Origin of the sequence: Tsukamurella sputi, assembly GCF_007858445.1 — a bacterium.
Lineage (GTDB): Bacteria > Actinomycetota > Actinomycetes > Mycobacteriales > Mycobacteriaceae > Tsukamurella > Tsukamurella sputi.
Genome location: NZ_VIGV01000001.1, coordinates 624,541 through 738,765, shown reverse-complemented (window position 1 = coordinate 738,765; position 114,225 = coordinate 624,541). Strand labels below are relative to the sequence as shown.

Sequence of the window (114,225 nt, the reverse complement as noted above, 5' to 3'; positions counted from 1 at the left end):
GTCGCGGCCGAAGATGTTCTCCTGCTCCGCCAGGGAGATCCGGTCCCAGAACTCGGTGAGCATGCGGATCAGGCGCACCACGAGGAAGGTGCCGCCGCGGGTCCACGGCTGGGCGGCGCCGTCCAGCCAGACCAGCTTCGCGAACTCCTCGGGCCGTACGTTCGAGGTCCCGTCCTTGAAGCCGAAGTGGTTGCGCGGCGCACCGTCCGGCCGGGGTGCGGGCTGCGAGCCGTCCTGCCGCCACCGCGGTGCCAGCCCGCCGCGTCCGGCCCGGCTGAGGTCGCGCAGCGCGTGCAGCACCGTGTCCTGCTCGGCCGCGCGGATCTCCAGCAGCAGGTCGCCGTGGCAGCGAGCGGGGTCGAGGCGGTCGTCGTCGAACTCGCGCATCGGCGCGATCCCCGCGGGGCGGCGGTCGGTGTGCCAGCGGTCGAAGAAGCTCGCGCCGTAGCCGATGTTCACGGTGAGGTCCGCGGCTCCGTCGAGCTCGGGGCCGAGCGTGCCGGAATCGGTGGGCGGTGCCGTGATCGCGGTCGAGACCGGCGTGTGCGGCTGCTTGAGCGCGCGGATGCGGTCCGTGAGGGCGTGCAGCAGGGCGTCGGTCTCGGCGGCGGTGGCCGAGGTGATGTCGAAGGCGGCGTAGGTCGCGTGCCGCTGCTCGACGGGGACGGGCGGCGCGGCGGCACCGTCGCGGGCGCAGGCGCCAAGGCCCACCAGTCCCGCGGCGGCGGTACCGCCCAGGAAGCCGCGCCGCGACGGCCTCACTTCGTCCTCCGGACGTCGGCGATCGCGGCGATCGGGGCGAGCAGTTCGACCAGCCCGCCGAACGCCGTGGTGAGGCGCTGCCGGTCCGCGAGCGGGATCGTGCTCAGCGGAACATCCGGGAACCGGCCCGCGAGGTCGGCGCACACGGCGTCGGCGCGGTCGAGCGCGGTCCGAGTCTCGGCGAGGCGGGCGTACCGCCCCGTCAGCACGGGGTTCAGTGCGTCGAGGACGCGCCGGGTGCCCTCGAGGTTGGCGCGTGCGATGTCGAATCCGGTGTGCGAGCCGGCGTCATCGGCGCCGGTGAGGGTGAACTCGATCGTGTTCTCGGTGATCTCGTGCGCGCGCAGCCCGATCTGCAGCGGGTCCACCGCCAGGGACGGGTAGTCGGCGAGGAGCCCGTCGACGTCGCGCACCAGCGTCCGTTCCAGCGCGGAGGGCACGGACGGCGCCGGCGCCCACAGGGCGGCCTCGATGGCGTGGAAGCCGGTCGCGTCGCCGGTGGTGCGGCGGCCGTTGATCTTCCCGTCCCAGGCGCCGAAGGCGTCGTAGGCCGCGCCGAGTGTCTCGTACAGGCGATGCGCCGCCCGCCAGGCGACGCGTTGGGCGTCGACGCCCTCCGCGGCGGCGAGCGCTGCGACCGCGTCGCGGAGCGCGGGGAGGCGTGCCCCGACCCACTTCTGGTAGTCGAGCGTCGCCGGGGTCAGGTCCTGGGTGGAGGTCGGGACGACCGCGGGGCCTCGCGGAGCGTCGCCCGGAACGCGGAACGCGGGACCGGAGACGGCGTCCGTCTCGGCGAAGTAGCACTCGAACCGGTACTCGCCGGAGCCGAGCGCCACGCGCAACAGCCGGGTGGCCTGCGGCGCGAGGGCGTCGAGTTCCGCGTAGACGGCCCCGTCGGGACCCGCGAGGGCCAGCTCCAGCGATCGCGTGGACGTGTTCGTGACGGCGAAGGTCCGGTTGCCGGCCTCGACGGTGCCGTTCGGCCGCGCGCAGCCGTCGAGCTTCGCGGTCAGTGCGACGGTGCCGGCAGGCCCCGCGTGCCCGCTCGGGGCGCCGTGCGGCTGCGTCAGGAGGTACGTGCCACCGGCCACGGCGACGACCGCAGCGAGAGTGAACGCGGTGGGCGCGACCCACCGCCGGGGAACTGGCACCCGTCGACGCTAGCCAGTGCGATCCGGGCAAATCCGGACATGATGCTGCGGCTTTCGAAGGACTTCATGCACCGTTCACGGGCGCTGGGGGAAGAGCTGACGCGTTCTTGACGATGGCTTGGGAGTCGGCTCGAGGCCGTCAGGTAGTGCGGGCTCAGGTCGTGCGGCGCTGCGCCTGCAGCGGGACCCTGCTCAGCCCGCCCCACAGCAACTCGACGGTGGTCGCCACCGCGTCGTCCTTGGGGATCGGACGGTCGGCGTACAGCCAGTACCGTGCGCTCACCTGGCTGGCGCCGACGAGGCCGACCGCGAGCATGCGGGCGCGGTAGGGGTCGAGGCCGGAGTCCTCGGAGACGAGGTCGTAGACGGCGTCGATGCACGCGTCCACGGCGCCCTCGACGCGCTCCTGGACGACGGGCTCGAGCACGTCCGACTCGAAGATGAGCTTGTAGCCCATGCTGTCGCGGTCGACGAAGTCGAAGAAGGACCGGACGGCACCGATCACGCGCTCGTGGTTGTCGGTGGAGCTGCTCAGCGCTTCGCGCACGCCGGTCACCAGCGCCTCGCTGTGCGCGTTCAGGACCGCGATGTACAGCTCGAGCTTGCCGGGGAAGTGCTGGTACAGGACGGGCTTGCTCACGCCCGCGCGCACCGCGATCTCGTCCATGCCGGCGGAGTGGTAGCCCAGGTCGACGAAGACGCTGCTCGCTGCCTCGAGCAACTGGATGCGCCGCGCGCTGCGCGGCAGCCGGGCGGTGCGGCGCGGCGCAGGATTCGTCCCGCCGCGGGTGTCGCCCGCCGCGGTCGTCGCGCCCAGGTCCGCCATGTGCTCCACCTCATCGTTTCCGGGCCACGCCGTGCGGCCCTGACCCGTGAACAATACTCCCGTCGGGTTCGCCGCCCCCGGCTTGCTCTGGCAAGCTGCCCGGTGTGTCGGCACTCGCACAGGTGAATCGGACCAGCGACGTCTGGCCGGGGGAGTTCCTGACCCTGCGCGGACGCCGGGTGTTCGCGCGCCACGTCGACGCGGCTGCGGCGATCACGGCGCCGCCCGATCGGCGGCCCACGGCGGTGATGATCCACGGCCTCGGCGGTTCGTCGATCAACTGGACCGACCTCGGCCAGGTGCTCGCTCCGGTGGCCGCGTCGTACGCCCTCGACCTGCCCGGTTTCGGGCTCTCCGATCCGCCCGCCGACGGCGACTACTCGATCGAGGAGTTCGCGCACACCGTGATCGCGTACCTCGAGACGCTCGTCGCGGTCCGCGGCGAGGGTGTCCACCTGCTGGGGAACTCCCTCGGCGGCGCGATCGCGGTACGCGTCGCGATGCTCCGGCCCGACCTGCTGCGGTCGCTCACCCTGATCTCACCGGCCTTCCCGGACCTGCGGCCCCGCATCCGCCGGCTGCAGTTCCTCCCGCTGTCGCTGGTGCGGATCCCGGGGGTCGGCCCCGCGGGTTTCCGCCTGATCGCGAGCGCCTACCCGGACCGGCAGGTCGATCAGACCTTTCGCGAGATCCTCGTCGACCCCACGGTGATGGGCCCCGTCCGGAGGCAGCAGGCCGTCGACCAGGCCGCCGCCCGGGCGTCGATGACCTGGGCCCCCGATGCGCTCGCCGCCAGCTTCAACGCGCTGGTGCGGAGCTGGCTCGTCGACCTCGGCGCGGCGCACTGGGCGGCGGCGCGGTCGGTGTCGGTGCCCACCGCGGTCGTCTGGGGTGCGCGGGACCTCCTGGTGAGCGTCGGTGTGGCGCCGAAGGTGGTGCGCCACATCCGCGGCAGCACGCTGACGGTCTTCGAGGACGTCGGGCACGTGGCGCAGATGGAGCGGCCGGCGGAGACCGCGCGGATCGTGGCCGATCTCATCGCCGGGGCGACGCCGCGCGGGTGAGCGCGACGCCGCGCGTGTCGGTTCCACTCCGGCGGCCCCGTTCGTGGAATTGTTGACGACGTGAGTAGTCCTTCGAACCCGAGGCGTCCCCGGCCGGACGGGCGTGCGCCGCTTCGGGCCGAATGGGACCCGATCAACTCGACGGCCGCGACCTCGGGCGACAGCCGCTTCCGACAACCACGCGAGCGGGTCTACGCCAAGCAGGGCCGACTCGGGCGGCTGCTCCGCACCTACGGTTGGCGCGCCTACGCGGTCCCGGTGCTCGCGGTCCTCACCGTCGTGGCGCTGGTGATGACCTTCACCGACACCTTCCGGACGGAGCAGAAGGCCGAGACGTCGACGGAGAACCAGCTCTCCCGCAATCCCACGCCCGGTAAGACCATCGTCGGCGCGCCGTCGAAGACGGTGCCGGGTCCGGTCCCGCAGGCCGGCATGCTCCCCGAGGGAGGCGCGTTCACCGAGAAGGGGCAGGGAATCTGGCACGTCGTGCCCGGGTCCACGCCCCGCGTCGGCAAGAAGGACGAGGGCAAACAGCAGGTCTTCACCTACATGATCGCGGTGGAGGACGGTGTCGACATGAGCGGCCTCGGCGGCGATCCCGCCTTCGCGACCATGATCGACAAGACGCTCGCCGATCCGCGCAGCTGGATCCACGACTCCGCCGTCGCCTTCCAGCGCATCGACAAGGGCACTCCCACCTTCACCATCTCGCTGACCTCGCCCATGACGGTGCGGCAGGCCTGCGGGTACACGATCCAACTCGAGTCGTCCTGCTACAACGGCGAGATCGGGCGGGTCGTGATCAATCTGGCGCGCTGGGTGCGCGGCGCGACGGCCTTCGAGGGGGACCTGACCGGCTACCGGCAGTACGCCATCAACCACGAGGTCGGGCACGCGATCGGCTATCCGCAGCACGTGCCGTGCCCCGCGCAGGGCGGGCTCGCGCCGATCATGATGCAGCAGTCCTTCGGCGTGAAGAACCGCGACATCTTCGACCTGGACAAGTCCGAGGGCTTCGACAACGACCTCACCTGCCGGCCGAACGCCTGGGTCGCTCCCGTCCTCAAGTAGGGCCGGGGAATGGCGCGGAGCGCGCCGTCGTTGAACGGTCCGTGACCGTATTGCCCCCGCTCGTCGAACCCGCCGCCGAACTGACCCGCGACGAGGTCGCGCGGTACTCGCGGCACCTGATCATCCCCGAGATGGGGGTCACGGGGCAGAAACGCCTCAAGAACGCCAAGGTGCTGGTCATCGGTGCAGGCGGGCTGGGCAGCCCGGCGCTGCTGTACCTCGCCGCCGCGGGGGTCGGGACCATCGGCATCGTCGAGTTCGACGAGGTGGACGAGTCCAACCTGCAGCGTCAGGTGATCCACGGCGTATCCGATCTGGGGCGCCCGAAGGGCGAGAGCGCGCGCGATTCGATCGCCGAGATCAATCCTCTCGTCACCGTGAACCTGCACCCGATCCGGCTCGAGCCCGAGAACGCGGTCGAGCTCTTCGAGCAGTACGACCTGATCCTCGACGGGACCGACAACTTCGCCACTCGTTACCTCGTCAACGACGCCGCGGTACTGGCGCACAAGCCCTACGTGTGGGGCTCGATCTTCCGGTTCGAGGGCCAGGTGTCCGTTTTCTGGGAGGACGCGCCGGACGGCCCGAACGGCGAGAAGCAGGGCCTGAACTACCGCGACCTGTACCCGGTCGCGCCGCCTCCCGGGATGGTTCCGTCCTGCGCCGAGGGCGGCGTCCTCGGAATCCTGTGCGCGTCCATCGGCTCGATCATGGGCACCGAGGCGGTCAAGCTGATCACCGGTATCGGCGACTCCCTGCTCGGCCGGCTCATGGTCTACGACGCGCTGGAGATGAGCTACCGCACCCTGTCCATCCGCAAGGACCCCGACGCCCCGCGCATCACGGGGCTCATCGACTACGACGAGTTCTGCGGCGTCGTCTCCGACGAGGCACAGCGCGCCGCCGCCGGCAGCACCATCACGCCCGAGGAACTGGTCGAGATGGGCTCGGCGGGCGTCGACTACGAGCTGGTGGACGTGCGCGAGCCCGTCGAGTGGGAGATCGTGCACCTCGACGGTGCGAAGCTCGTCCCCAAGGGTGACTTCGAGACGGGCGAGGGCCTCACGCAGGTCTCCGCCGATAAGAAGCTGGTCCTGTACTGCAAGACGGGCGTCCGTTCGGCGGAGGTGCTCGCCGCGGTGAAGGGAGCGGGCTACCGCGACGCCGTGCACCTGCAGGGCGGGATCACCGCCTACGCCCGCACGGTGGACCCGTCGCTGCCCGTGTACTGACGGGAGTCAGGTCGCGGCGGGCAACCGGCGCAGTGCCTCGCCGAAGCGCTCGGCGGTGAGCCGGATGTCCTCGGCGGTGTGCGCGGTGCTGAGGAAGATCTTCCCGGACGGCATGAAGACGACCCCGGATTCGAGCATCGCGCCGGCGATCTCGGACCACGTGCCGCCCGTGCCGTGCAGGCTCGTGCCCCGGCCATGGGGGACGAACTGGAGCAGGGAGCCCACCCGGCGCAGGTCGCCGACGGACCCCGCGTCGCTCAGGACCGCGCCGACCTCCGCCTCGAAGAGGGCGGAGCGGTCCTCGAGGATCGAGTACACCTCTGGCGCCGCACAGAGCTCCATGGACGCCGTGACGGCGGCGAGGGCGACCGGGTTGCCGTTGAAGGTCCCGGCGTGCATGACACCGTCGGTCACCAGATCGAGGATGTCGGCGCGGCCGACGACGGCGCTCTGCGTGAATCCGCCGGCGATCGCCTTGCCGAAGACCGACAGATCCGGGGTGACGCCGAAGCGCTCCGCCGCGCCGCCGCGGGCGATCCGGAACCCGGTGATCACCTCGTCGAAGATGAGGACGACGCCGTGCTCGTCGCACAGGGTCCGCAGGGTTTCGAGGAAGCCCGGTGCGGGGTCGGTGACACCGGCGTTGCTCATGATCGGATCGATGAGCACCGCGGCGATGTCGCGCTCCTCGGCGCGCTCGAGCAGCGCGGTCGCCGCGTCGATGTCGTTGAACCGCCCGACGATCAGATCCGCGTAGGCGTTGGGGCTCTGGCCGCGGCTCCCGCCGACCGGGGTCTCGGCGGTGTCGTCGTCGCCGACGCTCGCGTACACGCTGTCGTGCCAGCCGTGGTAGGCCTTGGCGAACTTGACCACGCGATTGCGTCCGGTCGCCGCGCGCGCGAACCGCAGCGCCACCTGGACCGCCTCGGTGCCGGTGTTCGCCCACACCAGCCGCTGAGCGCCCGGGACGGATTCCAGCACGGCCTCCGCCGCCCGGTACTCGAGCGGGTGCCCCATGCCCACCACCTGCATGTCGGCCATCACCCGCTGCACCGATTCGAGCACGTGCGGATGGCTGTGGCCGTGCACCAGCGGGCCCCAGGCCATCACGTAGTCGACGTACCGGTCACCGTCGAGGTCCCAGACGTGGGCGCCGTGCGCCCGGTCCACGAACAGCGGTGTCGGTCGCATCGAGGCGCGCAGCCCGGAGCTGACGCCCCCGGCGAGGCTGTTACGGGTCCGCTCGAAGGCGGCGCGGGAGGATTCGATCGCCATGGTTCTCCTTGTGTGTCGGCCCGGGGGAATCAGCGGTAGCGGATCACGGAGCGGATGCCCTCGCCGCGCTTCATGCCCTCGTAGCCCTCGTTGATCTGCTCGAGCGCGATGACGTCGGTGACCAGCGAGTCCAGGTCCACCCGGCCGTTCATGTAGTGGTCCACCAGGACCGGGAAGTCGACCTCGGCGCGGCTGGAACCGTAGTTCGAGCCGATGAGGCGCCGCTCCTGGTCGGACATGACGAACGGGTCGATCGTGACGGTGACGCCGTCGGCGACCTGCCCGGCGACCACCGTGGTGCCGCCGCGGGCGAGCACCGAGTACGCCGCCTCGATGGTCTGCGGCAGGCCGATCGCCTCGACGGCGACGTCGACGCCGCGGCCCTCGGTGAGTTCGGCGATCCGTGCGGCGAGATCCTCGGTCCGGGTGTTGATCGTCTCGTGCGCGCCGAACTTGCGTGCCTGCTCGAGCTTGTCGTCGGAGATGTCCGCGGCGATGATCGTGCGGGCGCCGACCAGCCGGGCGCCCTGCACGGCGTTGAGACCCACGCCGCCGCAGCCGATGACCAGGACGACGTCGGTGGGGCGGGCGTTCGCCGTGTTGACGACGGCGCCGACGCCGGTGGTCACCGCGCAGCCGACGAGGGCCGACTGTTCGGCGGGCGCGTCCTTGCGGACTCCGATCGCCGCCGCGGACGGCACCATCGTGTACTCGCCGAACGTGCCGAGCCCGGCGAAGCTGAACACCTCGTCACCCCCCGCGGTGCGCACGCGCGTCTTGCCGTCGAAGGAGAGGTGGTTGGCCGAGTGCTCGGCCGCCATGTCGCACAGCACGGGGCGCCCGCTGACGCAGTACCGGCACCGTCCGCACGAGGGCGTCCAGGACAGGATGACGTGGTCGCCCACCTCGACGTTCGTCACGCCCTCGCCGACCGCCTCGATCACGCCGGCGCCCTCGTGGCCGAGGATCATCGGGGTGGGCGCGTCCCACTCGCCCACGAGCACGTGCAGGTCGCTGTGGCACAGGCCGCTAGCGGAGAGTTTGACGAGCACGTCGCCGGGAGGCGGGGTCGACGGGAGCGTCACGCGCTCGATCGTCATGGGCTCGTTCGGTACCCGGAAAACGGCTGCGTTGAATTCGATGGTCATGGTCGTGCTTCCTCGTGTGAAGGGGAGAGGTGTTCCGCCGGCTACGCCGTGGCGTTCCGGATGAGCTTCTTGTTGGCGAATTCCTCGATGCCGTAGCGGCCGAGCTCGCGGCCGAAGCCGGACCGCTTCACGCCGCCGAAGGGAAGTTCGACGGATTCGAGGCTCACGCCGTTGACGAAGACCATGCCCGCCTCGAGCGCCTGCGCGACGCGCTCGGCCTGTGCGGGATCCGTGGTGAACACGTACGAGCCGAGGCCGAACAGCGTCGCATTGGCGAGGTCGACGGCCTCGTCCTCGGACGCGACCCGGTAGACGGTGGCGACGGGGCCGAAGAGCTCCTCGGCGGCGGCCGGCGTGCCGGGCTCGACGCCGGTCAGGACACCGGGCGGGAAGTAGGCGCCGGTGCGCGGGCCGGCGCTGGTCAGCGTCGCGCCCGCGGCGACGGCCCGCTGGACCTGCTGCTCGAGGCGCTCGGCCGCCGCGACGGAGGACAGCGGGGCCAGGCCCTCGGCCTGCGCCAGCGTGCGCGCCGTGAACTTCTCGACGAAGGCGTCGTACAGATCGTCGGCGACGATCATGCGCTTCGCGCCGTTGCACGCCTGACCGGTGTTCTCGAAACGCGCCTCGATCGCGGCGTCGACGCAGGCGTCCAGGTCGTCGGTCGACAGCACGATGAAGGGATCCGAGCCGCCCAGTTCGAGCACGACCTTCTTGAGGTTGCGCCCCGCGACCTCGGCGATGGCGGCGCCGCCGCGCTCCGAGCCGGTGAACGAGACGCCGCGCACCCGGTGGTCGGCGATCGCGTTCGCGATCTGCTCGTGGGTGGCGAAGACGGTGACGTAGCTCCCGTCCGGCCAGCCGGCATCGGCGAAGATCCGCTGCAGCGCGGCGGCCGATTCGGGGCACTGCGGTGCGTGCTTGAGCACGATCGTGTTGCCCAGCACCAGGTTCGGCCCGGCGAACCGCGCGACCTGGTAGTAGGGGTAGTTCCAGGGCATGACGCCGAGCAGCACCCCGATCGCCTCGCGGCGGATCCGGGCGCTGCCGTCTCCCTCGAGGAGCTCGATCGGCTCGTCGGCGAGGAAGGCCTCGGCGTTGTCCGCGTAGTACTCGTAGATCGCGGCGCTGAACTCGACCTCGCCCACGGCCTGGTCGAGGGGCTTGCCCATCTCCCGCTGGATGATCCGGGCGAGCTCGTCCTTGCGCTCGACGTGCAGTGCCGCGACCCGGCGGATCAGGGTCGCGCGATCGGCGAGAGCGCCGTGCCGTGCCGCGCCGTACGCGGTGGCGGCGGCGGCGAGGGCGGCCTCGATCTCGGCGTCGGTGGCGAACGGGACGGACGTCAGCTGATCACCGGTCGACGGGTCGACGACGGCGTACGCGGGTTCGGTCATCTGTCAGCTCCTGGGGTCGCAATCATGCCGGTTAACGAATGTTTGTTAATGTAGCCCGGGTCACACTCGCGGTCAAGGGGATCGCGTCACGGAATCGAGCGATGGTGAGGGGTCGTTATGCGTGAGTCGGTCCCCGTGCGAGGGCGGGGGTACTGTGAGCGCCATGCGTCGCGATGTAGGGATATCCACGCCGGAGGGGGTCCCCTCGGGTCGGGCCACAGCGGTTCCGACGGTGCCGTCCGATGCCGACGTCGCCAGTCTGGGAAGGGTTTTCGATCAGTCGGTGATGCGCGAGCGGATCCTGGCCGCCGCCGTCACCATCGTCGCGACGCAGGGCTTCGCCGCATGCACCGTGCGCGAGGTGGCGGAGGCGGTGGGGATCAAGGCGCCCGGGCTCTACAGCCACTTCCCGTCCAAGGAGGCGATCCTGTCCGAGGCGGTCTCGCGCGTGCTGGCCGACTTCATGGCGACTGCGGCGCTGGTCCCCGCCTCCAGTCCGGAGCAGGAGTTGAAGGCGTCCGTGCGGCAGCACGTCCTCTATCAGTTGGAGAACCAGCTGCTCGCGCGCGTCACCGATGTCATCGTCAACACCGCCTCGGCGGGCCGCGTGGTCTCGCCCGAGGATTACGAGCGCATCCTGGCCGGTCAGCACGCCCACCTCGACCTGGTGGCGCGCCGGGTCTCCGCGTACTCCCCGGAGCTGCCGCCGGACCAGGTCGGCGTCGCGACCCGGGCGATCGTGTCGATGTGTGACGGGGTGGCCGCCTGGTACCGCCCCGACGGGCCTCTCGATCCTGAGGCTCTGGCCGATCTGCACTGGCGGTTCGTCCGGCGCATGCTCGGCTGAGAGGTTCGGTGCCGCGTTCCCGACGCTGACTCCGCCAGGTCTCGGCCGCGCGATGGGTGGCCCGGGTCACATTTTCCATTGACACCCCGGTGTGACCGGGATAACGTTCCGACATCGAGCGAACAATCGTTCGTTAGCAAGTTCGGTTCGACGGCCCGTTCGTCGGATGCACCGAGAAGGAACAGTCATGAGTACGATCACTGATGAGAATCCGTTGCCCGCAGGTGAATCCGGGCGCCTGCACGGCCGGTTGGGGGTTCCCGCCGTCTCGCTGATGATCATCGCCGGCGCCGCGCCCCTGTGCGTGGTGGGCGGGCCCATGGCCCTCGGCCTGTCGCTGGGCAACGGCGCCGGCCTGCCGATGGCCTACCTGGCGACGCTGGCGGTCCTGCTGCTGTTCGTCATCGGGTTCACCACGATGACGCCGTTCGTGCGTTCGGCGGGGGCCTTCTACTCCTACGTCCACGCCGGCCTGGGACGGTTCGCGGGCATTGGGACGGGCTACTTGGCGATGCTGTCGTACACCTGCATCTACATCGGCCTCTACGTGCTCCTCGGCACGGGCGCCGACGCGCTGGTGCAGTCCTACGGAGGCCCGTCGCTCCCGTGGTGGCTCTGGGCGGCAGTCGGATTGGGGCTCATCTCCTTTCTCGGCTACCGCAATGTCGAGGTGTCGGAGAAGGTCCTCGGTGTCCTGTTGGTCGCCGAGGTGGGGCTGATCCTGGTGCTCGACGCGTGGATCGTCTTCCAGGGCGGAGGCCCGGAGGGGCTCTCCCGCGGTGTCGTCTCGTTCAAGGAGATCTTCAGCGGCGCTCCTGGAGTTGCCCTGATCTTCGCGGTGCTGAGCTTCATCGGCATCGAGGCGGCGGCCGTCTTCCGGGACGAGGCCAAGGATCCGGTGCGCACGGTGCGCCGGGCCACGATCATCTCCGTGACCGTGGTGGGCCTGTTCTACGCGTTCACGTCGTGGGCCGTGATCAGCGGCGTCGGCGACAGCAGGATCGTCGCGGCCGCAACGGCCGACCCGGAGGGGCTACTGTCGTCGGTCGCCGTGCAGTACCTCGGCAAGGTCGGCGGCGATCTGGTGATGCCCCTCTACGTCACGAGTACCTTCGCCGCTGCTCTGACCTGGCACAACATCCTCTCGCGCTACACCCTGTCGCTGTCCTCCCGGGATCTGCTGCCGCGCCGTCTGGCCGTGGTGCACCCGAAGCACGGCTCGCCCCACCGCGGCTCGGTCGCTGTCATGGCCGTGGTCGCAGGCGTCGTGGGGCTGGCGATCGTCCTGGGCCTGAACCCGATGACCCAGCTCTACACCTGGACCTCCGGCCTGGGGTCGGTCGGCTACGTCATCCTCCTGGTGCTCACCTGCTCGGCTGTGCTCGCCTTCTTCCGCAACAACGCGCACGGGACCTCCGTCCTGCGCAGGCTCGTCGCGCCGTTGCTCGGGCTGGCCGGGCTGCTGGCCATCCTCGTGGTGATGCTGCTCAACCTGGACCTGCTCGCGGGCGACGACGATGCCGTGTCGACCGTCATCATCGTCCTGCTCGTCGGTGCTCTGGCCCTCGGGCCTATCGTCGGGAAGCTGCGCCCGGGGGCCGGGCGGCAGGAGTAGGCCTTCGCCCGGTTGCTCAGCGGCCCTCGCGGACGCGGAGCAACCGCAGGGCGGTGGCCACCTCGATCAGATTTCCCACCAGGGGGGCGGGGAGCAGCTCGTCGATGCGGGCGAGGCGCCGGTCGATGGTGTTGCGGTGGGTGTAGAGCCGTTCGGCGGTGCTCGTCCGGTTGAGGCCCTCGTCGACATAGGTCAACACGGTCCGGTGCAGGTCCGGGCTCGCGTCCTTCAGGTCGCCGAGGATATCGGCCGCGAACCGGTCCGCCGCGGCGACGTCGGCCGAGAACAGGTCGACGAGGTGGACGTCCTCGTACCGAACGCAGGGGAGCGGCGAATCGAGCCGGGCGAGAAGCCGTTGCGCGGCAACGGCATCCATATGCGTCGCCCGGAAGCCTGCGACGCCGGCGGAGGGCCTGCCGAGCGCGACGCGCACGCCCCGTCGGCGTCCCAGGCGCTCGACGAGGGCATCGACAGTGGGGGCGTGCTTCGCCGGGATCCACAGCCAGAGCGCGGTGGTCCCGGCCACGACGGTGAGCCGGGTGCGGGCCTCGCAGGCCCGCATCACCTGCTCGCTCGCTCGTTCGAGCGCGCCGACGTCCTTCTCGGAGTCCACCCACACGACCGCGCCGATGTGCGGTCCCATGAGCGCGTACCCGAGTTGGGCCTCGGCGCGGGAGGTCGGGATGTCGGCACCCTGTAGCAGCAGTTCGACGGTGGCGTAGCGCTGCAGCTGGGAGCCGCCCGCGAGTTCCTCCCGGATCTGCTGCACATGGTCGGCCAACTCCGTGATCGAATCGTCGACGTACGCGGTGAGCGAGTTCCCGGAGATCTCGATGAGTTCCTGCAACTGTTCCGGGTCGCTGGTGATGGCGAAGCATCCCGACAGCCACCACTTCCACGCGACGCGCTGGGCGGCGCGCCAACTCTGCGTGTCGTCGGTGGTCAGCCCGCGCAGCACGACATCGCGGGCGTAGGTACGGATCTCGTCACCGGCGCCGGGGACGACCCGCGCTCCGGGATCGGCGATGTTGGACGTGAGCCAGACGCGCAGCCGCGTGGTCACGACCCGCGCGTCGGCCTCCGCGAGGGCGGGATCCTCGGCGATCTCCCGATACCGCGGGTCCACCAGGGATGCTGTCGTCAGGTCGTCGATGACCTCGTCCGTTCGGGTCAGCATCGATTCCGCCAGCGCCCGGATCAGTTCTCGCACCGGCTCGGACGCCACCGGCCACAGGTCTTGCGCCGTCATGCTCCGAGTCTGGCGCGTGGCGCGCCGGTCGCGGGGAAGAAACGCCGAGATGCCCCCGACGCGCAATCGGTCGGAGGCATCGGGCGCCGGGCGTGGTGCCCGGCATCGTCGGGTCTGTTACAGGCCCAGGTAGTCGCCGAGTTCGCTGTAGTCGACTTGCCAGAGGCCGGGGGAGCCGAGGGGGTACTGGGAGCGGAAGCCGAGGATGCGCTGGACGCGTTCGGGGAGGGTCTTGACGATGTCGCGGTCAACGAGGAAGGGGTAGGCCTCTTCGCCGACGAGGAATCCGGGGTTGAAGGCGAAGGAGACGGCGCGGCGGTATTCGTCGGTGGTGATGTTGGCGCCGCCGCCGTGGGCGGTTTTGCCGCTGAAGAAGAGGGCGTCGCCGGCGTTCATGATGGCGGGGATGGTCTGTTCGGGGGTGCCGCGGTCGTTGTAGTCGGGCCATTGGTGGCTGCCGGGGATGACGCGGGTGGCGCCGTTGTCCTCGGTGAAGTCGGTGAGTGCGATGAGGAAGTTGAGGGTGATTTCGGGGCCGGCGGGGCCCATGCCGACGAAGGGGTACCAGTTTTCGAGGTCGCGGTGGAGCATCTGGGGGCGGTTGCCGGGGCCGATCTCGATGACCTGGGCGGTGGTCATCCAGTAGGTGCCGGACTCTTCGAGGAAGGTGGCGTCGCAGAGGGCGTGGACCAGGTCGTGGTCGATGATCTCTTCGCGGAAGACGGGGCTGTGGGTGACGAGGTTGGTCAGGCGCTTGGTGTTGGCGCCGTGGAACTCTTGGACGATTTCGAGTTCGTGGGTGCTGCCGGGGTGCAGGGCCTGCAGCGGGGCCTCGATGTCGGCGTTGAATCGGGTGATCTGGTCGGCGGTGAGGAGGCCCTCGATGATGACGCCGCCGTCGCGGGCGACGATCTCGCGGATCTCGGCGACGGGGGTGGTGTTGGCTACTCGTTGGAGGGTGGCATTGACTGCGGTCATGGCGTTTCCTTCTCTCTCGTGACCGATGTGGCGTAGGTCTCATCATTACGACGGTTTCGGGCGGTGACCATGATCACGTCGCATCGACTTGCGCTCCGATGGGGTGCGAATCGCACCTCCGCCCCAGGTAGCGGATGTCCGAGGGCGGCTTGGCGCCGCCTGGGGGCTGGTGTGTGCGAATCCCACCCCCGGCCGGCCGAAGACGATGGTGTTTGGTGTGTCGTCCGACCGGCCGGAACGAGCAGGATGGTGGCGGGGTGTGCGGCGACGTCGAGCGGCGAGTCCCGCGCGCGCCGGGTGGATCGACCGAACCGCGCCGCCGATCGTGATCGGAGAGCACGTCATGCCCCACGACATCGAGAAGATCGCTTCCTACAACGGCGTGGTCCAGCTCCGCGCGGACACCTGGTGGCGCATCGCGGACTTGGCTCGGCGGCGCGCAGCGGCCCCGTCGGGTCCGGCGGCGGAGGAACTGCACCGCGCGCTCGTCGAGCAGCTCGCGTCCACGGACGCCTACGAGCGGTACTTCAGCTACCCGGGACCCGAGGCCGTGGCGCGAGTGCACACTCTGGTCGCCGAGCCGACGGAGGCGAAGGAACTGGCGGAGATCACCGATCGGATCAGTCGTCGCCTCACCGACGGCGACCCGTCGGACGAGCGGCTGGTCGACGGCCGGCCGCGGTTCGACGTACTTGTGCTCGCCGCGACGTCCCCCGGTGACGAGGAGTTCATCCGCACGCAGTTGCCGACGGCCCGGCGCCCCGAGGATCCGTTCCGATACGAGCCCGTCGTGGTGCACAGTGCGACCGACGCCGTGATCGCCGCGCTGGTCAACCCGCAGATCCAGGCCGTGGTCATGCGATCGGACTTCCTCAGTGTGCCCGTCGGGGACACCGTGGTCGCGGACGCGCTCGAGGCGAGCGTCGAGCTGGACGAACTGGACGCGGTAGGTACGGCGGACCGCGTCACGGCCGTCGCCACCGCTTTGCGCGACCTGCGCCCCGAGCTGGACCTCTATCTGCTGGAGAGTGCTGCCGTGGAGATGCTCGCCGCGAGCGTCGGGACCGTCTTCGACGGCGTGTTGCTCGCGCAGGAGGACGTGCTCGACCTGCACCTGACGATCCTGCGCGGAGTCTCGAAGCGCTACCGGGCGCCGTTCTTCCATGCGCTCACCGAGTACGCCCGCAAGCCCACCGGCGTCTTCCACGCGATGCCCATCTCGCGGGGGCACTCCGTGGTCGGGTCGCAGTGGATCGGCGAGATGGCGGACTTCTACGGGCTCAACATCTTCCTCGCGGAGACCTCGTCGACGGCGGGCGGACTCGACTCCTTGCTCGAGCCGCACGGCCCGATTCGGGAGGCGCAGGACCTCGCGGCGCGTGCCTTCGGAGCCGAGCGCACCTATTTCGTGACGAACGGGACCTCCACCGCCAACAAGATCGTCGAGCAGGCGCTGCTGCGCCCCGACGACGTGGTGCTGGTGGACCGCAACTGCCACAAGTCGCACCACTACGCGCAGGTTCTCGCGGGCTCGCGCGTGGCCTATCTGGACAGCTACTCGCTCGACGAGTTCTCCATGTACGGGGCGATCCCGATCCCCGACATCAAGCGCGTGCTCCTGCAGTACCGCGATGCGGGACGGCTCGACGAGGTAACGATGATCTCGCTCACCAACTGCACCTTCGACGGCGTCGTCTACGACGTCGAGCGGGTCATGACCGAGTGCCTGGCGATCAAGCCCGACCTCGTCTTCCTCTGGGACGAGGCGTGGTTCGGGTTCGCCCGGTTCCACCCGATCTACCGCCGCCGCACCGCGATGGCTGCCGCCGCCTCGCTCGCGGCACGGTTCCGCACGCCCGAGTACCGGGCCGAGTACGAGCGGCGGGTCGCGGAGCTGGAGGGGGTGTCCGCGGACGAGCTCGCCGGCGAATCCCTCCTGCCCGATCCGGACGCAGTGCGGATCCGCGTGTATGCGACGCAGTCCACCCACAAGACCCTGACCTCGCTGCGGCAGGGTTCGATGATCCACGTCCATGACGAGGACTTCCGTTCGTCCGCCGCAGCCTTCGGCGAGGCGTACATGACGCACACCTCCACCTCCCCGAACTACCAGATCCTCGCCTCGCTGGACATGGGGCGGCGGCAGGTGGAGCTCGAGGGCTATGAGCGCGTGCAACGGCAGATCGAGCTGGCGATGACCCTGCGGGACACGGTGGCAGGGCATCCCCTGCTGCAGAAGTACTTCCGGGTGCTCGAGGCCGAGGATCTGATCCCCGAGCAGTACCGGGCGTCGGGCGCCGACGGAATGTTGCACGCCGGGCCGCTCGCGATGGACCGCGCCTGGCGCACCGACGAGTTCGTGCTGGATCCGTGCCGGGTCACGATCGAGATCGGCGGCACCGGCATCGACGGCGACACCTTCCGCCACGGGCAGCTGATGGACCGCTGGGGGATCCAGGTCAACAAAACCACGCGGAACACCGTGCTCGCGATGACCAACATCGGCACCACGCGCACCGCGGTCGCGCACCTGGTGCGCGCGCTCGTGGGGATCGCGGAGGAGATCGAGGCGGGGAACGCCCGGCGCGACGAGCGGGAGCTCGCCGCGTTCACCGAGCGGGTCCGCAGCCTGCAGGAGGAGCACCCGCCGCTGCCCGACTTCTCGCGGTTCCACGACGCTTTCCGGGCGTCCGGTGCGGGGGAGCTGCCCGACGGTGACATGCGCCGCGCGTACTTCCTCGCGTACGACGAGGACATGATCGAGTACCTCTCCGCCGCCGAGCTCCGTGCCCGGCTCGACGCCGGCGATGCGGTGGTCTCGGCGAGCTTCGTGACCCCGTACCCGCCGGGGTTCCCGATCCTCGTCCCGGGCCAGGAGGTCAGCCTCGACATCCTCGACTTCATGGATGCCCTGGACACGAAGGAGATCCACGGACTCGACCCGGCGCGCGGCTACCAGGTGCTCAGCGCGGCGGGTCTGGCGCCGAAGGACTGAATCGCGCTGTGGCCTCGGAGGATCTGGGCGCCACGACGAGAACGGGGCGGGGACCACTGGTCCCCGCCCCGTTCGTCACGGTGCGCTCAGCTGATCGCGCGCCGGCTACGACGGCGCAGCTTCCGCCGCGCCAGCGACTTGCTGCCGCTGAAGTAGTCGCCGATCCGGTCCGCGGCCCAGGCGAGCGCGATGACGGGCTCCTGCAGTACGAGCGCCATCGTCCCCGGGTACTTCGGGGCACTCGACCAGATGCCCGCCAGGTCCTCGTGCATCTGATCATCGACGATGTAGTCGGCGATCAGCTTGTGCACGTAGGGCACCTGACAGAGGCCGTGGCCGTTGCAGGACATCGCGTAGTAGACGTTGTCGCCCACCTGCCCGGCGACCGACAGCCAGTCCGAGGTGAAGCCGATCCATCCGCCCCAGGCCTGCGCGATGGAGACGTCGGACAGCGTCGGGAACCGGTCGGAGAGGTCTTTCGCCATGTCCTTGATCAGGCTCGGCGACGGGACCCGTTCCGGGAGCGGGTAGCTCAGGCCGCGCTCCACCCGGCGGACCCCGCACACGATCGTGTTGCGCGCGGTGAGCCGGTAGTGGGTCATCAGCTGATGCTGGGTGATGATCCCGGACCGGCTGGTCCAGTCGAGCTCGGCGAGCCGCTCCGGCGCGATGGGCTCGGTCTCGGCCTCGACGACGTACATCGGCACTGAGAGGTTCTTCGGCGTGATGTCCCACTCGCCCGAGTAGGCGTTGGTCGCGAGCACTACCTTGTTCGCCCGCACGGTGCCGCGCGGGGTGGTCAGCTCGACGATGCCGCCCGTCTGGCGTACGTCGGTCACCGGCGACTGCTCGTAGACCTTCACCGTGGAGTCGAGGACGGCGCGGCGCACGCCCCGGGCGAGCTTGCCGGGGTTCAGTGCCCCGCCCACGTTCTCCCGCATGCCGCCGACGAATCCGGCGGGGAGCCCGAGCTCCTCACTGGTGCCGAGGGTGCCCTGCCCGCCGCAGGCGCGCAGGATGGCCGCCTGGGTGCGCACCCGGAGCATCATCATCGGGGACACGGCGCCCCAGACCAGTCCGTTCGCCTCGTAGTCGCACTCGATCTCGTGCGTCTTCATGAGGTCTTCCATGTATTCGCCGGCGTTCTCCGCGAGCTTCACCATGACCTTGAGCTTGCCCGGGTCGGTCAGGGCGAGCATCCGCAGGTCGCCGCCCGGGGCGCCGGCGATCTGGCCGCCGTTGCGCGAGGCCGAGCCGAAGCCGCAGAACTCGGCCTCCAGGAGGACCACGTCGTCCTTACCGCGCTCGGCGAGGCGCAGGGCCGTCGCCATGCCGCCCATGCCGCCGCCGATCACGGCGATGTCGCAGGTGAGGTCGCCGTCCACGGCGGGCTGCAGGTCGTCCGGCCGGTCGTACCAGCCGGTGAAGTTGAGGTACTTGGTGCCATCGGTCTTCATGCTGTCTTGATCTCCCTCGAGTGGTGGGTGTGACGGTCTGTTGGCCTTGTAGGCGAAAGAGTCTCTGACCGAATGTGTTCGGGTCTTCCCGGTGCCCAGGCGGCTGCTCTCTCCACTGTGACGACCCGCGCCGGGGGATGCCATCGGCATGTCGTGGCGTTTTTGTGCGGAGCGCGGTGCAAGGTGCACCAGGGTGTTCGGCGCGGTCAGGCCGTGGCGCGCGGCCGCGCGAGCGTGCTCAGGGCGAAGAGGCTCAGCTGGCCGAGGCCGGCCTCCTCGGCCTCGTTCATGTTCTCGACTGCGGTCGCGAGCATGCTCGCCTTGTAGCCCTCGCTCTGCATGAGCTGCACTCCGGCGCGGCAGCCCTCGGCGTACACGCTGAGGTACGCGGAGTCGGTCTCGTAGTTCCCGGTGGTGATCGCCTCGACGACGTGCTTCGAGGTGTCCGCGAGCACCTGCGTCATGATCCCGCTGACCGCGCCGAACATCTCGGGGTCCACGCCCTCCAGCAGGGCGTAGGTCGCGCCCTCGATGTAGGCGGTCAGCGCGGAGGTGTAGAACGCGCCGGTCACGGCCGCGTCGAGGACGCTCGCGCCCCTGACCTTCTCCGCGACCAATACGGAGAAGGCGCCGGTCGTCGTGAGCGTCGCCTCGTGCGCCTTCCAGGCGTCCGGCGATCCCGAGAACAGGACCATGCCCTCGGCCGTGCCGATGTGCTCGGGGTGGCAGAGGATCGCACCGTCGAGGTATGCGCCCCCGCGCTCCGCGGCCCAGGCTTCGAACTCCTCCGCCTCCGACGGCGCCGCGGTGCCGAGGTTCACCAGGGTCGTGCCGGTGAGGTCGGTGACGCCGGCGAGCGCGTCTCGTGTGGTGGCGTAGGTCGACGTGCACAACACGACCAGGGGCGCCGCCGCCACCGCATCACTCGCGATCGCCACCGGGTCGACGCCGTGCGCGGCGAGTGCCTCGGACTTCTCGGGGGTGCGGTTCCACGCCGTGGTGCGGAAGCCGCGCGCGGCGAAGTTGCGGGCGAGGGCGGCGCCCATCAGTCCGCAGCCGATCACGGTGACTTCGTGGGAATGGTTGCGCTCGAGCATGGTCAATACCTCGCGGTCGGGATCGTTATGACGTGCATCACTCTCCCGTGGACGGTTGGTGTCGTTCCACAACAGTTCTCAGCGTCTCGAACGGTGAGGGTGGTGCAGGGTGCACCGTGCGATGAATATTCATAACAACTGTTGTGTAAATCATTGGAGGGCGCTAACGTGCTGTGTGTCACACCGACCGAGAACGAATGAAGGAGTGCCCGATGGTCGATCAGGAAGCGATCCGGCAGTTCCGCGAGGACGGGATCACGGTGATCCGCAACTGCCTCGATGAGGCTCAGCTGGCGGCGTGCCGTGAGGCGCTCGACTGGAACATGGCCCATCCCGGCCCGTATCTGTGGCGCGCCTACCAGGGGACCGCCCTGTCGACGCACATCGACAACGCGAACCCGAACGCCAAGCCCAAGCTCGACGCGCTGGTGCAGGAACTGCCCTTCGCGGAGATCTTCCAGCAGCTGTGGGGTTCGGAGCATGTGTGGTACTTCGCGGAGGAGATTTTCGTGAAGGAGGGCGGGAAGAGCGGCCGGGGCCCGTTTCATCAGGACACGGCGAACCTGCCCTGGGCGGGGGCGCATTGGGGCAACGCGTGGATCTCGTTCGAGCACATTCCGGCGGCGAACTCGCTGCAGGTGGTGCGGGGGAGCTGGAACGGCATCGAGTACGACGGTGCCAGCTTCGAGGACGCCGACGATCCCACGGACCCGCTGCACGACGACGGGATCCTGCCGCGGTTGCCGCACATCGACAAGGATCTGGAGGAGGATCCGAACGCATGGGATCTGGTCTCCTACGAGATCAATCCCGGCGACGTGGTCTTCTTGCACCCCAGGTCGATCCACGGCGGTGCGCACGTCGACGAGCAGACGCCGGACCGGCACACACTGGTGCTGAGGTTCTTCGGAGACGACTCCACCTTCCGCGAGCTTCCTCGGACCAATCCGAAGTACGTCCGCAACGGGTCTCTGTTCAAGGAGGAGATGGCGAAGCTCAACCAGGGCGATCCCTTCCGGTCGCCGATCTTCCAGCAGATCGCCTGACGGCCGGGTCGATCCCTACGGGGCTGTATCGTGGCGGTCGTGGTGGATGGTGGTTCCGGCGGTCGCAAGTCGACCCCTCGACGGGGTCGCCCGCCGGGGGATCGCGCCGAGCGGCGGGCCGAGTTGCTGCGCGCCGCGACGTCCATCATCGCCAGCGACGGCTACGGTGCCTGTTCCTTGCGGAAGGTCGCCGAGGCTGCAGGCTGCACCACCGGTGCGGTGACCTACTACTTCAAGAACAAGACCGAGCTGATGGTCGCGATCGCCGAGCGTCGATTCGACTCGTACGCGACTCTGCTCGACCCGGGCACGGAGCGCGCGGGAGTGCGCGCGATGCTCGAGCGCTGGCTGGAACTGACGGTGACGAACCGCGAACAGTGGCCCGTGATGAGTCAATTGGTGACTTCTGCGTGGCAGGAGCCGGCAATCGCGTCGATCGTCCAGGAGCGGTACGGAAAGTTCCGGGCGGATCTTGCGGACATGATCCGCGAGGGCCAGGGGCACGGCACGATTCGCGACGACGTCCCCGCTGATGTTCTGGCGGACAATGTCACGGCGATGGGTGATGGCTGGGCGATGCTGGCCCCGATCGAGCCGGACCGGTTCACGCCCGCGAAGGTCGAGCAGCTGCTCGATGCCGTCGACACCCTGTTGCGCCCCGTCGACGCCGAGTAGGCGTCCGCTTCCCGTCTCGAGCGACCGCCCCTGAGTGATCCACGCTGGGGCGTGCGGTCGGTGCTGTCCGCACCGCCGTGCATACGAATCGTTGCCATGCAGTTCAGCATGCTTTTTCTATTTTTCATAACAACTGTTGCGCAAAAGAAGCCGGACCGCTAGCGTGTCCTGCATCACACCGAAGCGCAGTGAAGGAGAGGACTCGATGATCGATCAGGAAACCATTCGCCAGTTCCGCGAGGACGGAATCACGGTGATCCGCAACTACCTCGACGAGGAGCAGCTGGCGGCGTGCCGTGAGGCTCTCGACTGGAACATGGCCAACCCGGGGCCGAACATCTTCCGGGCCCTCGAGGGCACGTCGCTCGCGACGCACATCGACAACGCCAACCCGAACGCGAAGCCGAAACTCGATGCGCTCGTGCAGAAGATCCCGTTCGCGGAGACCTTCCAGCAGCTGTGGGGTTCGGAGCACGTGTGGTACTTCGCGGAGGAGATCTTCGTGAAGGAGGGTGGCAAGAGCGGCCGGGGGCCGTTCCATCAGGACACGGCGAATCTGCCGTGGGCGGGTGCGCATTGGGGCAATGCGTGGATCTCGTTCGAGCACATTCCGGCGGCGAACTCGTTGCAGGTGGTGCGGGGGAGTTGGAACGGCATCGAGTACGACGGGTCGACCTTCCGCAACCCGGACGATCCGACGGAGCCGCTGCACGATGACGGGATCCTGCCGCGGCTGCCGCACATCGACAAGGACATGGAGGAGGATCCGAACGCCTGGGATCTGGTCTCCTACGAGATCAATCCCGGCGACGTGGTCTTCTTGCACCCCAGGTCGATCCACGGCGGGGCGCACGTCGACGAGCAGACGCCGGATCGGCACACGCTGGTGTTGCGCTTCTTCGGTGACGACTCGACTTTCCGTGAGCTGCCCCGGACGAATCCGGTGTACGCGCGCAACGGCTTCCTCTTCCGTGACGAGATGGCGAAGTTGAACCAGGGCGATCCCTTCCGGTCGCCGATCTTCCAGCAGATCGCCTGACGGCACCCGACGAAAGAGGACCACACCACCATGACGACACGTCAGATCCACAACCCCGGCGACCGCGCGCAGCGCTACTACGACGCGATGCACTTCGCCACCGCGACCCGCGTGGGCGATCTGGTCTGGGTCTCGGGCCAGGTCGGGATCGATCCGGAGACGAGCCTGCCGGCGGAGGGGATCGAGGCGCAGGCGCGCTTCGCCTTCGAAGGGGTCAAGGCCGCGCTCGAGGCGGCGGGGGCGTCGATGGGCGACATCGTCGAACTCCTGACCTTCCATACCGCCCTGGCGCGCGATTCCGCCGTATTCTCGGCGGTCAAGGATGAATTCATCCGTGAGCCCTACCCGTGCTGGAGCGCCGTCGGCGTCACCGAGCTCGCCCGGCCCGAGCTGCTCGTGGAGATCCGCGCCGTCGCACACATCACCGCGGGCTGATCCACCACCGCTCTTCCCTTGCGCCGCCGCTGCGGCCTCGTCTCCACGCCTCACGGCTCGCGTCGTCGACGCCGGCCGCCCCTAATCACTCCTCCGAAGTGAGTCAGTCATGCCCGATTCCCTTGCAGTGACCCCGTCCGAGACCGGCCGCGGTCGCGAGATCCTGGCCCGTATGGACCGTCTCCCCGTCGTCCGTTCGCACATCGTGTGGATCGTGCTCATCGCGATCAACATGATGATCGAGTACTACGACAACGGCCTCAACATCCCCCTCGCCACCGAGTTGCCACGCGATCCGCAGACGGGGGTCGCGCCGGAGGCGGTGGGCAACGTGCTCTCGATCTTCTACGCGGGCATGATCGTGGGCGCCATCGTCGGTGGCCGCCTCGCCGACCGCTTCGGCCGGCGACCGGTTCTCATCTGGGGAACCGTTCTCTACTCGTGCGCGTCACTGATGACGGCGGCGCTGCCGCACTACGAAACACTCCTCGTGTCACGGTTCATCACGGGCATCGGTGTGCAAGCGGTGACCTCGGTGCTGGTGACCTACATGGCTGAGCTCTTCCCGGCCGCTCGACGGGGGCGCTTCGTCGCGGTGTCGACCATCTCGTTCACGGCCACCGCGCCGTTCCTCGCGGGCTTGGCGGCGTTCATCCTCCCCAACAACCCGCCCGGCGCGTGGCGGATCCTGGCGCTGGTCGGCGCGGCCGGCCTGCTGGTGGTACCGGCGGTGCGCCTGCTGATGCCCGAGTCCCCGCGGTGGTTGATCGCGAACGGCCGGACCGACGAGGCCGAGCGCGTGGTGGCACGCCTGGAGGCACAGGCGCTCGCGGGCGGAAAGTCCCTGGCGCCGGTCGTGGTGCCGGACGAGGTGCACGAGGAGAAGATGAGCTTCCGCCGCCTGATGGCGGACAGGGGTCTGCTGAAGATCATCGCGGTGGTCGGATTCGGTTGGTTCGGTGCGACTCTGGGGCTCTATATGCATCAGAACTTCGTGGTCGACATCCTCTACGCGATGCATCTCGCCGAGGGGCGGGACGAGGCCGCCGCCCTCGACAGCTCGTACATGTCGTATCTGATCTGGTCCTGCCTCTACGTGATCACGCCGGTGCTCACGTTCGTCCTGATCGGCCGGTTCGAGCGGAAGACGGTGATCCTCCTCGGATCGCTGTCGGGTGCGGCCGCGATCCTCTGCATGGCGTTCGGCGGGATCACGGTCTACAACGTCGGCGCGACGGTCGCCTTCATCCTCACCGGCGTGGTGTTCTCGACATACTACGCATACATCCCCGAGGTCGTCCCCACGCAGGCCCGCGGCTTCGGGTCCGGCATCATCTTCGGGATCGGTCGCCTCGGGGCGATGGTCACCGGAATCCTCTACACGGCACTGTATTACCCGTCGCCGAAGGGCTTCTTCGGGTGGGACCGGGCGGGCGTCTACATCGTCGCCGCGGCCGCCTACATCGTGTCCGCGCTCGTGGTCGTCGCCTTCGGCCCCAGGACCGCCAACCGCTCGCTCGAGGAGGTCGCACACGACCAGGTCCTCCGATCCGGTACCGCACCCACCCGCACGCCCGCACCCGCTCCGAACCCTGCATGACACTCGCCACGGGGTCGCGTCCGCCGAGCGGCCCCGTCGCACTCACCCTTCCGGCGGAGAAGGAACGAACACCATGACATCAGTCGATGCGACTCTTGAGCGGGTCGCCCGCACCACCCCTGTCGCCGAGATCCTGGAGATCGTCGCGCGTGACGGCGGCGTCATCATCGAGGGGCTCCTCACCGCGGATCAGGTCGCGCGGTTCAACGCCGAGATCGAGGCGCCGCTGCAGGCCCTGGCCGCCGGCAGCACACACGAACTCGCCGCCGTGCAGGAGTTCCACGGCGCCAACACCAAGCGCCTGACCAACCTGGTGACCCACAGCCCCGTCTTCCGCGAGGAGATCATCGATCACGATCTCGTCCACGCACTGTGCGATGCCACGTTCCTCGAGGAATCGGGCACCTACTGGATGACCACAGCCCAGGTCATCGAGATCGGCCCCGGCAATGCGCCGCAGCGGCTGCATCGCGACCTCGGCAACTGGTACCCGTTCGTAGCGATGGGCCCGGCCGGCCCGGAGGTGACGCTCAACTTCCTCATCGCACTCACCGATTTCACCGAGGAGAACGGGGCGACCCGCGTGATACCGGGCAGCAACCGGTGGCCCGACTTCACGGACTACGGCTCCCCGGAGCAGACGATCCCCGCGATCATGAACGCCGGCGACGCGCTGTTCATCAGCGGGAGGACTGTGCACAGCGGCGGCGCGAACGTCACGACGGACGAGTACCGCCGCGCGGTGTCCTTCGCCTTCAACCCCGGCTTCCTGACGGGGGAGGAGGCCTACCCCTTCCTCGTCGACCGCGAGGTGGTCACGACCTTGCCCGAGCGGGTGCAGCGGATCCTCGGCTTCCGCTCGCAGTACCCGACAGGCTCGCCGGGGCTGTGGCAGGTCGACTACCGGGAGCTGGCGGATCACCTCGGGCTGTAGGTAGAGAGGCTGGGGCGGCGGAGATCGTTGCGGCCGGGATGCGCTCTGCATCCCGGCCGTTCGTGTGTCGAACGGTCTCAAAGGCCCGCTATGTCGGATTCGATTCCGGCGGAACAGGTCACGTGCGACTGTCGATGACGAGTCGGGCTCCTTGTGCGACGTGGGCAGCTGCGGCGCTTCGCACCGAATCGGATGGAAATTCGGTGCGAACTGTTGCTGTGATTGTGGTCACGGTAAGACGACAGTGTGGTCCGGGAAACACGAAAGGAGTCCCTACAGTGAAGGACTACATATTCCTCGCGTCGGACGTCTGGTTGATCGTCGTCGGCTTCGTCATCGGCTGGAAGTTCATCCGCAAGTACGACAACTACCTGATCGGCATCGAATCACTCGTCGTCGGAGTATCGGCCACGAACTTCCTGGTCGGGTCGTTGCTCGGCGGCACCGGCGGGACTCCCCTCCAGATCTCGTTCTTCCTCGACGCGTTCTCGCGGTCGTTCGGTTTCACCGTGATCCTCGTGATGGGGCTCATGGCGGTCACGCATCGCTACCGGCCTTCCACGCGGGTCGAGATCGCCGCGTTCGGCATCACGATCATCGCCGCGTTCTTCCTCCGGCACTTCCACGACGACGAGCTCCACGTCGGTGTCGCGACGTTCTACCTCGTGATGAACCTGCTCACGACCGCGTTCCTCACGTACTTCGCCAAGCGGCTGTGGGAAGCCGGTGCTCGCGGGCTGGCGATTGCGGCCGCGCTGGTCACTGCTGCGGCGACGGGGATCGCCCTGACCTACGACTTCTTCCCCTTCTCCTTCGACGACGCGAACCGCACGTACTTCTACACCGCGGCATTGACGGTCTGGGGCGCACAGGGAGCGATCTACTACCTCTCCTACAAGGCCCTGCACGCCCACAGCTCGGCGGAACAGGCGGCACGCGAGCTGAAGGTGGTCGTCGCATGAACGTGTCGACAGCGCAGCAGCCGTCGGGCTCCACGCCGGTCCGAATGCCCGGAGCGACCCCACCCGGGCGGCGGGTGCGTGCCGCGCAGGCAAGGGCCGGGGCGCGGCCGACGGCCGTTCCGCAGAAGAGTCGCTGGCTCGTCATCATCGCGTTCGGGCTCCTCGTAGCCGCGACCCAGGTGCTCGTCGTGAACTACGCTCCGGTGACGAACGACGCCGCGCGCCACTTCGGCGTGTCGGTGGCGTCGGTGGGCTGGCTGTCCCAGGTCTTCCCGCTCGTCTTCTTCCTCCTCGCGATCCCCGCCGGACTCGCGCTCGACCGCTGGTTCCGGCGGGCGCTGGTGCTCGGCGCGATGCTCACCGCGGCAGGCGCGTTCGTCCGGCTGGTCGCCGACGACTACACGTGGACCATGGTCGGGCAGGTCATCGCGGCGGTCGGGCAGCCCTTCATCCTCAATGCCATTCCCAGGCTCGCCGTGGCCTACCTCGCTGCCAAGGATCGGACGACGGGGATCGCCCTCGCTTCGGCGGCCACCTTCCTGGGAATGGTCGTCGGATACCTGCTGGGGGCGTTCCTACCCGGCGTGACCCACGTCCACACCATCACCCTCGTCTCCGCTCTGATCGCGATGGACGCGGCCGGCGCACTCGTCCTGGCAGTCCACTTCTTCAAGCCCCTGGGTGGCGACGAGGCGGTGCCCTCGACCGGCGGCCTCAGGGCCTTCCGGTCGGCGTTGCGCAACCGCTACCTGCGTCGGCTGTGCGCTGTCGTCGCCATCCCGATGGGGACGTTCCTGGCGCTCGCGACCTACGTCCAGCCGTTGCTGGAACCCGCCGGAATCTCCGAGTCCAGCGCAGGTCTCATCCTCTCGTTCACGATGATCGCAGGCGTTGTCGGCAGCGCCATCGTGCCGGTCTGGGCCGAACGCCACCGCAGCGAGGTGAAGGTGATGGCGGTCGGCATCGTGATCACCGCCGGTGCGTGCCTCCATCTCGCCCTGGTGCCGAGCACGGCAATGGCCTACGTGACGCTCATCGGAGTGGGCTTCGTGCTCCTTCCGGCTCTCCCCATCGTGCTGTCGCTGAGCGAGCGTCACGCCGTAGATGCGGAGAGCACGGCGGCCGGGTTGATCTGGATGGCGGGCAATCTGGGCGGAGTCATCGTCGCCACGGTGATCAGCTTGCTCGTCGGTCATCCGGCGATCGCCTTCCTGGCCCTCGCCGGGGCGACTGCCCTCGCGCTGCCGGCTCTCCGACGGTTCGACGCCCTGGAATCGCGCGGTGCGGGAACGAGCGGAACGGACGCCGGTCTGAACGGAGATCTCGCCGTCACCGCCGGGTGACTCCCGCAGCCCCCTGCCACGTGGTCCTGTGCGATTCGCACCGAGTGTGCCGACAAGGCGCTCAGAATTGCGGTGGCTTACGAAATGTATCCGCCGCCATCCTGGCTGCATCTGCTCCGAACGGACGCACGGAGCAGAACTGACATGACAGGCAGTACGGAAGGGCGGGCACCATGGGACAGAGGGACATCGACGGATCGGCAGTGGACGTCGTCGTCATCGGGGCGGGCTTCGCGGGTCTGACCGCGGCGGACCGGCTCGTGGAGCGAGGCGCGACCGTTCTCGTCCTGGAGGGCAGGGACAGGGTCGGAGGCCGGGCGTACTCGGGTGAGGTCGCCGGCGTCACCGTGGACCTCGGGGCGACGTGGGTCGCCGACCGCCACACCGCGGTTCACTCGCTCGTCGGCGAGCTGGGCTGTACGACCACGCCGCAGTACGACAAGGGCGACAATCTGCTGTGGATGGCGGGTCGGCGGCAGACCTACCAGGGGGCGCTTCCGGTCGGCGGCCCGGTCGATGTCGACGACCTGTTCCGCATTCAAGGACGTCTCGAAGAACTCCTCGCGACGATCGATGTCGAGGCGGCGTGGTCGTCACCCGGCGCAGCGGAGCTCGACGCGATCTCGTTCGGGGAATGGCTCGATGAGAACGGGGCCGTGATCAGCACGCGCGAGCTCATGGCCGTCGTTGCGAAGGTGCAGTGGGGATCTGGGACGAGCGATGTCTCGCTCCTGCACGCCCTCCGCTATCTGCGGGCAGCGGGCGGGCTTCTGCACATGCTCTCCGTAGAGGGAGGACAGCAGCAGGATCGGATCGTCGGCGGCTTCCAGGGGATCGCCGTTCGGCTGGCGGAGAAGCTCGGTGATCGCGTCGTCCTGAACGCGGCGGTCCGGAGCATCACGCAGTCCGGCGACGAGGTCGAGGTGCACACCGATCGGGGTGTGGTGCGTGGACGCTACGCGATCTCGACGACCACCCCCGCACACCGCGCGGACATCGACTTCCGGCCCACGCTGCCGGACCGGGCCGTGGGGCTCGTCCACACCTGGCCGATGGGGACGCTCAGCAAGGCGTTCGTCGCCTTCGAGAGGCCCTTCTGGCGGGATCAGCAGTTGTCTGGCGAGGCGATCATCGACACCGGCGCCGTCTTCATCACCTTCGACGTCTCGCCCGAACCGGACGGGCCGGGCATCCTCATGGCGTTCTGCGATCCCCGGAAGTACGACGGCTTCAACGCCGAGGACCGCCGGAGTCGTGTGCTCGATGAACTGGTGCGGTTGTACGGCGAACAGGCCGCGCACCCCATCGACTACATCGATCACTGCTGGGGCACCGAGACCTTCGCGCCGGGAGGCCCGAACCCGTCCGTGGGCCCCTTCGCGACCACCAGCTACGGACCCGCGCTCGCCGAGCCCTTCGAGCGCATCCACTGGGCGGGGAGCGAAACCGCCGGCGAGTGGGCGGGAACCCTGAACGGTGCGGTCCTTACGGGGATCCGTGCCGCCGAGGAGGTCGCGGGCCGACTCGACGGTACGGACCGCGTCCACTCCTGAGCCGTCCCCCGTGAACGTCCGTGCCCGACGTGGCCGGTCGTGGCCCGCCGGCATGTTCCGGAGATCGGAGCACGGGGCGGTCAGGCGGCGATCCCGGCGCGGCGGGCGCGCGCGGACGAGAGGGCGACGACGCCCACCACGATCAACGCGGGAACCACGGCGAGCCAGTAGCCGACGCTGTACAGGCTCGGGATCGCCACGGTCACACCGGAACCGCCGGTCTCCTCGACCACCTCGGCGCTGAGGTCCGCGGTGATCACGGCGGTGCCCAGGGCGAAGCCGACCGCCATGAAGGTTCCGGCGATGCCGGTCGCCATTCCGGCTTTCTCCTCGGGCGTCCCGAGCTGGATGAGAGCGAACCCGGCCGAGTAGCCCATGCTGCAGCCGAGTCCGACGATCGCGGCCCCGACGAGATATTGCCACGGGCTGTGATGCGCCACGGCCATCCAGGCGAGGCCGGCGGCGGTGATCACAGCGCCGACGCTCAGCACCGCAAGCCCACGGCCGTCGTTCGCGGGCCGGTCCACGAGCGCGCCGCCGAGGACGAAAGTCACCGCGAAGGGCAACATCAGCAGGCCGGTCTGGAAGGCGCTGAACCCGAGGCCGTAGGCGTCCGGCACGGGGAGATTGCCCGGCGCGAACTGGACGTAACTGCTCACCAACAGGAGGAAGCAGGCGGTCATGGCGGCGAAGAACAGGATCGACACGCAGGCGAGAATCACCCTCGGCGCCCGCATGACCGCCGCGTCGAACACTGCCGAACTCGACCGGCGTTCGACGAGGAACCACGCGACGCCCCCGACGATTCCGAGGGCGAGCGGGATGAGAGCGCCCGCGCCCCAGGTGAGCCCCTGCGTCAGCGCGAGCAGCAGGGCCGCGACCCATGCGATCATCCACGCCGATCCGACCACGCCGATCCGGCCAACGCGTTCCGCGGGTGGGCGATGTGGAATGCCGAACCAGCAGACGACGGTGGAGACCGCGCATGCCGCGGCGAGGATCGCGTAGAAGCTGCGCAATGAGAGGTACTGCACGATCAGTCCGCCGCCGATCATCCCGAGCACGATGCCGCCGCCGGTGGCGATGACGACGACGGCCACGCCGGTGGCGATGCCGCTCTCACCGAGGTTGCGGCGCAGGAATCCTAGTGGGAGCAGCTGCGCCGCACCGCCGAAACCGATGAGGACCGAGCCGATCAGGATCGCGGCGTAGGAGTTCCCGATCGCCGCTGTCGCGGCGCCGACGGTGAGGAACGCCGACGCGGCCACAGTGGTATTGCGGTCGCCGTACAGGTCCGCCATGCGCGGCAGCACGATGAACCCGGCCCCACCGCTGAGGACCGCGGCGGTGTACAGCCACGTCGTCTCGGCAACCGTCGGCAACGAGAACTGCTGCTGGATCACGGGAAGCAGCGGCGGTAGAACGAAGACGATGGCGTTCGTCAGGACCACCAACAGCGCACCGACGGCGATGAGGAGCGGAGCCTTCCGAGAGGGCGTGGCGGGCGTGGACTCCGTCACGGGTGTTGCGGGGATGCCGGTCATGTTTCGTCTCCGATCCGTTGCCGCGTGGATCAGCGGCACGACTGGAGGATCGACACGATGTGCTCCAATGACGGGCGCGCCGCAGCGGTGATCGCCGCGGTGAGCCCGGGGACGTGCGGCTCGATCGCAGTGAGGACTTGATGCTCGATCTCGCCGATGGAGTCGATCTCCTGCAGGATCGCCGGAGCGCCACCGGGATAGGCGCCGGCCTCCTGGCAGACCATCGCAGTGATCGGATCGACAGGAGCGGGTGCGGGCGCCGGTGCCGCGGAGGCCGTGGCAGGTACGGCCACCGCGCAGGCGGCGGCGACGGCGAGGGCGCAGGTGAAGCGGTTGAGGGTCATGGATCGTCTTTCTTCGAAGGGGGAAGGTGGGCCGCGAGCGGCCCGGAGGTGATGCGCTCGGTCGGACGGCGTCGGGGTCAGGCCGCGCCGCGGATCCGGAGCACTGTCAACGCCGTTGCGACCTCGGTCGGGCGGTCGGCGAAGGGGTGGGGGAGGAGCTCGTCGACGCGGGCGAGGCGCCGGTCGATGGTGTTGCGGTGGGTGTAGAGGCGGTCTGCGGTGCTGGAGCGGTTGAGTCCCTCCTCGACGTAGGCCAGCACCGTCTGGTGGAGGACCGGGCTGGCGTTCTCGAGATCGCCGAGGACGTCCGAGACGAACTGGTCGAGGTGGCCGACGTCGGCGGACATGAGGTCGATCATCTGGACGTCCTCGTACCGGACCGCGCGGAGGGGCGAGCCGAGTCGTGCCAGGAGGCGTTGTGCCGCTGCGGCATCCATGTGCGTCCGCCGGAACCCGTTGATGCCCGACGCCGCGCGGCCCAGCGCCACCCGAGTGTGGGGGTGGCGAGCGAGGAGCTCCTCGAGGTCCGCTGTCGGCGGCACCGTGTTCGCCGGAATCCACAGCCATCGCGCGCAGGTTCCCGCGACGACGGTGAGCCGGCCGCGCGCCCCGCAGGCGCGTATCAACTGCTCACTCGTGGCCTCGAGGGCGCCGACGTTCTTCTCGGAATCCGTCCAGACCACGGCGCCGATGTGCGGACCGGTCAGCGCGTACCCCAGCTGGGCCTCCGCGCGGGCCGGCGCGATGTCCGCACCCTGCAGGAGCAGTTCGACGGTGGCGTAGCGCTGCAGCTGCGCGCCGCCGGCGAACTCCTCGCGGACGGCGTCGACCTGGTGCGCGAGCGCGGCGATGTCGTCATCGACGGAGGTCGTGAGCGAGCAGGCGGAGATCTCCACGAGTGCCCGCAGCTCGTCGGGGTCGCTCGTCGCCAGGAAGCATTCGGCGAGCCACCACCGCCACACGACGTACTGCCCGGTCCGCCACGAGGTGACCTCGTCGGTGGTCAGTCCGCGCAGGACGACGTTGCGGGCGTACGCGCGTGTCTCCTCACTCTCGGCCGCCGGGACCCGCGCGCCGGGCGCGGCGATGTTCGAGGTAAGCCACTTCTTCAGGGTGTGGACCGCGACGCGGTCGCTGGCCTCGGCCAGCACCGGATCCTGGGAGATCTCCCGGTAGAGGGGGTCACGGAGCGATGCCGCCTCCATATCGGCCAGGATCTCGGTGTGTCGGGCGAGCATCGTCTCGGCGACACCCCGGAGGAGCTCCCGGACGCGGTCCGACGGCTCGGGCCAGAGGTCGTCGGGTGCCACGGTCGTTACAGGCCGAGGTAGTCGCCGAGTTCGCTGTAGTCGACTTGCCAGAGGCCGGGGGAGCCGAGGGGGTACTGGGAGCGGAAGCCGAGGATGCGCTGGACGCGTTCGGGGAGGGTCTTGACGATGTCGCGGTCAACGAGGAAGGGGTAGGCCTCTTCGCCGACGAGGAATCCGGGGTTGAAGGCGAAGGAGACGGCGCGGCGGTATTCGTCGGTGGTGATGTTGGCGCCGCCGCCGTGGGCGGTTTTGCCGCTGAAGAAGAGGGCGTCGCCGGCGTTCATGATGGCGGGGATGGTCTGTTCGGGGGTGCCGCGGTCGTTGTAGTCGGGCCATTGGTGGCTGCCGGGGATGACGCGGGTGGCGCCGTTGTCCTCGGTGAAGTCGGTGAGTGCGATGAGGAAGTTGAGGGTGATTTCGGGGCCGGCGGGGCCCATGCCGACGAAGGGGTACCAGTTTTCGAGGTCGCGGTGGAGCATCTGGGGGCGGTTGCCGGGGCCGATCTCGATGACCTGGGCGGTGGTCATCCAGTAGGTGCCGGACTCTTCGAGGAAGGTGGCGTCGCAGAGGGCGTGGACCAGGTCGTGGTCGATGATCTCTTCGCGGAAGACGGGGCTGTGGGTGACGAGGTTGGTCAGGCGCTTGGTGTTGGCGCCGTGGAACTCTTGGACGATTTCGAGTTCGTGGGTGCTGCCGGGGTGCAGGGCCTGCAGCGGGGCCTCGATGTCGGCGTTGAATCGGGTGATCTGGTCGGCGGTGAGGAGGCCCTCGATGATGACGCCGCCGTCGCGGGCGACGATCTCGCGGATCTCGGCGACGGGGGTGGTGTTCGGGACCCGCTGGAGGGACGCGTCGACTGCGGTCATGGTGTTTCCTTCTGCTGGTGACTATCTGAGTGACGGATCACATCGGCTGACCGATGTGGTGTGCATCTCACTATGTCGACCTGTGCGTCCGCGCGGCACTTGCACCTTTGAACCACTTGCGTGGCGGTGGTGTGAGAATTGCACCGGGCAGGACGCCGTGGGCTGTGCAGCGGACAGCGCGAATCAGACAGTCGGCTACGGATCGGGCACGCCGCTCAGTCCCGCGGCGCGCGCGCAGTGGCCAAGTGGGCACCCTTCGACGCTATCCGCGCGACCGGGAGGTCTCCCATGGAGAGGAATCCGCTGGGAGCCTCGACCACGGCAGTCGCGACGTTCACCGCCGCGGCGATCGTGCTCACGAAGGACTCGAAGCCGGCCGGGGAGGACAGCTCGATCACCTGGTCAGATCCCTCGATGCGGTAGTCGTCGCCCGCACCCACCGGGTCGCTTCCGTCGAAGAAGCCGAACATGATCTCGAGGTCGATCACCGCGCGGCCGTCCAATGTGCCGCGGGCGGCGTGGGTGACGGCGGCGATCTCCCCGGGTTCGATGACGATGTGCTCCCCGGTGCGGACGGTCTCGCTGACGATCGCGGGCGAGACGCGGCCGACCTCGATCGCGTCCAGGGGCCACCCGAGGCCGGCACCGAGCGCGCTGATGGCCTGCTCGAAGCCGTAGTGCCCGACCACTTTGCCGACGGCCTGGGCATCGTCGAACTGTGCGGGCGTGAGGCCGAGGCCGAACTTGGAGAGGATCGCGCCGTAGCGCGACATGTTCGTGCGACGGCGGATGACGACCCGCTCGGCGCGCTGGGTGAGGGTGGTCAGCAGCAGCGGGAGGGTGTCCATGAGGACGCCCGGGTTCGCGCCCGTGCCGAGCACGGTGACGCCGTGGGCCTTGGCGGTCTCGTCGAGCCGGCGCGCGATCTCAGGGTGGCTCGACCAGGGGTAGGAGAGCTCCTCGCAGATGCTCATGACGTTGTAACCGCGCTCGAGCAGTGGGACGAGGGTGTCGACGACCAGGTTCAGGTCGGAGGTCGTGGCCACGATCGCGAGGTCGGCCCCGGGGAGGAGCGCGGGATCGTCGACGACGGTGACGGCGCGCGCCTCGAGCCCCGCGAGGGTGCCGAGATCGGCACCGACGACCGCGGGGTTCTTGTCGGCGGCCCCGACCACGGTCACGTCGGTGCGGCGTAGGAGCGATTCGGCCATGGCCAGTCCGGTGGCGCCGAGGCCGACCAGGACGACGGTGTGAGTCACGGTTGATGTCCTTCGTTGTTGTCAGCCGGCCGCGCGAACGCAGGGCCGGATGTGGCACAGGTCTCACTGTGGCCGGTCGTCGGTCGGTTCGACCACCGCATGTTTCAGCGTCTTGTCCGCGAGCGCGGTGCAGGTTGCACTGCCCGCGCAGGCGGCCCTGCGATCACCTCCGGAGGGGTGAGATTTCCACCGCTGCGCCGATCAAGACGTTGAGATTCGATGTGGTGCGCAACACACCCCGACCGGCAATCTGAGTTGCATCACGAAGCGCTCGGCGCAGGGAAGGAATCGACAAGATGAGCAACACAGCACAGGCCCCGGAGTACTTCGACGTGGTCATCATCGGTGGAGGGATCTCGGGGATCGGAGCCGGGGCGTACATCACCAAGGAGTTCCCGAACAAGTCGATCGCCATGCTCGAGGGGCGCGACTCCATCGGCGGCACGTGGGATCTGTTCAAGTACCCCGGCATCCGCTCCGACTCCGACCTGCACACCTTCGCGTACGAGTTCAAGAGTTGGAAGGACGAGAACGCGATCGCCGACGCCCCGCTGATCCTGAATTATCTCAAGGAGACCGCGGACGAGTACGGCCTCACCGACCGCATCCGCTACCGCCACAAGGTGGTCTCCGCGGCGTGGTCGAGCGATGACGCGCAATGGCTGCTGAGCGTCGACGTGACGGAGGCCGACGGTACCGTCCGGCGGGAGATCATCAAGGCCGGCTGGGTGTTCGGAGCCACCGGCTACTACAAGTACGAGGAGGGTTTCACCCCGGAGTTCGCGGGCCGGGAGGACTTCCAGGGCGACATCATCCACCCGCAGCATTGGCCCGAGGGTTACGACTACTCCGGCAAGAAGGTCGTCGTGATCGGCAGCGGCGCGACCGCGATCACGTTGATCCCGTCGATGCTCAAGGGTGAGGGCGCCGCGAAGCACGTGACCATGCTGCAGCGCACCCCGACCTACATCCTGACCCTGCCCCGCGTTGATGCCTTGAATCTCAAGCTCACCCGCCTGCTCGGCGAGCGAGCTGGCTACCTCGCGACCCGGTGGAAGAACATCTTCATGGACGCCGCCGTGGTTGCGTTCCTCACGAAGCTGCCCAAGACCGCGCGCAAGTACATCCGCAGCGTCAACGTCAAGGAGCTGCCCGCAGGCTTCGATGTGGACAAGCACTTCAACCCGCCCTACAACCCGTGGGAGCAGCGACTGTGCCTCGCCCCCGACGGTGACTTCTTCAAGTCCATCCGGGACGGCGGTGCGTCCGTGGTGACGGACAAGATCGTCCGTTTCACGCGGACGGGCATCGAGCTCGAGTCTGGTGAGCACCTGGAGGCGGACGTCATCGTGACCGCGACCGGCCTGAACCTGCGGCTCTTCGGCGGCATCGACCTGACCGTGGACGGGCGCCCCGTCGACCTGCCCAAGTCCGTCGTCTACCGCGGCATGATGCTCTCCGGCGTGCCGAACTGGATGAATGCGATCGGCTACACCAAGTCGTCGTGGACGCTGAAGATCGCCCTGCTCGGTAAGAGCATCATCGAGATCCTGCGCCACATGGACACCCACGGCTACGACACCGCCGTGCCGCACGCTCCCGCCGGCGTGGGAACCCGGTCCATGCTCGACCTCAACTCGGGCTACATGCAGCGCTCCAAGGACGACCTGCCGCGCCAGGGCGACTCCGTGCCGTGGAAGATGGAGAACGTCTTCATGGACGACCGGAAGATGTACCGCGGCTCCGTGATCGACGACAACCTGAAGTTCAGTTCGCGCCTCGAGCGTGAGCTGGGCGCCCGCTCCGTGGTCGAAGAGGCGCGGGCATGACCGTCACAACACGGGCGACGGGTTCCGCCGGCGTGCCCGCCCCCGTCCAGGTGCCCGCCGCACTGAGCGCCGCCGAGCGCGTGCAGCGCAGCGCGTTCACCGCGCTCCTCGCCGGAGTCCCCACCGGACTGATGCGCAGGCTCGCGCCCCGGGTGGTCAACGCCGACGGCGATGTGATGGCACCCGAGATCGCCCTCCTGCTGAAGCTCACCGCCGATGCGCCGGACTTCAGCGACGGCACCCCGGAGGAGGCGCGCGCCATCGTGGCGAACGACTCGCGGGTCTTCGCCGACGAGGCGCCTGCGGGCGTGCGGGTCGAGCCGGAGATCGTCATGCCGGGCGGCGTGCGCGCCACGCTGTACCGGCCCGCGACACCGTCGAAGGCTCTGGTCCTGTTCCTGCACGGCGGAGGCTTCGTTCTCAGCAGCCGGCAGGACTACGACGTGCCCGTCCGCCTCATCGCGGACGGCGCGGGGGTCAACGTGCTCTCCGTCGAGTACGGCCTGGCGCCCGAATCCCCGTTCCCCGGCCCTGTCGACGACGCGGTCACCGCGTGGCATTACGCCGTGGAGCACGCCGGCGAGTGGGGGATCGACCCGACCCGGATCGTGCTGCTCGGCGACAGCGCCGGCGGTAACCTCTGCGCGGTGCTCGCGAACGACGTGGCGAGCGAGGAGATCCGTCCCTACCTGCAGGTGCTCATGTACCCCGTGGTCGACGCGGTGGGCGAGTACGCCTCGCGGACCGAATTCGCCGGCAACGGTGCGCTGTCCGCGAAGCAGATCGCCTGGCTGACCGATCTGTACCTGCCCGATCGCGCGGACGGGCGCAACCCCCGGGTGTCGCCGATGCTCGCCGACAACCTGTCCGAGGCGCCGCCGACGCTGATCACCGTGGCGGGCTTCGACCCCCTCCGCGACGAGGCGCTGGCCTATGCGGAGCGGCTCGCCGAATCCGGTGTGCCGGTGCGCGTCTTCCGTGAGAGCGGGCTCGTACACGGCTACGTCTCGATGACCCGCATCAGCCCCGCGGCCCGGGCCGCCGTCGACCGCGTGTGTAGTGCGATCCGTGACGCACTCGAGGAGTCCCGATGAGCACCACTCGCATGATTCTGATCCTCCTCGCGGATCTCGCGATGGTCGGAGCCGGTTTCTACTACGGGTACAAGCTGCTCCGCGGCTACCGCAACTTCCTGCTCGGTCTCGAGTGGGTCGTGATGGCGGTCTCCGGGGTCAACGTCCTCCTCCTCGCCGGCCTCTTCACGACGCCCGACGGTGCCCCGGACCACGAGAGCTTCAGCTACCACCTCATGGTGTTCTTCGACGCCTTCTCGAGGTCCTTCGGTATGACCGTGATCCTCGTGATCGGCCTCATGGCGGTGACCCATCGCTACCGGCCGACCTGGTGGGTGGAAGCGGTCGCCATCCTGGCCGGCGTAGCGGCGGGTCTCAACCGCGCTCTCGATGTGCGTCCGGTGGAGATGAGCTGGTCGATCTTCTACCTCATCATGAATCTCGGTGCGGCGCTGTTCGTGTTCATCTACCTCGTACCGAAGTTGTGGCAGGCGGGCGACCGCAGCAGCGCGATCTGGGTGGCGGTGGGTAACGCCCTCGGCGCCTTCGTGGCGATCATCTACGACTTCGTCACTCTCCCGGGTGAGGACTCGGAGCACTCGGTGTTCTACATCGTCTCGCTCTCTATCTGGGCCCTGATGATCGTGACCTTCTCCCGCGGCTACCTCGCCCTGGAGCGGATCAACACGGAGCAGGATGCGCTGAACCCCTCTTCGGAGGGCGACGTCAGTCCACGGGGATCCATCGCTTGACCGCCGCTTCTGGCGCACCCGGACGTCAGCCGGTGTAGCCCCCGCGCTTGCGAGGGCTACACCGGCGAGCTCGTCGCCTGGCGGGATCCGTGCAATGTTCGCAGCACAATCGGAATCGTCGACGTGCTCATTGGTCTTCGAGTCATGTTGCAGTTCAGGCGAATTCGTACCTTCGATCTGAGATGATGATGGAATGGCGCTATCGAAAGCAGAGAAGCAAGAGTTCCTCAGTCAGCCCCACATCGCGGCGTTCTCCGTCGTCGAACCGGGTCGCGGACCGCTGACGGTTCCGGTCTGGTACGACTACAAGCCCGGCGGCCGTCCAACGGTGATCCTCGACCCGAAGTCCCGAAAGATGCGGGCGATCGAGGCCGCCGGCCGATTCACCCTGATGGTCGACACCGTGACGCCTCGTACCATGTACGTCAGCGTCGAAGGGCCTGTCGTTGAAGTGCGGCCGACCCCCTGGAGCGAGTTCGAGTACATGGCAGGGAGATACCTCGAGGGGGAGGCGTTCGAGAGCTACCTGAAGTTCTCGGAGCAACAAGAGATGGTGACCGTGACCCTCGAGCCGGAGCACTGGCTGGGCCTGGACCTGACGAGATAGGCCACTTCGGCCGAGGCGAAACGGGCAGCCTCCCGTCAGTCCAGACTGATGAGCCGTTTGACCAGTTTGCCGGTGGGGGTCCGCGGCAGGCTGTCGACGAAGCGCACCGCGCGGGGCAGCTTGTAGCGGGCCAGCGCCTTTCCCGCGTAGGCGATCAGCTCCTGTGCCAGCTCGTCCGACGGGGTCGTGCCCGGGGCGAGCTGGACGCAGGCGAGCGCTGTCTCACCGAGGTCGTCGTGCGGCACTCCGATCACCGCCACATCGGTCACCGCGGGATGCATGATGAGGGCGTTCTCCGCCTCCTGCGGATAGATGTTCACTCCGCCGGTGATGATCATGAAGTCCTTGCGGTCGGTGAGGTACAAGTAGCCGTCCTCGTCGAGGTAGCCGACATCGCCTGTGGTGGCCCAGTTCTCGTGGTCGGGGTGCTGCGCGGAGCGCGTCTTCTCGGGGGCGTTGTGGTAGGCGAAGGGCATCGCGTCCCGCTCGAAGTAGATGGTGCCGACCTCGCCGGCGGGGAGAACGGCACCGTCGTCACCGCAGATCCGGGCGATGCCCAGCCCGGCGCGACCCACTGAGCCGGGGCGCTCCAAGGCCTCCTGCGGCCCGATGAAGGTCGCGCCCGCGGCCTCGGTGGACGCGTAGTACTCGTGGATCACCGGCCCCCACCAGGCGAGCATCGACTGCTTGACCTCCGCAGGGCACGGCGCGGCGGCGTGGATCGCGACCTTGAGGCTGCTGGTGTCGTAACGGGAACGCGTCTCCTCCGGGAGCTTGAGCATCCGCACGAACATGGTGGGCACCCATTGGCTGTGCGTCACGCGGTACTTGGCGATGAGCGCGAGAGCCTCCTCCGGATCGAACCGGTGCATCATGATCACGGTGCCGCCCACGGACATGGTCACGCCGCAGAAGCGCAGCGGCGCAGCGTGGTAGAGCGGCGCGGGGGAGAGGTAGACGGTGTCGTCGTCCATGCCGTACATCGGGGCGAAGATCGCGGTGTAGGCGTCCGGAACCTCGTCGACCCCGCCCTCCGGCAAGGGGATGCGGATGCCCTTCGGGCGTCCCGTCGTGCCTGAGGAGTAGAGCATGTCCGTGCCGCGGGGCTGCTCCGTGAGCGGGGTGGCATCGGCTTGGGCGAGAACGGTCGCGAAGTCTGCGAATCCGGGAATCGTTCCGCCCCAGGTGATCGCGTGCCCGGGCTCCGCGAGAGCGGGGAGCTGCAACGCCTCGGAGACGGCGTCGGCCACGTCGGCGCCCGCGAACAGGGCCCGGGCTTCGCAGTCCGCCAGGATGTAGTTCACTTCGGTGGGCGTCAGGTGGAAGTTGACCACGGTCACGTACAGGCCGCTGCGGATGGCGGCCGCGTAGGCGGAGAAGATACGCAGATCGTTCCCGGCGACGATCGCGACGGTGTCGCCGCGGCGCAGTCCCAGCCCCCGCAGGTGATGCGCGACCCGCGTCGACTCGTCGTTCAGGCGGGCATGGCTCAGGATCTCGCCGGTGGCGGCGTCGATCGCTGCGGGCTTGCCCGGGGTGGGGTCTGCGAAGGCTCCTGGATACATGGGAGAACCACCTTTAACTTCGAGGTGCTCCCACCGTAACCGGGAGTGGGTCCTGGATCGCCGACTTCGGCACGATTGTCGCATCTATGCAGTTCAGAAGTCCGATTGATTTTCATAACAACTGTTGCGTAAAAAGCGGCCGGCCGCTAACGTGTCCCACGTCACAGTGATGTCGAGGTGAGGGGGGCGACTTCCGATCCTCGACGGGAAGCTGTCCATCACGACCCGCGCCTTCGACGCCGGTCGCCCCTTCCGCTCCTAGTGAAGTGAGTAGCGTCATGTCCGATTCTCTAGCGTCGATGCAATCCGACACTGGCCGTGGTCGCGAGATCCTGGCCCGTATGGACCGACTTCCCGTCGTGCGGTCGCATATCGTGTGGATAGTGTTGATCGCATTCAACATGATGATCGAGTATTACGACAACGGTCTCAATATTCCTCTGGCGACGGAGCTTCCGCGTGATCCGCAGACCGGTGTCGCGCCGGAGGCGGTCGGGAATGTGCTTTCGATCTTCTACGCGGGGATGATCGTGGGGGCGATCGTCGGTGGTCGTCTCGCCGATCGCTACGGCAGGCGTCCGGTTCTGATCTGGGGAACCGTCCTGTATTCGTGTATGTCGTTGATGACCGCCGCGTTGCCGTACTACGAGTACCTGTTGGTCTCACGGTTCGTGACGGGCATCGGTGTGCAGGCGGTGACCTCGGTGTTGGTGACTTACATGGCGGAGCTGTTCCCGGCTGCCAAGCGGGGCAGATTCGTTGCGGTCTCGACCTTCTCCTTCACGGTCACCTCCCCGATCCTGGCTGCGCTGTCGGTGTTCATCCTCCCGGACAACGAACCCGGAGCGTGGCGGATCCTTGCCCTCATCGGTGCTGTCGGCTTGGTGATCGTCCCGGCCGTTCGCATGCTCATGCCCGAATCCCCTCGGTGGTTGATCGCCAACGGCCGGACGGATGAGGCTGAGCGCATCGTCGAGCGCCTGGAGGTGGAAGCGGTCGCAGGAGGTAAGCCCCTCGGTCCGGTCGAGGTCGCCGACGACATGCCTGAGGCGGATCTGACCGTCCGCGGCCTCCTGTCGGACAGGGGCCTGCTCAAGATCGTCGCCGTGGTCGGGTTCGGTTGGTTCGGTGCGACTCTCGGCCTCTACCTGCACCACAACTTCATCGTCACCGTCTTGTACGGGATGCACCTGGCCGAGGGGGCGGACAAGGCCGCCGCGCTCCACAGCTCGTACGTGTCGTACCTGGTGTGGTCCAGCGTGTACGTGGTGACCCCGGTGCTCACCTACATCCTGATCAGTCGCTTCGAGCGGAAGATCGTGATTCTGCTGGGCTCGCTGACCGGAGCGGTCGCGATCTTGGCCACGGCCTTCGGTGGCATCTCGTTGTACAACGTCGGCGCCGCAGTCGGGTTCATCCTCTCCGGTGTGGTCTTCTCCGCGTACTACGCCTACATCCCGGAGGTCGTGCCCACCCGCGCTCGCGGCCTGGGCTCCGGCATCATCTTCGGGATCGGTCGCACCGGTGCCATGGTCACGGGAATCCTGTACACCGCCCTGTATTACCCGTCCCCGAAGGGCGTCTTCGGTTGGGGACGCGAGGGCGCGTTCACCGTTGCCGCAGCCACCTACATCGTCTCCGCGCTCGTCGTCGTCGCGTTCGGACCCAAGACCTCCAACCGCTCGCTCGAAGAGGTCGAGGCGGAGCAGGTGCGAGGGTGACAATGGCTCGGGGACTGTCCGAAGGGCCGAAGGAGGACGATATGGCCACTGAGACCCGCCGCACGACCACGCACTGGGGAACATTCGACTTCACAGTTCGGGACGGACGCGCCCGGTCCACCGCCGCGACCGCCGAGAATCCCGCCGGGCGATCGTTGGCCGAAGGACTGCACGAGACCCTCGATCACCCGCTGCGCATCGTGCGCCCGCACGTCCGCGAGGGATGGCTGCAACGCGGTCCACGATCGGAGGGCAACCGTCGTGGTGGCGAGCCGATGGTCGAGGTCGAGTGGAGTCACGCCTACGAGCTCATCGCCGAAGAACTCGGCCGGGTCCGGAAGGACCACGGCGACGAGGCGATCTTCGGCGGCTCGTACGGCTGGGGCAGTGCGGGGCGCTTCCACCACGCGCAGAGCCAGATCCACCGATTCCTCAATATGGACGGCGGCTACGTCTCGTCGCGCAACAGCTACAGCGTCGGCGCGCAGGAGGTGGTTCTGCCACGTGTCATCGGCGGTCCCGGCATGGGCATGTTCGACTGGAGCCCGCAGTGGTCCGAGATCGCCGCGCACGGCCAACTGTTCCTGGGGTTCGGCGGAGCGCCGTTGAAGAACACTCGCGTGAACCAGGGCGGCATGCTCCGTAGCCGCGCTGCGGAAGCTCAACGGGCCTGTGCCGAGGCCGGCGTGCGGTTCGTCCTGATCAGTCCACTGCGCAGCGATCTGGACCCGGACCTGCGCGCGGAATGGGTTCCGATCAGGCCCGGTACCGACACCGCACTGATGCTGGGCATGGCGCACCACGTGGCACGGAACGGGCTCGAGGACCACGACTTCCTCGAGCGCTGTTGTGCGGGTTACGACCGGTTCCGGGCCTACGTACTCGGCGACGTGGACGGCGTTCCGAAGACGGCCGAGTGGGCCGAGCGGATCACCGGAGTGCCGGCCGCGACCACGCGCGAACTCGCCGATGCCGCCGTGCGTCACCGCACCGTGGTCTCGTTGACCTGGTCGATACAGCGTGCGCAGTACGGCGAGCAACCCTACTGGGCGGGAACGACACTGGCGGCGATGAGCGGCTCGATGGGTCGGCCGGGTGGCGGCTTCGCCGCGGGCCTGAGTATGACCCATGGCCTCGGTCTGTATCGAGGATCGATGGGAGTCGCAAGCCTGCCGCAGGGCCGGAACCCGGTGTCGGCGTACATACCGGTCGCGCGGATCTCCGACATGCTGCTCAACCCCGGTGGCCGCCTTCGGTACGACGGCGAGGTCCTCACCTATCCCGATATCCGACTCGTCTACTGGGCGGGCGGCAACCCCTTTCATCATCAACAGGACATCAACAAGCTTCTGCGAGCATGGAACCGCCCTGAGACCGTCGTCGTGCACGACTCCTGGTGGACGCCCGTCGCGCGGCATGCGGACATCGTCATCCCGGTGGCGACGCCGCTGGAGCGTGACGACATCGCCGGGGGAAGCCGCGACACGACCCTGCTCGCGATGCGGCGCGTCCAGGAACCGCCCGACGGCGTCCCGACGGACTTCCAGGCCTTCGCGGAGGTGGCGCGGCGCAGAGGCTTCGCCGACCGATTCACGGAGGGACTGGACGCGGACGGATGGGTGCGCAGGCTCTTCGCCGAGACCGCCTCGCGTCTCGCCGACCGCGGTGTGGACCTTCCGAGTTACGACGACTTCACGACCTTGCAGGACGGTGTCGAGGTGCCTCTCGTCGGAGGCGACAACGTCTTCGCGAAGCTCCGCGAGGATCCGCAGGCGCACCCGCTCGCCACGCCGTCCGGCCGGATCGAGATCTTCTCCGAGACTGTGGCGGGATTCGGGTACTCGGACTGCCCGGGCCACGCGGCCTGGCAGGAGCCGGACGAGTGGCTCGGTAGCGATTCGGCGCTCGCGGACGAGGGTCTCTTCCATCTCCTCAGCCATCAGCCCCGGGGGCGCCTGCACAGCCAGGTGGATTTCTCCGCCGCGAGCCGGGCGACCAAGATCGGCGGCCGTGAGGTCCTCACGATGCACGTCGACGACGCGCGCAGACTCGGTGTGGCCGCCGGCGACGTGGTCACGGTCAGCAATGAACGCGGCGCCTGTCTCGCCGCGGTGCGGACGACCGACGGCATCCTTCCGAGGGTGGTCGTGATGGCGACGGGCGGCTGGTACGACCCGGAGCGTCCGGGCGAGCCCGGCTCGCTGGATCTGCAGGGCAACCCCAATGTCCTGACGCCCGACATCGGAACGTCACAGCTCGCGCAGGGCAGTTCGGCGCAGACCTGTCTCGTACGGATCGAGCCCCGGCCGGACGCGCCGCCCAGCCGGGCGTACGAGCCACCGCCCATACGTCGTGCATGCGACGGCCTCGACGTGATCGCCGAGGCGCCGGATCAGGCGTGATGATGCTCCGACAGCCAGCCCGCGTAGTCGTTCAGGAGCGCGATCAGCGGCAGGGTGTCGGCCGCGCCGAGCGGCTCACCGCGCAGGGCGGCACGGATGCCCGGAACCCGGGCGGTGATGCGGGAGCGCTCGGAGAGTTCGTGATGGCTCAGGCCGCGTTGCTCGCCGAGGACGATCCGCCGCGGGTGCTCGGCGCGCAGCGACTCCGCGAGCGCGGCGAACTCGTCGCGGTCCAGAGCAGGCAGGTGCACCGAGAAGCTCATGATCGGGCCGGGGTCCGCGTCGTCGCGTTCCGTCGACTCCTCCAGCCAGTCCGCGTACTCCTGGCTCAGATCGTCGAGCGCCTCCTCGTCGTCGAAGGAGAGCCGCCTGCCCTCGATCGCGGCCCGGAGCGCGGAGACCAGCGCTCGGACCGTCTCCGGGTCCGACGACGCGGCGTACCAGCGATGCGCCTCGTGCGGCACGACGATCCGGCCGTGGCGGCTCTGCACGAGGCGGGCGCGGACACCGTCGAACTCGGCGACGGACAGGTCGGGGAACTGGACGGAGACGGTCACGACGGGGCGGGAGTCTGTCACGCCCTCCATTGTCCCGGAGAAGGTTCTAGGGTGGGGGCATGGCCCTCGAAGGTGAATACGCAACCGAGAAGGCCGGCTGGGTCGCGGACCAGCTGGCGAAGATCGACGAGACCGGGACCACGGACTCCGTGGCGGTCGCGGGGATGGCGGTGGTGGTCTTCACCTACCGCGGCCCCAAGTCCGGCAAACTGTACCGCCGCCCGCTGATGCGGGTGGAGCACAACGGGGTGTACGCCGCGTTCGCGTCCAAGGGCGGCGCGCCGGACAACCCCGTCTGGTACTCCGCGCTGCTGTCGAACGACGTGGTCGAGGTCCAGGACGGCACCACCGTGGTGTCCGGGCCCGTGCGCGAGATCCACGGCGCGGAGCGCGAGGAGTGGTGGGCGCGCGGCGTCGCCGCGTACCCGCCCTACGCCGAGTACCAGGAGAAGACGGACCGGCTGATCCCGATCCTCCTGGTCGAACCGGGCCGCGCCTAGCGGCCTCATCGGCCTCGCGCGGGTAGATTTTCTTCTGTGAGCCCCGTCGAGCCCCCCGCGCACGTCCTGTCCACCTTCGGCCTGGACGAGACCGAGCCCATCGCACTCGGTGCGGAGTGGGACGGCGGATGGCGCTGCGGCGAGGTCGTGCTCTCCCTCATCGCGGACCACGCCCGGGCGGCGTGGTCCGCGAAGGTGCGCGAGGACCTCTACGTCGAGGGCATGCGCCTGGCCCGCCCCTTCCGCGCCACCGACGGCCGCTACGTGGTCTCGGGCTGGCGGGCGGACACCTTCATCGCCGGCTCCGCCGAGCCGCGGTTCGACGAGATCATCTCGATGGCGAACCGCCTGCACGAGGTGACGGCCAAGCTGGAGCGGCCGCGGTTCCTCGCGGCTCCTGTCGTCGCGCCGTTCACCGACGTCGACTACTTCGGCTTCGCCGACCGCGCCGCGTGGGAGGACAAGCCGCTCGCGATGGCCCGCAAGCTCGGTGCCCTCGACGAGACCGAGGAGCACCGACGGCGGGCCGTCGAGCTGGTGACCGAGCTCGCGGCCCTGCGGACGCCGGTGGAGTCCGCATCCCAGCTGGTCCACGGCGACCTCGCGAGTTCGGTGCTGTTCGCCGGCGCCGCCGCGCCGGGCATCACCGACTTCACGCCGTACTGGCGCCCCGCGACCTGGGCCGCCGCGGTCGTCGCCGTCGACGGGCTGTCCTGGGGCGGCGCCGATGACGGCCTGCTCATGCGGTGGAGTGACCTGCCGGAATGGCCGCAGATGGTGCTGCGTGCCCTGATCTTCCGCCTGGCCGTGCACGCGGTGCACCCGCGCTCCGAGGCCGAGGCGCTGCCCGGACTCGAGCACATCGTCGAGATCGGCCGGTGGCTGCTCTGAGCGGAGGCCCGGCGGAGCGGCGCATCCTCGTCGCCCACGGCACCCGCTCGGACACCGGCATCGCGACGGTCCGCGCCGTCGCGGACGCCGTCGCCCGGCGGACCGGCCCGGTCGACGTGGCCTTCGTCGACGTGCGGGGGCCGTCACCGTCGGACCTGCTGCGCGGGGACGACCGCCCGACGGTGCTCGTGCCCGCCTTCCTCGCCGCCGGGTACCACGTGCACACCGATGTGCCCCGGCACGTCGCGGCGAGCGGCCACCCCGCGGTGACCGTCACAGCGGCGCTGGGACCGGACCGCGCGCTGGTCGGCGCGCTCATGCGTCGCCTGCGCGAGGCCGGGTGGCTGCCCGGCGACGACGTGGTGCTCGGCGCCACCGGATCATCGGACCCCGCCGCCCGCGCGGACGTCCGGACGATGGCCGGTCATCTCTCCGACGCGGTCGGCCCCCCGGTCCCGGCCGGCTTCCTCGCGGCGGGCACCCCGACGGTGGCCGACGCGCTCGAAGACGTCCGTGCCCCAAGGCGGCGGGTCTTCCTCGCCGCGTACCAGCTGGCCGAGGGGCTGTTCCACACCCGGCTCGCCGAGGCCGGCGCGGACGGGACCGCGGGCCCGCTCGGCACCGCGCCCGAGGTGATCGACCTGCTCGTCGAGCGCTTCGCTCAGAACTAGGCATCGTTCGGCGTGGTTGCTGTTAGCTGCGCGTCAGACTGGTGTGCTGCCACGACTGTGATCCGCTGTAGCCGCAAGCTCTCTCTCACGAAACGCGCGATGTCGGATATTGCAACGTTGGAGGTTCCGACCCAGCCGTTTCTCACCAGTGAAACGAAATCGTCATTGCTGAGCCATCTCTTTAGGTTGTCGTGGGTCACGGCTCTTGCCCCGCGAGGCGTCGCCAACGCGCCTTCCTGATCCAGGATCCGCAAGAGGTTTGATGGGACATACATTCCCCGAGTTAGGTCGGCACCCTTTGATGGCGATGCTAGAGGGTAGGCAAACTTTACGAACGTTGAACCTGGGTACAGGCGGAAGGCTTCGGACGAGTCGGGGATTGCGGTGGTTGCTATTACAGAGTCGAATCGTTTCATTCGGTCGAGCTGGCTTAGGAACCTCTCGTCAACACCTGAGATTCTCGCCGAGTGCTCACTGATGGTCATTCGCTTGTATTGCACTAGGACGAAACTCTGGAAGTCGTGATTAAAATAGATTAAGTCCACTCCGGTTGCAGTTTCGATGCCTGTGGCATTTACGTTGATCACGTCGACCGTGTTGCGTCCATTCGTGAAACGGAAGACATCATGGTCGCGCTGGTCTCCAGTCATTCCGGGGATTGTTCTGAGGTCGTGGTCGATCAAGCTTGGCTCGCTAGGAGAAACCCGGAGCTCTTCGAGGGGGCTAGACCCGGGCAGCGGTGCTGCGGAGATTCTGTCTGGACTCATTCCGCCGAACATCAAGGCAGTCCCAACTGCGTTGGAGTGGTTTTGCGTCACCTCGTTCTGGGTGCGAGTGTCAATCCAATTGGGGGTGGCTCCGACGGGCCATTCGCTCGACTGGGTAAGGTTGCGCAGCTCTGCGCGCAACAACTTGGAAATCCGAGTTCCGAGCTGCGCGCCGCGACGTGCGTTGAGCCTGCTGAAAATCTCCTGCTGGGGGTCGTTGGTCGCTGACTGTAGTTCGGAAATCGGAATGGGCCGTTCTAGGGACTTTATGTTGCTCAGGATCCATGTTGCATCGAGATTTGTTCTGTTACGCGCCGAGTGCAGCCACCCTAGATGTGTGATGAGTGGATGCCTAGTTGGTGTTACTGTGACAATGGCGGCGAGTCGCCCATAGCCGGGGCTAGGGGTTCGACGGTCGACTGCAAAACTGACGTCTGTCAGAGCTGGAAATGACGAAAGATCCAACTCTCCTTCAGCGACTGTTATGAGAAATATGTTCTGTGTGGATCCCGCCATGAGTGGGAGTCTTGCATCTATCAGTGGGGTTCGGGGCCGTCCTTGCGAGAGCGCCGAGCGGTTCGTTCAGACGCGGTAGTCGCGCAGCGGGATCCGGTCGCCGTCGGCGAGCACACCCTCGACTCGCAGCCGGGCGAGCTGCTCCGTCACGATGTGCGCGGCGGGGCGTCCGGTGGCGGGGACGACCCGGTGCCACGGCAGGTCGGAGGCGTCGGTGCGCATCACCCAGCCGACGATCCGCGGCGAACTCAGGCCCACCTCGTCGGCGATGTCGCCGTAAGTGCGCACCCGCCCGGGAGGGATCGCCGCGATCAGCGCCCGCACGGCCTCGACCTGCTCCTCCGTGACCCTGGCCATCGCTACCCGATCAGCCGTCGCGCGTACTCGCCGACCACGGCCGGGATCTCCTGCGCGACCATGTGATCGGACGGGACCGTGACCACCTCGACCCCGTCCGGCATCGCCGCGAGCTGTGCGTCCGTGACGAAGTGCGCGCGCTCGGCGCGCAACAGCACCGTCGGGATCGAGGACGGTGCGCCCACCGCTGGTCGGGCGAGCTCGCCCCACAACGCCGCGATCGCAGCGCAGCTGATGTCCCACTCCCAGCGGCCCGAGTCGCGGCGCACCAGGTGCTCGGCGATCTCGTCGTCGAGCACCGGCTCCGGGACCTGCGCCCATGCCCCGGACCGCTTCTCCTGCTTCGCCTCCTCGGGCGAGGTGAAGTCGAAGAACTCGATGGTCTGCGAGGCGATCGTCCCGCACATCTCGGGATCCAGCTCCTGCGCGGGATCTAGCAGCAGGAGCGCTCGCACCAGATCCGGGCGAGTGGCCGCGAGTCGGCATGCGAGCGCGCCGCCGAGGGAGTGCCCGACCACCGTGACCGGCCCGCCGCCGTGCTGCTCGATCACCTCGACCAGGTCGGCGACGTGCTGTTCGAGGTGCCACGGCGGCGCCCAGGTCGAGCGGGCGTGGCCGCGCAGATCCGGCGCGAGTACGCGCACGCCGGGCAACTCGTCATCGACGAATCGTCGCCAGCGGGCGCCGTGACCGGTGACGCCGTGGATCGCCAGAACGGTGGGTGCGCCGGACGACGCCGGGCCGTACGCGTGCGTGTTGAGCATGCCCCGATCATGCCCTGTGCGGTGCCGTCGCGAGGTTGTCAGTGGGCTGTGATGTGATCGTCGGACATCGGTCGGAGAGGGGGTGCGCGTGAACGCCGGAGCCGGGAGTCGAGGAACCGACGGTGCGGGGAAGCACCGTCGACCGCGGTTGCGCTTGCAGTACACGCCCCCGGAACCACCGCCGGTTCGTGAGTGGGCGGGCCCGATCGCCGCGCTCGCGGCGCCCGCCACCGGTGAACTCCCACTGGACGTGGGCGGCTGGGCGCCGTACCGGATCCGCGGCGGCCCCGGTACCGGGAAGACCTCCGCGCTGGTGGATATCGCAGTCGCGAAGCTCACCGATCCGTTCGTGGAGCCGGAGTCCGTGCTGATCCTCGCCGGGAACAAGCGCGCGGCGGCCGCGCTGCGCCGTGAGCTTTCTGCGCGGGTACTCGCGGGCAGCGAGGGCGTGCACGCCTCCGGCGAGCCGCTGGTGCGCACTGTGCACTCGCTGGCCTTCGCCGTTCTGCGGCTGCAGGCGTCCAGCACCGGGAGCCCGCCGCCGCGGCTGATCACCGGATCCGAGCAGGACGCCGTGGTCCGGGAGCTGCTGCGCGGCAACCTGGAGGACGGCGGGGCGTTCTGGCCGGAGCGCCTGCGTCCCGCGCTCGTCACGAACGGCTTCGCCGGGGCGCTGCGTGATCTCTTCGCCCAGGCCGCGCAGCGCGGGGCCGGCCCCGACGAGATCGAGGAACTCGCGCGCCGGTACAACCGCGGGGAGTGGTTGGCCGCCGCGGAGGCGCTGCGCGAGTACCAGGAGACCACGCTGCTGCGCGGTTCTGTGGGCCTCGCCGGCCCGCAGGCGGTGGCGCCCGCGGTGGACGCGGCGGAGCTCATCGACGCGGCAGTGACGGCGCTGGCCACCGACGACGCCCTGCTCGCTCAGCAGCGGGAGCGCATCCGCTTCCTCCTCGTCGACGACGCGCAGAACCTCGATCCCCTGGCCTCCGCTCTGATCCGGCTCCTCGGCACCGGCACCGAACTCACCGTGATCGCGGGCGATCCCGATCAAGCGGTCAACTCCTTCCGCGGCGCGAGCACGCGCTTCCTGCAGAACCTGGACGTCACGCCGGAGCGGGACGTCCTGCTGGAGCGCAGCTTCCGCTTCGGCGAGGAGATCGCCGGTGCCGTGAACCGCGTCTCCGCGCGCCTGCCCCACCGGTTCGGTGCTGTCGCGCCCGAGCGCCCGCGTCCCGGCGGAGCGTCGGTCCGCCTGTTCTCCACCGCGGCGAAGGAGGCCGATGCGATCGCCGCGATGTTGCGCCGTGAGCACGTCCTCGGCGGCGTGCCCTGGGAGGACATGGCCGTCGTCGTGCGGTCGGTGTCCGCGTCGGTCGCGCCGCTGCGTCGCGCTTTGGCCTACGCCGGCGTCCCGGTCACGGTGCCGGCGGACGACGTACCGCTCGCCCGGCAGCGGGCCGTACACGCGCTGCTCCTCGTGCTGCGCGCCGCCGTCGCACCCGATGGGATCGACCCGGCTGAGGCCGTCGCCCTGCTGTCCGGCCCCGTCGGCGGGGGTGATCCGCTGACGCTGCGCCGGGTGCGTCGCGCGGTGCGGCGCGCCGATCCCGCCGAGGACCGCGGCTCCGCGGAGATCCTCACGGCGGTCCTCACCGGTGCCGCGGAGTTCGCGCCGTACAAGGCCGTGCTCACCGAACTCGAGGCCGAGCCGGTGGAACGCGTGCTCGCCGCCGTGCGGGCGGCGCGTACCGCGGCCGAGCACGGCACCGTCGAGGAGGTCCTCTGGGCGGCGTGGGCCGCCACCGGCCTCGCCGCCCGCTGGGGCGCGCTCGCACTGCGCGGCGGCACACTGGGGGACCAGGCCGACCGCGACCTGGACGCGGTGATGGGGCTGTTCGATTCGGCGGCCGACTTCACCGACACCCTCCCCACCGCCTCCGTGGGCGCCTTCGTCGAATACCTGGAGCAACTGCAGATCCCGCGGTCCGACCGCGCCCGCGGCCGTGGTGGGCAGGCCGCCGTCCCCGGCGTCACGCTGCTGTCGGCGCACAGCACCGTCGGGCGGGAGTGGGAGGTCGTCGCCGTCGCGGGCGTCCAGGAGGGACGCTGGCCCAATCTGCGGCGCCGCGGCGGCCTGCTCGGCACCGATGAGTTGCTCGACGCGCTCGACGGGATGGACCCGTCGGCGCTGCCCACGGTGTCCCGGTCGCTGCCGCTGCTCGCCGAGGAGCGCCGGCTGCTGTTCGTCGCGTGCTCGCGCGCGCGGCGCACGCTGCTCATCACCGCCGTCGACACCGCGGACGGCGACGGCGACCTCGTGCCCTCGCGATTCCTGCAGGGGATCGCACCGTCGGGCGACGAGGACCCGGAGACCTACACACCGGCGGTGGAGAGCGCACCGTCGGCCTCGCTGGATCTGCGGACCCTGGTCGCCGTGCTGCGCACCGCCGTCTGCGATCCCGCGCGTGAGCCGCAGGAACGCGCCCACGCGGCGCGGCAGCTCGCGCGACTCGCGGCCGACCGGGTCCCCGGGGCGCACCCGGACAGTTGGTACGGCATGGCGGGTGCGAGCACCGACGATCCGCTGTGGACGCCCGAGGACGGGCCGGTGGCGCTGTCGCCGTCGAACGTGGAGGCGCTCTCTGCGTGCGCGCTGCGGTGGATGCTCGAGCGCTTCGGCGGCAGCGACGGCGATTCCGCCAAGCAGGCCACCGGCAACCTGGTGCACACCCTGGTGCAGGCCGTCGCGGGACGCATCCCGAAGGACGAGGTGTCCCGCTCGCTCGAGAAGGTGTGGGACCGTGTTGATCTCGAGGCGGACTGGTTCGCGCAGCGGGAGCTGGTGCGCACGGAGGAGATGCTGGAGTCCTTTCGCGCCTGGCTCGCGGGCAGTCGCGGCGAACTCACCGAGGCGGGCGTCGAGATCGGTGTCGACGCGGTGATTCCCGGGGACGTGGGGGCCGGCGGTGAGGAGCCGGACGTGCGGATCCGCGGCCGGATCGACAGACTCGAGCGCGACGCGCTCGGGCGGGCCGTCGTGGTGGACGTGAAGACAGGGCGCACCCTGCCCACGCAGGCGGAGGGACAGGCCCAGGCGCAGCTGCGCACCTACCAGGTCGCGCTCGCCCACGGCGGCATCGACGGGGTGCCGGAGGCTCCCGGCGGCGGCAAGTTGGTGTACGTGGCCAAGGCGCACAACAAGACCGGTGCCACGGTGCGGGAGCAGGACGCGCTAACTCCGGAGGACGTCGACGAGTGGCTCGGCGTGATTCGCGAGGCGGCGCGCCGCACTCGCGGACCGCAGTTCGCCGCCACCCTCAACGCCTCGTGCCAGTACTGCGCGGTGGCGTCCTGCTGTCCCGTCGTCGACAAGGGAAGGGCGGTGACCGATGACTGACGGATTCCCGCACGCCCCGTTGATCTCCGCGGTCGACCTCGCGCACGAACTGGGACAGGCCTTCGCGCCCACCGACGAGCAGCGCGCCGTCATCGAGGCGCCGCTGGGCCCGTGCCTCGTGGTCGCCGGCGCGGGAGCGGGCAAGACGGAGACGATGGCCGGCCGCGTCGTGTGGCTCATCGCCAACCGCTACGTCACCCCGGACCAGGTGCTGGGCCTGACCTTCACCCGCAAGGCAGCGCAGCAGCTGATGATCCGTGTGCGCAAGCGGCTGGCCCGCCTCGCCGGGGCGCCGGTCGTCGACCGGATCGACCCGTCGGGCGAGCTCCGAGCGTCGTTGCGCACCGTCGAGCCCGAGATCAGCACCTACCACGCGTACGCGGGACGCCTGCTCGGCGACTACGGGATGCTCCTGCCCGTGGAGCCCTCGGTGCGCCTGGTGTCCGAGACGGAGCGATGGCAGATCGCGTACGACGTGGTCACCGGTTGGGACGAGGCGCTGGAGCTGGACCGGAACCCGGCGAACCTCACGGAGTGGGTGCTGGGGCTCTCGGGGGCGTTGGCCGATCACCTCGTCACGCCGGATCAGCTGGAGGCCGACGACGACGAGCTCGAGCGGCTCATCGGGCTGCTTCCGCCCGGCCCGCGGCAGCGCGCGGCGCCGAACGCGGCGCTGCTCAAGGCCGCCGAGGTGCAGGAGCAGCGGCGTCGGCTGATCCCACTGGTGCGGGCCGTCGCGGCCGAGATGCGCGCACGCGAAGTGCTCGACTTCGGCAGCCAAATGGGTCTCGCGGCGCAGCTCGCGCTCGCCAATCCCGACGTCGCCGGCTTGGAGCGGGCCCGGTTCGGGGCGGTGCTGCTCGACGAGTACCAGGACACCGGCCACGCCCAGCGCATGTTGCTCGCATCGCTGTTCGGCGGGCCCGCGGGCGCCGCCGCGGTCACGGCGGTGGGCGATCCGATCCAGTCGATCTACGGCTGGCGCGGGGCATCGGCGGCCAACCTGCCGCGCTTCGCCACGGATTTCCCGCAGTCCGACGGCCATCCGGCGCCGCGGCGCGAGCTGCTCACCAGCTGGCGCAACCCGACCAGCGCGCTGAGCCTCGCCAACGCCGTCTCGGAAGATCTGCGCAGCCGCGGCGTCCCCGTCTCGGAGTTGAAGGCGCGGCCCGATGCGCCGCCCGGTGACCTGCGGATCGCCCTGCACTCCACGGTGATCGACGAGCGGGACTGGGTCGCCGACGCGATCGCCGAGCAGTGGCGCGGCCGGATCGACGCGGGGGAGGAGCCGCCCACGGTCGCGGTGCTCGTGCGCCGCAACGCCGACTCCGCGGGGATCGCCGCCGCGCTCGGCGAGCGCGGGGTGCCCGTCGAGGTGGTGGGCCTCGGGGGCCTGCTGCACACGCCCGAGGTGCAGGACGTCGTCGCACTGCTGCGTCTCGCCGTGGAGCCGCTGGCCGGCACCGCGGCGATGCGCCTGCTCACCGGGCCGCGCTGGCAGCTCGGAGCCGCCGACCTGCGGGCGCTGTGGAACCGGGCGCGACGGATCGCGCACACCACCGGTCGCGCCGCGACCGGCGCCGTCGCCACCGCGGATCAGCTCGACGCGGCACTGGACGCGACGCTCCCGTCGGAGAGCCTCGACGCGGCCGGTCTCGGGGACGCGATCGCCGACCCCGGTCCGGAGACGGACTACTCCGCCGCGGGCCTGGCGAAGATCCGCTCCCTCGACCGCGAGGTGCGGCACGTCCGGGAACGACTGGGCCATCCGCTCCCGGAGGTCGTGGCCGAGGCGGAGCGGGTGCTCGGCGTGAGCATCGAGACCCGCATCCGCGCGTCCCGCCAACTCGGCGGCCGCGCGACCGGCCGCGAACACCTCGACGCCTTCGCCGACGTGGTCGTCTCCTACGCCGAGCGCCCGACGGCGACGCTACCGGGGCTCCTGGCCTTCCTCGCGGCGGCGGAGAAGGTGGAGGGCGGCCTGACTCCGGGCGATGTGGAGGTGGCGACCGACCGCGTCCAGGTGCTCACCGTGCACTCGGCGAAGGGCCTCGAGTGGGACGTGGTCGCGGTGCCGCATCTGTCGGAGGGCATCTTCCCGTCGAACCGCGCGCTCCCCACCTGGCTCTCGACGCCGGCCGAGCTGCAGCCGAACCTGCGCGGCGACCTCGCCGAGCCCGGGGAGACCGACGGTGTGCCGCGCCTCGATCTCGACGGGTGCAACAACCGCAAGGACCTCGAGGACGCGCTCGATGCGCACCGCAAGGCCCTCAAGGGCATGAACATGCACGAGGACGAGCGCCTGTTCTACGTCGCCGTCACCCGCACGCAGTCGGTGCTCCTGCTGTCCGGACACTACTGGAGCGAGGACGTGAAGACGCCGAAGGCACCGTCGCGCTTCCTGGTGGCGGCCCGCGACCACGCGCCCGACGCCGTGACCGAGTGGGCCGGCGAGCCGCTCGAGGACACGCCCAATCCGCTCGAGACCGAGCCGGTCCGCCTGCCCTGGCCGCGCGACTTCCTCGGAGCGCATCGCCCGGATGTGGACGCCGGAGCCGAGCTGGTGCTCGCCGAGCTCGCTCGCGGGGCGACCGAGCCGGATCCGGACCAGCCGGATCCGTACGGCTGGGCCGCGGAGGTGACCGCGCTGCTCGCCGAACGCGCCCGGCAGGCACAGGCCGAGCTGGAGGTCGCCGTGCCCCGCGAGGTCTCGGTGAGCCAGTTGGTGGAGCTGCGCCGCAGTCCCGCCACGTTCGCGAGCAGGCTGCGCCGGCCCGTGCCGTTCAAGCCGAATCCGTACGCTCGGCGGGGCACCGCCTTCCACGCGTGGCTCGAGCGTCGCTACGGGGCGTCACGGCTCCTCGACCTCGACGAGCTCCCCGGCGCGGCCGACGGCGACGCCGGGGCCGACGAGAACCTGGCGCTGCTCCAGCGCCGGTTCGAAGAGAGTGAATGGGCCGCGCGCACCCCCGTCGACATCGAGATCCCCTTCGAGATCGCGGCCGCGGGCACTGTCGTGCGCGGTCGTATGGACGCGGTCTTCCGTGATCCGGGCGGCGGGTTCACCGTCGTGGACTGGAAGACGGGTGTACGTCCCACCGAGCCCGCGGACGAGCGGGCCGCCGCCGTCCAGTTGGCCGCCTACCGCCTCGCGTGGGCGCGGCTGCGCGACGTCCCCGTCGACGACGTGCGGGCCGCGTTCTTCTACGTGCGCTCGGGGGAGACGGTCGCACCGTCGGACCTGCTCGACCACGCGGGCCTCGCGAATCTGATCACGAGCGCCGGCGAAGACTAGTCCGCGTCGCCCTTGTCGCGGGCGATCCGCACGGCGGAGACGACCATCGGCAGCTGCAGGGGCAGGCGCGCGTACGCGCCCAGCTTCAGCGGCAGCGGCTTGTCCGACCACTGCTGCGCCATGTGGATGTTCGCGGGGAAAACCGCCACGAACAGCGCCGTCGCGGCGACACCGCCCAAGCGGCGGGTCTTCGGCGCGGCCAGCAGCGCGGCGGTGGTGAGCTCCGCCACGCCCGAGAGCTGCGTGGCGCGGCGGGGCGTGAGACCGAGCGGCAGGTTCGGCGGCACGATCGAGTCGAAGGGCTTCGGCGCGACGAAGTGCAGCGCACCCATTCCGGCGAGGGACAGCGCCATACCGCGCGCGAGCTTGTCGGTTCGACGGGCGGGGCGGTTTGTGGACACCATCTGAAGATTGTGGCAGATTGCTCGTCGGTTCCGCCGGACGTGCTAGACCGGACGGGTAACGACCAGCACTCCTCGCGCCGAATCGTCCAGGTAGGTATGTCCGCACGCACCAAGTTCCGTAGACGGAGCAAGTCCGAACTGACGGACCTCCCCGACCACGCGCTGGTCAGCGTCCTGCGCATCCCCGCGGGTGACTCCACCAACCCGTGGCGGGCGATCGGCGCTCGGGTGCTCGTCGCGCTCGGCGCCCTGTTCCTGGCCGTGCTCATCGTCTACCTCGAGCGCGACGGATACCGCGACTCCGCCATCGAGGCAGGGGTCGACGGCCGGACGCGGATGACCTTCCTCGACTGCCTGTACTACGCCACGGTGTCGCTGTCGACCACCGGATACGGCGACATCACCCCGATCACCCAATCCGCGCGCCTGATCAACGTCCTGCTGATCACCCCGCTCCGGATCCTCTTCCTCATCGTCTTGGTCGGTACCACGCTCCAGGTCCTCACGGAGCGTTCCCGCCAGGCGTTCAAGATCCAACGTTGGAGGGCTGCTGTGCACAACCACACCATCGTCGTGGGCTACGGCACCAAGGGTCGTACCGCGGTGAGCGCGATGATCAACGACGGCATCGAGCCGAGCAAGATCGTCGTCGTCGACACCGATCAGGCCGCGCTCGAGGTCGCCGAGATCGACGGACTGGTGACGGTCCGCGGCGACGCGACGAAGGCCGACGTGCTGCGGCTCGCCGGCGCCCCGCGCGCCGCGTCGATCATCATCGGCGCCAACCGTGACGACGCCGCGGTGATGGTCACGCTCACGGCGCGGGAGCTCGCCCCACGCGCGAAGATCGTCGCGTCGATCCGCGAGTCCGAGAACACCCACCTGCTGCGCCAGTCCGGCGCCGACTCCGTGGTCGTCTCCTCGGAGACCGCCGGCCGCCTCCTCGGCATGGCGACCACCACCCCGTCGGTGGTGGAGATGATCGAGGACCTGCTCTCACCCGGTGACGGCTTCAACATCGCCGAACGCGAGGTCACCCGCGTCGAGGTCGGGCGCTCGCCGCGGCACCTGCCGAACATCGTGCTGGGCGTGGTCCGCAAGGGCAACCTGTACCGCGTCGACTCGCCCGCTGTGTCCGTCGTCGAAGCCGGCGACCGGCTGCTGTTCGTCCGCAACGCGGACACGAAGGTCTAATCCTTCAGAAGCTCGATGATCGGGGCAAGCGCGTCCATGTTGTTGTCGAGCACCGTGATGTAGTTGATCCCGTAGGCGTCTCGCCGCCGACGCAGTTGCTCGGCCATGTCCTGCTCTGTGCCGGTCAATAGGCTGATGTAGTCGTCGGGGCGATCCACCTCACGGCCGAGATGTGGTCTGACCTGCGCGAGAGCATCCGTATCGCGGGGACCGATCAGGGCCTGGACCAGGATGTTCAGGTCTACGGCGTCGGCCCGCTCACTGAGGCTGTGGTGCAGTCGCGCGATCCGTGCCGCTGCATCCGCCTCGGTCGCGAGGGTCAGGTGACCGCTGTTCGAGGTCGCGGCGCTGGTCAGCGCGACGATGTCGGCGTGCTCGGCGGCGACCTCGAGCATGCGGTCGCCCCATCCTGCGATCAGCAGAGGTGGCCCGCCCGCCTGAACCGGGCGGGGGCGGTAGGCATCGGCGGCGAAACAGCGTCGGAGGGTCGAGGCGGTATCCCGCACCTGGTCGACGCGTCGGCGCGCGGTGGGGAAAGTGATGCCGGCCTCGGCGAACTCGGCTTCGACGTAGCCAGCGCCGAGCCCCAGCTCGAGCCGGCCGTCGGTCAGGAGATCGACGGTGGCGACGTCGCGGGCCAGGAGGACAGGGTTGTAGAACGGCGTGTTCAAGACGAAGGTGTTCAGTCGAGGGCGCTCGGTGACCTCCGCAGCCAGGATCACTGCGGGAAACGGCGACAGCATGCCGAGGTGATCGGGAACGCCGATTACGTCGAAGCCGAGCGATTCAGCCCGACGGCACTTGTCGACCCACGACCGCCGCGAGCCGGTGGGCCGGATGTTCACACCGAAACGAAATCGCCTGACCATGAGCCCATATCACCACGAACGGCCTTGCTTCGCGAGGAAGAGCGCACGGAACGAGGTGCGGACAGGAGAGGCGCGCCGTGCGGCCGGCGCTCAGTCGCCCGTCGCCGCCGGACGGTCGGTCGCAGCGTATTGCGACCAGCTCCCGGGATAGAGGCGGCCGCCGGCGAATCCGGCGTTCTCTGCGGTGAGCAGGTCGTGGCACGCGGTGACCCCGGAGCCGCAGTAGGCGATGAAGTCCTCGCCGGGCCGCAGGCCCGCCTTCTCGAACCGGGCGCGGAGGGCGGGGCGGGGGAGCAGCGCACCGTCGACCACGTTCTCCCGGCAGGGCACGCTGACGGCACCCGGGATGTGACCCGCACGCGGGTCGACGGTCTCGTTCTCGCCGCGGAACCGGTCGGCGGGTCGCGCGTCGATGACGGACACGGTTCCGGCGCAGGCCTCGTCGATGGAGGCCAGACGGTCCGCCGGCCACGGCCGCGGCGTGAAGGTCGCGGGAGCGGGTACGACCGTGGCGGTGTCGTCGAGCGGGCCGAGTGGACCGTCGAGCAGCGCCGCCGATTCGCCGAGCGCCCGCAGCAACCAGACCAGGCGCGCGGCCATGACGCCGCCCGCGTCGTCGTAGGCGACGACCGTCGCGCCGTCGCCGATGCCGGCGGCCGAGAGCCCGGCGGCGAAGGCCTCCGGCGTCGGCAGCGGGTGGCGGCCCTCGGCGGGGGAGGCGGGCGAGGCGAGGTATCCGTCGAGGTCGACGTAGACGGCGCCGGGGAGGTGCCCCGCAGCGTAGGCCTCGCGAGTGGACCGGCCGTCGAGGTAGCAGCGGGCGTCGGCGAGGATCACGCCGGGATTGGCCCGCACCCAGGCGGCGTCCACGAACGGTTCGATCATGCGGTCAGCCTACGATGATGAGCGTGGCGAAGCTCAGTCTGACCGTGCCCCCGCTCCTCTCGCGCTATCACGTCGACCGCGCCGACGAACTGCGCGCCGACGACGCCGCGCTCGACGCGGCGTGGGCGACCGCGAAGGTGCTGCGCATCGACCCGCGCGGCCGGTTCGACCTCGACGGCACCGACCTGGTCTTCGCCCGCGGACACGAGGTCGCCCCCTCGCGGCCGGCGGATGCGGTGCTGCTCGGGCGGGTCGACGGGGCGATCGTCTTCGCGCTGCGTGTCGAGAAGTTCGACGGCGCCGACCTGCGGATGCGCGGCCACCTCCTCTCCCCGGTCGACTCCGCGCTGCTCGGCCAGGCCCTCGGCATCCTCAACTGGCACGCCTCCGCCGCGTTCTCGCCGGTCGACGGCGCACCGACGGTTCCCGGAAAAGCGGGCTGGGTCCGCCTCACCGCCGACGGTCGCGAGGAGTTCCCCCGCACCGACGGCGCGATGATCACCCTCGTGCACGACGGTGGCGATCACGTACTGCTGGGGCGTCAGCATCAGTGGCCCGAGCGACTGTTCTCCCTGTTCGCGGGGTTCGTGGAGCCGGGCGAATCGCTGGAGCAGTGCGTCGCGCGGGAGCTGCGCGAGGAGGCGGGCATCGAGGTCGACGAGATCACCTACGTCGCCAGCCAGCCCTGGCCCTTCCCGCGGTCGCTGATGCTGGGTTTCACCGCTCGCGCGTCCCGGGATGCGGTGCTGGACTTCCGCGACGGTGAGATCGCCGAGGCCCGGTGGTTCAGCCGCACGCAGGTCCGCGACGCCTTGGCCGCAGGGGACTGGAGCTCCGACGCCCCCGACGCGCCGCTGCTGCTGCCCAACTCCATCTCCATCGCCCGCGCGATCACCCAGGCCTGGGCAGGAGTGGACTAGGGGTGCCCGCGCGCGTCGCCGTCGAGTTCACCGCGCACTGGATCAATCGGTGGTTCGTGCGGACGGTGTACCGGCCGTGGGTCAGGATCGACGACGATGCGCCGGTACCCGCGTCCTGGCGCGTGGCGACCGACATCCCCGTCGCGCCGGGGGAGCACACCGTCACGACCCTGCTCCGCTGGCGGATGTTCCCCGGCGCCGGGCCTGTCTCCGTGCGCTCGGTGAGAGTGTCCGTCTCCGGCACTGTCGTGGTCCGAGTGTCCAATGGTGCGCTGAACAGCGACCCGTTCATCCCTCGGGTGGTGGAGTAGCGGCTCGATTCCTCCACCCGGATCTCCACCCGCGGGTCGAGGGCTTCCGGTCGTTCGCCTCGTAGTTTTCCTGTCATGAGCTACGTACGAGGATTCCTCCCCTGGATCGTCCTGGCGGCCGCATCGTCGACCGTCGGCTGGCAGTGGGGCGCCGTGTCCGCCCTGGCGGTCACCGTCGGGCTGCTGGTGCAGGACCGGCGCGCCCGGCGAGCGGTCGGCGCGCTCGAACTCGGCGGGGCCGTCTTCTTCATCGCCCTCGCGATGCTCGCCTTCGCCGCGCCGCACTCGCCGTTCGAGGCCTACGACGGTGCGCTCTCGTCGGCGTGGCTCGCGGTGATCGCCGGGATCGGGCTCGCGACGGGCCGCCCGTTCACGATGGCCATCGCGCGTCGGTCGGTCGATGAGGAGACCGCGCAGCATCCGATGTTCCTGCACGTCAACATGGTCATCACGGGGGTGTGGGCGGCTTCCTTCGCGGGCACGGCCCTGCTGGGCGCGGCCTGCGTCGCGATGAGCGAGCCGGAGCCGGTGCGGATCGCGGTACAGGCCCTGGGGTTCGCGTTGCCGGCGGTGTTCACCCGGGCCTACGTCGCGCGGATCGACGAGCGACGGGCGCTGCTCGCGGCGGCCTGAGCCGGGAACGAGAAAGTCCGGTCATCCGCTCCATCGATCCTGGGGACGGGTGACCGGACGATTCCGGGGCGGACGGATCAGACGCCGAGCTTGCGCTTGACGTCGGCGAGCGACGGATTGGTCGCGGTGGTGCCGTCCTCGTACTTCACGGTGGGCACCGTCTGGTTGCCGCCGTTGACGCCCTCCACGAACTGCGCGGCGGCCGGGTCCTCCTCGATGTTGATCTCGGTCCAGGAGATCCCGTTGGCCTTGAGACCCGTCTTGAGGCGGTTGCAGTATCCGCACCACGTGGTGGTGTACATCGTCAGCTGGCTCATGCCATGACTCAACCACGCCGCGCCCGGACTTCTTCCCCCACCCGGACCTGTCGGACCCGGCTGGAATACTCGACGGTGTGATCGAAGCACTGGACCCGGAGCAGCAGGAGGCGGTTCTCGCGCCGCGCGGACCGGTGTGCGTGCTGGCGGGCGCGGGCACGGGCAAGACCCGCACCATCACGCACCGCATCGCACACCAGGTGTCGACGGGGCACGTCGCCGCAGGTCAGGTGCTCGCCGTCACGTTCACCTCGCGCGCGGCGGGGGAGATGCGGGCGCGGCTGCGCGGGCTGGGCATCGGCGGCGGCGACGGTCAGCCGGGCGTGCAGGCCGTCACCTTCCACGCCGCCGCGATGCGGCAACTGCGCTACTTCTGGCCCCGCGCGATCGGCGACACCCGCTGGGAGCTGCTCGACAACAAGTTCCCGATCATCGGTCGTGCGGCCCGTGACTGCGACCTGCGTCCGGAGACCGACACGATCCGCGACCTGCTCAGCGAGATCGACTGGGCGAAAGCCTCGCTGGTTACGCCGGAAACGTATGCGAAGGCCGTCGAGGACGCGGGGCGCACCGCCCCGATGGCGCCCGGAACCGTCGCCGACGTCTACGCGGCGTACGAGCGGCGCAAGACCGACCAGGACGGCAACCGCCTGCTCGACTTCGACGACCTGATCCTGGTCACGGCGGCGATCCTCGAGGACAACCACGTGGTGGCCGAGGAGTTCCGCGACCGGTACCGCAGCTTCGTGGTCGACGAGTACCAGGACGTCACGCCGCTGCAGCAGCAGTTGCTCAACGCCTGGCTCGGGGACCGGGACGACCTCACGGTGGTGGGCGATGCGAACCAGACCATCTACTCCTTCACCGGAGCCACCCCGAACTACCTCCTCGACTTCACACGCCGATTCGAGGACGCCACGATCGTCCGGCTGCAGCGCGACTACCGCTCCACGCCGCAGGTCGTGGCGCTCGCCAACAAGGTGATCGGCGCGGCGCAGGGCCGGGTCGCCGGCACCCGCCTGGAACTCATCGGCCAGCGACCGGACGGGCCCGCCCCGATCTACGCCGAGGTCGACGACGAGCCGGCGGAGGCGAAGCTCGTCGCCAAGCGGATCCGTGAGCTGCTGGCCCGCGGCGTCCCCGCCAGCGAGATCGCCATCCTCTACCGGATCAACGCGCAATCGGCCGTACACGAAGCCGCGCTCACCGAGGCCGGCATCCCGTACCAGGTGCGCGGCGGCAGCGCCTTCTTCGAGCGACCCGAGATCGGTCAGGCCGTCCGCGCGCTGATGGACCGCGCAGGGCAGTTCGGCGGCGTCGCCGGCGACGAGCTGTTGTCCCTGGTCAAGGGCGCGCTGGAGCCGCTGGGCTTCACCGCCGAGGCGCCCGACGGTGCCCGCGCCCTCGAGCGTTGGCAGGCGCTGGGCGCGTTGGTCGAGCTCACCGCGGATCTCGCGAAGGAGCGGCCCGGCCTCACCCTGGCCGAGCTGATCGCCGAGCTGCGCGCCCGCGCCGAGGCCAAGCACCCGCCCACCATGCAGGGCGTGACGCTGTCGTCGCTGCACGCGGCGAAGGGCCTGGAGTGGGACGCGGTCTTCCTCGTCGGCCTCACCGAGGGCTCCGTGCCGATCTCGCAGGCCATCGCCAAGGGCGATCCGGAGCCGATCGAGGAGGAGCGGCGACTGCTGTACGTGGGCGTCACCCGCGCCCGGGAGCACCTGCACCTGTCCTGGGCGCTCGCCCGCAACGAGGGCGGCCGTAAGACCCGCAAGCGCACGCGGTTCCTCGACGTCGTCGCCGGCCAGGCCGACGCCGGGCGGCCCCGGCAGCCCGAAAGCGGGCCCAGCAAGGGGAAACGGCGCAGCTCCGACATCTGCCGCGTCTGCGGAGGCATTCTCGATACCCGCGAGGAGAAGCTGCGCTCGCGCTGCGAGGACTGCCCGTCGGACCTGAACGACGATCTCGTCGAGGCGCTCAAGATCTGGCGCACCGGCCAGGCGCGCGACCAGCAGGTCCCGCCGTACACGATCTTCTCCAACGCCACCCTGTTCGCGATCGCCGAGCACCTGCCGCGCACCCGCGCCCAGCTGGTGCGGATCAACGGCATCGGTTCCACGAAGATCGACAAGTACGGCGATGAGGTACTCGCTCTTGTGGCCGAGCACGCTCGACCGTATAACCGCAGGTCAAAAATAACTTGTGCGAATAGTTTCATCCGCATACTGTGGTTCTCGACCGCACGGGAAGACGCGCGAGGCACTGCCTCGCCGCCGGAACGTGATTGACCAGCGCGCGAAAGGAGGCAAACGAAATGAACAACGCAATCATCAACGCAAGCAAGCAGTTCACCGCAGCAGAGGGTGGAGTGTTCGCAGCCGTAGCGGTTCGTATCGAGGCCTCCCACGCCCTGCCCGGCATGTCGCCCCGCTTGTGGCGACTGCGCCAGGAGCCGGCAACGCCCGCCGTCGATCACGAACCGCTGACGCGCCCCGTGTGTTCCATGCGACGAGGTTAGGTCTCACGACCCTCCTCTTCACATTCACCACGGGACCCGCCGCCGCGCGGAACCCGTGGATTCGCGGTCTCTCGTCCCCCACGCACCGTCGGGGATCGAGGACCGCCACACGGTTCGCGCACTCACCACAGAACATCCCGTGCGCCTGACCGGGCGCCGCTACCGAGGCCACCTGAACAACAGGTGGAAAGGTGACCAGAAGTGCCGACCATCATGGACGAACGCCCCGTGGACGGGAACGTCCGGAGCATCGATTCCGTCAGTATCAACATCGAGAGCCGCGTGCCCTGCCGCGCAGGCGATCCCGACCTGTGGTTCGCCGAGGCCCCGTCGGACCTCGAGCGGGCCAAGAACCTCTGCGAGACCTGCCCGCTGCAGCGCGCCTGCCTGGCCGCCGCGCTCGAGCGCGGCGAGCCCTGGGGCGTGTGGGGTGGCCAGATCTTCGAGCAGGGCGTCGTGATCGCGCGCAAGCGCCCTCGCGGCCGGCCGCGTAAGAATGCGGCCTGAGCGCAGTGAGCCCCGATCCTTGAAGGATCGGGGCTCACTCGTTTCCGGGGCGGCTGCATGATCGCGCCCCGTCGGCTCCCGTGCGCTGTGACCGGTGACTCGAAGGGGGCCGTCCGGTTGTTCGCGATTCCATTGCTGCGGCGTGGTGACGCGGCGCACAGTTGAGGTGGATCGAATCGGCTCGATGAGAGGACGCCCCATGACGGACCGGACCACGGAGGAGCTGGCGGAGGGCATCGCCCGCTCCCGCGACACCGACTACCTGGACATGGAGGCGCTGCTCTCCGCCGAGGAGAAGGACCTGCTGATCAAGGTCCGTAAGTTCGGCGACAAGGAGCTCCTGCCGATCGTGAACGACTACTGGGAGCGCGGTGAGTTCCCCTTCGAAATCCTGCCGAAGCTGCGCGAGCTGAAGATCGTGGGCGACACCATGACCGGCTACGGCATCACGCCGATGACCGCCGTCGGCCAGGGACTGGTCTCCTACGAGCTCGGTCGCATCGACGGCAGCATCGCGACCTTCCTCGGCGTGCACGTCGGCCTGGCGATGCAGTCGATCTACATCCTCGGATCCGAGGAACAGCGGCAGCGGTGGCTGCCCGCGATGGCGAACCTGGACAAGATCGGCGCCTTCGCGCTCACCGAACCCGATCACGGCTCCGACTCGGTCGCGCTGGAGGCCACCGCCACGCGCGACGGGAGCGACTGGATCCTCAACGGGCTCAAGCGCTGGCCGGGCAACGCGACGTGGTGCGACGTGATCGTCGTCTTCGCGCGTGACACCGACGACGGCAAGGTCAAGGCCTTCGTCGTGGAGAAGGACGACCCCGGCTACAGCGCGACCAAGATCGGCGGCAAGGTCTCGCTGCGCATGGTGCAGAACGCCGACATCGTGCTCGACGAGGTGCGGCTCCCCGACGACCGCCGCCTCGTGAACTGCAACGGCTTCCCCGACGTCTCCAAGGTCCTCATGGGCACCCGCAACGCGGTCGCGTGGTCGTCGACGGGGCACGCGGTGGCCGCCTACGAGATCGCGCTGACCTACGCGCAGCGGCGGACGCAGTTCGGCAAGCCCATCGCGGCCACGCAGAGCGTTCAGAGCAAGCTCGTCGAGATGCTCGGCGATGTGACCGCGATGCAGCTGTACTGCATCCGCCTCGGTCGCCTGCTCGACGAGGGCGCGGTCACCGACACCATGGCGGCGCTCGCCAAGTACTACTGCAGTGTCAAGGCCCGTCACGTCTGCCGGATGGCGCGCGACGTGTTGGGCGGCAACGGGATCACCCTCGACTTCCACGTGATGCGCCACCTCTGTGACATGGAGGCCCTCGTGACCTACGAGGGCACCGCGGAGATCCAGTCGCTGCTCGTGGGGCGTGAGGTCACGGGCAAGAGCGCCTTCGTCTGACCGCTGTCGCGGAATCCCGCGAACACCGCGGCACATCGTGATACACCTCACAGTGCGATCGCACATCGCGATCGGGCCCCGTGGGGCGAGTGAGAGGCGGCACGCGATGTCCATCGACCCCATCCTGATGCCGACGGCGACGTCCCCGATCCGCGACAAGGTGGTGACCGCGAAGGAGGCGGTGCGTCTGGTCCGTGACGGCGACCACCTGGTGCTGGAGGGTTTCGCCGGTCAGGGCTTCGCAGAGGAACTCGTGCTGGCGCTGGAGGAGCGCTTCCTCGCGACGGGGTCGCCCAAGGATCTGTCGCTGGTCTTCACGGTGGCGCAGGGCGACCGTGGCGAGCGGGGCACCGTCCACCTCTGCCACGACGGGATGCTCAAGCGGGCGATGGGCGGCCACTACGGGATGGCCCCGGCGCTCCAGAAGCTCGCGCTCTCCGGCGAGATCGAGGCGTACAACCTGCCGCAGGGCGTGATCGCGCAGCTGCTGCGCGACACCGGCGCGGGCAAGCCCGGCCTGCTCACCCACGTCGGGCTGGGCACCTTCGCCGATCCCCGCCTCGGTGGCGGGAAGGTCAACGACGCCACGACGGAGGACCGCGTGCGGCTGATGGAGATCGACGGCCGCGAGTACCTCTTCTACAAGGCCTTCGACCGTCTCGACGTCGCCTTCCTGCGCGGCACCACCGCGGACCCGAGCGGCAACGTCAGCATGGAGAAGGAGGCGCTCACGCTGGAGGCGTTGGAGACGGCGATCGCGGTGCACAACAAGGGCGGCCTCGTGATCGTGCAGGTCGAGCGCATCGCCGACCGGGGTTCGCTCAACCCGCGGGACGTGAAGATCCCCGGTGCCCTCGTCGACTGCGTGGTCGTCGCGACCACTCCCGAGCACCACACCCAATCCTGGGGCACGCAGTACAACCCCGCGATGAGCGGTGAGATCCGGCAACCCATGAGCTGGATCCGTCCGATGCCGCTCGACCCGCGCAAGGTCACCGCGCGGCGTGCGGCGCTGGAGCTGCGCCCGAACTCGGTGGTGAACCTGGGCATCGGCGTACCCGAGGGAGTCGCGGCCGTCGCGGCGGAGGAGGGGGTGCTCGAGTACCTCACGCTCACCGCCGAGCCCGGCGTCATCGGGGGCATGCCGGCGGGCGGCACCGATTTCGGCTCCGCCATCAACGCGGACGCGATCCTCGCGCAGCCCTCGCAGTTCGACTTCTACGACGGCGGGGGCCTCGATGCCGCCTTCCTCGGCATGGCCCAGGCCGACGGTGGCGGCAACGTCAACGTCAGCCGGTTCGGCCCGCGCCTCGCCGGTGCCGGCGGGTTCATCAACATCAGCCAGAACGCGAAGGCCGTGTACTTCCTGGGTACCTTCCTCGCCCCGTCGCGCACCGAGATCGCCGACGGGGCCGTCGTCACCTCCGACGGTCCGGCGGCGCCGAAGTTCGTGGCGTCGGTCGATCAGCGGACCTTCTCCGGCGAGTACGCCCTCCGGTCCGGGCAGCCGGTCATGTACATCACGGAGCGATGCGTCTTCCGGCTCACCGAACGCGGCATGGAGCTCACCGAGATCGCACCCGGGATCGACCTGCAGCGCGACGTGCTCGACCTACTGGGTTTCGAGCCGATCATGGACACCCCGCCGGCCGTCATGGACCCGCGGATCTTCCGCGACGACGCGATGGGCCTGCGCGAGGACCTGCTTTCGGTGCCGCTGGAGGCCCGGTTCAGCTACGACGAGTCGCGGAACCTGTTCTTCATGAACTTCGAGGGCATCGCCGTACGCACCGAGGAGGAGGTGGCGCGCGCCGCCGACGAGATCGAGCGGCGACTCGCCGAGATCGGCCGACCGGTCAACGTGGTGATCAACTACGACAACTTCGTGCTCGGCCCCGATCTGGTGGACGAGTACGCCGCTCGGGTGCGCCGGATGAGCAAGTACTACGAATCGGTGACCCGCTACACCACCTCGGCGTTCCTCCGACTCAAGCTGGCCGACCATCTCGTCGACCGCGGTCTGGCACCGCACCTGTACGAGAGCCGGACGGAGGCCGTCGCCGCATCGGCACCGAGCGACGGGTAGTCAGCCGACGGCCTGCGTGACGCAGACGAGGTGCCCGTCGGGATCCCGGACGACTGCCATCCGCTCGCCCCACGGGCGCTCTTCGGGCGGGTCCACGACGGCGCCGCCGCGCGCGGTCCACGTTCCGACGACGCCGTCCAGGTCGGGTACGGCGAAGCCCAGGGCGACGGCGGTGTCGCTGGGCGTCGCCGGGCGTTCGTGCAGCATGACCTCGATACCGTCGGCGGTGACGAGCCACGCCAGCTCGCCCGCGGACCGGGTGAGCCGGAGTCCGAGGAGACCCTCGTAGAAGGCGAGGGAAGGGTTCAGGGCGGAGACGGAGACGACGAGGCGGGAGATCGACGCGGTCATGGCCGTGACGCTACGATTATCGACAGGTGCCTGTCAATAAGGAGTTGGGCATGGACCGTCCGCAACTGCTCACGGAGCTGGTCGACGAGGTCTTCCGGCTGAACGCGGCGCTTGTCGCCGAGGGCGACGACCTCGCCGCCGGCATCGGCACGACCGCCGCCGGGTGGCGCGTGCTGGGCCTGCTGGCCGACGGTGCCGCCACCGTCGCCGACATCGCCCGTCAGCGCGGGCTGCGCAGGCAGAGCGTCCGGGAGACCGTCGAACGGCTCGAGCGCGACGGCCTCGTCGCGAGGTCGGCGAACGCTGCGGACCGCAGGGCTCCGCTGGTGGCGCTCACCGACCGGGGGAGCGCCGCCCTGCGTGACATCGAGCCCGCCCGCGCGGACTGGGCGGCCCGACGGTCCGCCGCCGTCGACGGCGAACGACTCGCGGCGGCGCTCGCCGTGCTGCGTGAGCTGCGCGCGGGGAGCCGGCTCGACGGGTGAGCCGGCCGTCGGTCAGTCGTCGCCGTCGAGCAGCGGGATCCAGTGCTCGACGATGGCGCGGTACGGTGCCTCCGCCTCCATCTGCGAGCAGATGCCGACCATGCCGAGCAGGACGCGGAAGAGCATCACGTACTCCGGCGGCAGGGCGAGCTTACGGCCCGTCTGGAACTGCTCGCCGCGCACGTCCGTCGCCGTGTACGCGGCCTTCATCAGCCACTTCCGGGTGAAGTGGAAGCTCTCCGAGCGCAGCGGGTCGACGTACGGCGCGAGGTAGCTGCGGATCTCCTCGGGCGTGATCTCCAGTCGCGGCGGGATGAAGCCCTGGCTGCGGAGCAGCGGGAAGAGTGCCTCGTAGTCCTCGTCGCGGGCGAGCCGCAGGATCTTGCCGACCGCCGGCGGGATGCCGCCCGGGTACTCGGCAACGGCACCGAAGTCCAGGGCGATCAGCCGCCCGTCGGGCGCGATCATGAAGTTGCCGGGGTGCGGGTCGCCGTGCAGCAGGCCGGTGCGGGCCGGTGCGCTCACCTCGAACTCGGTGAGCTTCGACGCGGCGTCGTTCCGCTCCTCCTGGGTGCCGTTGGCGATCACGTCGCGCAGCGGTCGCCCCGTGACCCATTCGCTGATGATCACGGTGGGTGCGCTCGCGAAGACCTTCGGCACCCGGATGTTCGGGTCACCGTCGAAGGCCTTGGCGAACTTGCGCTGGTTCGTCGCCTCGTAGCGGTAGTCGAGCTCCGCCTCCGTGCGATCGGTGAGCTCCTGGACCAGCGACTTCACATCGGCACCCGGGGTCAGCGGCTTGAGCACGGAGCTGAGTCGGCCGAGGGCCTTGAGGTCGGCGCGCAGCGCCTCGTCGGCGCCCGGATACTGGACCTTCACCGCGACCTCGCGGCCGTCGGACCACACGCCGCGGTGCACCTGGCCGATGGACGCGGAAGCGGCGGCCTCGTCGCTGAAGGAGCTGAACCGCTCGCGCCAGCCGGTGCCCAGCTGCTGGTCCAGGACCTTGTGCACGGTGGACGCGGGCATCGGCGGCGCCTCGTTCTGCAGCTTGGCCAGCGCGTCGCGGTAGGGCGCGGCGTACTCCGGGGGCACCGCGGCCTCCATCACGCTCATCGCCTGCCCGAGCTTCATCGCGCCGCCCTTGAGCTGGCCGAGTACCTCGAAGAGCTGCTCCGCGGCCTTCGCCTGCAGCTCCGCGTTGACCTCGTCCTTGTCGGCGCCCGCGAGTCGCTTACCCCAGCCGACGGCGGTGCGGCTGGCCATGCCCAGCGGAAGTCCCGCCAGCTTGGCGGTGCGCTTCGCGCTACCACGGGTGATCTCGGACACCTGGCCCCCTGACGTCAACCGGCAGCCTCGGATGCGGCGGGAGCGGTGACCCCGCATCCGCACCCGGGGTGCATGAACCATCGTCGGACGGCGATCGCGCTGCCCTCGACCTCCAAAGTACAGCCGAGGACGTCCGGCGGGTCCGCCGAGTCCCATCGTTTCGCGCCGACCGCGGCGACCTGATGCGCTGCGATCGCCGCGGTCATCCGGAGGACCTGTGGTGACGCGCGGCCCGCGCGGCCGAACAGCTGGCAGGCCAGCGTCGGCCAGCCCGGATCCGCATCGGCACGGTTCCGGTCGAGGCAGCGCAGGCAGGGGCCGGCGCCCGGGAGGACGAGCGGGCCGATCACGCCCACACCGTCGCGCAGTACGACAGGCAGGTGCGGCACCCGCTCCCGCATCAGCCGTGCGACCAGCACCGGATCGGGGGAGAGGAAGTCGGAGAGCACGACGAGGTCGACGCCGCGCCCGGTCGGGGACCAGCTGCGCGCGGTTCCGGCGCTCACTCGGACCCCGTCGAGGGAGGCGAGTTCCCCGAGGACCGCGTCGGCGACCGGTCCGCGCCCGTGCAGGTGGACGTGCAGCGGTGACCGCGGCGGTTCCGACTCGAGCAGCCCGTGGCCGCGCAGGGCCGCGAGGAGCTCGTCGACGTCGCCCGCCGCCATCCCGAGATCGGCGCACCGGCGCTCGAGTTCGCGCGGTGTGCGGAAGTCCTGCATCCAACGGAGCAGACCGGCGACGGCGTCGGGTGCGAGCCACGGCGGTGGCTGGAGCACCGGGGCGCCGGTGGCCGACGCGCCCAACTGCACCAGCGTGGGTGGGCGCACCACGACGGTGAGAAACGGGTTCAGGCGATGTCGCATGCCCCAGTCGACCACGTGCGACGGCGGGCGCAGTGCCGAAAGGCCCGGTCATCCACAGGGGAGGACCGGGCCTGACCAGGCACTACGAGTGCCCGAGCGATTTACTCCTCGCCGGATTCGCGGCGCATCTGCCGCTCGATCGCGGCGATCGGATCGTCGAGGTCGGAGGTGTCCGCCCCGGACGACTCGCCCAGCAGGCGGTCGATGAAGCCGGCAGGCGCGTCGAGGTCGGAGGCGTCGGGAACGAGATCCGGATGGGCCCAGACACCGTCGCGCTGCTCCATCGAGGTCGCGTTCAGCACGCGCTCCCACAGATCGGCGGCCTCGCGCACCTTGCGGGGCCGTAGCTCCAGGCCCACCAGCGTGGCGAAGGTCTGCTCGGCGGGACCGCCCGAGGCGCGGCGGCGACGCATCGTCTCCCGCAGTGCCGCGGCGCTCGGCAGGCGATCGGCGATCGCCGCGTGCACGACGGTCTCGACCCAGCCCTCGATGAGAGCCAGCAGCGTCTCGAGACGCTCGAGCGCGGCGGTCTGCTCCGGCGTGGCCTTGGGCTGCAGGGCTGCGCCCTGGGCGGCCATCAGCTCCTCGAGCTTCGACGGATCCTGCAGCGAGGTCGGGTCGAGGTTCCTCGAGAGTTCCTCGATGCCCGACATGTCGATGGTGATGCCGCGCGCGTACTGCTCGACGGTGTCGAGCACGCGGGCCCGCAGCCACGGCACGTGCGAGAACAGGCGCTGGTGCGCGGCCTCGCGGGCGGCGAGGAAGACCAGGATCTCCTGGTCCTTCTGCTCCAGGTCCTTGCTGAAGGACTCGATCGCCTCGGGCAGCAGTGCGGCCGTGTCGTCCGGGCCCAGCGGGAGTCCGATGTCGGTGCTGGTGAGCACCTCCTTCGACAGCGAGCCGAGGGCCTGCCCGAGCTGCGTGCCGAAGGACATCGAGCCGAGCTGCGTGAACATGCCCATCATCGGGGCGGCCATCTCGCGCGCCTCCTCGGGCATGCTCTGCATCCACGAGCCGGAGATCTTCTCCGCGACCGGGTTCACCAGGCGCTTCCACGTGGGCAGGGTCTTCTCCTGCCAGTCGACGGGGCTCCACGCCACCGTCTTCTGCGGGCCGGCCGGCAGCACGGTGGCACCGTCGAGCCAGAGCTGGGCGAGGTGCATCGACTCCTCGACGGCCTTGCGCTGGCCCTCGGAGACGGGTTCGTGCTTGCCGAGGGTCTGCCGTGCCAGCTGCGCCGCGACCGCGTAGTTGACCGGCTCGCCGGTACCGCCGCCGGGCGTCGTCATGCCGGTGCCCATGCCGGAGATCATCTGGCCGAGCTGGCTGAGCATGTCGCCCAGCTGCGACATGTCGAAGGGCTGACCGGCGCCGAAGGGCTGGTCCCGTCGGCCTTTGCCGTCGTCACCGCCGTCGTCGCCGGGGGAGAATCCGAAGGGCAGGTCATTCATGACTCCACGGTACTGCCCGCGTCCACCGCGGGCCGCTCCGCACGTCACGCTGTGGGCGAACACGCGGCGACTACGCTGTGGCCCGTGACGGAACGCAGGATCACGACAGCTCTCGCCGCCCTGGTGCCGCTCCTGGTGCTCGTGTTGTTGGGGATGATCGTGACGGTGCCCTACGTCGCCGTCGGTCCGGGCGACACCGCCGACACACTGACCAGCTACGCCGAGCGCGGGGACGACGGCAAGGTCACCGACCGCAGAGTGATCACCATCGACGGCCTGCCCGTGCACCAGCCCGCAGGGCAGTTGCGCTTCACGACCATCGCCGTGACCGACGGTCTCAGCCTGTTCGGCGCGCTCGGCAAGTGGGTCTCCGGCGCGCAGATCGCCCCGCGCGACGCCTACTACCCGCCCGGCGCATCCCGCCAGCAGATCGAGGCGGGCAACCGCGAGCAGTTCACCGGCTCGGAGTCCGCGGCCACCGTCGCGGCGCTGCACTACCTGAAGATCCCCACGGGCATCGGCGTGGTCGGCCTGAGCCAGGGCGGCCCGTCGGAGGGCAAGCTGCGCGAGGGCGACGTCCTCGAGGCCGTCGACGGTGCGCCGGTGACCGCCACCGACCAGGTCGCGAAGGCGCTCGAGGGCAAGAAGAAGGGCGACGTGGTGACCGTCGCGGTCCGGCGGGCCGACGGTGCCGCGCAGGTCCCGGTCGCGCTCGGCGAGTCCGACGGCAAGCCGCGTCTGGGGATCGTGGTGGGGCAGGTGCCCGCCGATCCGAAGATCCACATCGGCTTCGGAGTGCAGCAGGTCGGCGGCCCCTCCGCCGGCCTGATGCTCACGCTCGGCATCATCGATCTGGTCGAGCCGGGCGACCTGACGGGCGGCCGGAACGTCGCCGGCACGGGAGAGGTCACCGCGGACGGCAAGGTCGGTCCGATCGGCGGGATCGAGCACAAGCTGCAGGGCGCCAAGCGCGACGGCGCGTCCGTCTTCCTGGTGCCGGCCGCGAACTGCGACGCCGCGAAGTCCTCGCCCCCGGCGGACCTGCAACTGGTGAAGGTCGACACCGTCGACGGCGCGGTCAAGGCCCTCGCCGACGTGCGTGAGGGGCGTCCGGCCCCGTCCTGCTGACGGCCCGGCCGACCCCGGCCGGGCTCAGTCCTCGTCGAAGGTGGCGAGGAGGCCCTGGATCAGGCCGGGCGCGAGCTGATCCGCGCGGAGCAGCTCGGTGTCCGCGAACGGATCGTCCTCGTCCTCGGGCTGGAGCATGAGCAGCGTGATCCGGTGGCCGTCCCGCAGGACCGCCGCGACCATCCGCGCGGTGCGCCGTTCGGGGTGGTTCTCGGCGGCCGCCCGGCCCGCACGGTCGGCGGCGTCCACGTCCGCGAGATGCGGCTCGAGCGCCCCGTCGAGGTCGGCCTCGGCGTTCGGCGGCAGCACGATGATCTCCTGCACCAGCGCGCACCCGACGACCTCGTCGGGCCAGGTGGTGGTCGCCAGCACGTGGTTGAGCTCGGTGCTGCCGCCCTGCGGGTCGCCGGGCAGCGGCTCCTGCTCGATGACCGTCAGCGAGGCACCGTCGTCGAGGATGTCGGCCCACTCCGGCTGGCTGGTGGCGAGCAGCGACGTCGGGACCAGTCCGAACAGCTGCGGCGGCTGGCCCCAGCCCTGCGGTTCGACGAACTCGATGGCCTCGCGCGCCGCGCGGCCCAGGGCCGCTTCGTCGAATACCTGCTCCGCCTCGTCGTAGCTCACGCGCCCATGATCGCATCCGCGGCGCGCGCGGTACCACGTCGGTGAGCACGCGCGGGTCCCATCTCGGGCAATCCGTACAGTGGACGGCGTGACGACACCTCGTGCCGCGGGCATTCCCTCCCTGTCCCGCCGGGCAAAGATCCTCATCGGTGTGGCCGTGGCGCTACTGGCGCTGCTGCTGATCGGGCCGCGGGTGGTGGACGTGTTCACCGCCTTCCTCTGGTACGGCTCATTGGGCCATGCGGGCGTGCTGAGCACCGTGCTGCTCTCGCGGCTCGGACTGTTCGTGGTGACGGGTCTGGTCCTGGCGCTGTTCACCTTCGCCGGGATGTGGCTGGCCTATCGCGTGCGCCCGGCGTTCCTCCCCTCGCCGACGGACGACCCGGTGGTCCGGTACCGCGCCGTGGTGACCAGCAAGCTCAAGACCTTCGCGATCGTTCCGGCGCTGCTCATCGGGCTCATCGCCGGCATCTTCGGGCAGGCGTCGTGGCAGCAGGTGCTGCTCTTCTTCAACCGGCAGAGCTTCGGGGAGACCGACGCGGAGTTCGGCAAGGACATCGGCTTCTACGCCTTCACGCTGCCCTTCATCGAGTTCATCCTCGGCTTCCTGTTCGCCGGCCTGATCCTGATGTTCCTGGCGAACCTGGTGGCGCACTACGTCTTCGGCGGCATCCGCCTCGCGGGCCGGGAGGGCTCGCTCTCGCGCGGCGCGCGGATCCAACTCGCCGCGATCGCCGGCGTCTTCCTGCTGACCAAGGCCGTCGCCTACTGGTTCGACCGGTACGCGCTCGTGTACTCGAACCGGTCGCCGATCTTCACGGGTGCTAATTACACCGACATCCACGCCATGCTGCCGGCGAAGGCGATCCTCACCGGTATCGCGATCATCTGCGCCGCGGCCTTCTTCTTCGGCATCGTGCTGCGCGACCTGCGCGTGCCCGCGATCGCCACCGTGCTCATGCTCTTCTCGTCCCTCGTGATCGGTGTGGGCTGGCCCGCCGCGGTGCAGACCTTTTCGGTCCGGCCCAACACCGAGCGCGAGCTCGAGTACATCGCGCGCAACCTGGAGGCGACGAAACAGGCCTACGGCCTCGCCGCTATGAAGTACGAGAGGACCGATCCGAAGGTCACCGACGAGGCGCTGCAGACGCTCTCGTCGAAGGACGCTCCGTCGCTGCAGAACGTGCGCCTGCTCGATCCGAACGTGGTCTCCACCGCCTTCTCGATGCTCAACCCGCTGCGCGAGTACTACAAGCTGCCGGATCAGCTGTCCGTCGGCCGGTACGACGTGAACGGCTCGTCGACCAACGTCCTGCTGGCGCCGATCGAGCTGAACCCGGACAAGACCCCGACGGACTGGGCGGCCCGTCATCTGCAGTACACGCACGGCAACGGCGTGATCACCGCTCCCGCGGGGCAGGTCAACGAGGTTGTGAGTGAGGGCAGCCGGGACGCGGTGAACACCGCCGGCGGTCAGCCCGTGTTCACGCGTAATGCGGTGTCCGGCCAGCCGGCGCTGACGCAGCCGCGGATCTACTTCGGCGAGACCATCGGTTCCGATCCCGGGTTCTACTCGATCGTCGGAAGCCGCGGCGAGGCCCGCGAGTACGACGGCGAGGGGGTCACCTCCAAGTACGAGGGTGACGGCGGTGTCGCCATCGGTTCGTGGTTCACGCGCCTCGCGTACGCGATCAAGTTCACCGAGCGGAACATCCTGCTCAACCCGAACATCGGCTCCGAGTCGAAGATCATCTACCAGCGCGATCCGCGTGACCGGATCAAGCAGGTCGCGCCCTTCCTCACGGTCGACACGAAGACCTACCCCGTCGTCGATCCCAAGTCGGGTCGCCTCGTCTGGATCGTCGACGGCTACACCACCCTGCCCAAGTACCCGTACGCGCAGCAGACCTCGCTCTCCGAGGCGACGGGCACCCGCGTGCAGGCAGCGCCGGGACAGCAGACCGAGCGCCGTCAGGTCGACGAGCGGGTCGGGTACATCCGGAACTCGGTGAAGGCCACCGTCGACGCGTACGACGGATCGGTGCACCTGTACCAGGTCGACGACAAGGATCCCGTGCTCAACGCCTGGAAGAACGTCTTCCCGGGCGTCATCGAGGGCGGCGACAAGGTGCCGGCAGAGCTCAAGCAGCACTTCCGCTACCCGCAGGACCTGTTCGAGGTGCAGCGGTACCTCCTGCAGCGCTACCACGTGTCCGATGCGAACACCTTCCGCGAGGAGAGCGACGTGTGGCAGGTCGCCAACGCGCCGAAGGACACGCGTGATCAGGGCGGGATGCAGACGCCCTACTACTCGGTGGCGGCCACCCCGGGCGGCGGTCCCACCCAGTTCCAGCTGTCGACGATCCTCCAGCCCCGTAACCAGCCCTACGTGGCTGCGCAGGTCTCGGTGTCGTCGGGTGGCGAGGACGCCGGGCGGCTGATCGTGCGCAGCATGGCTCGCCGCACGGCCGGGCCCAGCCAGGCCGCCGACCTGATCAAGGCGTCGGAGTCCTACCGCGCCGACAACGCCAACATCAGCGCCCTCAACCCGCAGTTCGGCAATCTCCAGGCGATCGGCCTCGCGAACGGCGGCTTGGCGTACGTCTGGCCGATGTACGCCAAGAGCACCGAGCAGGGCACACCGCCCAAGCTGATCAAGGTGCTCACGCTCAATCCGGTCACCTCCGGTGCGGGTTACAAGCCCACCGTCGCCGCGTCGCTCAGCGAGGCGGGCTTCCGGGGCGTCGACGCCGCTCTCGCCACGGCGGCGACCGGCGTCTCCGGGGCCACCGCGGGGCAGACGGTGCCCGGCGGGCAGCAGCCCGGTCCGAACCAGCCGCCCGCCACCGCCACAGTGCCCGGCACCGAGACGCCCGAGGTGCGGGCCGCGGTGAAGGCCGTCTCCGACGCCTGGGGATCGGTGCTGTCCGCGCAGCGCTCGGGCGATCAGGTCGCGGTCGGCCAGGCCATGAAGCAGCTCGGCGATGCCATCACCAAGTTGCAGCAGGCCGAGTCGAAGGCCCGGGGCGGGAACTGATCTCAGCTCCCGGGCCGGGTCCGACGGAGTCCGACCGGCCCGGGAGACGAGGGTCACGTTCAACTGATTTGCACAACGTGGGCAGCTTCCAGTAACGTTGTGTTCACACCGACGCGGGGTGGAGCAGCTCGGTAGCTCGCTGGGCTCATAACCCAGAGGTCGCAGGTTCAAATCCTGTCCCCGCTACTAGGTCGAAAGGCCCCCGGAGAAATCCGGGGGCCTTTCGCATTTCCGAGGTGCGGCGCGGTCGCCGGTACCGTCGGTGCATGGTCACCGAACTCCAGCGAATGCTCGCGGGTGAGCGCTACCGCGACAGCGATCCCGATCTGGTCGCCATGCGGAAGGCGTGCGGCCGCGTGCTCGATCGGTTCAACGCCACCGCCGCGGATGCGGATCGGGAGCGCTCTGAGATCCTCCAGGAGCTCCTCGGCGGTATCGGTGAGGGTTCCTGGGTCATGCCGCGGTTCCAGTGGACTACGGCGCCCACATCACGATCGGCGCGAACAGCTTCCTCAACTACGACGCGATCCTCATGGACTGCGCGCCGATCGCCATCGGCGACGACTGCTCGATCGGTCCGCGGGTGCAGTTCCTCACGGCGCTGCACCCCGTCGAAGACCACGCCCGCGCGCAGGCTCCGGTCGAGTAGCGCGTACCCGCAGCAGAAGTCCCCGCTCGCTGCGCAGATGCGCGCGGCGAGCGGGGACTTCTACTGGAAATGAGGTGTTCGCTTCCTCAGCAGCTGTAGGAGTTGTCCGCGCCGACGGACTTCACCGTGGGCTTCTTCGCTCCGGTGCAGGTGATCGTGTTGTCGTGGCCGCTCACGTCCACCGAGGCCGCCGAACCGAGCTTGATCGAGTTGCCGCTGCCGATCAGCTTCAGCGAGGTCACGTCGCGGAAGGTCAGTGTGTTGTCGTGACCGTTGACCTCGACGCCCTTGCAGTTCGACGTGAAGACGATCGCGTTGTCGGAGCCGATCAGCGTGACGTCGTCATTGCAGGCCAGGGTACGGACCTGGTCGTGGCCGTTGAGCTCGATCCGGGCGGAGGCCGCAGGAGCGGCGACGGTGCCGGCGAGGGCCGCGGCCACGGCGGCGACGGCGAAACGGGCGAGGGGCTTGTGCATGTCAGTCGTCCTTCTGCAACTTCCGAATCGGGGCGAATCGGACGCTATCAGGGTTCGGATCGGCCTGATCGGGACGATTCCGAACATGTGACGCGATCGGCTGGCGTTCCCTCCGTCCCGGCCTGGTTCCCGTTCGGTCGTCGTCGGCTCCGTAGGCTGACGGCATGGACGTCTGGATCGCCGACCCGATCCGCGATGCGGCCCGCGTTGCGACGCTGCGCTATGCGTGGGCCCGGACTTCCGGTGCGACGACCGAGCCCATGGACGACGGTTTCGTGGACGCGGTCCGCGACTGGTGGATCCGCGACGGGCGCACCGTCTTCCTGGCGGGCGAGTTCTCGCTCACCGGTGGAGGAGCCGCCGCAATGGTGACCCTCCACGAGTACCGCCGGATGCCCATGCCCGGTGCGGATTCGACGGCGTGGGGATACGTGGGCCACCTGTTCGTGCTCCCGGCCGCACGCCGGGAGGGCTACGGCCGGGCACTCGTCGAGGCGGTGCAGCAGGCCGCGCGCGACCGCGGATACCGGCGACTCGTCCTTTCGCCCAGCGACGAATCGGTGCCGCTGTACCGCCGCCGGGGTTTCCGGGCGGCCGACGAGCTCATGGTGTGGGAGCCGGACCCCGGCTCCACGTCGTGAGCGATCGCGGCCCCGTCCCCGCGTCGAGCGCGCGGATCAGGACGGCGCAACCGATCCCGGAGAGCACCATCCCGATGGCGAAGGTCGTCGCGTAGCCCAGCAGATCGCCGGAGACGCCGCCCGCGAGGCCCGCGGCGCCCTGCGCCGCCACCACCGCGCACGCCAGCACGGTGTAGTCCGCCCCGGCGTGGTCGCGTTCGCTGGCGTCCATCATGAGGGTGAACAGTGCGACGGTGGCGGCGCCCCCGAAGACGTGCTCGGTCAGGTTGGCGGCCACCACCATCGGGAAGCCGCCGACGCCGAGGGCGGCGACGATGTACAGCGCGATGGTGACCGTCTGCGCGATGCCCCCGGCCAGCAGGGCGGATCGCCGGCCGTGCCGGAACGCCCACCACCCGCCGAGCGCGGAACCCAGGAGCGCCCCGGCCGAGCTGAGCGCGCCGCTCACGAGCGCGATCTCCTTGAGCGCGAGACCGGTGTCGTGCAGGAACGGTCCGGCGATCGACGAGACCATCGCGTTGCCGAACTTGTACGCCGCCAGCAGGCCGATCAGCGCGAGGGCGCCGGGCCGTCGCAGACGGTGCCACCATGCGCTCGCGAGCCCGCCGGACGCACCGGCGGGTGCCCGCGCCGGAGGCACGGCACCGTCGGGAGCCTCCTCGCGGGCCAGGAGCACGACGGGGACCGTGCACAGCAGGATCAGCCCTCCCAGGGTGAGCAGGAGGACGCGCCAGCCGCTCGCGGCGTAGATCCACAGGAGCCCGCCGCCGCCGGCGATCATGCCCAACCGGTAGGCACCGGTCTGGATCCCGTTCCCGAGGCCGCGCTCGCGCGGGCCGAGGAGCCGGACGGCGAGCCCGTCGGTCGCGATGTCCTGGGTTGCGGAGAGCAGGTTGATGGCTGCGATGGCCACGAAGAGCCACCGCAGCGAGCCTGCCAGATCGGTGGCGGCGAGTGCGAAGGCGACGCCGGCGGAGCCGAGCTGCGTGGCGATGAGCCACTGCCGTCGCGTCCCGATCCGGTCGACCGCGGGCGCCCAGAGGAATTTCAGGCCCCACGGCAGGTACAGGAAGGAGGTGAGACTGATCGCGGTGAGCGAGAGGCCCGCATCGCGGAGCAGAACGGGGATCGCCTGGGTGAAGAAGCCGAACGGGAGCCCCTGAGCGAAGTACAGGCCGGTCAACAGCAGGAGCACGCGCAATGGCACGGGCTGATTCTCGCAGTACGGGACAACGGACGGGTTCGTGGGTGAGGTGCGCGTCCGACGCGAAAACGCCTGTGGCGGCCGATTCACGGGGAATCGACCGCCACAGGCGTCAGTATCGAAGCAGTGTGTGCGACTTAGCCGCGGCCACCGCAGCTCGGCCACGCGCCGATGCCCTGCGTGGCGAGGATGTTCTCGGCCACGCGGATCTGCTCGGCCTTCGAAGCGGTGTGAGGCATGCCCGAGCCGCCGTTGGCGCGCCACGTCGACGGGCTGAACTGCAGGCCGCCGTAGTAGCCGTTGCCCGTGTTGGTCGACCAGTTGCCACCCGACTCGCAGGCTGCGATGGCGTCCCAGTTCACGCTGTCGGCGTTCGCAGCGCCGGTGCCGAAGGCAACGGGAGCGGCGACGATCGCGCCGGTGACGGCCATCATGCCCAGGGTCTTGCGGATGTTCTTCAAGGTGTTCCTTTCGCCGTTGCGCATGCCAGGACACAGCCCGATTGGGGCGGAGGTGTCGGGGAAAGACATGGACCGTGCCTTCTCTGTCGGGCACGGCAGTGGGCTGAGAAAGATCACTCAACCTGCTTCGGTGACGTGGTGCGTCACTGCAGAAGCGGTCCGGCGCCCGAGGGAAGATGCTCTCGCTTCGGCGGCGGGCCCACACATACGCGGTGGTTCGTGGATTCAGTTTTGTTCCCGTGACCGGGTCGAGATGAACACTAGGGGGCTATCGGCGCGGTGTCATCCCCGCCGCGAAACGGTCGCGGTTTGATAACGCTTCGGTCACGGCACCCTGTGAAGTCGGTAAGGCCAGGTCATGCGAGGAAACGCTAGCAATAGCTCGCATAGGCAATGACCTGCAGAAAGTGATGACCCTCACATCGAAAATATGGCTTGGGTCACGCGATTTCGCGACCGTGAAGCGCCTCGGGGCCGGGTCTGATTCACTTTCCGCGGGCGCTGCGGTAGCGCGCCAGCGTCACTTCGCGCTCCTCGGCGTGGTCGACGACCCGGGTCGGATAGCCGTGCGCGTATCCCTCTGCGTTCTTCCACGGGCTCAGCGCAGCGGCACCCTCGAGATGGCGCAGTTCGGGCACGTACCGGCGGACGTAGTCGCCGTTCGGATCGAACTTCTCCGCCTGGGCGGTGGGATTAAAGACCCGGAAGTACGGGGCGGCGTCGGTTCCGGTACCCGCCACCCACTGCCAGCCGTGGGCGTTCGAGGCGGGGTCGCCGTCGATCAGCAGATCGAGGAAGTGCGCGGCGCCGTGCGGCCACCACACATGCAGGTCCTTGCTGAGGAAGCTCGCCACCACCATCCGCACGCGGTTGTGCATCCATCCCTCCGCGAGGAGCTGTCGCATACCCGCGTCCACGAGGGGGTAGCCCGTCTCGCCTCGCTGCCATGCGGCGAATTCGTCGCCGGGCTCGGAGTACTCCAGGCCCGCGAGAGCGTCGGTCAGGTCTGTGCGAAGGGTCTGCGGATGATGGTGCAGGACATCGGCGTAGAAGTCGCGCCAGCACACCTCGGAGACGAATTTCGCCGCTCCCTCGCTCGAGTCGAGGCCGGCGAGCAGGGTGCGCGGATGAACGGCGCCCACCTTCAGATAGGGCGAAAGGCGCGATGAGGCGTCGAGGTCGGGTCGATCGCGCTCCTGCGCGTAGCGGTGCAGATCGTCGTCCCGGAACCGCTTCCAGCGCTCGAGCGCGGCTTGCTCGCCCGCCGGGGGGAGGGGCGTTGCGCAGTCGCGCACCAGCTTCTGCAGGGCGGTCCGCGCGGCGGGGTCCTGCTCCGGTGGCGAGGCCCAGCGCACCTGCTCGGGGAGGCGGGCGGGTGCGGGCCAGCGGTGTTCCCGCCACGCCCGCTGGAAGGCGCTGAAAACCCGGTACGGCGTACCGTCGGCCTTCGCGATCCGGCCCGGCGTGACGGCGTACGGAGAACCCGTCTCGATCCAGTCGATCCCGTTGTCGGCCAGAAGGTCACGCACGGAATCGTCGCGCCGGCGGCCCGCCGGTGTCGTCTCGCGGCTCACGTGGACAGCGGTGGCACCCACGGCGCGCGCGACGTCGAGGACCTCCCGGGCGGGCGAACCCGTCCGCAGAGCGAGGCCGCCGTCCAGTTGCTCGTCGAGCGCGAGGGCGTTCGACGCGTACCAGGCGCTGCGCGGACCGTCCCGCAGCAGTGCGGGGTCGACCACCAGCAGCGGGAGGACGGGGCCGTCCGCGGCCGCCGCACTCAGTGCGGGATTGTCGCTCAGGCGGAGGTCGCGCCGGGCCCACCAGATCACCGTCATGGGAGGAACGCTACAGACGTGCGACGGGGCGCCGCCGGACGGCGACGCCCCGTCGAACCTCCTCGGGGCTACTTGAGCTGCGCGCTCGTCAGGTCCAGGTGGCGGCGTGCGATGATCAGCTGCTGGATCTGCTGGGTGCCCTCGAAGATGTCGAGGATCTTCGAATCGCGCGCCCACTTCTCCAGCAGGGTGCGCTCCGAGTAGCCCAGCGCGCCCGCCAGCTCGACGGCCTTGAGGGTCACGTCCGAGCCCACGCGGCCCGCCTTCGCCTTCGCCATCGACGCGTTCATCGAGTTCGGCAGCTTGTTGTCGGCCATCCAGCCGGACTTCAGCGTCAGCTGGTAGGCGGCCTCCCAATCGGATTCGAGGCGGATGAACTCCGCCGCGGCGTGCGGCAGGGTGTTCACGGGCGCGTCGTAGTCGATCACGATGCCCGCGTCCTCGAGCACGGTGCGCAGCTCCTCGAGCGAGGCTCGCGCGCAGCCGATGGCCATGGCGGCCACCAGCGGACGGGTGTTGTCGAAGGTCTGCATGACCCCGGCGAAGCCCTTCTCCACGTTCACCTCGGGGCTGCCGAGGATGTTCTCGAACGGGATGCGGCAGTCCTCGAAGCGGATCTCCGCGGTGTCGGAGGCGCGGATGCCGAGCTTGTGCTCGAGCCGGGCCACGGTGACGCCCGGGTGTTCGCGGGGGACCACGAAGGACTTGATCGCGGCGCGGCCGGCGCTCTTGTCCACGGTCGCCCAGACCACGATGTGGTCGGCGCGCGAGCCGGAGGTGACGAAGATCTTGGTGCCGTTGATGACCCACTCGTCGCCGTCGCGCACGGCCGTCGCCGTGACGGCGGCCGAATCGGAGCCGAAGGAGGGCTCGGTGATGGCCATCGACGCCCAGACCTTGCCGAAGCGCTCGAGCTGCTCGTCGGTGGCGACCGCGGCGATCGCGGCGTTACCGAGGCCCTGGTACGGGAAGGCGAGCATGAGACCGGTATCGCCCCAGCACATCTCGATCGCGTTGATGATCGACTCCATGGTGCCGCCGTTGCGGCTGCCGGCCGTCACGTCGACGGGCTTGGGCTTCTCCTCGCCCTCGCCCTTCTTGCGATCGCCCGAGGCGGCCGACGGTGCCTGGCCGGCGTCGGCCAACCCGTCGTAGAGCGCCGCGATGGTGTCGAGCTCCTTGGGGTATTCGTGCTCGGCCAGGTCGTACTTGCGCGAGATGGGGCGGAAGATCTCGGCCGCGCCCTGGTGCGACATCTCGGCCGACGCCTTCAGCTTCTTGGGGAGTTCCAGATTGATTGCCATGAGGTTCTTTCTTCTGCTCTGAAAGTCGAAGGGGGCCTAGAGGACGACGACGCCCTCGGCGATGCCGACGGCCCGCAGATCGCGGTACCAGCGCTCCACCGGGTGCTCCTTGGTGAAGCCGTGGCCGCCGAGCAACTGCACGCCGTCGAGGCCGATCCGCATGCCCTTGTCCGTCGCGAACTTCCGCGCCAGCGCGGCCTCGCGGCCGAAGGACAGGCCCTGCTCCGCGCGTGAGGCGCCGCGCCAGACCAGCAGCTCGAGGCCCTCGATCTCGGTCGCCATGTCGGCCACGGAGAAGGCCACGGCCTGCCGGTGGGCGATCGGCTCGCCGAAGGCCTCGCGCTCCTTGACGTACGGGGTCACGTAGTCGAGCACCGCGCGGGAGGTGCCGAGCGCCAGCGCCGACCAGCCCAGGCGGGCCAGGCGCACCACGTCGGTGTAGTTCTGCGCCGCGGTGTCCAGGTCCACCTCGCCGAGCAGCGCCGTCGTGGGGACCTTGACGTTGTTCAGGTTCAGGCGGCCCAGCGACGCGGCGCGCAGCCCCATGCTGGGATCGCCCTCCACGATGACGCCGTCGGTACCGGACTCCACGATGAACAGGGCGGGCTTGCCGTCCAGCTCGGCGCCGACCACGAAGAGCTCGGCCGAACCGGCCTGCGGCACCATCGACTTCACGCCGCTGAGCACGTAGCCGCCGGAGGTGCGGGTGGCCTTGGTGGCCAGGGCGAACGGGTTGAACAGGGCACCGGGCTCGGCGATCACCACGGAGGACTGCGGCACGGACTCGCCCGCGTACTCCTTGAGGTAGGTCTGCTGCTGGCCGTCGGAGCCGAACTGCGCGAGCGTCACCGCCACGCCGCTCGGCGCGAGGATCGGCAGCGCCAGTCCCATGTCGCCGTGGGCGAGGGCCGTGGCGACCAGTGCGTTGGTCACGACACCGCGGTCACTGCCGGCGCCGTCCAGTTCCTCCGGCACGTTGATCATCGTGATACCGAGCTCCGTGGCGCGCTCGAGGAGCGACTCGGGCGCCTCGGTCGCCGCGTCCGCGTCGAAGGCGGCGGGGCGGATGATCTCGGCGGCGAAGTCCTTCACCGTGTCGACGATCATCTGCTGCTCGTCGTCCGGGGTCAGGTCGTAGTTCGACTTCGTGCTCGAGGTCAGCCGCTTCGGCTTGCCGGTGCCGGAGACCACCTTGAAGGTCCGGTTGGCCGCGCCGAGCGCCTTGAATCCGGTCTTCGTGCCCTCGTAGGCGACGCGGTTCACCAGGCCCTGGAGGCCGCGGTTCTGCACGAAGGGCGTCTGGACCACCGCCATCAGGGCGCGGATCAGCTGGCCGGTGGGGTTACGCCGGATCGGGTTCTTCCCGATGGCGCTGGTGTCCCGGGGATCGGTTGACGTGCTCATCTCCACCATCTCGTCGTCGTGGGCGACGCAGGTCGAGAGCCGTCTCCCGGACCTCCGCCGCCAACTTACTCATCAGTCAGATGAGACCTTACTCCTCGGTAAGATCGGTGCCAAGAGGTGGAACGAAAGCCGTGTCGCCGTGTCAGGGAGTGAGACGGTCCAGCACCTGGGGATGCAGCACGGGGTTCGCCGCGACGGCCGATCCGGCGTGCGGTCCCGGCGTCCCGTCGGTCCCGGTGAAGACGCCGCCCGCTTCCCGGACCACGATCTCGACCGCGGCGAGGTCCCACAGCGAGACCTCGGGTTCCACGGCGATGTCGACGGCGCCCTCGGCCACCAGGCAGTAGCTCCAGAAATCGCCGTACCCGCGCAGTCGCCAGGCGTCGGCGGCGAGGGAGAGGAAGCGCTCGCGCGAGCCCGCGTCGGGGAAGTACGACAGGTCGGAGAAGGAGATCGACGAGTCGGTGATCTCGCGCACGCCCGAGACCGAGATCCGACGGGGCTCGGCACCGTCGAACGAGACGAACGCGCCGGAGCCGGCGCAGGCGTACCACCGCCGCTTGAGCGCGGGGGCCGAGACCACGCCGACCACGGGCACGCCGTCCTCGAGCAGGGCGATGAGCGTGGACCAGACCGGGACCGCGCGCACGTAGTTCTTCGTGCCGTCGATCGGGTCGACCACCCACTGCCGGCCGGAGAAGGCGGCCTCGCCGCCGAACTCCTCGCCCAGTACCGCGTCGCCGGGGCGCTCCGCGGCGAGCCGCTCGCGGATCAGCGTCTCGGTGGCGAGGTCCGCGTCGGAGACCGGGGTCAGATCCGGCTTGGCGTCCACCTTGAGGTCCAGGGCGCCGAACCGCGCCATGGTCAGCTCGTCGGCGGCGTCCGCGAGGGCGAGGGCCAGGGCCAGGTCGGGGTTCGGGGCGGAAGACGGTGCGCTCGACATGCGAGAACGGTATCGGAATCGCACCACGGGCACGCGACGCTCCCCGTCGGTAATCTGGACATATGGAATGGATCTGGGTGCTCATGCTCGCGGCGGTGCTCGGTGCGCTGGTGGTGATGTGGCAGCGCAACAAACGCGGCACGCTGGGCACCGCGCCGGCCGGTCCCGGCATGGAGGACGGCATGCTCACGCTCAGCGGCGTGAGCCCGCGGCCGGTCGAGCCCGATCAGAAGGGGCAAGCCTTCGTCACGGTCTCCGGCACCGTCGAGGGCCCGAGTACCCCGCCCACGCACGTCTACCGGCGGCTCGTGATCGACTTCGCCGAACGCTGGCCGGAGGTGGGGGACCGGCTGCCCGTGTATTACAAGGTGGGCAAGATCGACAGCTCCTGGCAGCTCGGCAGTCTTACGCCGCCACCGGACTCGTACGGCGGCCCGGGCCAGTATCCTGAGTGACTGTGCAACCTGACGTAGCCGCAGACATCGAGAGCCTCGACACCACCCTCCAGACGGTGGAGAAGGTGATCGACCTCGACGAGCTGCGCCGGCGCGTCGACGAGCTGGAACACAAGGCGTCCGACCCCGAGCTCTGGAACGACCAGGCCAACGCGCAGCAGGTCACCAGCCAGCTCTCGCACGCCCAGGCCGAGCTCCGCCGCGTCACCGACCTGCGGCAGCGGCTCGACGACCTGCCGGTGCTCTACGAGCTAGCCGACGCCGAGGAGGGCGAGGACCGCGCCGCCGCGCTCGAGGACGCCGACGGTGACCGGGCCCAGCTGCGCACCGAGATCGAGGCCATGGAGGTCAAGACCATGCTCTCGGGCGAGTACGACGCCCGTGACGCGCTGGTCAACATCCGTGCCGGCGCCGGCGGCGTCGACGCGGCGGACTGGGCGGAGATGCTCATGCGCATGTACATCCGGTGGGCCGAGAAGCACGGCTACGGCGTCGAGGTCTACGACACGAGCTACGCCGAGGAGGCGGGCCTGAAGTCGGCCACCTTCGCCGTCAAGACGGACTACGCCTACGGCACGCTCTCGGTCGAGATGGGCACCCACCGGCTGGTGCGGATCAGCCCGTTCGACAACCAGGGCCGCCGCCAGACCTCCTTCGCCGAGGTCGAGGTACTTCCCGTGGTGGAGACCACCGACCACATCGACGTCGACGAGAACGAGGTCCGCGTGGACGTCTACCGCTCGTCGGGTCCGGGAGGCCAGTCGGTCAACACCACCGACTCCGCGGTGCGCCTGACGCACATCCCCACGGGCATCGTGGTGACCTGCCAGAACGAGAAGAGCCAGCTGCAGAACAAGGTCTCGGCCATGAAGGTGCTGCAGGCCAAGCTGCTCGAGCGCAAGCGGCAGGAGGAGCGCGCGCAGATGGACGCGCTCAAGACCAACGAGGGCGCGTCCTGGGGCAACCAGATGCGCTCCTACGTGCTGCATCCGTACCAGATGGTCAAGGATCTGCGCACCGAGTACGAGGTGAACAACCCGTCGGCCGTGCTCGACGGTGACCTCGACGGCTTCATCGAGGCCGGCATCCGCTGGCGGATGCGTGGCGATGACGAGTAGCGCGCTGCTCGCGAACTCGATCCTCCCCGATCTCACGGGGTGGCGGTACCTCATGTTCGAGCGGGTGCTGCCCATCGCGTTGTGGACGCTCGCGGCGGTGCTGGCGAACCGCTTCGTCAACTGGTCCTCCGCCCGCGTCACCATGCACATCGACGCGCAGTTCAAGAACAGCGACTCGCTCGTCCGCTCGGAGTCGGCCAAGCACCAGCACGCGCTGATCCAGGTGATCAGCTGGGTCGCGATCGCGGCGATCTATCTGTTCGCCGCGTACCAGGTGGTCAAGGCGCTCGGCGTGCCGATCAACGCGCTCGTCGCGCCCGCGACCGTGATCGGCGCCGCCCTCGGTTTCGGTGCGCAGCGCGTGGTGCAGGACCTGCTGGCGGGCTTCTTCCTCATCACCGAGCGGCAGTACGGTTTCGGTGACGTGGTGAACCTGTCGCTCACCGGCGGCTCGACCGCCGAGGGCACGGTCTCCGACGTGACGCTGCGCGTGACCAAGCTGCGCAACACCGACGGTGAGGTCATCACCGTGCCGAACGGGCAGATCGTCAAGGCCACGAACCTGTCCAAGGACTGGGCGCGGGCGGTGGTGGACATCCCGCTCCCGAAGACGGTCGACATGGGCAAGGTCAATGCGCTGCTGCACCGCGTCGGGGAGCGCGCCTACCACGATCCGAAGATGTCGACGCTGCTCCTGGACGAGCCGAGTCTCATGGGCATCGAGTCGATCGATCTGGACCAGGTGAACCTCCGGATGGTCGCGCGCACGCTGCCCGGCAAGCAGTTCGAGGTGGGGCGCAACCTGCGCGAGCGCATCGTGCGCAGCCTCGCGACCGCGGGCATCGACGTCGCCCCGGTGACCGACACCGTCGAGGACGAGCCGGAGGTGAAGCCGCAGTGACCGAGACCCCGAAGCCCCCGGAGGACGGTGCGGTCGCCGAGCCCGCCGCGCGCACCGAGCCCACGCGCGTCCTCCCGGCCGCCTGGCAGCGGATCCCGAAGACGATCCCGCACACACGGGCGCGCACCAGGACCGTCGTCCTCCTCGTGCTGTTCGTCGGCCTGCTGTGGTGGTACCTCGACCTGTACGCGCAGTTCGTTCCCAAGGAACAGCGCCGTACGGGGCAGGCGCCGGTAGCGACCGCGACCGCGCCGGTGGAGCCCACCTACGAGGTGCCGCGCTCCACGACCACCCGCGCTCGGTCGAGCACGGTCCGGCCCTCCGGCGGCCCGGGGGAGTCCGGCGCACCGTCGTCGACGGTGCCGGGCGGCACGTCGGGCGCACCGTCGGAAAGCTCCGCGAGCGGCAGCACGCCCTCCGGCGGGCTCGTGATCCCAGGAGTGGGAACCTTCCCGCTGCCGACGCCCGGCGGCAGTCCGAGCTCGGCCCCCGCGACCGGCGGCGGCGCACCGACGACGACGGTTCCGCCGGGGTAGTCCGCGGCGTCAGTAGACTGGGCGCTCGTGATCACGCTCGAGAACGTCACGATGATGTACAAGGCGTCGGCCAGGCCGGCGCTCCACGACCTGTCGCTCGAGATCGGCAAGGGGGAGTTCGCCTTCCTGATCGGGCCCTCGGGTTCCGGGAAGTCGACGTTCTTCCGGCTCCTGCTCAAGGAGGACAAGCCGACCAGCGGCGACGTCTACGTGGGCGACTTCCACGTGAACAAGCTCTCCGGCCGGCGCGTGCCGCAACTGCGGCAGTCCCTCGGATGCGTCTTCCAGGACTTCCGGCTGCTGCAGCAGAAGACGGTGGCCGAGAACGTGGCGTTCGCGCTCGAGGTGATCGGCAAGCCGCGCAACGTCATCGACCGGACGGTCCCGCAGGTGCTCGACTACGTGGGCCTGGGGGGCAAGGCGAACCGGATGCCCAGCGAGCTCTCGGGCGGTGAGAAGCAGCGCGTCGCGATCGCGCGTGCCATCGCGAACCGGCCGCTGCTGCTCCTGGCCGACGAGCCCACCGGCAACCTCGATCCCGACACCTCCGCCGAGATCGTCGACGTGCTGGACCGGATCAACCGGGCGGGGACCACCGTGGTCATGGCCACGCACGACCGCCACATCGTGGACTCGATGCGCCGCCGTGTCATCGAGTTCCGCATGGGCGAGATGGTGCGCGACGACGCGACCGGCGTGTACGGGCTGGGACGCTGACGGCCTCGGCCGCAGCCCCGCCCATCGACGACGAACCGAAGGACTGAATTCCCAGTGCGTGCCAGTTTCATCACCAGCGAGGTCTTCACCGGCCTGCGCCGGAACGTGAGCATGACGATCGCCATGATCCTCACCACCGCGATCTCGCTCGGCCTCTTCGGCGGCGGTCTGCTCGTGGTGCGGATGGCCGACAAGAGCCAGGACATCTTCCTGCAGCGCGTCGAGATCCAGGTGTTCGTCGACGACAAGGTGGCCGCGGACGATCCCGACTGCCAGAAGGCCGTGTGCCAGGCGATCGAGTCCAAGATCAAGGCGCAGCCGGGTGTGGACTCGATCGACTACATCTCGCAGGACAAGGCGCTTGAGACCGCGAAGAACAAGACCTTCGCCGGCCAGCCCGAGCTGGCTGAGCTGGTGCGGCCCGGCGTGCTCCCCGCCTCCTTCAAGGTGCGCGTGGGCGACGAGAACAAGTTCGCCGCGGTGATCGACGCGGTGAAGGGCCAGCCCGGCGTGTCCGGCGTGCAGGACCAGCGCGAGCTGGTGGAGCGGGTCTTCTCCGTGCTCGGCGGGGCGCGTAACGCGGCGTTCTTCGTCGCGCTGATCCAGGCCGTGGCCGCGGTGCTGTTGATCGCCAACATGGTGCAGGTGGCCGCGTACACGCGGCGCACCGAGGTCTCGATCATGCGGCTGGTGGGCGCCTCGCGTTGGTACACGCAGCTGCCCTTCCTGCTCGAAGCGGTGATCGGCGCGGTGATCGGTGCGGTCCTCGCGATCGCCGGGTTGTTCGCCGGCAAGGCGCTGTTCTTCGACCGCGCGCTGCGCGAGATGTACGGCGTGAACATCCTCGCGCGGATCACCAACACGGACGTCCTCCTCGTCTCCCCGTGGCTGATCCTCGTGGGTGCGGGCTTCGCCGCGGTCACCGCCTACGTGACTCTGCGCTTCTACGTGCGGGAGTAGCCCCGGGCGAAAGTCGCTTTCCGCGCACCGTCGGGTCCCCGTACGATGGAGTGGTTGTCCGTTGTACAGGTGAATCGGAAGGAAGAAGCGATGGCGAAGGAGAAGGGGCGCTCGGTGATCGCGAGCAACCGCAAGGCGCGCCACAACTACGCCATCCTCGACACCTTCGAGGCCGGCGTGGTGTTGGTCGGGACCGAGGTGAAGGCGCTCCGCGAGGGCAAGGCCTCACTGGTGGACGCCTACGCCACCATCGACGACGGCGAGGTCTGGCTGCGCGGCCTGCACATCCCCGAGTACGGCAACGGCTCGTGGACCAACCACACCCCGCGCCGCACGCGCAAGCTGCTCATGCACCGTCGCGAGATCGACTCGTTGACCGGCAAGATCCGCGAGGGCAATCAGACGCTGGTGCCCCTGTCGATGTACTTCAACGAGGGGCGAGTCAAGGTCGAGCTTGCGCTCGCCAAGGGCAAGCAGGACTACGACAAGCGGCAGGACATCGCCCGCCGGACGGCGGAGCGGGAACTGGTCCGCGAGCTCGGCCGGCGCGTCAAGGGCATGCGCGGCTGACTCGAACCCGACCCCCACGCTCCGTGTCGGATCTTTTCCGACGGTGCCCGGCGTGGCGCGTTGAGATCATCCGTCCGCGGGCGTTCACTTGAGATACGAGTTACTGATGTGACTTGTGGGACTCAAGTGAGGAGCGGATCCATGAGTGTCGAGAACAAGGCCAAGGTCGTTTCGCTGGCGCATCGCGTGGGTGCGGTGCTGCTCACTGTGCTGATGAACATGAACGCCTCCGCCGCCGGCGTGCGCCTGCGCACCGTCTGATAATCACTGGACGGGCGCCGATGCCCGTGCGGTAGTATGGAACTTCCACTCCGCGAGGGGTGGGCTTCCGCTGAGGCGGACGATGAGGGGCCGATCGGTTTCGACTTCGTTTGTTGACGCGGGGGAAGCGTGCCGGTGCAGGCTGGAGACCACCGTAAGCGTCGCAGCAACCCTATAAGCGCCGATTCCAATCAGCGCGACTTCGCTCTCGCTGCCTAAGCAGCCAGGCGAGTCTGTCAGTCCGGGTTCGCCCTCGGCCCGGGTACTGGCATCAGCTAGAGGGATTCACCCCGCGGTGCGGTCGCGGCATCGCGGGGGACATCACACAGCGACTGGGATCGTCATCCCGGCTCGTCCGTGAGACCGGGAGATCCGAGTAGAGACAGAGCGGACTGCGCACGGAGAAGCCCCGTAGAAATGACGGAGGACCCGGGTTCAATTCCCGGCGGCTCCACACTGAAGCGCCCCCGACCACCGGGTCGGGGGCGCTTTCGTATCCGGTGCTACTTCTTCACCTCGCAGGCGATGCCGTCGCCGTCGCGGTCGAGCTTGGCGCTGTAGCCGGGCTGGCCCTTGAGGATCGGCGCCTTGCCGGCCTGGCGCACCTCGGTGCAGTTCTTGTAGACGGGGTCCGCGTTCGAGACGGCGGCCGGGAGGGCGAGCGCGGCCACGGCGAAGGCCGCGGCGGCGGCGCGGATGAGGGAAGCGGGCATGGGGAACTCCTGCAGACCGGGGGAACGGCGACCGCGGGACGGTCCCTCTCCCGCGATCCTTACGGTGTACGCCTTTGCGAAGCCACACCGAATGTCGCATATGGGTAATTAGTCGGGAAACTGAGCATTGGTCACTGTCGGCCGAGGCTCGTCGAAGTGGAACAAGTTCTAAGATTTGCCCGCCCGGCGGGTATCGGTGGGCTACTTTCGGTGACCATGAACCTTCGTTTCGTCGTGCGCCGGGCGATGGTCGCGGCGGCCGGCGTCGCGATCCTGGTCGCGGCTCCGTCGACGGCGGCGCCGCTGCCCGAGAACTTCTCGTTCTTCGGCGGCATACCGTCGGAACTGACGAACCCGAACGGTTCGCTGCCCGGGACCAACGACTACACCTGCAGGCCGAGCGCCCGTCATCCCAACCCTGTCGTGCTCGTGCACGGCACGGGCGGCGGAGCGCAGACCAACTGGGGTGCCTATGCGCCGTTGCTCAAGAACAACGGCTACTGCGTCTTCTCCCTCACCTACGGCGCCGTGCCCGGCGCGCCCTGGCCGGCGAATCAGATCGGCGGGACGCGGCCGCTGGCGACGAGCGCGGAGCAGCTGAAGTCAACGGTGGAACGCGTTCTCGCGGCCACGGGCGCGACGAAGGTCGACCTCATCGGTCACTCCCAGGGCACGCTCATGCCGTCGTACTACGTCAAGATCCTCGGTGGCGCGGACAAGGTCGGGAAGTACGTCTCGCTCGCGCCTCTCTGGCGGGGGACCGGCGGCGACCTCGGCCGGGCCGCGTCGGTCTTCATCCGGGGCCTGAACGTGCCCGACCCCTACTTCCCGATCTTCGAGTCGATCGGCGACATGCTGCCGGGATCGCGCTTCCTCGACAAGATCTGGGCCGGCGGCACGCCCTATGCGCGCGGCGTCGAGTACACCAACATCTCCACCCGGTTCGACGAGCTGGTCCTGCCGTACACGAGCGGGCAGCTCGCCGGCCCGACGGGAACGAAGGTCACCAACATCGTCGTGCAGGACACGTGCAGCCAGGACTTCTCGGACCACCTGGCGATCGCGGGCTCGCGCCGGGCCGCCTACTTCGTGCTCAACGCGCTCGATCCGCAGCATCCGCGTCCGGTGCCCTGCTACGTGGTGCCGCCGTTCACCGGAGCCTGACCGGGGTAGGAATCGCCGTGCGGGTCGCCGCAGTGCTCCTCGGCCCCGTCGTGGTCGACCTGCAGCGTCGCGTGCTCGATGCCGTACTGGTCGTGGAGCATGCCGCTGATCTTCGAGCGCACGGCGTGGCAGTCCGCGCCGGGATCGACGAGGACGTGCGCCGACAACGCGGCCTGGCCCGAGGTGATCTCCCAGACGTGCAGGTCGTGCACCTCGGTGACCGACGGCACGGCGGCCACGTCGCGCCCGATGCGCGCCGGCTCAACCCCCTCGGGAGCCGCTTCGAGGAAGATCCGGCCCGACGCCCTGACCAGTCCCCAACCCGCCTTGAGCATCAGTGCCGCCACGACCAGGGCGGCGATCGCATCGGCTCGCCCCCATCCGGTCGCCCAGATGATCGCACCCGCGATGGCGGTGGCGATGAAGGCGTAGAGGTCGTTGAGGATGTGCTGGTACGCGCCCTCAACGTTGAGGCTGCTGCGATTCGCGCGCCGGATGCACCAGGTGGCGCCGAGGTTCACCACGCACCCGGCGAGCGCGGTGAGGAAGACGAGCCTGCCGTCGACGTCGGGCGGGGAGATCAGGCGCGAGACGCCCTCGTAGACGAAGAACGCCGCGAGGAGCAGGAGGGTGATCCCGTTGGCCTGTGCCGACAGGATCTCCACCCGCTTGAGGCCCCAGGTGTATCCGCCCTTCGCCGGCTTCGCGGCGATCCGGATCGCGACGAGTGCGAGCACGATCGCGGCGGCGTCCGTGAGCATGTGGGCGGCATCGGTGATCAGCGCGAGTGAACTCGCGATGATGCCGATGGTCACCTCGATGGCCATGAAGCCGACGAGCAGCGCGAGCGCGATGCTCAGCCACTTCTTGTCGGCGTCCGCGCTCAGGCCGTGATCGTGCCCCGCGTGGGAGTGCCCGCTCATGTCAGCCCCGATCGTCGTCCGATGAGATCACCGGACGACCATACATTGCAACATGCGCATATATCAATCGGGGTGTGGGGAACGTCAGTCGAGGACGGCGAGCGCGTCGATCTCCACGAGCATCACCTCGTGGGGCAGGTCGACGAAGACCGTGGTCCGGCAGGGGAGCGCGGCACCCTCGGGTACGTTCTCGGCGATGAACGCCCCGTACACCTCGTTCATCGGCGCGAAGTCGTCGCGCGTCGTCAGGTACACGCGGAACATCAGCACGTCGGCGACGGACGCCCCGCCGGCTTCGAGGATCGCCTTGACGTTCTCGAGCGTGCGGCGGGTCTGCTCCTTGACGTCGCCCTCGGCGATGTACTGGTTGGTGGCCGGGTCCATCGGTCCCTGGCCCGAGACCTGCAGCATGTTGCCGCGGCGCACGCCCTGGCTGAAGAAGTGGGCGGGGGCGGGCGCGTCGGTGGTGGAGACGGCGGTCGCGGTCATGATGATTCCTTCGTTCTCGGTGGGTGTTTCGGTGGTTCCCGGGTTCGCCGGGAGGTTCAGCGCGGGCGGTACCCGCAATCGCCGGAGATCGCCGCGCACGTCGTGCGCAGCGGCTCCAGCAGGTTCAGCAGTTCCTCGAAGGGCAGCACCACGTCGGGCACCGATACCGAGACCGCGGCCACGACGGAACCCGAGGCGTCCCGGACCGGCGCCGCGATGCAGTTGATCGACGGCTCGTTCTCCTCGCGATCCACCGCCCAGTCCTGTTCGCGGACCTTCGCGATCTCGTGCAGGTAAGCCTCGGGCTCGATGATCGTGTTCGGCGTGCGCAGGGTGAAGTCGATCCCCTGCACCAGAGGGCGGAGTTCGGTATCGGGAAGTGCCGCGAGCAGTACTTTGCCGACGGCGCTCGAGTTGAGATTGGCCTCCATGCCCACACGCGAGTACATGCGGATGAGGTCGCGCGATTCGAGCTTGTCGATGTAGACCACCGCATCGCCCTCGCGCGCGGCGAGGTGCGTCGTGCGGCCGTACTCGCGATTGAACGCGATCAGATGCGGTGCCGCGATCTCCTTGATGCTCCGCTGTTCCGAGGCGCGCGCCGCAAGGTCGAAGACGCGTGAGCCGAGGTGGTACCGGTGGACGTCGTCGTGATAGGCGAACCGCGCGTCGGTGAGGGGGCGCAACAGGCGCAGCACGGTGGTCTTGTGCACGCCGAGCTCGTCGGCCAGTTCGTCCAGGGAGGCCGGCCCCTCGCCGAGCAGGCGGAGGATCTCGAGTGCGCGGGTGAGGCTCTGGCTCATGGTGTCCGGCTCTCGCGCGGGGGAGGGAGGAGGGCATCGCCCACCCGCACCGCCTCGGGGGCGACGTGCGCCGTGGCCCAGGTGGCGTCGTCGCAGGAGAGGAGCGCCGCCATGGAATCAGCGGGGAGAGTGGCGAAATCGGCGCGCACCGTCAGGGTGGCGGCCGCGCCCGCGTGTCCGCGACGCAGGCACGTACGCAGATCCTCGCCGCGCGCGAGTCCGTGCAGGAAGCCGGCGGCGAAGGAGTCGCCCGCGCCCACGGGCTCGACCACGTCCACTGCGAGAGCGGGCACCGCGATCTGCGCACCGTCCCGGTCGACGGCGACGGCGCGCACCGCGCCGTCCTTCACCACGACGGTGTGCGGCTCGGGCAGAAGTGCGCGTACCCCGTCGGGGGTGCCGGTACTCAGGACCCGCTCGGCCTCGTCGGAGCCGACGAGCACGACGTCGGCGTACCGGGCCAGTTCGACGACGAGCGACGGGTCACCGTCCGGCCAGAGTTGTTCGCGCCAGTTCACGTCGAAGGTGACCGTCCCGGTGACGCCGGTCCGGTCACGGAGCAGGGCGCGCGCAAGCGCGGCGCACGACGGGGACAGGGCGGGCGTGATGCCGCTGGTGTGCACGATGCGCGCTCGCGCCAGCGCGACCGCGACCGCTGGGCGGGTGAGGAATTCGGGGCCCATCGCGGCGGCGGCGCTGCCCGCGCGGCGGTAGGTGCTGGCGGTGACGGGCTCGCCGGCGTCGTCGACGCCCTCGGTCTTGGCGTAGCGGCCGGTGAAGGCTTCATCGTCGACCTCCACCCCGTCGACGTGCACTCCGTGGGCCCGCAGGTGCTCGACGATCCGCCGCCCCTCGGCGTCGCCGCCGACGCGGCTGAGGAACGCCGTGCGCGTGCCCAGCACCGCGGTGCCCGCCGCGACGTTAGCCTCGGCGCCGCCGGCGTGCATCGCGGGCTCCGGTGCGTCGAGGTCCGCCGCGGCGACCAGTGCCAGCGGCTCCCCGAGGCACGCGATCCAAGCTCCAGTCACCCGTCGTGTCCGTCTTTCTCTCTCGTGGTTGTGCAGGTTCTGCGGCAATGCTAGCGTCTGTGACACGCATCACGCAACGGTGATTGCAATATACGCAACATAGCAGATTGGGAAGCATGATGGTCAACGGGAACGGTGCCCGGCCGGTGGAGCTGAGTGTGCTCGACAAGGCGGTGCCCGCGTGGGCGAACGGCATGACAACGGCCGATTTCCTCGCCCGCTCGCCCCGCTTGGCGGAGCTCTCGACGCCCGTGCTCGTGCTCGACCGGGCCGCGATGTCCGGCAACGTCGCCGAGTTCGCGCGCTGGACCGCCGCCCACGGCTTCGACCTCGAGCCCCACGGCAAGACCACCATGGCCCCCGCCCTCTGGCAGGAGCAGCTCGACGCCGGAGCCACGGCGATCACCGTCGCCAACCTGCCGCAGCTACAGGCCGCCGTCGCCACCGGATTCCGGAACCTGCACGTCGCCAACGCGATCGCCGATCCGGCCGGGATCCGCTGGCTGGGCGGGGCGCTCGACGCCGATCCCGCCCTCGAAGTCACCCTGTGGGCGGACGGGCTCGGCACCGTCGACGTGCTCGAGCGGGAGCTCTTCGACGCGACCCGGCAACCCACCGTGCTCGTCGAGCTGGGCGGCCCCGGCGGCCGCACCGGCGCCCGCACCGTCGACGAGGCCCACGCCATCGGTGAGCGCGTCGCCGCCTCCCCGCGCCTGCGCCTCGGCGGCGTCACCGGCTACGAGGGCGCCTTCGCGCACGACACCTCGGCCGCGGCGCTCGGCATCGTCGACGACTACCTGCGCACGCTGGCGGACCTGCACGCGCGCCTGCGCCCGCTGTACCCGGAGGGACGGATCGTCGTCTCCGCCGGGGGCAGCGCCTACTTCGACCGTGTCGCGGCAGTCCTCGGGAGCATCGACGACGCGCGGATCGTGGTCCGTTCCGGGGCGTACATCATCCACGACGACGGCTTCTACCGCGGCATCACGCCGTCGGGACGCGAGGCCGATGCCCCGCGGCTGCGGTCGGCCATGCACGTCTGGGCGCGCGTGATCTCCCGGCCCGAGCCCGGCCTGGCCCTCCTCGACGTGGGTCGTCGCGACGTCTCCTTCGACGAAGGCCTGCCCGAGCCGCAGGTCGCCGCCACGGGCCTCGGCGAGCCCTCGCGCCCGATCGACGCGGAGATCTCCGCCGTCAACGATCAGCACGCCTTCCTCCGTCTGCAGGCCGACGATCCGCTCGCGGTCGGCGATGTCGTCCGGCTCGGACTGAGCCATCCCTGCACCGTCTTCGACAAGTGGCGGGTCATCCCCGTCGTGGCCGACGACGGCGAGAACCCGCAGGTCGTCGACATGATCTCCACCCACTTCTAGAGGCGCGCCATGCACGAGACAGTCATCCGCGCCGCCACCGTCGTCGACGGCACCGAGGCGCCGCGCTACACCGCCGACGTCGCGATCGCCGACGGCGTGATCGCCGCGATCGGCACCGACCTCGGCCCCGCCCGCCGCGTCATCGACGCCGACGGCCTGGTGCTCAGCCCCGGATTCATCGATATGCACGCCCATTCCGACCTGCAGGTCCTGCTCAATCCCGAGCATCCGTCGCGGATCACCCAGGGCGTCACGTGCGAGGTGATCGGCCAGGACGGCCTGAGCTACGCACCCGTCTCCGACGAGACCCTCGCCGTGGTGCGGCGCCAGATCGCCGGCTGGAACACCGATCCGGAGGACTTCGACTTCTCCTGGCGCACCGTCGGCGAGTACCTCGACCGCCTCGACGCAGCCGGCACCGCCACGAACCTCGCCTACCTCGTGCCGCACGGGCTGCTCCGCGCGCTCACCCGGGGCTTCGACGACGGCGTCGCGTCCCCGGACGAGGTGGAGCGCATGCAGGGGATCCTGGCGCAGGGTCTGCGCGAGGGCGCCGTCGGACTGTCCACGGGCCTGACCTACACCCCGGCGATGTACGCAGACGACGCGGAGCTGGCCGCGCTGATGCGCACGACGGGCGAGCTGGGCGGCTACTTCTCGCCGCACCATCGCAGCTACGGCGCGGGTGCGATGGAGGCGTACGCCGAGATGATCGACCTGTCGCGGCGCACCGGCTGCCCCCTGCACCTCGCCCACGCCACCCTCAACTTCGGCCCGAACAAGGGCCGCGCCCCCGAGCTGCTGGCCCTGCTCGACGATGCCCTGGCCGCCGGTGCCGACGTCTCGCTCGACACCTACCCCTATCTGCCCGGCGCCACCACGCTGGCCGCGATCCTGCCCAGTTGGGCCGCGGCGGGCGGCGCCGATGCGACGCTGGATCGGCTGCGTGATCCCGATGCGCTGGCGCGGATCCGGGAGCACCTCGAGCTCACCGGATCCGACGGCTGTCACGGCGTGATCGCGGAGTGGGAGACGATCGAGATCAGCGGCGTCGGCACCGATGCGCTGGCCGGGTACGTGGGCCGGACCGTCGCCCGGATCGCGGCCGACGAGGGCCGCGATCCGTTCGACGTCTGCATCGGCATCCTCCTCGACGATCGGCTCGCGACCGGGATCCTGCAACACGTGGGGCACGAGGAGAACGTCCGCGCCATCATGCGGCATCGGACCCACACCGGTGGCAGCGACGGCCTGCTCGTCGGCGGCAAGCCCCATCCGCGAGCGTGGGGCACCTTCGCCCGCTACCTCGGCCACTACAGCCGCGACCTGGGGCTGATGAGCCTCGAGGAGTGCGTGGGCCACCTCACGGGTCGTCCCGCCCGTCGCCTCCGCCTGGTCCGACGGGGCCTGGTCCGCGAGGGCTACGCCGCCGACCTGGCGCTCTTCGACCCCGACGCGGTGATCGACCGCGCCACCTACGACGCCCCGCGCACGCCCGCCGCGGGCTTCACCCACGTCTTCGTCCGCGGTGTCGCCGCGCTCGACGACGGCACCCTCACCGGCGCGCTCGCGGGCGGCGCGCTGCGACTGACCAACGAAGGGGTCCTCTGACCGTGAACGACGAATCCGGCCTGCTCGACGCACTGGCCGCCGACCGCGCACTCACCGTGGTGCGCGCTCCCGAACTCCCCGACGCCGCGGCGCTGTGTCGCGCGCTCGCCGACGGCGGGATCCGCACCGTCGAACTGACTTTCACCACGCCCGGCGTGCTCGGACACCTCGAACGGGCGGCCTCCGTCGAGGGGACGAACCTCGGCGTGGGCACCGTCCGGTCCGCGGCGCAGGCCCGTGACGCCGTGAACGCCGGAGCCCGGTTCCTCGTGACCCCCGACGTCAACGAGGAGGTCGCGCAGGCCGCCCGGGACCTGGGGGTCCCCGTCTTCCTCGGCGCCCTGACGCCGACCGAGGTCGCCCGCGCGGCCGCGCTCGGCTCGGTGGCGGTGAAGATCTTCCCCGCCCGCGCCTTCGGGCCGGGCTACCTCAAGGATCTGCACGGTCCGTTCCCCGGCCTGCCGCTGCTGCCGTCGGGCGGCGTCAGCGAGGCCAATGCCCGCGAGTTCCTGGGCGCCGGCGCCGTCGCCGTCTGCGCCGGCACGTCCGTCGTGCCCCCTGACACCGTCGCCGCCGGCGACTGGGCCGACATCACCACCCGCGCCGCCCGGTTCGTCGCCGCGCTGTAGTCCCTTCCAGAAACGGAGAACCTCCCCATGTCCTCGGCCATCCACTGGCTGCAGCACGACACCGGGGGTCTGCTGACCCTCGCCGCGGTGTCGATCGCGGTCCTGCTGTTCCTCATCATCAAGGTCAAGCTCGAACCCTTCATCGCGCTGATCATCGTCTCCGTCGGGCTCGCGCTCGTGGCGGGCGTCTCCGTCGAGAAGCTCGTCGGCTCGCCGCAGAAGGGAGCCGCCCAATCGATCCTGGAAACGGGATTCGGCGGCATCCTCGGGCACATCGCACCGATCATCGGCCTCGGCACCGTCCTCGGTGCGATCCTGGAACGCTCCGGCGGTGCCGACGTGCTCACCAGTTGGCTGCTCAAGCTGTTCGGTCCCAAGGGCGCTCCGCTCGCCATGGGCGTCACGGGCCTGATCCTCGGCATCCCGGTGTTCTTCGACATCGGCATCTTCATCCTGGCGCCGCTCGTCTACGTGGCCGCCAAGCGCGGCGGCAAGTCGCTGGTCATGTACGCCCTACCGATGCTGGCGGGCCTGTCCATGACGCACGCCTTCCTGCCGCCGCACCCGGGCCCCGTCGCCGCGGCGGGTCTGCTGCACACCTCGTTGGGCTGGATCATCGTCATGGGCCTCGTCTGCGGCATCCCGGCGTGGTTCGCCTCGGGCGTGGTCTGGGGCACCTGGATCGGTAAGCGTGTGATCGTCGACGTGCCCGAGGAGTTCGTCCCGGAGGAGGAGCACGCCAGCAAGGATCGACCGTCGCTGGCGCTGATCGCGTTCATCATCGCCGTGCCGATGCTGCTGATCCTGGGCGGCACCTTCGGTTCGGTCTGGCTCACGCAGGGCACCAAGCCCTTCTCGATCCTCGTCTTCCTCGGCACGCCGGCCATCGCGCTGACCATCGCCGTGGTGCTCGCCTTCTACCTGCTGGGCATCCGGCGCGGCATCAACGCCAACCAGCTCGCGGAGATGACGGGCGCCGCGCTCAAGCCCATCGGCATGATCCTGCTGGTGGTCGGCGCGGGCGCCCTGTTCGGTGCGGTCCTGCGCGCGACGGGCGTCGGTACGGCGCTCACGGAGTCGATGTCGAACCTGGGGCTGCCGCTGATCGTGACGGCGTACCTCGTCAGCTGCGCGTTGCGCATCGCCCAGGGCTCGGCGACGGTGGCCATCACGGCCACCGCCGGCATCATCGGAGAGACGGTCGCGGCCGGGAACTACTCGCAGGCGCAGATCGCGCTGATCGTCATCGCCATCTCGGCGGGATCGATCATCCTCAGCCACGTCAACGACGGCGGCTTCTGGATCGTCGCGAAGTACTTCAACATGACGGTCAAGCAGACCCTGATGACCTGGTCGGTGCTCGAGACGATCCTGTCGGTGGTGGGCTTCGCGATGGTGCTCATCGTGTGGGCGATCGTCTGAGTCCGGCCGCGGCGCCGTGACGGTCCTCACCGTTCCGGCGCCGCGGCCCGCGCGGTGCGCGGTTTATCCCGCGCGGAACCTGTTCCGGCGTTACGTTGGACGCCCGGGCCGCGCGATCCGCGGCCGCGTTCCGTCAGTGTGAGGTGGACTGAAGATGGCTCATACGCGTGCCGGACTGCCGGCTCTTCCCGCGGACCTGATCGACGTCGAAGCCGTTCGGGCCGCGTACTATTCGGTCGCGCCGGACCCCGGTGATCCGGACCAGCGGGTCGCCTTCGGAACGTCGGGCCACCGCGGGAGCTCGCTCAACGGCAGTTTCAACGACGGGCACATCGCGGCCACCACGCAGGCGATCGTCGAGTACCGGGCGGCGCAGGGGATCCGGGGGCCGCTGTTCCTCGCGAAGGACACGCACCTGCTCTCGGATCCGGCGTGGGAGACGGCGGTCGAGGTGCTCGCCGCGAACGGCGTCGACACCCTCATCGATCACGATGACCGGTACACCCCGACCCCGGCCCTGAGCCACGCGATCCTCACCTTCAACCGGTCCCACTCCGGCGTGGAGGCCGACGGCATCGTCGTCACCCCGTCGCACAACCCACCTGCGGACGGCGGCTTCAAGTACAACCCGCCGTCCGGCGGGCCCGCGGACACCGATGCGACCGGTGTCATCGCCGCCCGCGCCAACGAGATCCTCGAGGGCGGACTCCGCGAGGTCCGCCGCATCCCGCTCGCGCAGGCGCTGGCTTCGGACGCGGTGCAGCGCTTCGACTTCCTCGACTCGTACGTCGGCGACCTGCCCTCGGTCCTGCATCTGGACCGGATCCGAGACGCGGGCGTCCGCATCGGGGCAGACCCGCTGGGTGGCGCCGCCGTCGGCTACTGGGGCGCCATCGGCGATCGCTTCAACCTCGACCTGACCGTGGTGAACCCGACCGTCGACCCGCAGTTCGCATTCATGACGCTCGACACCGACGGCAAGATCCGGATGGACTGCAGCTCGCCGAACGCGATGGCCTCGCTCATCGCGAACAAGGACCAGTACGACATCGCGACCGGCAACGACGCGGACTCGGACCGCCACGGCATCGTCACGCCCGACGGCGGGCTGATGAACCCGAACCACTATCTCGCCGTCGCCATCGACTACCTCTTCGCCTCACGCAACGGTTGGCGCGATGATGCGGCCGTCGGCAAGACGCTGGTGAGCTCGTCGATGATCGACCGCGTGGTCGCCGAGCAGCAGCGGAAGCTGCTCGAGGTCCCCGTCGGATTCAAGTGGTTCGTCCCGGGCCTGCTCGACGGCAGCGTCGGATTCGGCGGCGAGGAGTCCGCCGGCGCGTCCTTCCTGCGGCACGACGGCTCGGTGTGGACGACCGACAAGGACGGCATCATCATGGCCCTCCTCGCCTCGGAGATCCTCGCCGTCACCGGGAAGAGCCCGTCGCAGCACTTCGCGGTGCTGGCCGAGCAGTACGGCGTTCCGGCCTATGCGCGCACCGACGCGCCCGCCGGCCGCGAGCAGAAGGCCGTGCTGTCGAAGCTCTCGCCCGACCAGGTGCCCGCCGACGAACTCGCGGGGGAGCCGATCACGGCCAAGCTCACCCGCGCCCCCGGGAACGGTGCGCCGATCGGCGGCCTCAAGGTGACCACGGAGAGCGCCTGGTTCGCCGCGCGCCCGTCGGGCACGGAGGACGTCTACAAGATCTACGCGGAGTCCTTCCGCGGCGCCGAGCATCTCGCCCAGGTGCAGGCCGAGGCGAAAGCCCTCGTCGACGGTGTGCTCGGGGGATAGCGGCCTGACCTGGTAACTCTGCGATTGCCGCTATTGTGGTCGGCGTGAGCAAGGGTAAGAACGCGAAGTACGTTCCCGCGAAGCAGTCCAACACCATGACCTACGTGCTGGGCGGCATCGCCGTCCTGGTCGTGATCGTGGTCGTCATCGGCGGTGTGCTGTTGATGAGCAAGAACGAGGGCACACCCGCCGACAAGGCGCAGGCCGCGATCGACAAGGCCACCCCCGTCTTCGTGCTGGGCAAGGAGGACGCGCCCACGAAGCTGACCTTCTTCGAGGATCCGTACTGCCCCGCCTGCGGCAACATGGAGCGCCAGTACGGCGAGCAGATCACCAAGGCCGTCGAGGACGGCAAGCTGCAGATCAAGTTCTTCATGCTCTCCTTCCTGAACCGCAGCAGCCCGTCGGGCGACTACTCCGACCGCGCCGCCGGTGGCCTGCTCGCCATCGCGAAGTCCTCGCTGCCCGGCGACCAGAAGCAGAAGGCGTGGATGGGCGCGCACACCGCGATGTACGCCAACCAGCCCGAGGAGGGCAAGGGCGACAAGACCAACGCGGAGATCGCGACGGTCCTCGCCGACGGTGCGAAGGCCAAGGGCGTGGAGCTCCCCGCCGACGTGACCGCGGCGATCCGCGACGGCAAGTACTCCGTGGAATCGGCCCAGAACGCCGGCGCCGGCAGCAAGCTGATGCAGGACATCGGAAGCACCGGCACGCCCACCGTCGTGCATAACGGCGACAAGCTCACCGTGCAGGGCGACTGGCTGACCCCGCTCCTCAAGTAAACAGTCGCTGACCAGCCGATTTGGTGCACGCCAACTGGCTCCTGTAATGTTCTCCGGGCGGGAAACCGCAGGTGAACAACCGAATACGGGGCTATGGCGCAGCTGGTAGCGCACCACACTGGCAGTGTGGGGGTCAGGGGTTCGAGTCCCCTTAGCTCCACAGAGAAGAACCCCTTCGGCTTCGGCCGGAGGGGTTCTTTCGTGTTGCCGGTCGGACCGAAAATGACGATGCGATGTGTCCGAGGGAACACCGAGCCCGCCGGCGTCCGCCCGCGCCCTCGATGGGGCCCGAATTACTGGTGTGACCTGCAGTGATAGAACGGGTCCGCGGTGTGTGGGTGTCCATCGATCGCGCTCGTGATGAGAATCACCTCTCTGTGATTGCGCTGCGACACCGCTCCTGCCAGCGACGATAGGTAACTGTGATCGGTGTTCGAGGATGAATCGATTTGTCCGATAAATCGGCCGGACCTAATCTCGATTGCGAACCCACAGGTACCCGAACGAAACGAGGACGCACGTGTCGCTGATCAACAAGCAGATCAAGCCCTTCACCGCTGAGGCATTCAAGGACGGCAACTTCGTCACCGTCTCCGACCAGGACATCGCCGGCAAGTGGGCCGTCTTCTACTTCTACCCGGCCGACTTCACGTTCGTCTGCCCGACCGAGCTCGGCGATCTCGCGGATCACTACGAGGAGCTGCAGGCCCTGGGCGTCGAGGTCTTCTCGGTCTCGACCGACACCCACTTCACGCACAAGGCGTGGCACGCCTCGTCGGACACCATCGCCAAGATCAAGTACGCGATGATCGGCGACCCGAGCCTGCAGATCAGCACCGACTTCGAGGTGCTCCGTGAGGGCCAGGGCCTGGCCGACCGCGGCACCTTCCTCGTTGATCCCGACGGCGTCGTCCAGTTCACCGAGGTCACCGCCGAGGGCATCGGCCGCAACGCCGCCGAGCTCGTCCGCAAGGTCAAGGCCGCCCAGTACGTGCGCTCGCACCCGGGCGAGGTCTGCCCGGCCAAGTGGGAAGAGGGCGCCGAGACCCTCGCTCCCTCGCTGGAGCTCGTCGGCAAGATCTAGTCGCCTCAGCGACGACGGGGCGGGACTCACCTCCCGCCCCGTCGTCGCTGAACCCATCGTTCGCGTCTTCCTGGAGGGAACCGGATCACCATGCTCGAAGCCTCGCTCGCCACTCAGCTCAAGGGCCTGCTCACCAACGTCACGATGCCGGTCGAGCTGGTCTCGACGCTCGACGACGGCCCAAAGTCGGCCGAACTCGCGGAGTTGCTCGACGAGATCGCGGGCATGTCCGATCACATCCATCACGACCGGACCGGTGACGATTCGCGCACCCCGTCGTTCCTGATCCGCCGCGCCGGCACCGACATCGCGGTGCAGTTCGCGGGCATCCCGCTGGGGCACGAGTTCTCTTCCCTGGTGCTCGCGCTCCTCCAGGTGGGCGGTCACCCGTCGAAGGAGGCCGCCGACCTGCTCGAGCAGGTGCGCGACCTCGAGGGTGATTACCACTTCGAGACCTACTTCTCGCTCTCGTGCCAGAACTGCCCCGACGTGGTGCAGGCGCTCAACCTCATGGCGGTCCTCAATGCGCGGATCACTCACACCGCCATCGACGGATCGCTGTTCCAGGACGAGGTCGACAGCCGCCGGGTGATGGCCGTGCCGACCGTCTTCGTCAACGGTGAGCTCTTCGACTCGGGCCGGATGACCCTCGAGCAGATCGTCGGCAAGCTCGACGACGGCGCCGCCGAGCGCACCGCCGCCACGCTGGCCGAGAAGGACCCGTTCGACGTCCTCGTCGTCGGCGGCGGCCCGTCGGGTGCGACCGCCGCGGTCTACGCGGCCCGCAAGGGGATCCGCACGGGCGTCGTCGCCGAGCGCTTCGGCGGCCAGGTGCTCGACACGATGGCGATCGAGAACTTCACCTCGGTCAGCTACACCGAGGGCCCGAAGTTCGCCGCCGAGCTCGAGAACCAGGTCCGTCAGTACGACGTGGACATCATGAACAACCAGCGCGGCGCGAAGCTGACCCGCGACGACGAATCCGGCATGATCTCGGTCGATCTGGTCAGCGGAGCGCAGCTGAGCTCGCGCACCGTGGTGATCTCGACCGGCGCCCGGTGGCGTTCGATGGACGTGCCCGGCGAGGCCGAGTACCGCAACAAGGGCGTCACGTACTGCCCGCACTGCGACGGCCCGCTGTTCAAGGGCAAGCGCGTCGCCGTGATCGGCGGCGGCAATTCGGGTGTCGAGGCCGCGATCGACCTCGCCGGGATCGTCGCCCACGTCACGCTCATCGAATTCGATTCCGAGCTGCGTGCCGATCAGGTGTTGCAGCGCAAGCTCCGCAGCCTGCCCAACGTCGAGGTTCTGGTCAGCTCGATGACCACCGAGGTCGTCGGCGACGGCACCACGGTGACGGGCCTGAACTACAAGAGCCGCACCACCGACGAGGCGCACACGCTGGAGCTCGACGGCGTCTTCGTCCAGATCGGCCTGTTGCCGAACACGGAGTGGCTCGAGGGAACGCTGGAACTGAGCGCGCGCGGCGAGATCGTGGTCGACGAGGCCGGACGTACCTCGCTCCCCGGCGTCTTCGCTGCGGGCGACTGCACCACGGTGCCGTTCAAGCAGATCGTCGTCGCCGCCGGCTCGGGCGCGACCGCGGCGCTGAGCGCCTTCGATCACATCATCCGCACGGACGTGCCGACGGACGCCGCCACGGTCTGACGCGACACGACGACGAGGGGCCGGGCCACGCGGCCCGGCCCCTCGTCGTCGCAACGGCTGCGGTGCGCGACAGCGCACCCCTCCGTGGCCCGCGCGTTCCGCCGATCAGTGGCAGGATCGGACCATGACCGACGACGCCATCCACACCCGGATCGATTCGCTCATCGCGGAGGAGCATGAGCTGCGGAGCAGGCTCGGCGCGGGCGAGATCAGCGAGAGCGAGGAGCACGCGCGGCTGCAGGTCCTCGAGACCCAACTCGACCAGGCCTGGGACCTGCTCCGGCAGCGTCGCGCCCGGCGCGAGTTCGGCGAGAACCCGGATGAGGCCGCCACCCGGTCGGCGAACACCGTGGAGAACTACCGGAACTGACGTCGGGGCGCGATCAGGGAATCGGTACCAGCATCCGGTGCCGTTCGCGCAGCGCGACGGCGACCGGATCGTCGCGGCGCCGCGGGTTGGGGCCGTCACCCGGGCGTGAATCCAGGTCGCGCACCGCCGGAACGAGGCCGCACCGCGGGCACAGACCGGACTCCTCCAGGTCGGTCCCGCAGGTGGCGTGCGCGAAGATCCGCGCGGGGAAGTCGGCGTCGAGGTGGCGGCGCCCCCAGCGGATGAGGCTGAAGAGCGTGGGCCACAGCTCCTCGCCGGCCGGGGTGAGCTGGTACTCGACGGTGCGCCCCACCTTGCGGCGGGTCACCACGCCGGCTCCCACCAGGGTGTCGAGCCGGTCGGTGAGCACGCCGCGGGAGACGTCGAGGTGTTCGAGCAGGTCACTGAAGTGCCGCACGCCGTAGAACAGGTCGCGCAGGATGAGCATCGTCCACCGCTCGCCGATCACCTCGAGCGCCCGCGCCAGATGGCAGGGCTGCGCCTCGTACCCCGTCCCTAGAGCCATAACCCCAGCATAGCGCGAATGAGTCTTGTGATCAGACTCGAAGTGAGCGATGATGAGTCTCATGACAAGACTGGAAACGGGGTACGAGCGGGTTCTCGTCACCGTCGCGGCGAGCACCCTCCTGGCGATGCTCGCCTACGCCGGTCCGCTCGGCAACGCCGTCACGCTCAACGGGGCGCTGCGCGCCGGGCCCGCCGCAGCCACGTGGATCCTCGCGTCGATGAGCGTCGGACTCGCGGCAGCGCTGGTCACGGCAGGTGTCGTCGCAGACCGCATCGGCCACCGCCGGGTCTTCCTGGCCGGCGCCGCCGTCTTCGTCGCGGCGAGCCTCGCGTGCGCGGCGGTCGGCTCGGCGCCGTTGTTCGTGGGCGCCCGGATCCTCGCCGGCGTCGGTGCGGCGGGCATGATCGCTACCGGTCTGGGCCTGGTCGCCGCGGTGAGCGAGCACGACGGGCACCGCGCCCGCACGGCCGTGTGGTGGAGTTCCTCGATGGGCGCGGGGATCGCGCTCGGGCCCGTCCTGACCGGCCTCCTCGACCTGGCGGGCGCGTGGCGCCTCTACTACGTGCTGCTCGCGGCGGGCGGGGCGCTCCTGTGGTGGGCGGCGCGCCGGATTCCCGCGCGCCCACCGCACAACCCGGACCGGCCGCTCGACATCGTGGGCTTCGTCCTGCTCACGGGCGCGCTCGCGGCGGCGGTCGCGGCACTCGTCGAGGCGCGGGCCGGGGCGGGGGGACCGGCGGCGATCCTCGGAGTCGCGGCGGTCCTAATCTCCGCGGCCCTCGTCGTGAGCCAGCGCCGCGGCGCCGCCCGACTCGTCGACCCGGCACTGTTCCGCCGCCAGCGGTTCCTCGCCGCTACCGTCGCGGCGTTCGGTACCGGTATCGGCGTGATCTCCGCGATGTCCGTCGCCGCCACCTTCGTCGTCCGCGGTCTCGGCCTGAGCACGCTGCAGGCGGGCGGCCTGCTCGCGCTGTGGGCGGGCACGAGTGCCGTCGCGGCACTGGGATTCTCGCGCCTGGCGGGGGTTCTGTCGGGCCGCACGCACCTGGTGGGCGGTCTCGCCGGTGTAGCGCTGGGGCTGCTCCTCACCACGGGCCTGTCCGACGGTGCCTCCCCGGTGCGCCTCGTGCCGGGCCTGGTGGTCGCCGGAATCGCCTCGGGGCTGCTCAACACGGGCCTCGCACGCGAGGCGATCGCGAGCGTGCCGGCCGGCGACGCCGCCATGGGGAGCGGCGCGAACAACACTGCGCGCTACGTGGGTTCCGCGCTGGGGATCACGATCGCCGGCCTGCTCGCCGCGGGTGTCGACGCGGTCGCCGGCTGGAACCACATCGCGCTGGCCGCGGCGGGGGTATCCGTCGTGTGCGCCGCTGCGGCCGCCGCCCTCACTCGGGGTGCAGGTGCGCGCGCAGGCGTTCCAGGAACACCGACTGCGCCTTCACCAGTTTCGCCGCGGCATCGTCGAGGCTGAACCAGCCCGCCCGGTCGATCTCCGGGAAGCTCCGCATCCGACCGGACCCGCGGGGCCATTCGAGCTCGAACTCGTTGGAGGAGATCGACGTCGCATCGAAGTCACCCTCCCGGGCGAAGACCGTCACCGTTTTGCCGCCGGACTGTCGCACGGAGCCGAGCGCGACGGCGGGGCCGGACGGCGCGGGGGAGCCGAGCTCTTCCGCGAACTCCCGTTCCGCAGCGGCGAGGGGCTCCTCGTCGGTGTACAGGCCCTTCGGGATCGACCAGCCGTGTGTGTCCTTCCGCGCCCAGAAGGGTCCGCCCATGTGCCCGATGAGTACCTCGATCGCCCCGTCGAGGCGGCGATACAGCAGAAGTCCGGCACTGGTCGTCGTCACTCTTCGCAGCGTAGCCTCGAAGAACGGGAGTTCCACCGGAGGGAGTCGCGATGTCCGAGATCAGGCACGCGAAGGAGCGTGTCCAGCCCGCTGGGGACGCGGTGCGGGTCTCCACAGTGCTGCCCGACGGCGAGGTCCTCGCGATCCCGGTGGAGCCACTCGGTCGGCAGCACGACGCGCAGCGGCTCGCCCGTGCTTCGGTGCGCCCTCCCCACACGGACTGACTCCATCGACGGCCCTGCACGGTCGGCCGTGCGTCAACTGGTCCAACCAGTTGACCAGATATCGGATGGCGTGCCAGACTGCGACGCATGGACGTCACTCCGATCACGCGGACCGCGATCTCCGACGAGGTGCTCGCGCGCATCGTCGACGAGATCCTGTCCGGCCGCCTCGCGCCGGGCGATGCGCTTCCCGCGGAGCGCGACCTGGCCGAACGCTTCGGGGTGAACCGCCATGCTGTCCGCGAGGCGCTCAAGGGCGTACGACAGGCAGGGCTGGTCCACATCGCGCAGGGCGGTAAGACGCGCGTGCTCGATTGGCGCGAGAGCGCCGGGCTGGACGTCCTCAGTGCGGTCGCCGGCGCGGGTGTCGTCCCGCCGCTGCGCGTGCTGCGGGACGTCACCGAGATGCGGCGCACGATCGCCGCCGACGCCGCGCGCCTCTGCGCCGAACGGGCCACTCCGGAGCAGAAGGCGGCGATCGTCGCGCTTGCCGAGGGGTACCCGGACGGCGGGTACGCCGCCGACGCGGCGTTCTGGACCGCGGTCGTCGACGGCTCGGGCAATCTCGCCTACCGCCTCGCGCTCAACACGCTGCTCGCCGGCATGCGGGGAGTGGGGGAGCAGGCCTTCGGCTCCCTCGGGCTCGACGGTGAGCTGCTGGACAGGCAGGCACACCTGGACCTCGCAGCGAGCATTGCGCAGGGCGATGCCGACGCGGCGCACGCCAGGACCTCAACACTGTTGGCGGGCATCGTCTCCGCCCTCGACGCCGCTGCGGCGGACTCCTAGAAAGTCACAGGTACCACCGTGTTCGACCTCATCCGTGCCGCCATACCGGTGTTCGTGCTCTGCCTGGTGCTCGAGTACCTCTCGTTCCGCTTCCTACCGGACGACGACGAACTCGGCTACGACCTGCGTGACTCCCGGACCAGCCTGACGATGGGCATCGGGAACGTGATCATCAACCTCGGGTGGAAGCTCGTCGTGCTCGCCGCCCTCGCGGGCGCGTACCTCCTGGCGCCGGTGCATCTCCCGGCGACGAACCCGCTGACCTGGCTGCTGCTCTTCCTCGCCGACGACCTCGCGTACTACTGGTACCACCGCACCCATCACACCGTGCGGGTGCTGTGGGCGAGCCACGTGGTGCACCATTCGAGCAGGTTCTACAACCTCTCGACGGCGCTGCGACAGACGTGGACGCCCTTCAGCGCGCTGCCCTACTGGATCCCGCTCGCCCTGATCGGGATCCCGCCGTGGATGATCCTGCTGCAGCAATCGGTCAGCCTGCTGTACCAGTTCTTCATCCACACCGAGCGGGTCGGGAAGCTCTGGCGGCCCGTCGAACTCGTGATGAACACACCGTCGCATCATCGCGTGCACCACGGTTCGAACGCCGAGTACCTGGACCGCAACTACGGTGGCATCCTCATCGTCTGGGACCGCCTGTTCGGGACCTTCGAGCCCGAGGGGCAGCGGGTGCGGTTCGGCCTGACGAAGAACATCGACACCCACAACCCGCTGCGCGTGGCGACGCACGAGTACACCGCCATCTGGCGGGACGTCCGTGCGGCGGACTCCTGGCGGGACCGGTGGGGCTACGTGGTGAAGGGGCCGGGCTGGTCGCCGGTTTCCGCAGCCGCCGTCGACTGACGGCGCGTGAGTGCCACGTTGGCCAGGCCCGCGCTCAACACGATCAGGGTGGCGATGAGCGGCGTGCACTGCGCCACGCCGGTGCCGAACCGCTCCGCGAGTTCGCCGTTCACGGCGGAGGCGAGCGACTGGCCGAGGATGATCGCGGAGCCGAGGATCGTCATGACGGTGGCGGAGCGCCCCCGCGGAGATCGGGCGGCACCCAGGCTGAACTCGGTGACCAGCGTGGGGCCGACGCCGATCCCTGCCACCGCGAGGCCTGCGACCAGCCAGGGGAGCGACGGGGCCACGGCGATGAGCGCGGCACCCGCGACCATCGCCAGGGCGAAGGCCACCCATCGAGCAGCGAGCGTGAAAGCGTCGGGCAGGAGGGCGGATCCGAGTGCCAGCGCCGCGGAGCCGACGCCCATCACCCCGTAGAACAGGCCCGCCGATTCGGCGTTGCCCGCATCGCGCATGAAGGCCGTGAGACCGGTCAAGGTCGAGCCGAAGAACAGTCCCACGCCGAAGACTCCGGCGACGACGGTGACCAGTGCGGGGTTGCGCAACTCCCGCGCGGGTGCCTGATCGATGGTGCCGGCGGCGTGCTGCTCAGTCGCGCGGCCCGTGGGGTGCAGGGCGAAGGCTCCCACGAAGAGGACTGTGAGCACTGCCGCTCCCACCATCGGCGCGGCAGGTGACAGGGTGGTCGCCAACAGCCCGACGATGACCGGCCCGAAGACGAAGATCACTTCGTCCGCGGCGGATTCGTACGCCATCATCGAGAGCAGCGTGCGCCCGCGGCGGCCCTCCGGCAGCCTCGTGGTGATCATGGTGACCACCCGGCTACGGGACATCGGCCCGACCTGGGGCGCGCTCGCGCCGACGAGAGCGGCGGCGCAGAGGACGGCCCACCCCGGCAGTGGGCTGAAGACGACCCACGCCATGAGGAGCAGCGCGAGGCTGTTGACGGCACCCGCTGCGAGCACCGCGCGGCGCTGGCCGAACCGGTCCGCGGCCGCCCCGACGAGCGGTCCGACTGCGGCGGAACCGATCCCGACCATCGCCGAGCTGAGGCCGCCGAAGGCCAGCGAGTCCCGGCCCGCCACGACGAGGGTGAGGACGCCGACCACCATCATCGCGAAGGGCAGCCGTGCGACCAGGGCGATGGGGAAGTACGTCGGTCCCGCCACGGACAGCATGGTCGGCCCGGATGTCTCGTCCACCCGGTCGGGCCGCGTGCCGGCGGCTTCGGTGGGGGAGGGTTCGTGGGACATGGTGGCGGTCACCGTCTGGGGCCTTTCCGCGGTCATCGCCGCATCGCTCGACGTGCCGCCTTGGATGCCCGCAGGCCGTGCCAGGTAGATACACGGATGTTCGCTGCGGCAGTGGCCGCAGCCGAAACATCCTATCAATTATCGGCTGCGGTCGTCACTCACGGAGAAGCGGACATCTTGTCGAAGCTAACAAATCCCCTGGTGGGGTGGTGTTGTGTCCGATTGGTCACACCGGATAAGTAAGGCTAGTCTCACTCGACTATGACGAGCCTTACCTTGCATCTCGCGGCGTCCGCTCCGGCCGCCCCTCCGCTGTGGCGCGTTCTCACGCAGGTGGGGTACTTCGGTGCGCTCGCGTTCGCGGGTGGTGCG

105 protein-coding genes, 2 tRNA genes, 1 other RNA gene and 1 pseudogene (2 of these 109 cut by a window edge) are annotated in these 114,225 nt (G+C 69.5%); 65 read left to right on the top strand and 44 right to left on the bottom strand.

The window, feature by feature from the left end; translation table 11 throughout:
• From FK268_RS03565 to fasR, 3 genes are all read right to left on the bottom strand, one after another.
• Nucleotides 1-762, bottom strand: partial view of a Dyp-type peroxidase gene (locus FK268_RS03565; protein WP_146431148.1) — the 5' portion only. 375 nt of this gene lie to the left of the window's left edge; 762 of the gene's 1,137 nt are visible here — the first part of the coding sequence; it begins with the start codon at nt 760-762; its stop codon lies off the left edge, out of view.
• Entirely contained in the window at nt 759-1,913 is a 1,155-nt protein-coding gene (locus FK268_RS03560; RefSeq protein WP_146431147.1) for an EfeM/EfeO family lipoprotein, read from the bottom strand. The genes FK268_RS03565 and FK268_RS03560 overlap by 4 nt, the downstream gene beginning before the upstream one ends.
• 154 nt (nt 1,914-2,067) lie before the next feature.
• Complete coding sequence (gene fasR, locus FK268_RS03555; RefSeq protein ID WP_146431145.1) at nt 2,068-2,739, bottom strand: HTH-type transcriptional activator FasR; 672 nt, start codon at nt 2,737-2,739, stop codon at nt 2,068-2,070.
• A gap of 104 nt (nt 2,740-2,843) precedes the next feature.
• Between fasR and FK268_RS03550 the strand changes: the two genes are divergently transcribed.
• Genes FK268_RS03550 through moeZ form a run of 3 tightly spaced genes read left to right on the top strand, consistent with a single transcriptional unit; the run spans nt 2,844 to nt 6,106 of the window.
• Complete coding sequence (locus FK268_RS03550; protein WP_146431143.1) at nt 2,844-3,803, top strand: alpha/beta fold hydrolase; 960 nt, start codon at nt 2,844-2,846, stop codon at nt 3,801-3,803.
• A 60-nt stretch (nt 3,804-3,863) separates the two neighbouring features.
• The gene (locus FK268_RS03545; protein WP_146431142.1) at nt 3,864-4,874 is read left to right on the top strand and encodes a DUF3152 domain-containing protein; all 1,011 of its coding nucleotides are present in this window, start codon (nt 3,864-3,866) and stop codon (nt 4,872-4,874) included.
• Between the two features lie 50 nt (nt 4,875-4,924).
• Entirely contained in the window at nt 4,925-6,106 is a 1,182-nt protein-coding gene (gene moeZ / locus FK268_RS03540) for an adenylyltransferase/sulfurtransferase MoeZ (RefSeq protein ID WP_166443453.1), read from the top strand.
• Nucleotides 6,107-6,112: 6 nt separating this feature from the next.
• On the opposite strand, the gene FK268_RS03535 is transcribed toward moeZ, so the two are convergent.
• The 3 genes from FK268_RS03535 to FK268_RS03525 are packed head-to-tail and all read right to left on the bottom strand — an operon-like array spanning nt 6,113 to nt 9,923.
• Nucleotides 6,113-7,381, bottom strand: coding sequence for an aspartate aminotransferase family protein (locus FK268_RS03535; RefSeq protein WP_146431138.1), 1,269 nt, complete (start codon nt 7,379-7,381; stop codon nt 6,113-6,115).
• Between the two features lie 29 nt (nt 7,382-7,410).
• Nucleotides 7,411-8,529, bottom strand: a complete 1,119-nt coding sequence (locus FK268_RS03530; RefSeq protein WP_146431136.1) for a Zn-dependent alcohol dehydrogenase — start codon at nt 8,527-8,529, stop codon at nt 7,411-7,413.
• 41 nt (nt 8,530-8,570) lie between these two features.
• On the bottom strand, nt 8,571-9,923 hold the full coding sequence (locus FK268_RS03525) for an NAD-dependent succinate-semialdehyde dehydrogenase (protein WP_146431135.1): 1,353 nt from the start codon (nt 9,921-9,923) through the stop codon (nt 8,571-8,573).
• A gap of 286 nt (nt 9,924-10,209) precedes the next feature.
• On the opposite strand from FK268_RS03525, the gene FK268_RS03520 reads away from it, so the two are divergent.
• Together FK268_RS03520 and FK268_RS03515 are read left to right on the top strand one after the other, a co-directional pair.
• The gene (locus tag FK268_RS03520) at nt 10,210-10,770 is read left to right on the top strand and encodes a TetR/AcrR family transcriptional regulator (protein WP_158636030.1); all 561 of its coding nucleotides are present in this window, start codon (nt 10,210-10,212) and stop codon (nt 10,768-10,770) included.
• Nucleotides 10,771-10,957: 187 nt separating this feature from the next.
• Nucleotides 10,958-12,385, top strand: a complete 1,428-nt coding sequence (locus FK268_RS03515; RefSeq protein ID WP_146431131.1) for an APC family permease — start codon at nt 10,958-10,960, stop codon at nt 12,383-12,385.
• A 16-nt stretch (nt 12,386-12,401) separates the two neighbouring features.
• Here FK268_RS03515 and FK268_RS03510 read toward each other — a convergent pair whose 3' ends face one another.
• Together FK268_RS03510 and FK268_RS03505 are read right to left on the bottom strand one after the other, a co-directional pair.
• A complete protein-coding gene (locus tag FK268_RS03510) occupies nt 12,402-13,634 on the bottom strand; it encodes a PucR family transcriptional regulator (RefSeq protein WP_146431130.1) in 1,233 nt (410 codons plus the stop codon).
• 117 nt (nt 13,635-13,751) lie between these two features.
• Entirely contained in the window at nt 13,752-14,612 is an 861-nt protein-coding gene (locus FK268_RS03505; RefSeq protein ID WP_146431128.1) for a phytanoyl-CoA dioxygenase family protein, read from the bottom strand.
• Nucleotides 14,613-14,955: 343 nt separating this feature from the next.
• Between FK268_RS03505 and FK268_RS03500 the strand changes: the two genes are divergently transcribed.
• Nucleotides 14,956-17,607: an aminotransferase class I/II-fold pyridoxal phosphate-dependent enzyme gene (locus tag FK268_RS03500; RefSeq protein ID WP_146431126.1), complete on the top strand. Its 2,652-nt coding sequence runs from the start codon at nt 14,956-14,958 to the stop codon at nt 17,605-17,607.
• 86 nt (nt 17,608-17,693) lie between these two features.
• Here FK268_RS03500 and FK268_RS03495 read toward each other — a convergent pair whose 3' ends face one another.
• Together FK268_RS03495 and FK268_RS03490 are read right to left on the bottom strand one after the other, a co-directional pair.
• Nucleotides 17,694-19,064: an NAD(P)/FAD-dependent oxidoreductase gene (locus FK268_RS03495; RefSeq protein WP_146431125.1), complete on the bottom strand. Its 1,371-nt coding sequence runs from the start codon at nt 19,062-19,064 to the stop codon at nt 17,694-17,696.
• Nucleotides 19,065-19,270: 206 nt separating this feature from the next.
• Nucleotides 19,271-20,161, bottom strand: coding sequence for an NAD(P)-binding domain-containing protein (locus FK268_RS03490; protein ID WP_146431123.1), 891 nt, complete (start codon nt 20,159-20,161; stop codon nt 19,271-19,273).
• Between the two features lie 212 nt (nt 20,162-20,373).
• Between FK268_RS03490 and FK268_RS03485 the strand changes: the two genes are divergently transcribed.
• The 9 genes from FK268_RS03485 (at nt 20,374) to FK268_RS03445 (ending at nt 29,748) form a co-directional block, all read left to right on the top strand.
• Nucleotides 20,374-21,207 carry a phytanoyl-CoA dioxygenase family protein gene (locus tag FK268_RS03485; protein WP_146431121.1) on the top strand — a complete coding sequence of 278 codons (834 nt, stop codon included), beginning with the start codon at nt 20,374-20,376 and terminating at the stop codon, nt 21,205-21,207.
• 30 nt (nt 21,208-21,237) lie between these two features.
• Nucleotides 21,238-21,882 carry a TetR/AcrR family transcriptional regulator gene (locus FK268_RS03480; protein WP_231706894.1) on the top strand — a complete coding sequence of 215 codons (645 nt, stop codon included), beginning with the start codon at nt 21,238-21,240 and terminating at the stop codon, nt 21,880-21,882.
• 205 nt (nt 21,883-22,087) lie between these two features.
• Nucleotides 22,088-22,921: a phytanoyl-CoA dioxygenase family protein gene (locus tag FK268_RS03475; protein WP_146431117.1), complete on the top strand. Its 834-nt coding sequence runs from the start codon at nt 22,088-22,090 to the stop codon at nt 22,919-22,921.
• 30 nt (nt 22,922-22,951) lie between these two features.
• Complete coding sequence (locus FK268_RS03470; protein WP_146431115.1) at nt 22,952-23,356, top strand: RidA family protein; 405 nt, start codon at nt 22,952-22,954, stop codon at nt 23,354-23,356.
• Nucleotides 23,357-23,465: 109 nt separating this feature from the next.
• Nucleotides 23,466-24,956: an MFS transporter gene (locus tag FK268_RS03465; RefSeq protein WP_146431113.1), complete on the top strand. Its 1,491-nt coding sequence runs from the start codon at nt 23,466-23,468 to the stop codon at nt 24,954-24,956.
• Nucleotides 24,957-25,029: 73 nt separating this feature from the next.
• Nucleotides 25,030-25,890, top strand: coding sequence for a phytanoyl-CoA dioxygenase family protein (locus FK268_RS03460; RefSeq protein WP_146431111.1), 861 nt, complete (start codon nt 25,030-25,032; stop codon nt 25,888-25,890).
• Between the two features lie 278 nt (nt 25,891-26,168).
• Nucleotides 26,169-26,852, top strand: coding sequence for a transporter (locus tag FK268_RS03455; RefSeq protein WP_146431110.1), 684 nt, complete (start codon nt 26,169-26,171; stop codon nt 26,850-26,852).
• Nucleotides 26,849-28,195: an MFS transporter gene (locus tag FK268_RS03450; RefSeq protein ID WP_231706893.1), complete on the top strand. Its 1,347-nt coding sequence runs from the start codon at nt 26,849-26,851 to the stop codon at nt 28,193-28,195. The genes FK268_RS03455 and FK268_RS03450 overlap by 4 nt, the downstream gene beginning before the upstream one ends.
• Nucleotides 28,196-28,368: 173 nt before the next feature.
• Entirely contained in the window at nt 28,369-29,748 is a 1,380-nt protein-coding gene (locus FK268_RS03445) for a flavin monoamine oxidase family protein (protein WP_146431108.1), read from the top strand.
• Nucleotides 29,749-29,828: 80 nt separating this feature from the next.
• On the opposite strand, the gene FK268_RS03440 is transcribed toward FK268_RS03445, so the two are convergent.
• The 5 genes from FK268_RS03440 to FK268_RS03420 form a co-directional block, all read right to left on the bottom strand.
• Nucleotides 29,829-31,292, bottom strand: a complete 1,464-nt coding sequence (locus FK268_RS03440) for an MFS transporter (protein ID WP_146431106.1) — start codon at nt 31,290-31,292, stop codon at nt 29,829-29,831.
• A gap of 29 nt (nt 31,293-31,321) precedes the next feature.
• On the bottom strand, nt 31,322-31,636 hold the full coding sequence (locus FK268_RS03435; protein WP_146431105.1) for a hypothetical protein: 315 nt from the start codon (nt 31,634-31,636) through the stop codon (nt 31,322-31,324).
• 77 nt (nt 31,637-31,713) lie between these two features.
• The gene (locus tag FK268_RS03430; RefSeq protein ID WP_146431103.1) at nt 31,714-32,946 is read right to left on the bottom strand and encodes a PucR family transcriptional regulator; all 1,233 of its coding nucleotides are present in this window, start codon (nt 32,944-32,946) and stop codon (nt 31,714-31,716) included.
• A gap of 5 nt (nt 32,947-32,951) precedes the next feature.
• Nucleotides 32,952-33,812, bottom strand: coding sequence for a phytanoyl-CoA dioxygenase family protein (locus FK268_RS03425; RefSeq protein ID WP_146431101.1), 861 nt, complete (start codon nt 33,810-33,812; stop codon nt 32,952-32,954).
• A 215-nt stretch (nt 33,813-34,027) separates the two neighbouring features.
• Nucleotides 34,028-35,071, bottom strand: coding sequence for a dihydrodipicolinate reductase (locus FK268_RS03420; protein WP_146431099.1), 1,044 nt, complete (start codon nt 35,069-35,071; stop codon nt 34,028-34,030).
• A 296-nt stretch (nt 35,072-35,367) separates the two neighbouring features.
• Between FK268_RS03420 and FK268_RS03415 the strand changes: the two genes are divergently transcribed.
• The 4 genes from FK268_RS03415 to FK268_RS03400 all read left to right on the top strand — a co-directional run bounded on the left by FK268_RS03415 (nt 35,368) and on the right by FK268_RS03400 (nt 39,332).
• Nucleotides 35,368-36,900 carry a flavin-containing monooxygenase gene (locus FK268_RS03415; protein ID WP_146431097.1) on the top strand — a complete coding sequence of 511 codons (1,533 nt, stop codon included), beginning with the start codon at nt 35,368-35,370 and terminating at the stop codon, nt 36,898-36,900.
• Nucleotides 36,897-37,994 carry an alpha/beta hydrolase gene (locus tag FK268_RS03410; RefSeq protein WP_146431095.1) on the top strand — a complete coding sequence of 366 codons (1,098 nt, stop codon included), beginning with the start codon at nt 36,897-36,899 and terminating at the stop codon, nt 37,992-37,994. The genes FK268_RS03415 and FK268_RS03410 overlap by 4 nt, the downstream gene beginning before the upstream one ends.
• Complete coding sequence (locus FK268_RS03405; RefSeq protein WP_146431093.1) at nt 37,991-38,725, top strand: hypothetical protein; 735 nt, start codon at nt 37,991-37,993, stop codon at nt 38,723-38,725. Before FK268_RS03410 ends, FK268_RS03405 begins: the two co-directional genes overlap by 4 nt.
• Before the next feature lie 193 nt (nt 38,726-38,918).
• Nucleotides 38,919-39,332, top strand: a complete 414-nt coding sequence (locus FK268_RS03400) for a pyridoxamine 5'-phosphate oxidase family protein (protein ID WP_146431091.1) — start codon at nt 38,919-38,921, stop codon at nt 39,330-39,332.
• A gap of 35 nt (nt 39,333-39,367) precedes the next feature.
• Here FK268_RS03400 and FK268_RS03395 read toward each other — a convergent pair whose 3' ends face one another.
• Nucleotides 39,368-40,897: an AMP-binding protein gene (locus FK268_RS03395; protein WP_146431089.1), complete on the bottom strand. Its 1,530-nt coding sequence runs from the start codon at nt 40,895-40,897 to the stop codon at nt 39,368-39,370.
• A gap of 383 nt (nt 40,898-41,280) precedes the next feature.
• Between FK268_RS03395 and FK268_RS03390 the strand changes: the two genes are divergently transcribed.
• Both FK268_RS03390 and FK268_RS03385 read left to right on the top strand, forming a co-directional pair.
• Complete coding sequence (locus tag FK268_RS03390; protein WP_158636029.1) at nt 41,281-42,618, top strand: MFS transporter; 1,338 nt, start codon at nt 41,281-41,283, stop codon at nt 42,616-42,618.
• A gap of 41 nt (nt 42,619-42,659) precedes the next feature.
• Nucleotides 42,660-45,020 (top strand): molybdopterin-dependent oxidoreductase, encoded by a 2,361-nt coding sequence (locus FK268_RS03385; protein WP_158636028.1) that lies wholly within the window; start codon nt 42,660-42,662, stop codon nt 45,018-45,020.
• Here FK268_RS03385 and FK268_RS03380 read toward each other — a convergent pair.
• On the bottom strand, nt 45,011-45,598 hold the full coding sequence (locus FK268_RS03380) for a hypothetical protein (RefSeq protein ID WP_146431084.1): 588 nt from the start codon (nt 45,596-45,598) through the stop codon (nt 45,011-45,013). The two genes, FK268_RS03385 and FK268_RS03380, sit on opposite strands and share 10 nt — an antisense overlap.
• A gap of 38 nt (nt 45,599-45,636) precedes the next feature.
• Between FK268_RS03380 and FK268_RS03375 the strand changes: the two genes are divergently transcribed.
• From FK268_RS03375 to FK268_RS03365, 3 genes are read left to right on the top strand one after another with little or no spacing between them, the layout of a single operon-like run.
• The gene (locus FK268_RS03375; RefSeq protein WP_146431082.1) at nt 45,637-46,077 is read left to right on the top strand and encodes a nitroreductase/quinone reductase family protein; all 441 of its coding nucleotides are present in this window, start codon (nt 45,637-45,639) and stop codon (nt 46,075-46,077) included.
• Between the two features lie 36 nt (nt 46,078-46,113).
• The gene (locus FK268_RS03370) at nt 46,114-46,968 is read left to right on the top strand and encodes a TIGR02569 family protein (RefSeq protein WP_146431080.1); all 855 of its coding nucleotides are present in this window, start codon (nt 46,114-46,116) and stop codon (nt 46,966-46,968) included.
• Nucleotides 46,956-47,639 carry a sirohydrochlorin chelatase gene (locus tag FK268_RS03365; RefSeq protein ID WP_146431078.1) on the top strand — a complete coding sequence of 228 codons (684 nt, stop codon included), beginning with the start codon at nt 46,956-46,958 and terminating at the stop codon, nt 47,637-47,639. The genes FK268_RS03370 and FK268_RS03365 overlap by 13 nt, the downstream gene beginning before the upstream one ends.
• On the opposite strand, the gene FK268_RS03360 is transcribed toward FK268_RS03365, so the two are convergent.
• The 3 genes from FK268_RS03360 to FK268_RS03350 all read right to left on the bottom strand — a co-directional run bounded on the left by FK268_RS03360 (nt 47,636) and on the right by FK268_RS03350 (nt 50,043).
• Complete coding sequence (locus FK268_RS03360) at nt 47,636-48,922, bottom strand: hypothetical protein (RefSeq protein WP_146431077.1); 1,287 nt, start codon at nt 48,920-48,922, stop codon at nt 47,636-47,638. The genes FK268_RS03365 and FK268_RS03360 overlap by 4 nt on opposite strands.
• Nucleotides 48,923-48,988: 66 nt before the next feature.
• Complete coding sequence (locus FK268_RS03355) at nt 48,989-49,279, bottom strand: MGMT family protein (protein WP_146431075.1); 291 nt, start codon at nt 49,277-49,279, stop codon at nt 48,989-48,991.
• Between the two features lie 2 nt (nt 49,280-49,281).
• A complete protein-coding gene (locus FK268_RS03350) occupies nt 49,282-50,043 on the bottom strand; it encodes an alpha/beta fold hydrolase (RefSeq protein WP_146431072.1) in 762 nt (253 codons plus the stop codon).
• 88 nt (nt 50,044-50,131) lie between these two features.
• Here FK268_RS03350 and FK268_RS03345 point away from each other — a divergent pair, with 88 nt between their 5' ends.
• Nucleotides 50,132-53,440: an ATP-dependent helicase gene (locus FK268_RS03345; RefSeq protein WP_146431070.1), complete on the top strand. Its 3,309-nt coding sequence runs from the start codon at nt 50,132-50,134 to the stop codon at nt 53,438-53,440.
• Nucleotides 53,433-56,735, top strand: coding sequence for an ATP-dependent DNA helicase (locus tag FK268_RS03340; protein ID WP_146431068.1), 3,303 nt, complete (start codon nt 53,433-53,435; stop codon nt 56,733-56,735). The genes FK268_RS03345 and FK268_RS03340 overlap by 8 nt, the downstream gene beginning before the upstream one ends.
• On the opposite strand, the gene FK268_RS03335 is transcribed toward FK268_RS03340, so the two are convergent.
• Nucleotides 56,732-57,139: a DoxX family protein gene (locus FK268_RS03335; protein ID WP_146431066.1), complete on the bottom strand. Its 408-nt coding sequence runs from the start codon at nt 57,137-57,139 to the stop codon at nt 56,732-56,734. The genes FK268_RS03340 and FK268_RS03335 overlap by 4 nt on opposite strands.
• A gap of 96 nt (nt 57,140-57,235) precedes the next feature.
• Between FK268_RS03335 and FK268_RS03330 the strand changes: the two genes are divergently transcribed.
• Nucleotides 57,236-58,333, top strand: a complete 1,098-nt coding sequence (locus FK268_RS03330) for a potassium channel family protein (protein ID WP_146431064.1) — start codon at nt 57,236-57,238, stop codon at nt 58,331-58,333.
• On the opposite strand, the gene FK268_RS03325 is transcribed toward FK268_RS03330, so the two are convergent.
• Together FK268_RS03325 and FK268_RS03320 are read right to left on the bottom strand one after the other, a co-directional pair.
• Nucleotides 58,330-59,178, bottom strand: coding sequence for a TIGR03621 family F420-dependent LLM class oxidoreductase (locus FK268_RS03325; protein WP_231706892.1), 849 nt, complete (start codon nt 59,176-59,178; stop codon nt 58,330-58,332). The two genes, FK268_RS03330 and FK268_RS03325, sit on opposite strands and share 4 nt — an antisense overlap.
• A 114-nt stretch (nt 59,179-59,292) precedes the next feature.
• Complete coding sequence (locus FK268_RS03320) at nt 59,293-60,087, bottom strand: sulfurtransferase (protein ID WP_146431060.1); 795 nt, start codon at nt 60,085-60,087, stop codon at nt 59,293-59,295.
• Nucleotides 60,088-60,101: 14 nt separating this feature from the next.
• Here FK268_RS03320 and nudC point away from each other — a divergent pair, with 14 nt between their 5' ends.
• The 3 genes from nudC (at nt 60,102) to FK268_RS03305 (ending at nt 61,951) form a co-directional block, all read left to right on the top strand.
• Complete coding sequence (gene nudC, locus FK268_RS03315) at nt 60,102-61,007, top strand: NAD(+) diphosphatase (protein WP_146431058.1); 906 nt, start codon at nt 60,102-60,104, stop codon at nt 61,005-61,007.
• A 2-nt stretch (nt 61,008-61,009) separates the two neighbouring features.
• Nucleotides 61,010-61,318 carry a hypothetical protein gene (locus FK268_RS03310; protein WP_146431056.1) on the top strand — a complete coding sequence of 103 codons (309 nt, stop codon included), beginning with the start codon at nt 61,010-61,012 and terminating at the stop codon, nt 61,316-61,318.
• A 75-nt stretch (nt 61,319-61,393) separates the two neighbouring features.
• The gene (locus FK268_RS03305; RefSeq protein WP_146431054.1) at nt 61,394-61,951 is read left to right on the top strand and encodes a hypothetical protein; all 558 of its coding nucleotides are present in this window, start codon (nt 61,394-61,396) and stop codon (nt 61,949-61,951) included.
• Between the two features lie 77 nt (nt 61,952-62,028).
• Here FK268_RS03305 and FK268_RS03300 read toward each other — a convergent pair whose 3' ends face one another.
• The gene (locus FK268_RS03300) at nt 62,029-62,268 is read right to left on the bottom strand and encodes a mycoredoxin (RefSeq protein WP_146431052.1); all 240 of its coding nucleotides are present in this window, start codon (nt 62,266-62,268) and stop codon (nt 62,029-62,031) included.
• 77 nt (nt 62,269-62,345) lie between these two features.
• Here FK268_RS03300 and FK268_RS03295 point away from each other — a divergent pair, with 77 nt between their 5' ends.
• The 4 genes from FK268_RS03295 to FK268_RS03280 all read left to right on the top strand — a co-directional run bounded on the left by FK268_RS03295 (nt 62,346) and on the right by FK268_RS03280 (nt 68,784).
• Nucleotides 62,346-64,553 (top strand): ATP-dependent DNA helicase UvrD2, encoded by a 2,208-nt coding sequence (locus FK268_RS03295; protein WP_269434206.1) that lies wholly within the window; start codon nt 62,346-62,348, stop codon nt 64,551-64,553.
• 431 nt (nt 64,554-64,984) lie between these two features.
• Entirely contained in the window at nt 64,985-65,290 is a 306-nt protein-coding gene (locus FK268_RS03290; protein WP_269434205.1) for a WhiB family transcriptional regulator, read from the top strand.
• A 199-nt stretch (nt 65,291-65,489) separates the two neighbouring features.
• Nucleotides 65,490-66,698, top strand: a complete 1,209-nt coding sequence (locus FK268_RS03285) for an acyl-CoA dehydrogenase family protein (protein ID WP_146431050.1) — start codon at nt 65,490-65,492, stop codon at nt 66,696-66,698.
• Between the two features lie 106 nt (nt 66,699-66,804).
• Entirely contained in the window at nt 66,805-68,784 is a 1,980-nt protein-coding gene (locus FK268_RS03280) for an acyl CoA:acetate/3-ketoacid CoA transferase (protein ID WP_146431048.1), read from the top strand.
• Here FK268_RS03280 and FK268_RS03275 read toward each other — a convergent pair whose 3' ends face one another.
• A complete protein-coding gene (locus tag FK268_RS03275) occupies nt 68,785-69,135 on the bottom strand; it encodes a VOC family protein (RefSeq protein WP_146431046.1) in 351 nt (116 codons plus the stop codon).
• A gap of 50 nt (nt 69,136-69,185) precedes the next feature.
• Here FK268_RS03275 and FK268_RS03270 point away from each other — a divergent pair, with 50 nt between their 5' ends.
• Nucleotides 69,186-69,620, top strand: a complete 435-nt coding sequence (locus FK268_RS03270) for a MarR family winged helix-turn-helix transcriptional regulator (protein ID WP_146431044.1) — start codon at nt 69,186-69,188, stop codon at nt 69,618-69,620.
• Nucleotides 69,621-69,632: 12 nt separating this feature from the next.
• Here FK268_RS03270 and FK268_RS03265 read toward each other — a convergent pair whose 3' ends face one another.
• The 3 genes from FK268_RS03265 to FK268_RS03255 form a co-directional block, all read right to left on the bottom strand.
• Nucleotides 69,633-70,949: an ABC1 kinase family protein gene (locus tag FK268_RS03265; RefSeq protein WP_146431042.1), complete on the bottom strand. Its 1,317-nt coding sequence runs from the start codon at nt 70,947-70,949 to the stop codon at nt 69,633-69,635.
• 14 nt (nt 70,950-70,963) lie between these two features.
• Nucleotides 70,964-71,812: a hypothetical protein gene (locus tag FK268_RS03260; RefSeq protein ID WP_146431040.1), complete on the bottom strand. Its 849-nt coding sequence runs from the start codon at nt 71,810-71,812 to the stop codon at nt 70,964-70,966.
• A 101-nt stretch (nt 71,813-71,913) separates the two neighbouring features.
• Nucleotides 71,914-73,263: a zinc-dependent metalloprotease gene (locus FK268_RS03255; RefSeq protein WP_146431038.1), complete on the bottom strand. Its 1,350-nt coding sequence runs from the start codon at nt 73,261-73,263 to the stop codon at nt 71,914-71,916.
• A gap of 84 nt (nt 73,264-73,347) precedes the next feature.
• Between FK268_RS03255 and FK268_RS03250 the strand changes: the two genes are divergently transcribed.
• Nucleotides 73,348-74,391, top strand: coding sequence for a YlbL family protein (locus FK268_RS03250; protein WP_146431037.1), 1,044 nt, complete (start codon nt 73,348-73,350; stop codon nt 74,389-74,391).
• Nucleotides 74,392-74,415: 24 nt separating this feature from the next.
• On the opposite strand, the gene FK268_RS03245 is transcribed toward FK268_RS03250, so the two are convergent.
• Complete coding sequence (locus FK268_RS03245; RefSeq protein WP_146431035.1) at nt 74,416-75,015, bottom strand: PPA1309 family protein; 600 nt, start codon at nt 75,013-75,015, stop codon at nt 74,416-74,418.
• A gap of 88 nt (nt 75,016-75,103) precedes the next feature.
• On the opposite strand from FK268_RS03245, the gene FK268_RS03240 reads away from it, so the two are divergent.
• The 4 genes and pseudogenes from FK268_RS03240 to FK268_RS25260 all read left to right on the top strand — a co-directional run bounded on the left by FK268_RS03240 (nt 75,104) and on the right by FK268_RS25260 (nt 78,701).
• Nucleotides 75,104-78,052, top strand: a complete 2,949-nt coding sequence (locus tag FK268_RS03240) for a UPF0182 family membrane protein (RefSeq protein ID WP_146431032.1) — start codon at nt 75,104-75,106, stop codon at nt 78,050-78,052.
• Between the two features lie 112 nt (nt 78,053-78,164).
• Nucleotides 78,165-78,238, top strand: a tRNA-Met gene (locus tag FK268_RS03235).
• A gap of 80 nt (nt 78,239-78,318) precedes the next feature.
• Nucleotides 78,319-78,432, top strand: a pseudogene (locus FK268_RS25265) (maltose acetyltransferase domain-containing protein); the annotation flags it as partial.
• A gap of 89 nt (nt 78,433-78,521) precedes the next feature.
• A complete protein-coding gene (locus FK268_RS25260) occupies nt 78,522-78,701 on the top strand; it encodes an LbetaH domain-containing protein (RefSeq protein ID WP_306461486.1) in 180 nt (59 codons plus the stop codon).
• Between the two features lie 86 nt (nt 78,702-78,787).
• Here FK268_RS25260 and FK268_RS03225 read toward each other — a convergent pair whose 3' ends face one another.
• Nucleotides 78,788-79,177 carry a DUF3060 domain-containing protein gene (locus FK268_RS03225; protein ID WP_146431030.1) on the bottom strand — a complete coding sequence of 130 codons (390 nt, stop codon included), beginning with the start codon at nt 79,175-79,177 and terminating at the stop codon, nt 78,788-78,790.
• A 164-nt stretch (nt 79,178-79,341) separates the two neighbouring features.
• Between FK268_RS03225 and FK268_RS03220 the strand changes: the two genes are divergently transcribed.
• Nucleotides 79,342-79,818, top strand: coding sequence for a GNAT family N-acetyltransferase (locus tag FK268_RS03220; protein ID WP_146431028.1), 477 nt, complete (start codon nt 79,342-79,344; stop codon nt 79,816-79,818).
• Here the strand turns inward: FK268_RS03220 and FK268_RS03215 are convergent.
• The 6 genes from FK268_RS03215 to hisN form a co-directional block, all read right to left on the bottom strand.
• Entirely contained in the window at nt 79,781-81,025 is a 1,245-nt protein-coding gene (locus FK268_RS03215; protein ID WP_146431026.1) for an MFS transporter, read from the bottom strand. The genes FK268_RS03220 and FK268_RS03215 overlap by 38 nt on opposite strands.
• 134 nt (nt 81,026-81,159) lie before the next feature.
• Complete coding sequence (locus tag FK268_RS03210) at nt 81,160-81,483, bottom strand: transglycosylase family protein (RefSeq protein WP_146431024.1); 324 nt, start codon at nt 81,481-81,483, stop codon at nt 81,160-81,162.
• Between the two features lie 485 nt (nt 81,484-81,968).
• The gene (locus FK268_RS03205) at nt 81,969-83,318 is read right to left on the bottom strand and encodes a cryptochrome/photolyase family protein (RefSeq protein WP_146431023.1); all 1,350 of its coding nucleotides are present in this window, start codon (nt 83,316-83,318) and stop codon (nt 81,969-81,971) included.
• Between the two features lie 68 nt (nt 83,319-83,386).
• Entirely contained in the window at nt 83,387-84,622 is a 1,236-nt protein-coding gene (locus tag FK268_RS03200; RefSeq protein WP_146431021.1) for an acyl-CoA dehydrogenase family protein, read from the bottom strand.
• Nucleotides 84,623-84,658: 36 nt separating this feature from the next.
• Nucleotides 84,659-86,035 (bottom strand): acyl-CoA dehydrogenase family protein, encoded by a 1,377-nt coding sequence (locus tag FK268_RS03195; RefSeq protein WP_146431019.1) that lies wholly within the window; start codon nt 86,033-86,035, stop codon nt 84,659-84,661.
• A gap of 133 nt (nt 86,036-86,168) precedes the next feature.
• Nucleotides 86,169-86,969 (bottom strand): histidinol-phosphatase, encoded by an 801-nt coding sequence (gene hisN, locus FK268_RS03190; RefSeq protein WP_146431017.1) that lies wholly within the window; start codon nt 86,967-86,969, stop codon nt 86,169-86,171.
• A 62-nt stretch (nt 86,970-87,031) separates the two neighbouring features.
• On the opposite strand from hisN, the gene FK268_RS03185 reads away from it, so the two are divergent.
• From FK268_RS03185 to ssrA, 8 genes are all read left to right on the top strand, one after another.
• Entirely contained in the window at nt 87,032-87,424 is a 393-nt protein-coding gene (locus FK268_RS03185) for a hypothetical protein (RefSeq protein WP_146431015.1), read from the top strand.
• A gap of 2 nt (nt 87,425-87,426) precedes the next feature.
• The gene (gene prfB, locus FK268_RS03180; protein WP_146431013.1) at nt 87,427-88,542 is read left to right on the top strand and encodes a peptide chain release factor 2; all 1,116 of its coding nucleotides are present in this window, start codon (nt 87,427-87,429) and stop codon (nt 88,540-88,542) included.
• Nucleotides 88,532-89,443, top strand: a complete 912-nt coding sequence (locus FK268_RS03175) for a mechanosensitive ion channel family protein (RefSeq protein WP_146431011.1) — start codon at nt 88,532-88,534, stop codon at nt 89,441-89,443. The genes prfB and FK268_RS03175 overlap by 11 nt, the downstream gene beginning before the upstream one ends.
• On the top strand, nt 89,440-89,979 hold the full coding sequence (locus FK268_RS03170; RefSeq protein ID WP_146431009.1) for a hypothetical protein: 540 nt from the start codon (nt 89,440-89,442) through the stop codon (nt 89,977-89,979). The genes FK268_RS03175 and FK268_RS03170 overlap by 4 nt, the downstream gene beginning before the upstream one ends.
• 27 nt (nt 89,980-90,006) lie before the next feature.
• Entirely contained in the window at nt 90,007-90,696 is a 690-nt protein-coding gene (gene ftsE, locus FK268_RS03165) for a cell division ATP-binding protein FtsE (protein WP_146431007.1), read from the top strand.
• 54 nt (nt 90,697-90,750) lie between these two features.
• Nucleotides 90,751-91,656 (top strand): permease-like cell division protein FtsX, encoded by a 906-nt coding sequence (ftsX, locus tag FK268_RS03160; RefSeq protein ID WP_146431005.1) that lies wholly within the window; start codon nt 90,751-90,753, stop codon nt 91,654-91,656.
• Nucleotides 91,657-91,746: 90 nt separating this feature from the next.
• A complete protein-coding gene (gene smpB / locus FK268_RS03155) occupies nt 91,747-92,226 on the top strand; it encodes an SsrA-binding protein SmpB (protein WP_068530451.1) in 480 nt (159 codons plus the stop codon).
• Nucleotides 92,227-92,573: 347 nt separating this feature from the next.
• Nucleotides 92,574-92,944, top strand: a transfer-messenger RNA (tmRNA) gene (ssrA, locus tag FK268_RS03150).
• A gap of 46 nt (nt 92,945-92,990) precedes the next feature.
• On the opposite strand, the gene FK268_RS03145 is transcribed toward ssrA, so the two are convergent.
• Nucleotides 92,991-93,200 carry an excalibur calcium-binding domain-containing protein gene (locus tag FK268_RS03145; protein ID WP_146431003.1) on the bottom strand — a complete coding sequence of 70 codons (210 nt, stop codon included), beginning with the start codon at nt 93,198-93,200 and terminating at the stop codon, nt 92,991-92,993.
• 216 nt (nt 93,201-93,416) lie between these two features.
• Between FK268_RS03145 and FK268_RS03140 the strand changes: the two genes are divergently transcribed.
• Nucleotides 93,417-94,364 carry an esterase/lipase family protein gene (locus tag FK268_RS03140; RefSeq protein ID WP_146431001.1) on the top strand — a complete coding sequence of 316 codons (948 nt, stop codon included), beginning with the start codon at nt 93,417-93,419 and terminating at the stop codon, nt 94,362-94,364.
• Here FK268_RS03140 and FK268_RS03135 read toward each other — a convergent pair.
• The 4 genes from FK268_RS03135 to FK268_RS03120 all read right to left on the bottom strand — a co-directional run bounded on the left by FK268_RS03135 (nt 94,334) and on the right by FK268_RS03120 (nt 97,607).
• Entirely contained in the window at nt 94,334-95,287 is a 954-nt protein-coding gene (locus FK268_RS03135; protein ID WP_146430999.1) for a cation diffusion facilitator family transporter, read from the bottom strand. The two genes, FK268_RS03140 and FK268_RS03135, sit on opposite strands and share 31 nt — an antisense overlap.
• A gap of 84 nt (nt 95,288-95,371) precedes the next feature.
• Complete coding sequence (locus FK268_RS03130; protein WP_146430997.1) at nt 95,372-95,776, bottom strand: RidA family protein; 405 nt, start codon at nt 95,774-95,776, stop codon at nt 95,372-95,374.
• Nucleotides 95,777-95,832: 56 nt separating this feature from the next.
• On the bottom strand, nt 95,833-96,579 hold the full coding sequence (locus FK268_RS03125) for an IclR family transcriptional regulator (RefSeq protein WP_146430995.1): 747 nt from the start codon (nt 96,577-96,579) through the stop codon (nt 95,833-95,835).
• Nucleotides 96,576-97,607, bottom strand: a complete 1,032-nt coding sequence (locus tag FK268_RS03120; RefSeq protein WP_146430993.1) for a sugar kinase — start codon at nt 97,605-97,607, stop codon at nt 96,576-96,578. The genes FK268_RS03125 and FK268_RS03120 overlap by 4 nt, the downstream gene beginning before the upstream one ends.
• A gap of 116 nt (nt 97,608-97,723) precedes the next feature.
• Here FK268_RS03120 and FK268_RS03115 point away from each other — a divergent pair, with 116 nt between their 5' ends.
• The 10 genes from FK268_RS03115 to FK268_RS03070 all read left to right on the top strand — a co-directional run bounded on the left by FK268_RS03115 (nt 97,724) and on the right by FK268_RS03070 (nt 108,344).
• Nucleotides 97,724-98,980 (top strand): type III PLP-dependent enzyme domain-containing protein, encoded by a 1,257-nt coding sequence (locus FK268_RS03115; RefSeq protein ID WP_231706891.1) that lies wholly within the window; start codon nt 97,724-97,726, stop codon nt 98,978-98,980.
• Between the two features lie 9 nt (nt 98,981-98,989).
• Nucleotides 98,990-100,591, top strand: coding sequence for an N-acyl-D-amino-acid deacylase family protein (locus FK268_RS03110; protein WP_146430991.1), 1,602 nt, complete (start codon nt 98,990-98,992; stop codon nt 100,589-100,591).
• A 2-nt stretch (nt 100,592-100,593) separates the two neighbouring features.
• Nucleotides 100,594-101,220: a bifunctional 4-hydroxy-2-oxoglutarate aldolase/2-dehydro-3-deoxy-phosphogluconate aldolase gene (locus FK268_RS03105; RefSeq protein WP_231706890.1), complete on the top strand. Its 627-nt coding sequence runs from the start codon at nt 100,594-100,596 to the stop codon at nt 101,218-101,220.
• A gap of 27 nt (nt 101,221-101,247) precedes the next feature.
• Complete coding sequence (locus FK268_RS03100; RefSeq protein WP_146430989.1) at nt 101,248-102,642, top strand: GntP family permease; 1,395 nt, start codon at nt 101,248-101,250, stop codon at nt 102,640-102,642.
• A gap of 154 nt (nt 102,643-102,796) precedes the next feature.
• Nucleotides 102,797-104,437 carry a phosphoglucomutase (alpha-D-glucose-1,6-bisphosphate-dependent) gene (gene pgm, locus FK268_RS03095; RefSeq protein WP_146430987.1) on the top strand — a complete coding sequence of 547 codons (1,641 nt, stop codon included), beginning with the start codon at nt 102,797-102,799 and terminating at the stop codon, nt 104,435-104,437.
• 44 nt (nt 104,438-104,481) lie between these two features.
• A complete protein-coding gene (locus FK268_RS03090; RefSeq protein ID WP_146430985.1) occupies nt 104,482-105,222 on the top strand; it encodes a DsbA family protein in 741 nt (246 codons plus the stop codon).
• Between the two features lie 87 nt (nt 105,223-105,309).
• A tRNA-Ala gene (locus FK268_RS03085) sits at nt 105,310-105,382 on the top strand.
• Between the two features lie 360 nt (nt 105,383-105,742).
• A complete protein-coding gene (gene ahpC / locus FK268_RS03080; protein ID WP_146430984.1) occupies nt 105,743-106,306 on the top strand; it encodes an alkyl hydroperoxide reductase subunit C in 564 nt (187 codons plus the stop codon).
• A gap of 90 nt (nt 106,307-106,396) precedes the next feature.
• The gene (gene ahpF, locus FK268_RS03075) at nt 106,397-107,974 is read left to right on the top strand and encodes an alkyl hydroperoxide reductase subunit F (RefSeq protein ID WP_146430982.1); all 1,578 of its coding nucleotides are present in this window, start codon (nt 106,397-106,399) and stop codon (nt 107,972-107,974) included.
• Nucleotides 107,975-108,098: 124 nt separating this feature from the next.
• Entirely contained in the window at nt 108,099-108,344 is a 246-nt protein-coding gene (locus tag FK268_RS03070; RefSeq protein ID WP_146430980.1) for a DUF2630 family protein, read from the top strand.
• Between the two features lie 13 nt (nt 108,345-108,357).
• Here FK268_RS03070 and FK268_RS03065 read toward each other — a convergent pair whose 3' ends face one another.
• Nucleotides 108,358-108,870, bottom strand: coding sequence for a winged helix-turn-helix transcriptional regulator (locus tag FK268_RS03065; RefSeq protein WP_146430978.1), 513 nt, complete (start codon nt 108,868-108,870; stop codon nt 108,358-108,360).
• A 61-nt stretch (nt 108,871-108,931) separates the two neighbouring features.
• On the opposite strand from FK268_RS03065, the gene FK268_RS03060 reads away from it, so the two are divergent.
• A complete protein-coding gene (locus FK268_RS03060) occupies nt 108,932-110,344 on the top strand; it encodes an MFS transporter (RefSeq protein ID WP_158636027.1) in 1,413 nt (470 codons plus the stop codon).
• Here the strand turns inward: FK268_RS03060 and FK268_RS03055 are convergent.
• The gene (locus FK268_RS03055) at nt 110,259-110,723 is read right to left on the bottom strand and encodes an NUDIX hydrolase (RefSeq protein ID WP_146430973.1); all 465 of its coding nucleotides are present in this window, start codon (nt 110,721-110,723) and stop codon (nt 110,259-110,261) included. The two genes, FK268_RS03060 and FK268_RS03055, sit on opposite strands and share 86 nt — an antisense overlap.
• A gap of 50 nt (nt 110,724-110,773) precedes the next feature.
• Between FK268_RS03055 and FK268_RS24115 the strand changes: the two genes are divergently transcribed.
• The 3 genes from FK268_RS24115 to FK268_RS03045 all read left to right on the top strand — a co-directional run bounded on the left by FK268_RS24115 (nt 110,774) and on the right by FK268_RS03045 (nt 112,597).
• Complete coding sequence (locus FK268_RS24115) at nt 110,774-110,947, top strand: hypothetical protein (RefSeq protein WP_158636026.1); 174 nt, start codon at nt 110,774-110,776, stop codon at nt 110,945-110,947.
• Between the two features lie 87 nt (nt 110,948-111,034).
• The gene (locus FK268_RS03050) at nt 111,035-111,736 is read left to right on the top strand and encodes a FadR/GntR family transcriptional regulator (protein WP_146430971.1); all 702 of its coding nucleotides are present in this window, start codon (nt 111,035-111,037) and stop codon (nt 111,734-111,736) included.
• Between the two features lie 18 nt (nt 111,737-111,754).
• Nucleotides 111,755-112,597: a sterol desaturase family protein gene (locus FK268_RS03045; RefSeq protein ID WP_146430968.1), complete on the top strand. Its 843-nt coding sequence runs from the start codon at nt 111,755-111,757 to the stop codon at nt 112,595-112,597.
• On the opposite strand, the gene FK268_RS03040 is transcribed toward FK268_RS03045, so the two are convergent.
• Nucleotides 112,543-113,865: an MFS transporter gene (locus FK268_RS03040; RefSeq protein ID WP_231706889.1), complete on the bottom strand. Its 1,323-nt coding sequence runs from the start codon at nt 113,863-113,865 to the stop codon at nt 112,543-112,545. The two genes, FK268_RS03045 and FK268_RS03040, sit on opposite strands and share 55 nt — an antisense overlap.
• Nucleotides 113,866-114,114: 249 nt before the next feature.
• Between FK268_RS03040 and FK268_RS03035 the strand changes: the two genes are divergently transcribed.
• Nucleotides 114,115-114,225, top strand: the beginning of a protein-coding gene (locus tag FK268_RS03035) for a CopD family protein (RefSeq protein ID WP_146430966.1). It continues 1,017 nt past the right edge of the window; only the first 111 of its 1,128 coding nucleotides appear in the window; it begins with the start codon at nt 114,115-114,117; the stop codon falls past the right edge of the window.

Excerpts from the sequence above, each read along its gene's own strand:
- FK268_RS03065 (WP_146430978.1), bottom strand. The coding sequence starts at position 108,870 with ATGGCTCTAGGGACGGGGTACGAGGCGCAGCCCTGCCATCTGGCGCGG.
- FK268_RS03530 (WP_146431136.1), bottom strand. The coding sequence starts at position 8,529 with ATGACCATCGAATTCAACGCAGCCGTTTTCCGGGTACCGAACGAGCCC.
- FK268_RS03100 (WP_146430989.1), top strand. The coding sequence starts at position 101,248 with ATGTCCTCGGCCATCCACTGGCTGCAGCACGACACCGGGGGTCTGCTG.
- FK268_RS03460 (WP_146431111.1), top strand. The coding sequence starts at position 25,030 with ATGACATCAGTCGATGCGACTCTTGAGCGGGTCGCCCGCACCACCCCT.
- FK268_RS03445 (WP_146431108.1), top strand. The coding sequence starts at position 28,369 with ATGGGACAGAGGGACATCGACGGATCGGCAGTGGACGTCGTCGTCATC.
- FK268_RS03415 (WP_146431097.1), top strand. The coding sequence starts at position 35,368 with ATGAGCAACACAGCACAGGCCCCGGAGTACTTCGACGTGGTCATCATC.
- FK268_RS03305 (WP_146431054.1), top strand. The coding sequence starts at position 61,394 with ATGAGCTACGTACGAGGATTCCTCCCCTGGATCGTCCTGGCGGCCGCA.
- FK268_RS03175 (WP_146431011.1), top strand. The coding sequence starts at position 88,532 with ATGACGAGTAGCGCGCTGCTCGCGAACTCGATCCTCCCCGATCTCACG.
- FK268_RS03520 (WP_158636030.1), top strand. The coding sequence starts at position 10,210 with ATGCGCGAGCGGATCCTGGCCGCCGCCGTCACCATCGTCGCGACGCAG.
- fasR (WP_146431145.1), bottom strand. The coding sequence starts at position 2,739 with ATGGCGGACCTGGGCGCGACGACCGCGGCGGGCGACACCCGCGGCGGG.
- FK268_RS03185 (WP_146431015.1), top strand. The coding sequence starts at position 87,032 with ATGGAATGGATCTGGGTGCTCATGCTCGCGGCGGTGCTCGGTGCGCTG.
- FK268_RS03255 (WP_146431038.1), bottom strand. The coding sequence starts at position 73,263 with ATGAATGACCTGCCCTTCGGATTCTCCCCCGGCGACGACGGCGGTGAC.
- hisN (WP_146431017.1), bottom strand. The coding sequence starts at position 86,969 with ATGTCGAGCGCACCGTCTTCCGCCCCGAACCCCGACCTGGCCCTGGCC.
- FK268_RS03195 (WP_146431019.1), bottom strand. The coding sequence starts at position 86,035 with ATGGTGGAGATGAGCACGTCAACCGATCCCCGGGACACCAGCGCCATC.
- FK268_RS03525 (WP_146431135.1), bottom strand. The coding sequence starts at position 9,923 with ATGACCGAACCCGCGTACGCCGTCGTCGACCCGTCGACCGGTGATCAG.
- ahpF (WP_146430982.1), top strand. The coding sequence starts at position 106,397 with ATGCTCGAAGCCTCGCTCGCCACTCAGCTCAAGGGCCTGCTCACCAAC.
- FK268_RS03060 (WP_158636027.1), top strand. The coding sequence starts at position 108,932 with ATGACAAGACTGGAAACGGGGTACGAGCGGGTTCTCGTCACCGTCGCG.
- FK268_RS24115 (WP_158636026.1), top strand. The coding sequence starts at position 110,774 with ATGTCCGAGATCAGGCACGCGAAGGAGCGTGTCCAGCCCGCTGGGGAC.
- FK268_RS03465 (WP_146431113.1), top strand. The coding sequence starts at position 23,466 with ATGCCCGATTCCCTTGCAGTGACCCCGTCCGAGACCGGCCGCGGTCGC.
- FK268_RS03320 (WP_146431060.1), bottom strand. The coding sequence starts at position 60,087 with ATGATCGAACCGTTCGTGGACGCCGCCTGGGTGCGGGCCAATCCCGGC.
- FK268_RS03350 (WP_146431072.1), bottom strand. The coding sequence starts at position 50,043 with ATGCTCAACACGCACGCGTACGGCCCGGCGTCGTCCGGCGCACCCACC.
- FK268_RS03500 (WP_146431126.1), top strand. The coding sequence starts at position 14,956 with ATGCCCCACGACATCGAGAAGATCGCTTCCTACAACGGCGTGGTCCAG.
- FK268_RS03225 (WP_146431030.1), bottom strand. The coding sequence starts at position 79,177 with ATGCACAAGCCCCTCGCCCGTTTCGCCGTCGCCGCCGTGGCCGCGGCC.
- nudC (WP_146431058.1), top strand. The coding sequence starts at position 60,102 with ATGATGAGCGTGGCGAAGCTCAGTCTGACCGTGCCCCCGCTCCTCTCG.
- FK268_RS03270 (WP_146431044.1), top strand. The coding sequence starts at position 69,186 with ATGGACCGTCCGCAACTGCTCACGGAGCTGGTCGACGAGGTCTTCCGG.
- FK268_RS03470 (WP_146431115.1), top strand. The coding sequence starts at position 22,952 with ATGACGACACGTCAGATCCACAACCCCGGCGACCGCGCGCAGCGCTAC.
- FK268_RS03140 (WP_146431001.1), top strand. The coding sequence starts at position 93,417 with ATGAACCTTCGTTTCGTCGTGCGCCGGGCGATGGTCGCGGCGGCCGGC.
- FK268_RS03410 (WP_146431095.1), top strand. The coding sequence starts at position 36,897 with ATGACCGTCACAACACGGGCGACGGGTTCCGCCGGCGTGCCCGCCCCC.
- FK268_RS03220 (WP_146431028.1), top strand. The coding sequence starts at position 79,342 with ATGGACGTCTGGATCGCCGACCCGATCCGCGATGCGGCCCGCGTTGCG.
- FK268_RS03205 (WP_146431023.1), bottom strand. The coding sequence starts at position 83,318 with ATGACGGTGATCTGGTGGGCCCGGCGCGACCTCCGCCTGAGCGACAAT.
- FK268_RS03050 (WP_146430971.1), top strand. The coding sequence starts at position 111,035 with ATGGACGTCACTCCGATCACGCGGACCGCGATCTCCGACGAGGTGCTC.
- pgm (WP_146430987.1), top strand. The coding sequence starts at position 102,797 with ATGGCTCATACGCGTGCCGGACTGCCGGCTCTTCCCGCGGACCTGATC.
- FK268_RS03285 (WP_146431050.1), top strand. The coding sequence starts at position 65,490 with ATGACGGACCGGACCACGGAGGAGCTGGCGGAGGGCATCGCCCGCTCC.
- FK268_RS03495 (WP_146431125.1), bottom strand. The coding sequence starts at position 19,064 with ATGAAGACCGATGGCACCAAGTACCTCAACTTCACCGGCTGGTACGAC.
- FK268_RS03510 (WP_146431130.1), bottom strand. The coding sequence starts at position 13,634 with ATGACGGCGCAAGACCTGTGGCCGGTGGCGTCCGAGCCGGTGCGAGAA.
- FK268_RS03395 (WP_146431089.1), bottom strand. The coding sequence starts at position 40,897 with ATGTATCCAGGAGCCTTCGCAGACCCCACCCCGGGCAAGCCCGCAGCG.
- FK268_RS03405 (WP_146431093.1), top strand. The coding sequence starts at position 37,991 with ATGAGCACCACTCGCATGATTCTGATCCTCCTCGCGGATCTCGCGATG.
- FK268_RS03275 (WP_146431046.1), bottom strand. The coding sequence starts at position 69,135 with ATGACCGCGTCGATCTCCCGCCTCGTCGTCTCCGTCTCCGCCCTGAAC.
- FK268_RS03340 (WP_146431068.1), top strand. The coding sequence starts at position 53,433 with ATGACTGACGGATTCCCGCACGCCCCGTTGATCTCCGCGGTCGACCTC.
- FK268_RS03435 (WP_146431105.1), bottom strand. The coding sequence starts at position 31,636 with ATGACCCTCAACCGCTTCACCTGCGCCCTCGCCGTCGCCGCCGCCTGC.
- FK268_RS03110 (WP_146430991.1), top strand. The coding sequence starts at position 98,990 with ATGCACGAGACAGTCATCCGCGCCGCCACCGTCGTCGACGGCACCGAG.
- FK268_RS03335 (WP_146431066.1), bottom strand. The coding sequence starts at position 57,139 with ATGGTGTCCACAAACCGCCCCGCCCGTCGAACCGACAAGCTCGCGCGC.
- FK268_RS03145 (WP_146431003.1), bottom strand. The coding sequence starts at position 93,200 with ATGCCCGCTTCCCTCATCCGCGCCGCCGCCGCGGCCTTCGCCGTGGCC.
- FK268_RS03535 (WP_146431138.1), bottom strand. The coding sequence starts at position 7,381 with ATGGCGATCGAATCCTCCCGCGCCGCCTTCGAGCGGACCCGTAACAGC.
- FK268_RS03135 (WP_146430999.1), bottom strand. The coding sequence starts at position 95,287 with ATGAGCGGGCACTCCCACGCGGGGCACGATCACGGCCTGAGCGCGGAC.
- FK268_RS03475 (WP_146431117.1), top strand. The coding sequence starts at position 22,088 with ATGATCGATCAGGAAACCATTCGCCAGTTCCGCGAGGACGGAATCACG.
- FK268_RS03125 (WP_146430995.1), bottom strand. The coding sequence starts at position 96,579 with ATGAGCCAGAGCCTCACCCGCGCACTCGAGATCCTCCGCCTGCTCGGC.
- FK268_RS03280 (WP_146431048.1), top strand. The coding sequence starts at position 66,805 with ATGTCCATCGACCCCATCCTGATGCCGACGGCGACGTCCCCGATCCGC.
- FK268_RS03375 (WP_146431082.1), top strand. The coding sequence starts at position 45,637 with ATGGCCCTCGAAGGTGAATACGCAACCGAGAAGGCCGGCTGGGTCGCG.
- FK268_RS03360 (WP_146431077.1), bottom strand. The coding sequence starts at position 48,922 with ATGGCGGGATCCACACAGAACATATTTCTCATAACAGTCGCTGAAGGA.
- FK268_RS03115 (WP_231706891.1), top strand. The coding sequence starts at position 97,724 with ATGATGGTCAACGGGAACGGTGCCCGGCCGGTGGAGCTGAGTGTGCTC.
- FK268_RS03300 (WP_146431052.1), bottom strand. The coding sequence starts at position 62,268 with ATGAGCCAGCTGACGATGTACACCACCACGTGGTGCGGATACTGCAAC.
- smpB (WP_068530451.1), top strand. The coding sequence starts at position 91,747 with ATGGCGAAGGAGAAGGGGCGCTCGGTGATCGCGAGCAACCGCAAGGCG.
- FK268_RS03490 (WP_146431123.1), bottom strand. The coding sequence starts at position 20,161 with ATGCTCGAGCGCAACCATTCCCACGAAGTCACCGTGATCGGCTGCGGA.
- FK268_RS03400 (WP_146431091.1), top strand. The coding sequence starts at position 38,919 with ATGGCGCTATCGAAAGCAGAGAAGCAAGAGTTCCTCAGTCAGCCCCAC.
- FK268_RS03440 (WP_146431106.1), bottom strand. The coding sequence starts at position 31,292 with ATGACCGGCATCCCCGCAACACCCGTGACGGAGTCCACGCCCGCCACG.
- FK268_RS03505 (WP_146431128.1), bottom strand. The coding sequence starts at position 14,612 with ATGACCGCAGTCAATGCCACCCTCCAACGAGTAGCCAACACCACCCCC.
- FK268_RS03485 (WP_146431121.1), top strand. The coding sequence starts at position 20,374 with ATGGTCGATCAGGAAGCGATCCGGCAGTTCCGCGAGGACGGGATCACG.
- FK268_RS03130 (WP_146430997.1), bottom strand. The coding sequence starts at position 95,776 with ATGACCGCGACCGCCGTCTCCACCACCGACGCGCCCGCCCCCGCCCAC.
- FK268_RS03260 (WP_146431040.1), bottom strand. The coding sequence starts at position 71,812 with ATGCGACATCGCCTGAACCCGTTTCTCACCGTCGTGGTGCGCCCACCC.
- FK268_RS03200 (WP_146431021.1), bottom strand. The coding sequence starts at position 84,622 with ATGGCAATCAATCTGGAACTCCCCAAGAAGCTGAAGGCGTCGGCCGAG.
- FK268_RS03355 (WP_146431075.1), bottom strand. The coding sequence starts at position 49,279 with ATGGCCAGGGTCACGGAGGAGCAGGTCGAGGCCGTGCGGGCGCTGATC.
- FK268_RS03450 (WP_231706893.1), top strand. The coding sequence starts at position 26,849 with ATGAACGTGTCGACAGCGCAGCAGCCGTCGGGCTCCACGCCGGTCCGA.
- FK268_RS03385 (WP_158636028.1), top strand. The coding sequence starts at position 42,660 with ATGGCCACTGAGACCCGCCGCACGACCACGCACTGGGGAACATTCGAC.
- FK268_RS03330 (WP_146431064.1), top strand. The coding sequence starts at position 57,236 with ATGTCCGCACGCACCAAGTTCCGTAGACGGAGCAAGTCCGAACTGACG.
- FK268_RS03070 (WP_146430980.1), top strand. The coding sequence starts at position 108,099 with ATGACCGACGACGCCATCCACACCCGGATCGATTCGCTCATCGCGGAG.
- FK268_RS03425 (WP_146431101.1), bottom strand. The coding sequence starts at position 33,812 with ATGACCGCAGTCGACGCGTCCCTCCAGCGGGTCCCGAACACCACCCCC.
- FK268_RS03515 (WP_146431131.1), top strand. The coding sequence starts at position 10,958 with ATGAGTACGATCACTGATGAGAATCCGTTGCCCGCAGGTGAATCCGGG.